This window comes from Flavobacterium adiutor, from assembly GCF_048282555.1.
Taxonomy (GTDB): Bacteria; Bacteroidota; Bacteroidia; order Flavobacteriales; family Flavobacteriaceae; genus Flavobacterium.
Genome location: NZ_CP182487.1, coordinates 3,916,671 through 4,032,013, shown reverse-complemented (window position 1 = coordinate 4,032,013; position 115,343 = coordinate 3,916,671). Strand labels below are relative to the sequence as shown.

Annotated in this window: 83 protein-coding genes, 3 tRNA genes, 3 rRNA genes and 2 pseudogenes (1 of these 91 only partly in view); 33 read left to right on the top strand and 58 right to left on the bottom strand. The window is 34.8% G+C overall.

Annotated elements, in window-relative coordinates; genetic code table 11:
- From ACNC7R_RS17055 to ACNC7R_RS17010, 10 genes are all read right to left on the bottom strand, one after another.
- Positions 1-2,440: the 5' portion of an alpha/beta hydrolase family protein gene (locus tag ACNC7R_RS17055; protein ID WP_417942236.1), read on the bottom strand. The gene continues 158 nt to the left of window position 1, outside the view; the window shows 2,440 of its 2,598 coding nt (coding positions 1-2,440); its start codon is at positions 2,438-2,440; its stop codon lies beyond the left edge, outside the window.
- 23 nt (positions 2,441-2,463) lie between these two features.
- Positions 2,464-4,437 carry a TlpA family protein disulfide reductase gene (locus ACNC7R_RS17050; protein ID WP_417942235.1) on the bottom strand — a complete coding sequence of 658 codons (1,974 nt, stop codon included), beginning with the start codon at positions 4,435-4,437 and terminating at the stop codon, positions 2,464-2,466.
- Positions 4,438-4,448: 11 nt separating this feature from the next.
- Positions 4,449-5,804, bottom strand: a complete 1,356-nt coding sequence (locus tag ACNC7R_RS17045; protein ID WP_417942234.1) for a RagB/SusD family nutrient uptake outer membrane protein — start codon at positions 5,802-5,804, stop codon at positions 4,449-4,451.
- Between the two features lie 17 nt (positions 5,805-5,821).
- Positions 5,822-9,406, bottom strand: a complete 3,585-nt coding sequence (locus ACNC7R_RS17040) for a SusC/RagA family TonB-linked outer membrane protein (protein ID WP_417942233.1) — start codon at positions 9,404-9,406, stop codon at positions 5,822-5,824.
- A gap of 159 nt (positions 9,407-9,565) precedes the next feature.
- Positions 9,566-10,624 (bottom strand): FecR family protein, encoded by a 1,059-nt coding sequence (locus ACNC7R_RS17035; RefSeq protein ID WP_417942232.1) that lies wholly within the window; start codon positions 10,622-10,624, stop codon positions 9,566-9,568.
- Between the two features lie 78 nt (positions 10,625-10,702).
- Positions 10,703-11,248: an RNA polymerase sigma factor gene (locus tag ACNC7R_RS17030; RefSeq protein WP_417942231.1), complete on the bottom strand. Its 546-nt coding sequence runs from the start codon at positions 11,246-11,248 to the stop codon at positions 10,703-10,705.
- Between the two features lie 460 nt (positions 11,249-11,708).
- Positions 11,709-12,161, bottom strand: coding sequence for a hypothetical protein (locus ACNC7R_RS17025; RefSeq protein WP_417942230.1), 453 nt, complete (start codon positions 12,159-12,161; stop codon positions 11,709-11,711).
- Positions 12,162-12,330: 169 nt separating this feature from the next.
- Positions 12,331-13,869, bottom strand: coding sequence for an L-aspartate oxidase (gene nadB / locus ACNC7R_RS17020; protein ID WP_417942229.1), 1,539 nt, complete (start codon positions 13,867-13,869; stop codon positions 12,331-12,333).
- Positions 13,869-14,813 (bottom strand): quinolinate synthase NadA, encoded by a 945-nt coding sequence (gene nadA, locus ACNC7R_RS17015; RefSeq protein WP_417942228.1) that lies wholly within the window; start codon positions 14,811-14,813, stop codon positions 13,869-13,871. Before nadA ends, nadB begins: the two co-directional genes overlap by 1 nt.
- A gap of 27 nt (positions 14,814-14,840) precedes the next feature.
- The gene (locus ACNC7R_RS17010) at positions 14,841-15,290 is read right to left on the bottom strand and encodes a copper resistance protein CopD (protein WP_417942227.1); all 450 of its coding nucleotides are present in this window, start codon (positions 15,288-15,290) and stop codon (positions 14,841-14,843) included.
- Positions 15,291-15,548: 258 nt separating this feature from the next.
- On the opposite strand from ACNC7R_RS17010, the gene ACNC7R_RS17005 reads away from it, so the two are divergent.
- From ACNC7R_RS17005 to ACNC7R_RS16990, 4 genes are all read left to right on the top strand, one after another.
- A complete protein-coding gene (locus tag ACNC7R_RS17005; protein ID WP_417942226.1) occupies positions 15,549-16,574 on the top strand; it encodes a 2-hydroxyacid dehydrogenase in 1,026 nt (341 codons plus the stop codon).
- A 94-nt stretch (positions 16,575-16,668) separates the two neighbouring features.
- Positions 16,669-17,268, top strand: coding sequence for a hypothetical protein (locus ACNC7R_RS17000; RefSeq protein ID WP_417942225.1), 600 nt, complete (start codon positions 16,669-16,671; stop codon positions 17,266-17,268).
- Positions 17,269-17,414: 146 nt separating this feature from the next.
- Positions 17,415-18,581, top strand: a complete 1,167-nt coding sequence (locus tag ACNC7R_RS16995; RefSeq protein ID WP_417942224.1) for an AAA family ATPase — start codon at positions 17,415-17,417, stop codon at positions 18,579-18,581.
- Between the two features lie 2 nt (positions 18,582-18,583).
- A complete protein-coding gene (locus ACNC7R_RS16990; protein WP_417942223.1) occupies positions 18,584-19,177 on the top strand; it encodes an RloB family protein in 594 nt (197 codons plus the stop codon).
- 283 nt (positions 19,178-19,460) lie between these two features.
- On the opposite strand, the gene lysS is transcribed toward ACNC7R_RS16990, so the two are convergent.
- A complete protein-coding gene (lysS, locus tag ACNC7R_RS16985) occupies positions 19,461-21,161 on the bottom strand; it encodes a lysine--tRNA ligase (RefSeq protein ID WP_417942222.1) in 1,701 nt (566 codons plus the stop codon).
- 326 nt (positions 21,162-21,487) lie between these two features.
- Here lysS and ACNC7R_RS16980 point away from each other — a divergent pair, with 326 nt between their 5' ends.
- The 3 genes from ACNC7R_RS16980 (at position 21,488) to ACNC7R_RS16970 (ending at position 24,031) form a co-directional block, all read left to right on the top strand.
- Positions 21,488-22,240, top strand: coding sequence for a hypothetical protein (locus ACNC7R_RS16980; protein ID WP_417942221.1), 753 nt, complete (start codon positions 21,488-21,490; stop codon positions 22,238-22,240).
- Between the two features lie 5 nt (positions 22,241-22,245).
- Positions 22,246-22,944 (top strand): lipoyl(octanoyl) transferase LipB, encoded by a 699-nt coding sequence (lipB, locus tag ACNC7R_RS16975; protein ID WP_417942220.1) that lies wholly within the window; start codon positions 22,246-22,248, stop codon positions 22,942-22,944.
- A gap of 235 nt (positions 22,945-23,179) precedes the next feature.
- Positions 23,180-24,031, top strand: coding sequence for a nuclear transport factor 2 family protein (locus ACNC7R_RS16970; RefSeq protein WP_417942219.1), 852 nt, complete (start codon positions 23,180-23,182; stop codon positions 24,029-24,031).
- 106 nt (positions 24,032-24,137) lie between these two features.
- Here the strand turns inward: ACNC7R_RS16970 and ACNC7R_RS16965 are convergent, their stop codons facing one another.
- Positions 24,138-24,806, bottom strand: coding sequence for a ribonuclease HII (locus tag ACNC7R_RS16965; protein WP_417942218.1), 669 nt, complete (start codon positions 24,804-24,806; stop codon positions 24,138-24,140).
- A gap of 171 nt (positions 24,807-24,977) precedes the next feature.
- Between ACNC7R_RS16965 and ACNC7R_RS16960 the strand changes: the two genes are divergently transcribed.
- Together ACNC7R_RS16960 and ACNC7R_RS16955 are read left to right on the top strand one after the other, a co-directional pair.
- Positions 24,978-26,951 carry a putative porin gene (locus tag ACNC7R_RS16960; protein ID WP_417942217.1) on the top strand — a complete coding sequence of 658 codons (1,974 nt, stop codon included), beginning with the start codon at positions 24,978-24,980 and terminating at the stop codon, positions 26,949-26,951.
- A 51-nt stretch (positions 26,952-27,002) separates the two neighbouring features.
- Complete coding sequence (locus tag ACNC7R_RS16955) at positions 27,003-28,364, top strand: pyridoxal-phosphate dependent enzyme (protein ID WP_417942216.1); 1,362 nt, start codon at positions 27,003-27,005, stop codon at positions 28,362-28,364.
- A 184-nt stretch (positions 28,365-28,548) separates the two neighbouring features.
- Here ACNC7R_RS16955 and ACNC7R_RS16950 read toward each other — a convergent pair whose 3' ends face one another.
- The 5 genes from ACNC7R_RS16950 to ACNC7R_RS16930 all read right to left on the bottom strand — a co-directional run bounded on the left by ACNC7R_RS16950 (position 28,549) and on the right by ACNC7R_RS16930 (position 33,575).
- A complete protein-coding gene (locus tag ACNC7R_RS16950; protein ID WP_417942215.1) occupies positions 28,549-28,782 on the bottom strand; it encodes a DUF763 domain-containing protein in 234 nt (77 codons plus the stop codon).
- An 81-nt stretch (positions 28,783-28,863) separates the two neighbouring features.
- Positions 28,864-30,297, bottom strand: a complete 1,434-nt coding sequence (locus tag ACNC7R_RS16945; RefSeq protein ID WP_417942214.1) for a glycosyltransferase family 2 protein — start codon at positions 30,295-30,297, stop codon at positions 28,864-28,866.
- Positions 30,294-31,130 (bottom strand): hypothetical protein, encoded by an 837-nt coding sequence (locus ACNC7R_RS16940; protein WP_417942213.1) that lies wholly within the window; start codon positions 31,128-31,130, stop codon positions 30,294-30,296. Before ACNC7R_RS16940 ends, ACNC7R_RS16945 begins: the two co-directional genes overlap by 4 nt.
- Before the next feature lie 12 nt (positions 31,131-31,142).
- On the bottom strand, positions 31,143-31,508 hold the full coding sequence (locus ACNC7R_RS16935; RefSeq protein ID WP_417942212.1) for a response regulator transcription factor: 366 nt from the start codon (positions 31,506-31,508) through the stop codon (positions 31,143-31,145).
- A gap of 78 nt (positions 31,509-31,586) precedes the next feature.
- Positions 31,587-33,575: an ATP-binding protein gene (locus ACNC7R_RS16930; RefSeq protein WP_417942211.1), complete on the bottom strand. Its 1,989-nt coding sequence runs from the start codon at positions 33,573-33,575 to the stop codon at positions 31,587-31,589.
- Positions 33,576-33,952: 377 nt separating this feature from the next.
- Here ACNC7R_RS16930 and ACNC7R_RS16925 point away from each other — a divergent pair, with 377 nt between their 5' ends.
- On the top strand, positions 33,953-34,492 hold the full coding sequence (locus ACNC7R_RS16925; protein WP_417942210.1) for a YceI family protein: 540 nt from the start codon (positions 33,953-33,955) through the stop codon (positions 34,490-34,492).
- Between the two features lie 134 nt (positions 34,493-34,626).
- Here the strand turns inward: ACNC7R_RS16925 and ACNC7R_RS16920 are convergent, their stop codons facing one another.
- The gene (locus tag ACNC7R_RS16920) at positions 34,627-35,130 is read right to left on the bottom strand and encodes an IS982 family transposase (protein WP_417942209.1); all 504 of its coding nucleotides are present in this window, start codon (positions 35,128-35,130) and stop codon (positions 34,627-34,629) included.
- A 655-nt stretch (positions 35,131-35,785) separates the two neighbouring features.
- Between ACNC7R_RS16920 and ACNC7R_RS16915 the strand changes: the two genes are divergently transcribed.
- From ACNC7R_RS16915 to ACNC7R_RS16855, 13 genes are all read left to right on the top strand, one after another.
- Positions 35,786-37,504 (top strand): alpha-keto acid decarboxylase family protein, encoded by a 1,719-nt coding sequence (locus ACNC7R_RS16915; RefSeq protein WP_417942208.1) that lies wholly within the window; start codon positions 35,786-35,788, stop codon positions 37,502-37,504.
- Positions 37,505-37,549: 45 nt separating this feature from the next.
- Positions 37,550-39,544, top strand: a complete 1,995-nt coding sequence (locus ACNC7R_RS16910) for a hypothetical protein (RefSeq protein ID WP_417942207.1) — start codon at positions 37,550-37,552, stop codon at positions 39,542-39,544.
- A 20-nt stretch (positions 39,545-39,564) separates the two neighbouring features.
- Positions 39,565-41,079: a ferritin-like domain-containing protein gene (locus ACNC7R_RS16905; RefSeq protein ID WP_417942206.1), complete on the top strand. Its 1,515-nt coding sequence runs from the start codon at positions 39,565-39,567 to the stop codon at positions 41,077-41,079.
- Positions 41,080-41,095: 16 nt separating this feature from the next.
- Complete coding sequence (locus ACNC7R_RS16900; protein ID WP_110306946.1) at positions 41,096-41,683, top strand: hypothetical protein; 588 nt, start codon at positions 41,096-41,098, stop codon at positions 41,681-41,683.
- The gene (locus tag ACNC7R_RS16895) at positions 41,673-42,587 is read left to right on the top strand and encodes a DUF692 domain-containing protein (RefSeq protein ID WP_417942205.1); all 915 of its coding nucleotides are present in this window, start codon (positions 41,673-41,675) and stop codon (positions 42,585-42,587) included. Before ACNC7R_RS16900 ends, ACNC7R_RS16895 begins: the two co-directional genes overlap by 11 nt.
- A 9-nt stretch (positions 42,588-42,596) precedes the next feature.
- Complete coding sequence (locus ACNC7R_RS16890; protein ID WP_417942204.1) at positions 42,597-43,436, top strand: putative DNA-binding domain-containing protein; 840 nt, start codon at positions 42,597-42,599, stop codon at positions 43,434-43,436.
- A 668-nt stretch (positions 43,437-44,104) separates the two neighbouring features.
- Positions 44,105-45,618 (top strand): 16S ribosomal RNA (locus ACNC7R_RS16885).
- A 129-nt stretch (positions 45,619-45,747) separates the two neighbouring features.
- A tRNA-Ile gene (locus ACNC7R_RS16880) sits at positions 45,748-45,821 on the top strand.
- A 90-nt stretch (positions 45,822-45,911) separates the two neighbouring features.
- Positions 45,912-45,985, top strand: a tRNA-Ala gene (locus ACNC7R_RS16875).
- 164 nt (positions 45,986-46,149) lie between these two features.
- A 23S ribosomal RNA gene (locus ACNC7R_RS16870) occupies positions 46,150-49,031 on the top strand.
- A 175-nt stretch (positions 49,032-49,206) separates the two neighbouring features.
- Positions 49,207-49,316: ribosomal RNA gene (gene rrf, locus ACNC7R_RS16865) — 5S ribosomal RNA — on the top strand.
- Together the 16S, 23S and 5S rRNA genes with 2 tRNA genes alongside form the textbook arrangement of a ribosomal RNA operon.
- Positions 49,317-49,492: 176 nt before the next feature.
- Positions 49,493-49,858 (top strand): transposase, encoded by a 366-nt coding sequence (locus ACNC7R_RS16860; RefSeq protein WP_417939511.1) that lies wholly within the window; start codon positions 49,493-49,495, stop codon positions 49,856-49,858.
- The gene (locus ACNC7R_RS16855; RefSeq protein ID WP_417943130.1) at positions 49,839-50,822 is read left to right on the top strand and encodes an ISL3 family transposase; all 984 of its coding nucleotides are present in this window, start codon (positions 49,839-49,841) and stop codon (positions 50,820-50,822) included. The genes ACNC7R_RS16860 and ACNC7R_RS16855 overlap by 20 nt, the downstream gene beginning before the upstream one ends.
- A 527-nt stretch (positions 50,823-51,349) precedes the next feature.
- On the opposite strand, the gene ACNC7R_RS16850 is transcribed toward ACNC7R_RS16855, so the two are convergent.
- Positions 51,350-51,637, bottom strand: coding sequence for a helix-turn-helix transcriptional regulator (locus ACNC7R_RS16850; RefSeq protein WP_417942203.1), 288 nt, complete (start codon positions 51,635-51,637; stop codon positions 51,350-51,352).
- 398 nt (positions 51,638-52,035) lie between these two features.
- On the opposite strand from ACNC7R_RS16850, the gene ACNC7R_RS16845 reads away from it, so the two are divergent.
- The 10 genes and pseudogenes from ACNC7R_RS16845 (at position 52,036) to ACNC7R_RS16800 (ending at position 65,865) form a co-directional block, all read left to right on the top strand.
- A complete protein-coding gene (locus ACNC7R_RS16845; protein ID WP_417942202.1) occupies positions 52,036-52,452 on the top strand; it encodes a hypothetical protein in 417 nt (138 codons plus the stop codon).
- A gap of 41 nt (positions 52,453-52,493) precedes the next feature.
- Complete coding sequence (locus ACNC7R_RS16840; protein WP_417942201.1) at positions 52,494-52,775, top strand: helix-turn-helix domain-containing protein; 282 nt, start codon at positions 52,494-52,496, stop codon at positions 52,773-52,775.
- Between the two features lie 78 nt (positions 52,776-52,853).
- Positions 52,854-53,621 carry a metallophosphoesterase gene (locus ACNC7R_RS16835; RefSeq protein WP_417942200.1) on the top strand — a complete coding sequence of 256 codons (768 nt, stop codon included), beginning with the start codon at positions 52,854-52,856 and terminating at the stop codon, positions 53,619-53,621.
- 337 nt (positions 53,622-53,958) lie between these two features.
- Positions 53,959-55,278, top strand: coding sequence for an ATP-binding protein (locus ACNC7R_RS16830; RefSeq protein WP_417942199.1), 1,320 nt, complete (start codon positions 53,959-53,961; stop codon positions 55,276-55,278).
- 963 nt (positions 55,279-56,241) lie between these two features.
- Positions 56,242-56,625 carry a type I restriction-modification system subunit M N-terminal domain-containing protein gene (locus ACNC7R_RS16825; protein WP_417942198.1) on the top strand — a complete coding sequence of 128 codons (384 nt, stop codon included), beginning with the start codon at positions 56,242-56,244 and terminating at the stop codon, positions 56,623-56,625.
- An 84-nt stretch (positions 56,626-56,709) separates the two neighbouring features.
- Positions 56,710-57,822: pseudogene (locus tag ACNC7R_RS16820) on the top strand (HsdM family class I SAM-dependent methyltransferase); the annotation flags it as partial.
- The gene (locus ACNC7R_RS16815; RefSeq protein WP_417942197.1) at positions 57,819-59,072 is read left to right on the top strand and encodes a restriction endonuclease subunit S; all 1,254 of its coding nucleotides are present in this window, start codon (positions 57,819-57,821) and stop codon (positions 59,070-59,072) included. The pseudogene ACNC7R_RS16820 and the gene ACNC7R_RS16815, both read left to right, overlap by 4 nt.
- A 14-nt stretch (positions 59,073-59,086) precedes the next feature.
- Positions 59,087-61,222 carry an McrB family protein gene (locus ACNC7R_RS16810; RefSeq protein WP_417942196.1) on the top strand — a complete coding sequence of 712 codons (2,136 nt, stop codon included), beginning with the start codon at positions 59,087-59,089 and terminating at the stop codon, positions 61,220-61,222.
- Complete coding sequence (locus tag ACNC7R_RS16805) at positions 61,222-62,643, top strand: 5-methylcytosine restriction system specificity protein McrC (protein WP_417942195.1); 1,422 nt, start codon at positions 61,222-61,224, stop codon at positions 62,641-62,643. The genes ACNC7R_RS16810 and ACNC7R_RS16805 overlap by 1 nt, the downstream gene beginning before the upstream one ends.
- A gap of 12 nt (positions 62,644-62,655) precedes the next feature.
- Positions 62,656-65,865 (top strand): type I restriction endonuclease subunit R, encoded by a 3,210-nt coding sequence (locus ACNC7R_RS16800; RefSeq protein WP_417942194.1) that lies wholly within the window; start codon positions 62,656-62,658, stop codon positions 65,863-65,865.
- A 496-nt stretch (positions 65,866-66,361) separates the two neighbouring features.
- Here the strand turns inward: ACNC7R_RS16800 and ACNC7R_RS16795 are convergent, their stop codons facing one another.
- From ACNC7R_RS16795 to ACNC7R_RS16605, 39 genes and pseudogenes are all read right to left on the bottom strand, one after another.
- The gene (locus ACNC7R_RS16795; RefSeq protein ID WP_417943189.1) at positions 66,362-67,264 is read right to left on the bottom strand and encodes an IS982 family transposase; all 903 of its coding nucleotides are present in this window, start codon (positions 67,262-67,264) and stop codon (positions 66,362-66,364) included.
- 777 nt (positions 67,265-68,041) lie between these two features.
- Positions 68,042-69,025, bottom strand: a complete 984-nt coding sequence (locus tag ACNC7R_RS16790; RefSeq protein ID WP_417942193.1) for a nucleotidyl transferase AbiEii/AbiGii toxin family protein — start codon at positions 69,023-69,025, stop codon at positions 68,042-68,044.
- Positions 69,025-69,750 (bottom strand): DUF6088 family protein, encoded by a 726-nt coding sequence (locus tag ACNC7R_RS16785; RefSeq protein ID WP_417942192.1) that lies wholly within the window; start codon positions 69,748-69,750, stop codon positions 69,025-69,027. The genes ACNC7R_RS16790 and ACNC7R_RS16785 overlap by 1 nt, the downstream gene beginning before the upstream one ends.
- A 243-nt stretch (positions 69,751-69,993) precedes the next feature.
- Complete coding sequence (locus ACNC7R_RS16780) at positions 69,994-70,896, bottom strand: IS982 family transposase (RefSeq protein ID WP_417943188.1); 903 nt, start codon at positions 70,894-70,896, stop codon at positions 69,994-69,996.
- 100 nt (positions 70,897-70,996) lie between these two features.
- Entirely contained in the window at positions 70,997-71,449 is a 453-nt protein-coding gene (locus tag ACNC7R_RS16775) for an Arm DNA-binding domain-containing protein (protein WP_417942191.1), read from the bottom strand.
- A gap of 281 nt (positions 71,450-71,730) precedes the next feature.
- Positions 71,731-71,815, bottom strand: a tRNA-Ser gene (locus tag ACNC7R_RS16770).
- A 151-nt stretch (positions 71,816-71,966) separates the two neighbouring features.
- The gene (locus tag ACNC7R_RS16765; protein ID WP_223683064.1) at positions 71,967-72,365 is read right to left on the bottom strand and encodes an acyl-CoA thioesterase; all 399 of its coding nucleotides are present in this window, start codon (positions 72,363-72,365) and stop codon (positions 71,967-71,969) included.
- Between the two features lies 1 nt (position 72,366).
- Positions 72,367-73,497 (bottom strand): 3,4-dihydroxy-2-butanone-4-phosphate synthase, encoded by a 1,131-nt coding sequence (gene ribB / locus ACNC7R_RS16760; RefSeq protein ID WP_417942190.1) that lies wholly within the window; start codon positions 73,495-73,497, stop codon positions 72,367-72,369.
- Positions 73,498-73,499: 2 nt separating this feature from the next.
- Positions 73,500-74,954, bottom strand: coding sequence for an LptF/LptG family permease (locus tag ACNC7R_RS16755; RefSeq protein ID WP_417942189.1), 1,455 nt, complete (start codon positions 74,952-74,954; stop codon positions 73,500-73,502).
- Between the two features lie 8 nt (positions 74,955-74,962).
- Complete coding sequence (locus ACNC7R_RS16750; RefSeq protein ID WP_417942188.1) at positions 74,963-75,655, bottom strand: LolA family protein; 693 nt, start codon at positions 75,653-75,655, stop codon at positions 74,963-74,965.
- Positions 75,656-75,659: 4 nt separating this feature from the next.
- Positions 75,660-78,113, bottom strand: a complete 2,454-nt coding sequence (locus ACNC7R_RS16745; RefSeq protein WP_417942187.1) for a DNA translocase FtsK — start codon at positions 78,111-78,113, stop codon at positions 75,660-75,662.
- A 22-nt stretch (positions 78,114-78,135) separates the two neighbouring features.
- A complete protein-coding gene (locus tag ACNC7R_RS16740; RefSeq protein ID WP_417942186.1) occupies positions 78,136-78,510 on the bottom strand; it encodes a diacylglycerol kinase in 375 nt (124 codons plus the stop codon).
- 9 nt (positions 78,511-78,519) lie between these two features.
- Positions 78,520-79,017: a thiol peroxidase gene (gene tpx / locus ACNC7R_RS16735; protein ID WP_417942185.1), complete on the bottom strand. Its 498-nt coding sequence runs from the start codon at positions 79,015-79,017 to the stop codon at positions 78,520-78,522.
- Positions 79,018-79,326: 309 nt separating this feature from the next.
- Positions 79,327-79,584 (bottom strand): DUF6952 family protein, encoded by a 258-nt coding sequence (locus tag ACNC7R_RS16730; protein ID WP_008462029.1) that lies wholly within the window; start codon positions 79,582-79,584, stop codon positions 79,327-79,329.
- Between the two features lie 125 nt (positions 79,585-79,709).
- Positions 79,710-80,018: a thioredoxin family protein gene (locus ACNC7R_RS16725; RefSeq protein ID WP_417942184.1), complete on the bottom strand. Its 309-nt coding sequence runs from the start codon at positions 80,016-80,018 to the stop codon at positions 79,710-79,712.
- Between the two features lie 225 nt (positions 80,019-80,243).
- Complete coding sequence (locus ACNC7R_RS16720) at positions 80,244-80,882, bottom strand: peroxiredoxin (protein ID WP_073416931.1); 639 nt, start codon at positions 80,880-80,882, stop codon at positions 80,244-80,246.
- A 123-nt stretch (positions 80,883-81,005) separates the two neighbouring features.
- Positions 81,006-82,619, bottom strand: coding sequence for a glycoside hydrolase family 3 protein (locus ACNC7R_RS16715; RefSeq protein ID WP_417942183.1), 1,614 nt, complete (start codon positions 82,617-82,619; stop codon positions 81,006-81,008).
- Positions 82,620-82,621: 2 nt separating this feature from the next.
- Complete coding sequence (locus tag ACNC7R_RS16710; RefSeq protein WP_417942182.1) at positions 82,622-83,071, bottom strand: GNAT family N-acetyltransferase; 450 nt, start codon at positions 83,069-83,071, stop codon at positions 82,622-82,624.
- A gap of 182 nt (positions 83,072-83,253) precedes the next feature.
- Positions 83,254-83,595 carry a hypothetical protein gene (locus ACNC7R_RS16705; RefSeq protein ID WP_417942181.1) on the bottom strand — a complete coding sequence of 114 codons (342 nt, stop codon included), beginning with the start codon at positions 83,593-83,595 and terminating at the stop codon, positions 83,254-83,256.
- A 21-nt stretch (positions 83,596-83,616) separates the two neighbouring features.
- The gene (locus ACNC7R_RS16700; protein WP_417942180.1) at positions 83,617-84,936 is read right to left on the bottom strand and encodes an MFS transporter; all 1,320 of its coding nucleotides are present in this window, start codon (positions 84,934-84,936) and stop codon (positions 83,617-83,619) included.
- Complete coding sequence (locus ACNC7R_RS16695; protein ID WP_417942179.1) at positions 84,923-86,494, bottom strand: glycoside hydrolase family 10 protein; 1,572 nt, start codon at positions 86,492-86,494, stop codon at positions 84,923-84,925. The genes ACNC7R_RS16700 and ACNC7R_RS16695 overlap by 14 nt, the downstream gene beginning before the upstream one ends.
- A gap of 201 nt (positions 86,495-86,695) precedes the next feature.
- Positions 86,696-87,904: an anhydro-N-acetylmuramic acid kinase gene (locus tag ACNC7R_RS16690; protein WP_417942178.1), complete on the bottom strand. Its 1,209-nt coding sequence runs from the start codon at positions 87,902-87,904 to the stop codon at positions 86,696-86,698.
- A gap of 555 nt (positions 87,905-88,459) precedes the next feature.
- Entirely contained in the window at positions 88,460-90,058 is a 1,599-nt protein-coding gene (locus ACNC7R_RS16685; RefSeq protein ID WP_417942177.1) for an IPT/TIG domain-containing protein, read from the bottom strand.
- A gap of 88 nt (positions 90,059-90,146) precedes the next feature.
- Complete coding sequence (locus ACNC7R_RS16680) at positions 90,147-90,848, bottom strand: hypothetical protein (RefSeq protein WP_417942176.1); 702 nt, start codon at positions 90,846-90,848, stop codon at positions 90,147-90,149.
- Positions 90,845-91,603, bottom strand: a complete 759-nt coding sequence (locus tag ACNC7R_RS16675) for a hypothetical protein (protein ID WP_417942175.1) — start codon at positions 91,601-91,603, stop codon at positions 90,845-90,847. Before ACNC7R_RS16675 ends, ACNC7R_RS16680 begins: the two co-directional genes overlap by 4 nt.
- 399 nt (positions 91,604-92,002) lie before the next feature.
- Positions 92,003-92,905: an IS982 family transposase gene (locus ACNC7R_RS16670; protein WP_417943122.1), complete on the bottom strand. Its 903-nt coding sequence runs from the start codon at positions 92,903-92,905 to the stop codon at positions 92,003-92,005.
- Positions 92,906-93,000: 95 nt separating this feature from the next.
- The gene (locus tag ACNC7R_RS16665; RefSeq protein ID WP_417942174.1) at positions 93,001-93,627 is read right to left on the bottom strand and encodes a DUF5977 domain-containing protein; all 627 of its coding nucleotides are present in this window, start codon (positions 93,625-93,627) and stop codon (positions 93,001-93,003) included.
- 11 nt (positions 93,628-93,638) lie between these two features.
- Complete coding sequence (locus ACNC7R_RS16660) at positions 93,639-94,439, bottom strand: DUF5977 domain-containing protein (protein ID WP_417942173.1); 801 nt, start codon at positions 94,437-94,439, stop codon at positions 93,639-93,641.
- 468 nt (positions 94,440-94,907) lie between these two features.
- On the bottom strand, positions 94,908-95,096 hold the full coding sequence (locus ACNC7R_RS16655) for a hypothetical protein (protein WP_417942172.1): 189 nt from the start codon (positions 95,094-95,096) through the stop codon (positions 94,908-94,910).
- 197 nt (positions 95,097-95,293) lie between these two features.
- The gene (locus ACNC7R_RS16650; RefSeq protein WP_417942171.1) at positions 95,294-96,994 is read right to left on the bottom strand and encodes a BspA family leucine-rich repeat surface protein; all 1,701 of its coding nucleotides are present in this window, start codon (positions 96,992-96,994) and stop codon (positions 95,294-95,296) included.
- A gap of 3 nt (positions 96,995-96,997) precedes the next feature.
- Positions 96,998-98,647, bottom strand: coding sequence for a hypothetical protein (locus tag ACNC7R_RS16645; RefSeq protein WP_417942170.1), 1,650 nt, complete (start codon positions 98,645-98,647; stop codon positions 96,998-97,000).
- A gap of 84 nt (positions 98,648-98,731) precedes the next feature.
- Entirely contained in the window at positions 98,732-104,608 is a 5,877-nt protein-coding gene (locus ACNC7R_RS16640; protein ID WP_417942169.1) for a hypothetical protein, read from the bottom strand.
- Positions 104,609-104,620: 12 nt separating this feature from the next.
- Positions 104,621-112,051, bottom strand: a complete 7,431-nt coding sequence (locus ACNC7R_RS16635; protein WP_417942168.1) for a hypothetical protein — start codon at positions 112,049-112,051, stop codon at positions 104,621-104,623.
- Between the two features lie 599 nt (positions 112,052-112,650).
- Positions 112,651-113,241 carry a hypothetical protein gene (locus tag ACNC7R_RS16630; protein WP_417942167.1) on the bottom strand — a complete coding sequence of 197 codons (591 nt, stop codon included), beginning with the start codon at positions 113,239-113,241 and terminating at the stop codon, positions 112,651-112,653.
- 4 nt (positions 113,242-113,245) lie between these two features.
- Complete coding sequence (locus ACNC7R_RS16625; protein ID WP_417942166.1) at positions 113,246-113,566, bottom strand: hypothetical protein; 321 nt, start codon at positions 113,564-113,566, stop codon at positions 113,246-113,248.
- Entirely contained in the window at positions 113,553-114,101 is a 549-nt protein-coding gene (locus ACNC7R_RS16620) for an REP-associated tyrosine transposase (RefSeq protein ID WP_417942165.1), read from the bottom strand. The genes ACNC7R_RS16625 and ACNC7R_RS16620 overlap by 14 nt, the downstream gene beginning before the upstream one ends.
- A gap of 73 nt (positions 114,102-114,174) precedes the next feature.
- Positions 114,175-114,399, bottom strand: a pseudogene (locus tag ACNC7R_RS16615) (hypothetical protein); the annotation flags it as partial.
- Between the two features lie 152 nt (positions 114,400-114,551).
- On the bottom strand, positions 114,552-114,722 hold the full coding sequence (locus ACNC7R_RS16610) for a hypothetical protein (RefSeq protein ID WP_417942164.1): 171 nt from the start codon (positions 114,720-114,722) through the stop codon (positions 114,552-114,554).
- 68 nt (positions 114,723-114,790) lie between these two features.
- A complete protein-coding gene (locus ACNC7R_RS16605; RefSeq protein ID WP_417942163.1) occupies positions 114,791-115,270 on the bottom strand; it encodes a hypothetical protein in 480 nt (159 codons plus the stop codon).
- Between the last annotated feature and the right edge of the window lie 73 nt (positions 115,271-115,343).

The window sequence follows — 115,343 nt, the reverse complement described above, 5'->3', positions numbered from 1 at the left end:
AAAACAAAGATTGTCCTTCCTGATAAGGCACAGCACGATCGTTATCATTATGAAAAACAAGGATTGGTGTTTTGATGTTTTTAGCCGAAAAAATAGGCGAATTTTTGATATAGCCATCCAGATTATCATGCATTGCACTTCCCATACGATATTGATCGGCTTCGTATTTAAACATAGTCGAAATACCATTGGATCGCATTACAGGATAATTGGCAGTAAAATTGCTTACTCCCGAACCTACAATGGCACAGCTGAAAAGATCTGTTTTTGTTGTTAAGAAAGATGTTTCGTAACCGCCAAAACTATGTCCCTGAATTCCAATTTTCCCTTTTTCGGTAATTCCCTTTGCAATTAAATATTCAACCCCACTGATGACATCATTGTAAACGCTGTTTCCAACATCACCATAAGTGTAATGTACATCTGGCTGAAAAACAATATAACCCTGACTTACAAAAGTTGGAATATTTATATTAGAAGTGCTCGTTTCGGGTTCATGATACTGATTAAAATCTTGGGTATGTTTTTCGTAAAAATGAACAATTACAGGATATGTTTTTTTACTGTCATAGTTCTCCGGAAGATATAGGTTTCCCTGATTTTCTTTTCCGTTAAAACTCTTCCATGTAAGTAATTTTGCAGTCCCCCAGGCATAATCCTTCTGCTGCGGATTAACATTAGTCATTCTTTGCTGTGATTTGAAATTGTCAGTTCCCCACCATAAATCTGGAAAAATAGTATAGCTTTTTTTAGAGAATAAAACACTAGAATTATCCCCAGAAACTGCTTCAATACTTATGCTGTATTCTGAATTAGCGAATACTTTTATAATCGAATTGGCATCGACTAATTTGTAAATACCTTTCGATTTATGTGCTGTATCGAAACCACTTAAGGTAATCGATTTTCTGTCGTCTAAATTTCCAATATAACCTTGTTCTCCGTATCGAAGTTCCACTTTGTTTTTTCTTCCATACTGCTGTGTTATCGAATATGCCTTTTTTTGATTGGTCAGGTCAATGGCCCACATATCAAACTGATCGTATAAAACGACTGTATTTCCGTTATTTAACCAGCCTGCAATCCCGTAAGCCGTATTCGCCGATTTCATATCTACGTTATCATCTGAAACAGGAAAAGGAATTTGTGAACTGATATTTTTGAATTGCATAGAACTGTTGTCAAAAACTGTCCATACTTTTTCTTTTTCATCATAAAAAACCGCAAAACTTCCCTGCGGATTCCAAGTTGGAGTTCCAAAAACGCCTGTCAGTACTTTTGTAGATTTTCCTGTTTCGGTATCGATCCAGTAAAGATCATTACGTTCATTAAAAGTCCAGTCTACTTCTACAGCATAAGGTTTTTTATCGATAGCAAAAACACCTTTAAAATTACCAGATTCTGGCATTAAAACCTGATCGAATTCGCCAGTTGCAGCGACTTTGACTACTTTTTTATTTTGGATATCATAAAGAAATTTCTGTTCGCTTGGCAGTATTTTTGAATTTCGCAACAATTCCTGTCTGCGTTCCATAGTGCCCTGATCCGATTTCCAGATTTCAACTCCCGATTTTGCTATTTGTGTGTTTTCAGGACGCTTATTAGAATTTACAGATAATGTGATAAAACGACTGTTTTCATTTAATCCGTATGCTGTTTTTGAAACCGAATAACCAGGTTCACTTAGCTTAATGTCATCATAATTGAATAAAGCTTTTGTTGATTTATTTTTCAGATTAAAATAATAAACCATATTAAAATCGTTACTGTTACTTCCTTTCAAAGTAAAAGTTCCACTGTTTTCTTTATCGTTCATTTGAAAATCACCAAAATCAGCAGCTTTACCGCTGTAAATAGTTTCTTGTTTGCCTCCCGGAATTCCATGTTTTAAGAATACCTGATCTTTTTCAATCTGCAAATAAACAAACGATTTGTTTTTTAAAAAGCGGGATGATTTAATGTTGTTTACAGCAATACTGTCATTATTTTCTATATTATAGCAAACCAAACGCTGCAGAAAAAAGGAGCCTTTTTCAGCTTCTGGACGAGTATAATACAGAAAATCAGTTCCTTCAATAGCATTGGTGTAATGTTTGGTTTTCCAAAGTCTTTTTGCTCCGGTTTTTAAATTTTGAAGCAGTGTACTATCATTCTTTGCGTACTGAATCCAGTCGTTTTTTCCGATGAATTTCATATCGCTAATATTGTCAAGAACCAGACGTTTCCCTTTTGGAGCTTCCTGAATTATAATCTGATTTTTATTCTCTTTTCCTTCATCCTGAAATACGGTATTATAGGACATCCACTTTCCATTATAGGATAAAGATTTACTATTAATTCTCTCCCATGACTGATAAGCCGATTCGTCAACTGTTTTTTTCTGTGCAGATAAACTATGTACACTCAAGGCGAATGTACATAGTGCAACTATTTTTTTCATATAATTAAATTTCAAAAAGCGAATTATTCATTCTTTAAAGCATTGATAACCCCTGTAAGTTCATCAACCAATTGTCCCGGATTTCCAGAATAACCTTCAGAAGTAAATCTAATTTTACCATTTTTGATCACTACTTTTCTTGGAATACCGCTTGATTTGAAAATTGCTGCGTATTTTGAGAAAGATTCGTTATTTGTTCCGCCTCCTTTTTTAACCAAATCAAAATAAGTATCTATTTTTAAGCCTTTTTCTTTTAAATACGCCAAAGCTTCTTTTTTATATCCTTCTTTGGTTTCCTGTGTGCTGATAAAATAAACTTCGACTTGTTTGTCTTCTTTATAGTTGTTTACCAATTGTTGCATTGCCGGAAAAGCTTTTTTGCAAGGACCGCACCAGGTCGCCCAAAAATCGATTACGATAATTTTACCACTGTTTAAGTCTAATTGTTTTGTTTTTCCATCAGTTCCCTGAACTTTAATGTCAGGAGCAGCGATATCAATCAAAGCTATTTTTTCTTCAGAATTGTTTTCTTTCTTTAATTGCTCTAAATAAGCTGGAAAATCACTTTCTTTCTTCCCTTCTTTTAAATAAGCTTCTTTCAGTTTAGCCGTCATTCCTTCAGACAAGGTGTTTCTCCTTGCAGCATTTTTTAAAACGTCAATAATCGGTTTGTTTAATGCTTCTAAAGCTCTCACATGAATATCATTGACACCTGCTTTTTCATAACGGTTTTCGAATGGCAGTTTTTCGAATGTTTCTACTACTTCTTTGTATTTTTTCAGCATATCAAACATACGAATCTGGATGATCAATTCGGTGGCTAATTGATTTTTAGCATTTTCAGTTGCCTGATTTGGAGACCAGTAAACTCCCTGCATATAAGACATATCATTTACTTTCTGCTCCATTAATTTGATCATCGGAACAGCCATTGTTTCTAAAACTTCAGGTGTAACCGTTTTTAAATACAAAGCTTTAGAAATGTTCTGATGATACGCATCTTTCAATGAAGCAAATCTCATCGTTGGAATTAAATCCAGAATGCTTTTGTAATCTTTGGCCTGAAAAAAATATTCGAACTTTGCTTTTGCAATATTATCATAGAGATACTTTTGTTCAGTTGGCACTTCATTGCTGTATGGAAACTCAGCTAAAAACTGTTCTGCTGCTTTGTATCTTTCATTTACGTCAGGAATTCGGCTAAATACCTGATAAGCTTTGAATCTGAAATAGGCGCCTTTTGGAAACTGTTTTTGAATTATATTTTCCAAAGAATCTGCTTTTGCTGTGTTCTTTAAATCATTCAAATAAATGTTGCGAAGTTTAACAAAAACTTCTTCTGGCATTCCGTTAGTATTTTTTGAAAATTGCGTTAAAATTTTAGGAGCAATTTCATCAAATTTTTCCGGTTTTTGTTTTTTCAGGATTTTGATGTAGGTATCAAAAAAATCAGGAAATCTCTCTGGATGGTCTTTAACCTCTTTCTTTAACCAATATTCCGTTGCATCAGAATCAATAGAAAAATCTTTGAAATAACCGTTAAATTCTCCGTTGAAGTTTTTGTTTCTAAAAGTCGCCCAGGCTAAATCTGCACCCGGCATTTTTACTTTTGGTTCCTTAAAAACCACCAGTATATAACCTTTGTCTTGTCCGGTATCAGTAACAATTCCATTTTCGGTATTACCATAGAATTTGAAAGCCATAAAAGCACAGTTTTTTGGAACGGTAAAGTCGGCGCTGTAAACAGCGCCATTTCTTTTCATTTTAATATCTTCGATTTCCCATCTGTAATCATTGAAAACATAAGCATAGCCGTTGATATCTTTGACATTTTCTAATGGGCCACCTTTTGGATCATAAGTCATATTTAAAGTTGATCCGGGAATAGGGATATCTACCATTCCTTGTAATCTTAAAGGGACTTCTTGTGCGGTAACTTGTAAGGTAAAGGCACAAAGAACCGATACCCAAAAAATGATATTTAATTTTTTTAACATTGTAAAGTGTTTTATTTACCTAGTTCAGGGTTTAAATCGATGTAATTTTGATTGATTGGAAATACATATCCATCGCTGTTAGGAGCCAGGGTAAATGTGTTTCCTTTAAAAGTTCGTGTGTATGTTTTCTGAAAAGCCGGATCAAGGTTTAGTCTTCGCTGATCAAACCAGCGGAAACCTCTTCCTATGAATTCTTTTTGTCTTTCTGTCAAAACAAGATTTAAAGCTTCCGTACTTGTTGCAGCACTTACCTCATAAGTAGTGTTGGCTTTGAATCTCTTTGCTCTAAGAATATTAAGGTAATCTACGGCTTTTTGAGTTTGTCCTGCTCTGGCATAGCATTCGGCAGCAATTAAGTACATTTCAGGAACTGAAACCCCAATGTTAATTCCGTTTGTATAACTGTAAGTAGCAATTCCAAAACCTCGTCCTGTATAAATTGGACGGAATGTATTTCCTGCAATGGTGTAATAATCATAACGTAAATCATTACTTTCAAAACTATTTAATAATTCAGTAGCGAGAGGAGCTCCGTTATATGTTAACAATAAAGTTTTAGAAAATATCACTTCAGGATTCTGAATTAAAACAGGATAACTGTAACCAGAAGCAAATGTTTTTAAATCAATTAATGAATTCTGCATTTCTAGTGCTTTCTGAGCATTTTCAAGACTCAGATCATATTGTCCCATTAATAAATGAGTTCTTGCTAATAAGCCATACACAGCTATTTTTGAAGGAAGTACATTGAAATCCGGAGTGTCCTGAATATCATTTGCTAAAGCATTTTTTAAATCAGAAATGATCTGATCGTAAACCTCTCCAACCGTATTTCTTTCTAGTGAAGAAAACAATAATGGTTTTAATAACAAGGGAACTGCTTTTTCTGAATTAGCAGACGCAGGATCAAACTGAGGACCATAAGTATTTACTAATTGCAAATAAGCAAAGGCTCTGTGCACAAAAGCTTCGGCATAAATTTCTTTCTTTTCTGCATCAGTTCCTTTTTCGCTGCTCCATACCCCATCAAGGATTACGTTACTGTAATAAACAGCTTTGTATAATCCTATATAGTCTGAGTCTCCCTGAGAAGGATCGTAGATTCTATCCTGCCACGTATAACTGTTTGCCCAAATTGTATTTACAGTATTTTGATAGGTTACAGGAAATTCGACATCGGCATTAGCTAAAAGGTAAATTCCTCCAGATGCTGTTATAGCGCTGTAATTATTAGCCAAGCCTCTGTAATCAGAGGTATATTTTAAAACTCTGTTGTTTCCAATCGGTTCTACTTCTACGTAATCTCGACAAGAGTGTAATAAAAGTACCGGAAGTAATATATATAGTGTGGATTTTAGAAATTTCATAAGTCTATTTTTTAAAATTAAAAACTGCAATTAAACTGTAAAGTATAGTTACGCTGTGGTGCAAGCGTATTATAGTTATTGTTTGACAGAAATTGCGGATCGATTCCTAAATCATTTTTAACCCATAACAAACCTAAATTTCTAGCCGCAAAATTGAAACTCAACGACTTAATAAAAGTTTTTTCTATCCATTTATTTGGAACATTATATCCTAATGAAATTTGCTGTAATCTTACGTTATCAGCCGGAAGCACGTTAATATCTGCCATTTGATAACGGTTCAAACTATTATAACTAATGTTTGCAAGTCCCGGAACATTTGTTGAAGCCTCATCGCCAGCCTGTCTCCATCTTTGTGCAACTAATTCGTCTTTAGCAACAGCTCCATACTGAAGTCCTGAATAAGAAGGATAGTTTTGTAGTACCGTATTTCTAAATATGTGACCTGCATAATATGTAATCTGAACGCCTAATCTGAAATTTTTATATGAAAAATCATTCATTAACCCCCCAAAATAAGGAGCGAAAGTAGTTCCCATTTTTTTCAGATCGTCTTTATCAATATTGGAAATACCTTGTGATGAGCTTACAATTGTACCATCTTTTTTATAAACAGTAGATTGTCCTGCAGCATCTAAACCTGCCCAATGGTACGCGTAAATAGTTCCAATCATCTCTCCTAAAATAGCTTGCGAACCTAAATATTGATTAGCAGAAGTAACTTTGTAACGAGAATCTGTTACTTCATTCGTATTGTAAGAAAAATTAATACTGCTGTTCCATTTAAAACCAGAGTTTACAATTACACCAGACAAAGTAGCATCAAAACCATGTCCTTTTAATGAAGCTGTATTATAATATAAATTTGACCAACCCGTTGTTGGATTAAAAGGGACAGTGGCTAAGATATTATCTGTTTTTTTAGAATAAACATCAAAAGCTCCTCGTAAACGATTATTGAATAAACCGTAATCTAAACCAAAATTTATTGTTTTGGTTATCTCCCATGTAATATCTGGATTTTGCGGTAATGAAATAGAAGCAGTTGGCAAGTTGGTAGCGGTATCTACTGATCCTACACTTATAACAGCTCTGGTGCTACCAAAACCTCCTCCTGGAGGAGCTCCTCCCATACCATAGGTAACTCTCAGGGTTAAGTCGTTTAACCAATTTAAATCTCTTAAGAAAAACTCTTTGTTAATATCCCATTTACCTCCTACAGACCAAAAAGGCTTAGCTCTGTCTTTTCTTGTGGCACCTAATAAATTAACATCATCAAAACGGGCGCTTCCAGATATATGATATCTGTTCATAAAATCATAAGATCCTAAACCGTAGTAAGATAAAAATCGGTCTCTGTATCTATTGATACTGTTATCTGAACTTCCAATCATACTTTGCCATCCGTAAATAGTTGTATAATATGCTGTTGGATTTACTGTAGCTCCTGAATTTGTATCTATATTGTAGCCATAATATCTTTGACTAGAAGCTTCTCTTTTTTCTTCTCTGGTTTCAGCACCAGCAAGAAAGTGTAAACTATTATTATCATTAAAGTTTTTATTGATATTCATCTGAAGACGCATGCTTATCGATTCATTTGCTGCCGTGGTATTATACAAATAAGAGCCAACTGGTATTCCATAAACTAATTTACCAACTGTATTAACCGAAGTAGCAAGATTAATCATGTTTCTTGTATAATAACTATCTAATTCGCTCAGTGATTTAGTTTTGTTTCCTATCGAATTGTACATTCCGGAAGCTTCAAAATTTAACCAGTCGGTAGCCGTTGCTGTTAAACTGGCATTCAATCTGATGTTTCCGCCTTTTGTTACTACATTAGAATAGTTTAACTCATCTAAATAATTATAAGCCCATGGTAAATATCCTTTAGCTTCATATTTTTTTGCAACTTCTGGTCTCAAAGAAATATAACGGTCAATACCATTTCCGTTAGTGTCAGCAATCATATCATACGGGCGCAAAGCAAAGTCTGAAACATTAGATAGCGCTTCATTTACCGTATTATTTACCTGAAAAGTGGAATTTACGTAGTTTACGCCTGTATTCAATTTCAAAAAGCTCTTAAGCTGAAATGAATTATTTAATGTAATATTGTAAGATTCAGACTGGTTGCCTCTGAACACTGCTTCATCATTATTATATCCTAACGACAAATAATAAGTACTTTTATCAGTTCCTCCGTTTACAGACAAGTCATATTGTCTGGTGATTGAGCTCCTTAGCAGATATCGGTTTATCTGACTTAAATTATCATTTTGTGCTAACTGATCCAGTAACTGATCTCTTTGTGTCAAAGAAATTTCCCCTCTCTTCTGTCTGAACATAATTTCCTGCGCAGCGCTAGGGTTTTTATCATTTGCTGAACCTATAGTATTGTTAATATTATCTGCAACAAAACCACCATTAACCAAGTCTTTCTCGTAATCAATATACTGAGCTGTATTCATAACACGAAGTTTGCCTAAATCCATTCTCTCACCTATAGAAGTAGTCGTATTGAAACTAATAACTGGATCTCCTTTTTTACCTTTTTTAGTCACTACTACAATTACTCCATTTGCTGCACGAGCTCCCCATATTGAAGATGCTGCCGCATCTTTTAATACGGTAATACTCTCTACATCATCAGGATTCATATAACTCAAAATAGAAGATCCCGGAACTCCTCTTTTACTAAAAGCAAAATCTTCGGGCTGAGGAAAACCATCAACTACAATTAAAGGACTACCTGTACCACCATAATTATTAGTTCCTCTTACAGATATAGAACCTGTTCTAGGGTCAACCTTTACACCCGCCATTTTTCCCTCTATTCTTGATTGGATATCTACGGTTGGAACTTCAGCCAGTTCTTTGGCTCCAATCACTCCAAATGATCCTGTTGCTCTTTCTTTAGGTAAATCTGTATATCCGTTTGAAGCTACAACAACTAAATCTTTCAGAAATTCGACCTGAGGCTCCAATATTACGTTTAACACTTTTTTATCCTTAACTGCCAGCGTTTTTGTTTTATAACCTAAATACGAAAATCTAAGCGAGTCTGTTGCAATTACTTCTATTCTGTAATCTCCTTTTTCGCGGGTAATATCCCAAATTTGGGTTCCTACCAGCATAACATTCACCCCTATTAAACGATTTCCTTTTTTATCGGTCACTGTTCCCTTAATTTCATAAGGTTCTAATTCGCCTGTAGAAGCTGCTGCTTTAGGTTTACTCTTCTTAATAACTATTTGTTTATCAATAACAGTATATGTTAATCCTGTATTAGCTAAAGCCGTATTTAGGATTTCTGAAACTGTACCGTGTTGACTTATAGTTACTTTTTTTGCTGATGTTAATAAATCATCATTGTAGAAAAATACATAGTCACTTTTTTGCTGTATTGTGGTAAAAAGTGATTGAAGTGAAGCACCCTGAACCTTTATTGAGATTTCATTTTGAGCCTCTACGCCATTTGCATAAATACTGGTTAATCCTAAATACAGAACTAAAATGAATACTCTCATAAGGAAAATAAAAGTAAGGTTGATGATTTTTTTAGGCAATAGAAAGCCTTTATCATGATTTTTATTCATAATTTTGTTTTAGTTATCAATAATTGCATCTGCAATTAAAATTTTACATAGCCAAAAGATGTTCCAGCATCTTTTGGTTTTTTTGTTTTTGGTAGGTTATGTTAGCTTATTTCAGGTCTTCATTTAAATCATAGGCATTTATGTTTTTTGTTGTTAATATTAGTTAATAGTTATTTCCCGGGTGCTTTCATTGTAAACAAATTCAAAGCCTGTTGTAGCTTCTAAAGTTTCAACTACTTTATCCAGATCATCATTCAGTTTAAAAGCACCGGAGTAGGTTTCGTTTGTACTTATTTTTTTATTTAAAACAAAATCAACATTGTAATAGCGTGTTAATTTTTCTAATACCAGCGATAGTCTTTCCTGTGAAAATTCGTAATATCCTTTTCTCCATGAAAACAAAGGCTCAACATCCTGTACAACAGCTTTTATTGTTTCTTTCTTTTTATCCAGTGCAGCAATCATTCCTGGTTTAAGAATGGTCTGAATTGTATCTGTTCCAAAAAAAACTTTTTTGGTATACGCTACTTTTACTTTTCCTCTTAGTAAAGCAGTCGAAACTTTTGCATCTTTAGCATAACAACTTACATTAAAAAGGGTTCCTAAGACACGTACACTGTAATTGTTAGCAGCTTTTACAAAAAAAGGTTTTGCTGCATTATGTGATACATCAAAAATTCCTTCTCCTTCTAAAAATACTTCTCTGGTTTCAGCATCAAAAGTTGTCGGATAAATTAACTTAGATCCTGAATTCAGCCAAACCTGAGTTCCGTCTGCAAGGCTAAGCTTTGCCTGTTTGCCATAAGGAACTAAAACTGTATTGTATTGAGATTCTTTAGAAATTTTCTGCTTTATCTGTTTATTGTTTACATTGATTTTATTTCCTGAAGCATCATAAGCAATTGTGGTACTGTCTCCAACCGTTACAGCTTCCTGATCTGACAGTACTAACTGAACTTTATTGCTTTTTTCAAAAGAACCTTCATGGGCAGTGTTTTTTGCAAACTCCTCAATCGTATTTATCTCTAATGAGTGAGACTTTTGCTTAAAAATTGTGACAAGTCCAAAAAGCAGACAAAATAGAGCTGCGGCACTCGATGAAAGCACATAAAGTTTTTTACGTCGAGCTCGTTTTTTTTCAAAAGCAATACTTTCTGCAATTTTTGCTTTTAAATCAGCTTTGACTTCTTTTGGTAAAATTTTGAAATTTGGGTACAAAATATTTTTCTTTTAGATTCTCTATAATTACATAAAGAACCAAAAGTCAAAAACATAGACAAAAAAAATAACCTTTTTTTAAAGTTTTTTTCGAAGTTCTTTCAAACATCTGTATATCAGTGTTCTGCAAGACTCGATTGAGATTTCCAAAATAGAAGCAATTTCTTCATAAGGTTTATCTTCGTTAAATCTGTAGAATAATGCCTTTCGTTGTTTTTCGGTAAGTTCCTCCATGGCAAAAGCCAGTTTTGAATTTAGTTCAAGAGTGTTTTCCTGGGCGATTAAAGCATCTTCAAATGACGCTTCTTTAGGCGTAATATAATCTTGTTCAGGGTTTAAGTAAAATATCTTTTGAGAAGCCTGATTTTTTTTTAGAATATTTCGCTGGGTAATTTTAAAGAGATAAGACTTTACATTTACATTTTCAGCCAAACCGCTTCTGTATTTGTAAATATCCAGAAAGACATCATGAATGGCATCTTTTGCGATTGAAGTATCTTTAGTGTACTGTAAAGCAAAGGTTAACAAAACATCAGCATAGATATCATATAGCGTTTCAAAAGCGGCAATATCGCCTTTTTTAATCTGTTGCCATAAATATATATCTGTAGTGGTATTTTCCATTTATGGAATAAATTGTTGTTGGTGTTTAATGGCAAATCTACTAACTTTTATCAGTTAAACAGGGAATGTTTCAAATATTTCGTATGATTTTGATTGTTTTGATTCAAATAATAAAGGATATTTTGTTAAAATTGATCGTTTTGGGTGATGAGGATTTTAATCAGACGATATACTATACGATTAATGAATTTTGAAGCTAACTTTAAATTTTAAACAACTGATAGTCATAAAATTTTTTATTGCAAGAGACTAAGCTGTTTTTTAGAAGAAAGAAGTGAAGATTGCAGGAACGAAAATTATATGATTTATTATTTGAAACTAAAAACCCATATAAATCGTCCTGTTTGGAACGATATATATGGGAAATTAATATAGATTTTTAACTTTTATTTTTAAACCTGATAGGAGTTTTCCAGACTGAAGGAACCACTTGATTTAAGGAGAAGGTATTCCATAATAATTAATTGTTTCTTCTGTATTCTCTCATTCTGTCTCTTGCCTTATCTTTATTTTCTTCTTGGATTTTTTTCCATTTAGTATATTGGTCCGCAGTTAGAATTCCTTTCATTTTAGCGTCATTTGCATCTGCTTCTGCAGTCATTTCTTTTTTGAGGGCTTCTCTTTGTTCAGCAGTTAATTTTGTGCCTTTCTCTCTCTGTTCTTTTCTGGCTTCTCTTAATTTTTCTGCTTTTGCACTTCTTTCAGCTATTAATTGTTTTACCTGTTCCTGCTGTTTTGCGTCTAAGGCTAAGTCAGAGGTTAATTTTTTCAGTTGTCTTTCATTACGCTGTTCCGGAGTCATTCGCTCTCTTTGCTCACGCATTGGTTTTTGATCCATATCGTCACTCTCTGCATCTTGTGCGAAACTTGCTATTCCAACAAATAGTAAAGCCGCCATAAAAAAATTTTTCATAATTTGTTTTTTTAATGTTTTGTGGATATAAGACAATGGATTAAATAAAAGGTTTAATGATTTAACATAATTTTCTTTTTTTTTACTTATTAAAATCTCATTTGGTATGCGTTTTTTATTAGGATGCAGGTTTTTTTTAGGTAATATGATAAATGTTTTTTAGAAGGTTTTAATAAAAACAAGTTTCTTTAATTTTAACAAATCCACCTCTGTTTTCCTGTCGTTTTAAAGATTGTGACACTATTAAACTTCCAATAGTAATCATATTTAGTAATTCATAAAAAGGCACACTAATCTGGTGCGTTTTTTCCATCTGCTCCATTTCATTTTTCCATTTTGAAAGCTGTTCTTTCGCATTTTGTAAATTAGTGTCAGATCTTACTATTCCTGCGTTTTGCCGCATCAAATGCTGAAGTCTGGGTTTTAATTCGGTCAGATATTCAGAATCAATTTCAGGTTTAGCTTTTTTTTCTTTTTCTGAAATTTTATAATCAGTTGTTTTTATTCCTAAATCAGGATTGGCTAAGCATTCATAAATTCTGCCGGAATAAACTAAAGCTTCCAGCAATGAATTGGATGCTAACCGATTTGCTCCGTGCAGCCCGGTTTGAGAACATTCACCACAGGCAAATAAATTATGGATAGAAGTTTTACCATTAGTATCAACTACAATTCCTCCGCACAGATAATGCTGCGCAGGAACAACTGGAATCCAGTTTTTTTCTATGTCAATTCCAGCCGTTAAACAGTGCTTGTAAATCATTGGGAAATGATTTTTAAAAGCTTCTAAATCAAGATGGGTACAATCTAAATAAACACAATCATCACCGGATTTTTTTAGTTCCAGGTCAATACTTTGCGATACAATATCTCTTGATGCCAATTCCAGCCTTGAATCATAATCCATCATAAAACGGTGACCTTCACGGGTACGCAGATAAGCTCCGAAACCTCGGACTGCCTCCGAAATCAAAAACTTGGAGTTGCTGGAAGCTTCATAAAAAGCGGTGGGATGAAACTGTATAAATTCCATTTCCTTAATAGTTGCTCCGGCGCGATAGGCCATGGCAATTCCGTCACCTGTTGCGATTACAGGATTAGTCGTATGTCCGTAAAGATGGCCAATTCCGCCAGTGGCCAATATTGTAAAGTCCGATTTGTAAGTTTGCAGCTGTCTTGTTCTTTCATCTAAAGCAGTAATTCCCAGGCAACAGTTTTCTTCGGTAATTAAATTGACAGCAAAATGATGATCGCAAACAGTAATATTTTCTTTTTCAGACACCTGCTTCAAAATAGCGCGTTCAATTTCATAACCCGTCTGGTCTTTATGATGCACAACGCGATTTTCAGAATGCCCGCCTTCTTTGCCTAAATTAAGATTGCCGTCAGGATTTTTATCAAATTTGGCACCCCATTCGATCAGTTCTTTCAATCGTTTTGGTCCTTCGGTAATCACCATTTTTACAATGGCTTCATCACACAATCCGTCTCCGCAAATAATGGTATCACGGATATGCTTTTGATACGAATCTTCGTTTTTGTCAATCACAATGGCAATACCGCCCTGAGCATATTTCGTATTTGATTCGTCAGCGTTCGATTTAGTGACAATGGTGACGTTTTTTTTCGGAAATTCTGCTGCCAGACGAAGAGCAAGTGTAAGTCCGGCAACACCGGAGCCAATAATTAAGTAATTTGTATGTATCATCATTTGGATAACTCAAGCATTCTTTCAATCGGGATTAATGCCTTTTGGATACTATCTTCTGGTACTGTAATTTCAGGACTTTCATTTACTAAACAGTTGTATACTTTCTGTAATGTGTTCATTTTCATGTAGCCACATTCGCTGCAGGCACAGGTGTTGTCTTCCTTCGCAGGAGCGGGAATCAGTATTTTTTCAGGAACTTCCTCCTGCATTTTATGTAAAATCCCAAATTCTGTTGCGACAATAAATTTATTGTAAGAGTCTGTTTTTACATAATCAATCATTCCGGAAGTAGAACCTATATAGCTGGCAGTAGCCAAAATATGGGTTTCAGATTCAGGGTGGGCAATGATTTTGGCATCCGGATGTTCTTTATACAATTCAATTAATTTATCTAATGAAAAGGCTTCATGAACTACGCATGATCCATCCCACAATATCATTTCTCTTCCGGTTTTACTCATCACATATTTTCCAAGATTTTTATCGGGAGCAAAAATAATCGGCGTTTCTTTAGGAATCGATTCTACAATTGTTACGGCATTTGCAGAGGTTACTACAATATCTGTCATAGCTTTCACTTCTGCAGAACAATTGATATACGTAATCACAAGATGGTCAGGATGTTGGTCTATGAATTTTTTGAATAAATCAGGAGGACACGATTCAGCCAATGAACATCCGGCATTTACATCCGGAAGAATCACTTTTTTGGAAGGATTTAAAATTTTGGCTGTTTCGGCCATAAAATGAACTCCGGCAAAAAGGATAATATCAGCATCTGCTTTTGCCGCTTCCTGAGATAATCCCAGGCTGTCACCAACATAATCAGCGATTTCCTGAATATCTGTCTGCTGGTAATAATGTGCTAAAAGGACAGCGTTTTTTTCTTTTTTGAGTTTTATAATCTGCTCTTTTAAATTTTGTATTTCGATTGTATCCATTTTTTTAAAGAATTATTTGTCTAATGATTAGAAGCCTCCAAACCGAATGAAAGATCCAAAAATCAGCATTACAATACCGATTGTGGTAACCGATAGGATATGAAAGGTCATTTCGGGTAATTTACCTGGATTGGTTTTCAGTTTAGGCAAAACCCGAAATTGGGCGCTTAAGGCAAAAGCTGTGGTTGTGAGCAATAAAATTAATTTTGATGAAACAACGCTCTCAATTGGAGTGGCAAAATGAAACCAGTAATTCAGGGTTACGCCATATTTATAAGCCATCAAGATGCCTGTTACGACTAGTAAAAACAAGGAAGTCATACCTGCAGGTTCGTATTTCTTTTCGTAATTCAGAATAATCTCCGGGTCTTTTTCTTTTAATGCTTTAGGCAGATAGGCCACACAAAGCAGTATATGCCCACCGACCCAAATGGCAGCGCTCAAAAGATGAATGATTAAGAGAAGATGGTGATTCATGATTTTTATGTTGAATTATAATTTTTTCAGGAATGTAATTTTATAATATTAAAAAGGAATCAGAAATGATTTTTATCATGTTTTTCCTTTTAAAAATGATGTTATTTTGTTGTAATCACTTAAGTAGAAACAGCAATGATTTCATTGTTTTTGATTTGTAATATTGTAAATTAGTAACTTTTGGTAGTACCTGAAAAGAGGAAATTGCGGCTTAATGACAAGGTGAGCCATAGTTAATAAAATTTTAAAACAGTAGTTATGAGCGTAAATTCTATTTATAATAAAAAAAAGATTGCTTTTTTCTCGACTCAGGCGTATGATAAAACGTTCTTCGATAAGTATAATGATGAGTTTAGTTATGAGCTTGATTATTTTGAAACACAGCTGAATCCGCAAACAGCAATCCTGATCGAAAATGCATCGATCGTATGTGTTTTTGTAAATGATATTGTAAACGAAGAGGTAATCAGACAACTGGCAGAAAAGAATGTAAAGATTATTGCTTTACGTTGTGCCGGCTTTAACAACGTCGATTTAGAAGCAGCAAAAAAATACAATCTAAAAGTCTGCCGTGTTCCTGCCTATTCACCTCAGGCAGTTGCAGAACATGCCATGGCGATGATTTTGACCTTGAACCGAAAAACACATAAAGCGTATAACAGAGTGCGTGAGCAAAACTTTTCTCTAAACGGACTTTTGGGGTTCGATTTATTCGGAAAAACAATCGGAATCATCGGAACGGGAAATATCGGAAAAGCTTTCGCTAAAATTGCTTCAGGTTTTGGCTGTAAAGTTCTGGCCTATGATATTGTCGAAAATGATGAAATGCTCAAAGACGGTGTTTCTTTTGTAGGTTTAGAAGATATTTTTAAATTGAGTGATATTATTTCACTGCATTGTCCGTTGAACGACCAGACAAAACATCTAATCAATAAAAAGTCGATTGATTCGATGAAAGATAACGTCATGATTATCAATACCAGTCGTGGCGGACTGATAGAAACAGCCAGCGTAATTGAAGGTTTAAAAGATGGGAAAATTGGCTATCTCGGAATCGATGTTTATGAACAGGAAGAGAAACTGTTTTTCAGGGATTTGTCGGATGATATTATTCAGGACGACGCAATTCAGCGATTAATGAGTTTTCCGAATGTTTTGGTTACGGCTCATCAGGCGTTTTTTACCAATGAAGCTTTAACGCAGATTGCACTAGTGACTTTTAATAATATAAAATCACTTTTAGTTCAGAATGATATTGAAAATAAATCGGCGTTGTTGGTTTAAAATAATTTGTGGTAGAAATCTAACAGGTTTTCAAAACCTGTTAGGTTTAGTGTTTCGGATATTTTTTGTATCTTGATTACTTAAAATACAAATTATGAAGCGTATAATTCTAATTTTAACCGGGATTTCAATATTATATTCCTGCCGAAATAAAGAAGCGGTATCCAAAAATATAATCAAAGCAATTGTTCAGGATACTTTGTCTAAAACACTCGGCGGTACAGCAGATGTAAGTGGTGATGCGCAAAATGATCAGAAAGCGGTCGAATTGATTCGTAAACAATTGCAGATTTTATTAAAGAAAGATCTTCCGGCAATGACAAAAGAAGACCGCTATTTTTACTACGAAGCTTTCGATTTGAATAACGATCAAAAAAATGAATATTTGGTTGGTTTCTCAAACTCCTATTTCTGCGGAAGCGGAGGCTGTTCAGGCTATATTTTAAACAATGACGGAAGTTTAATCAATAAATTTACAGTAACCGATTTCCCGATTTATGTCACTACAACACCAACTGAAAAGTTTTACGATTTAATTATGGAAAGCAGCGGAAAGTTTCATCATATAAAATTAAAAAACGGAAAATATCCTTCAAATCCATCTGTTCAGCCCGAACATAAAGGGGATTTCCCGAAAGGAAGTTCTAAGGTTTTGGATATTCAGGGGAAGAAATTGGAGAGATATTCGTTTTAGTACATGTTAAAGTAATTGCTAATTGCGTTTATGAAGCGTGAATAAACCATATATTTGTAATATATTTACAAATAAAACCTATACTTATGTTGTTAAATTTCAGAGTGTCTAATTTTCGTTCCATAAATGAAATGGTTGAATTGTCTATGATACCTAGCGATTTAAAAAATCCAATCAATGTAATCAAGAAAACAAATCTCCAAGCAACAAAAAATAAAGATTATTATGCCTTAACTTCTGCAGCTATTTATGGGGCAAATGCAAGTGGCAAAAGTAATATTATAAAAGCTTTATTTGATTTTAAAACTTTTGTGCAAAATTCAACAGATTATAAACCAAATGAATTTATTGAGTTATTTAATCCATTCAAATTGAGTGCTACATGTTTAAAAAAACCATCTTTTTTTTCTATTGATTTATTGATTGAAAATATTTTGTATGTATATTCTGTAGAGGTCTTTAATAATAAAGTTTTGAAAGAATCACTTTTTAGTTTTCCAAAAGGTTTGAAAGTTAAGGTGTTTGAGAGAGATCACAAAGAAATTACAAAGGGAAATGGGTATGAAGGGATTTTTGAAAGTATAAAGCAACGTACAAATGAAAACCAATTGTTTTTAGGAAAAGCTGCATTAGAGAATGTTAACTTAGCGAAGGATGTTTATGAAAATTTAAGAAGGTTATATATTTTGCCTACTGATAGGTTGCATTCTGATAGATTTAATGAAGTGTTCAGTAAAATTATGTTCGAGGATGTAGATGCCTGGGGAGGGATTTTAGACTTATCTAAGTCAATGATTCAGAAAATTGATACACAAGTTGTTGATATTAAAGAAAAAGAAGGTCGAATTAAAACTTTCCATTTGGATAGTAAAATGGAAAAAATTGAATTCAATTTTGAAGATGAATCTTCTGGGACACAAAGATTTATTGCTTTTGTACCATTTATATTAAATGCTTTGATTGATGGTCATGTTTTAATAGTTGATGAATTTGAAAGAAGTTTGCATCCTGAAATAGCGCAATATATATTAGGTTTATTCAATGATCCAGAAGTGAATAAAAATGGAGCACAATTTATTTTCGCGACCCACGACACAACTTTATTAAGTGCTGAAAATAATTTAAGAAGAGATCAAATCAATTTAGTTGAGAAAAATTCAAAAGGTGAAACCGAATTATATACGGTTTCGGATATTAAAGGTATTAGAGAAGGAAATTTTGAGAAATGGTATACAGAAGGAAGATTAGGTGGAGTGCCTAATATAGCAAAAGAAACTTTTAGATATGAATTAATTGAATTTATAAATTCATAATTATGGCTAAAAGACCTAAGAATAATTTTAAGGAAAGGCAGTTTAAATCAAAAGTTCTGATTCTTTGTGAAGGATTGACTGAGAAGAATTATTTTAATGCAATGAAAGAGGATTTAGGTTTGACTAAAACCATAGCTGTAAATGTAATTGACTGTAAAGGTGATGTAACGGATGTTTTAAAAAATGCAAAGAAAGAGGGTTTTGAAAAGATATTTGTAGTTTTTGATCATGATAATTTCCCACGAAGAGGAGATGTTTTCAAACTTGCTTCTCAAAAAAATGCTGACGTTATTTTTTCGAGTATATGTTTTGAGACTTGGTACCTGCTTCACTTTAAAAATTCTACAAAAGCTTTTACTTCGGAAGCGGAATTAGAAAAGGAATTGAAAAAATGTGCAGGAATGGAGAATTATGAAAAAAATAATTTCAAGCACTATTCAATTTTAAAAGATAAAATAGTTACAGCGAAATCTCATGCTGAAAAAAGCAGATTAACGGTTATTCAAAATAATGAAGGAGTAGAAGTATTTAATTTAAATCCTTTTACTAATGTCGATCAATTAGTAATTTATTTAGAAAATCAAAAAAATATGTAATAAAAAAAGAGCTTCGTCCGAAGCTCTTTTTTTGCGCGTGAGAAGGGATTCCAACCCTTAACTTTAAGCTATCCATTATGATAGTGGTTTGTCATAAAAATTGTGCTCACGCAGTCAAAGTTTTAAACACGCCGTTTTTTATTTTTTCCATAAGATTTAATTTTTTTAAGTAACAAGTTATACATTCATACAAAATGCCTAAACCTAATTTAAGGAACAAACCACAATCATAACCTGTTATCAATGTTATTATCCAACAGATTAAATGAATATCTTATATATTTTACCCCACCAATTCCACAAACTTAAATTCACCTTCCACAGCAACTTTAGTCAAGCCATGTTTAGATAAATTTTTCATCGAAGCATCCCATTTTTTACCGCTTAAATTTGCAGTAATTTTTAGTTGCTGAAGATCCATTTTATTATCATTTCCTTTCAATAAATCAACGATGAATTTCTCTTCATCAGAAAGTTCAATGGTTTGTTTTTTCTCCGGACGCATTTGCGGGAACAATAAAACCTCCTGAATAGAAGCGTTATTTGTTAAATACATAATCAAACGATCCATTCCAATTCCCATTCCGGATGTTGGAGGCATTCCGTATTCAAGAGCTCTTAAAAAATCCTCATCGATAATTCCGTTTGCTTCATCATCACCTTTTTCAGAAAGACGCATTTGATCTTCAAAACGCGCTCTCTGATCAATTGGGTCATTCAATTCAGAATACGCATTGGCGATTTCCTTTCCACAAACCATTAATTCAAAACGTTCTGTCAAATCTGGGTTATTACGATGCTCTTTACAAAGCGGAGACATTTCTTTTGGATAATCTGTAATGAAAGTTGGCTGAATATAATTTCCTTCACATTTAGCTCCAAAAATCTCATCGATTAATTTTCCTTTACCCATTGTTTCGTCAACCTCGATTCCCATTCCTCTGGCAGCTTCAAACAATTCTTGTTCTGTTTTACCAGAAATATCAAATCCTGTAAAGTGTTTGATAGAATCGGTCATCGTCACACGTGCGTAAGGCGCTTTAAAGTTGATTTTGTGCTCGCCAAAAGTAACTTCACTAGTTCCATTAACGGCAATTGCACAATGCTCTAATAAGCCTTCGGCAAATTCCATCATCCAGTTGTAGTCTTTATAAGCTACATATATTTCCATTGCAGTAAACTCAGGATTATGCGTTCTGTCCATTCCTTCGTTACGGAAATTTCTGGAGAACTCATAAACACCTTCAAATCCACCAACAATTAATCTTTTTAAATACAATTCGTTTGCAATACGCATGTAAAGCGGAATATCAAGCGAATTATGATGCGTAATAAATGGTCTCGCCGAAGCCCCACCAGGAATGGATTGCAATACAGGAGTATCAACCTCAAGGTATCCTGCATCGTTAAAATAACCACGCATTGCAGTAAATAACTTGGTACGTTTAATAAACGTTTCTTTTACTTGTGGATTTACAGTTAAATCTACATAACGCATTCTGTAACGCAATTCAGCATCGTTGAAAGCATCAAATATTTTTCCATCTTCATCCACTTTTGGCAATGGAAGCGGACGTAATGTTTTACTCAAGAAAGTAAATCCGCTTACACGAATACATTTTGCACCCACCTGCGTAGTAAACAATTCACCTTCAATACCAATAAAATCTCCTAAGTCGGTTAATTTTTTGAATACTTGGTTGTATAAAGTTTTATCATCGCCTTCACATAAAACATCACGGTTTACGTACAATTGAATGCGTCCTTCGCTGTCTTGTAATTCAGCAAAACAAGCTTTACCCTGATCACGAACACTCATCAAACGTCCCGCAACGATAACCTTCTTACCTTCTTCAAAAGTTTCCTTTATCTGCTTAGATGTATGATTTACAGGAAAAAGATTTGCCGGATAAGGATTGATTCCTAAGTTGCGTAAGTTTTGAAGTTTTTCTCTTCTGATGATTTCTTGTTCTGATAATGCCATTTTGTGCTCTTTTTTTAAGTCTGCAAAGATAAAATTTTTGTTTCAAGTTTCAACTCAAAGTGTTAAGGTTTTTTACAGCAGAAGTTTGAGGTTTTTTCATGAACTTTTGTTCCCGCTATTCATTATAATCTTTTATGCCGAACCCCGGCATAAAAGGATTTCCATTTCTATCGGGGCTAGATTAGAAATTTTTATTTTCAAAAGGCGTTTTAGTTAGAGGTCTTAGCAATAAAAGTGTTGAACTGGCTGTAAAAACTTAGCAACTTAGAATCTCAGAACCTTAGTAGCTTAAAAAAGTTCGTATCTTTGATAAAAAATTAAACATGATGAAATTATATAAACTACTTAGTTTTTCTTTTTTAATAGCAATATTAACAAGCTGTACTTTTACTGAAAGCATTACAATCAACGATAACGGAACCGGAAAATTCTCTGTAGATATGGACGGTTCCTCATTAATGGCTATGGCCGGAGACCAGATGAGCCAACAAATGGGGGCCGAAGCAAAAAAAGAAATTGACTCTTCTTTTACCTTCAAACAATTATTCGAAGCGAAAAAAGACAGTATCGCAAAACTTTCGCCAGAAATTCAGAAAGAGCTGAAAAAACTAGAAAATTTTGTGGTGAACACTAAAATGAGTTCTGAAAAGAAAGAGTTTTTAATGACACTTTCAAGTGATTTTAAAAATGTTAACGAAATGCAGGATATTCTGCAAACACTCGGCACACTTCAAAAACTAGAAGGCGGAGCAGCGACATCGCCTTTTGGGAGTAATTTTGGCAATAACAATAGTAAATTAAGTTATACTTATGACGGAAAGAAGTTTAGCAGAAAAGCAGTTATTGATACCAAAAAAGGGGCTGAAAAAGCAAAAGATTCTGCTCCGGATATGTCAAAAATGATCTTTGCATCGTCTAATTATATTTTAAAGTATCATTTTCCTAAAAGAATAAAGAAAGTTTCGAATCCGAATGCTTTGTTTAGTGAAGACAGAAAAACAATTACCATTCAATACCCTTTTACGGATTATATGGAGAATCCGGACAAGCTTAACTTTGATGTTGAGTTTGAAAAATAAACAAAATGAATAAAAAAATCCAACTTCAGGATCTGGGCAAAAAAGATTATAAATCGACCTGGGAATATCAGGAAGAACTTTTTAAGGACATAGTCGATTTAAAAATCAAAAACAGAAGGGAAGAACTTGATCTGCCTACGCCTAATTATTTATTATTTGTAGAGCATCCGCATGTTTATACTTTAGGGAAAAGCGGCGATCTTGAAAACTTGCTGTTAAACGAAAAACAGTTAGAAGCCAAAGGAGCGACTTTTTATAAAATTAATCGCGGCGGTGATATCACATATCACGGTCCCGGGCAAATTGTTGGTTATCCAATTCTGGATCTGGAAAATTTCTTTACGGATATTCATAAATACCTGCGTTTGCTTGAAGAATCTATTATTTTAACCTTGGCTGAATACGGATTAGAATCGGGGAGAAGCGAAGGAGAAACAGGTGTGTGGTTAGGTGTTGGAACTCCGTTTGCCCGCAAAATCTGCGCTATGGGTGTTCGTGCTTCCCGCTGGGTAACGATGCATGGATTTGCCTTAAACGTTAACGTTGATTTAGGCTATTTCGATAATATAATTCCATGTGGAATCCGTGGAAAAGGCGTTACTACTTTAAATGTCGAACTTGGTGTTGAAAAAGTGGATGAAGAAGAAGTGAAAGCTAAAATCTTACAACATTTTAAAGAACTCTTTGAAGCTGAATTTGTTTAATAACAGCTCTAAAAAAGTAAAACCGTTTCAAGTATTTATTTGAAACGGTTTTTTTATTTTGCCCCATTTTTAAATAGAAAGCGGTTTTTTTGTGAAATTATACTGAAAAAAGAAAAAAAATATTTTGCAAAAGTTAAGATTTTGAGATAAAGACAATTTGCAGCCTAGATTTTATTCTCTTGAGTATTTGCACTAAATTTGAGTAGTGCTATGAAATTTTAATTCCTGATTGGTTATGAGAAAAAGTTATTTATTCTGTTTCCTTTTTGTGCTTACTGGTCTTTTTGGCCAAAAGAAAGATAAATTATATCCGGTTACGGTTTATGAAAAGATATGGCAGGAGCGTAACACTGATGTAAGATTAAAAATGATAAAATCAATCTGGCTCGAGGAAAGTACTTTTGAGGATGCTTCAGCATCCATAAAAGGTATTGCTGCATTTAATAATGTTATCAATGATTTTTATAAAAAATATCCGGATGCTGTATTGACATCAGGGGCAAAAATTGTAAAAGATAATTATGTAAGCTGGGACTGGAAAATACAGGATTCTAAAAATAAACTGATAATGGGAGGCCGTGAGTTTGCCCGATTAAACGGTAAAGGACAAATCAGTAAAATAATTAGTTTCTGGAACAAAGATGCAACCTTATCGGAGGCTGATATTTTAAAGAATCTGGAAGCTGATAATTTGGAAGTGGTTGAAAAATATTTTGAAAGCCTTTTTAAGACGAAAGATTTGAATGCCATAGCTACTTTAATCGATGATGAAGCCGTTTATAATCAGGCGACAGGACTTCCTTATGGTGGGATTTATAAAGGTCTTGATGAATGGAATAAAATGTTTGCTAAATCAGCTGAATTCTTTGATTTTCAGATAGAAAAAGAACCTGTTTATTTTAGTGATGCTTCCAAAAATGAAGTTTTTATTTATTTTACCATAAGCTGTAAGGCTAAAAAATCTGGCAAAACACTTTCGATGCCAGTCTCTGAACATTTTGATTTGAAAAACGGAAAAATTACTGGAATCACGCCTTTTTATTTTGATACCAAACAATTTGCTGAATTTTTGAAGAGTAAAAAATAACGAATTACTTCCATTTAAAAGAATAATCAGTATTCGCAGATTGAAAACTCATTCTGATTTTTGATATTCATTTCAATTTTAGTGAACAGATTTTCAAGTGCTTTTTTTAGAGCTCAAAAAAATCCAGTTCCAACTGCTCAGGCAAGAGCCTGAAACTCATTCGGTGGTATTTTGTAGTTCCGTATTTTTTTATGGCTTCGCGATGTTCTTTGGTAGGATAACCTTTATTTTGTTTCCAGTTATACATCGGGAATTCTTTGTGAATTTCGTTCATAAATTCATCACGATAGGTTTTTGCCAGTACAGAAGCTGCAGCGATGCTTAAAAACTTTGAATCACCTTTTATAATGCTTTGATTTGGAATTGATTTTAATAACTCAATTTCAGTAGCAGAAAACTGTCTTCCCAAAGTATTTTTCAGCTCCAGTTTTGCATTTAGTGAACGATTACCGTCAACAATGATAAACTCGGGTGTTTGTTTTAATTTCAAAATACATTCCTGCATTCCTTTCATCGAAGCATTTAGGATATTAATTTCGTCAATCTCATCCGGATGCAAATGCGTTACGGCAAAACAAACTGCTTTTTCTTCTATAATCGGTTTCAGGGATTCTCTTATTTTCTCAGACAACTGCTTACTGTCATTTAAAAATGGGTGCTCAAAATCAGCAGGTAAAATCACAGCTGCAGCAGTAACGGGACCAGCCAGACAACCTCGTCCGGCTTCATCGGTGCCAGTTTCGAAAACATATCCTGAAAAATTTTTCTGAAGCATTCTGATGCGTTTTAAAACACAAAGATTATAAAATTTTCTCTAAAAATATGCGTTCTCATTCTGTTTACTAAAGCCATTGTATAAATTGATGTGTTTTTTTATTTATACATATTTATAATTTACCTTTGCTTTCGCAATCATATCCAAAAAACATTATACATACGCTATAAAATGAGAATACTTTTTTTTCTATATCTGTTAGTTCTGCCTTCCTTATCGTTTTCTCAGAAAGTAACTCCTAAAAAGAATTTAGATATGAATTCGCAATATTCAAGTATTACGGATACTGTAAAAAAGAAAAAAGCGCTTGTAGCTAAAATTGAGCAATATCAAATTGTTACGATAGAACATGATACCACCATTGTAGATACCTCTTTAACCATAAAAAGTGCCTATAGACAAAATTACCTTAGGAGAGATAATTTCGGACTTTTGCCTTTTTCTAATATTGGGCAAACCTACAATATATTGCAATACAGTCTTACTGATTTTTCTCCTTACCCGGATATGGGGTTTCAGGCAAAGCATTTTAATTTTATGAATGCCAGTGATATTCGTTATTACCATGTCGCAACACCGCTGACTGAATTGTTTTTTAATACTTCTGTTGGTAAAGGACAAAATGTAGATTCTTTCATTACCCTGAATACTTCAAAAAATCTCAATTTTTTTGCAGCTTACAGAGGTTTGCGTTCAGAAGGGAAATACATCAACCAGTTAACCAGTATTGGGAATTTCAGGATTGGGGCTAGTTATAATACAACGGATAAGCGTTATGTTTTATATGCCCATTATACTTATCAGGATGTTTTAAATGAAGAAAATGGAGGCATTACAACGCCTGATGATTTTGAAAGCGGGGATCCAACTTTTACAAATCGTCAGCGACTGGAGGTTTATCTTACTGATGCCGAATCTTTCTTAAAAGGGAAAAGGCTGTTTTTTGATCATGCATTCAGGATAAACCCTAAACAAGCAAGCAATAATTTATACGTTACGCACCAGTTTAATTTTGAAAATAAATTTTTTGAATACAAACAGCCTACTGTTTTATCAACAGTAGAAAATACTTTTGTAGAGCGGTTTGGGGAATCGTACGTTACAAGTAACATTAAAGATCAAACCCGTTTTGAAAAACTGTATAATAAAGCAGGGTTGACTTATGAGAATGTACTGCTTGGGAAATTTAATTTTTTCATTGACGATTACCGTTCAAATTATAAATATTACCGTATTATTCTTGATGAAAAAGAAAAAGGAAAGGTTGCTGTTAATGACAATTTATACAGGCAGGTTAATAATATTGGAGGGCAGTATGAATATCAGAAAAACAAATGGAATGGAAGGTTTTTATTGACAAGGTCCATTACAAAAGAAACCATTTCAGATTTAGATGCTAAGCTGAGGTATAATTTAAACGAAAAAATCCAGTTTGATTTTCGTTACCAAAACATAAGCAAACTTCCAAATAATAATTATGAACTTTACCAAAGCAGTTATGTACAGTATAATTGGGGGAAAGATTTTAAAAATGAAAAAATTAATTCATTTAGCGGAAAAATTTATACGCCATGGCTAAATGGCGAGGTTCAGTATTCTGTATTGAATGATCATTTGTATTTTGAAGATGTTTCAACGCCGGAACAAAAAGAAAACAGAACTCAAATCGTGAATCCGGCTCAATATGGGAACATAATCAACTATATATCGGTAAAAGCAAACAGGGAATTTAAATTTGGGGATTTTGGTTTCGATAATACCTTTTTATATCAAAAGGTAACACAATCAGAACTGATTTTAAATGTTCCGGATTTTGTAACCAGAAATACGTTTTATTACTCGGCTTATTTCTTTAATAAGGCACTGTTTATTCAAACCGGAATTATTTTTAATTACTTTACAAAATACTATGCAAATGATTACAATCCTGTAGTGGCAGAAATGTTTGTTCAGAACACTAAAAAGATAGGAGGTTATCCAACTTTTGATTTTTTCCTGAATGCAAAAATTCGCCAGACCAGAATTTATTTAAAAGCAGAGCATTTTAATTCGACTTTTGGCGAAAGCAATTATTATTCAGCTCCAAATAACCCATATCGCGATTTTACTATCCGCTTTGGTTTAGTTTGGAATTTCTTTCAATAAAAAACGGAATTTGTTTTTTTTATATTAAAGCAAAATTATACAAATACAGATATGGACTTTTCAAATAATATTTTAGGAACCATTGGCAATACACCATTAGTGAAACTTAATAAAGTTGTGGCTGAGATTGATGCTTTGGTATTGGCAAAAGTCGAAACTTTTAATCCGGGAAATTCTGTGAAAGACAGAATGGCCGTGAAAATGGTTGAAGATGCTGAAGCAGATGGACGCTTAAAACCGGGCGGAACCATAATTGAAGGAACTTCAGGAAACACTGGGATGGGACTTGCACTTGTAGCGATCACAAAAGGATATAAGCTGATTTGTGTAATATCAGACAAACAGTCTAAAGAAAAAATGGATATTTTGCGTGCTGTTGGTGCCAAAGTAGTTGTTTGTCCTACCAATGTTGAACCGACGGATCCAAGATCTTATTACTCGGTTTCTAAACGTCTGGCTGAAGAAACGCCAAATTCGTGGTATGTAAACCAATATGATAATTTATCAAATTCTCAGGCACATTACGAACAGACAGGACCTGAAATATGGAAACAGACAGATGGAAAAATTACCCATTTTGTAGTGGGAGTAGGAACGGGTGGAACTATTTCCGGAGTTGGAAAATATTTAAAAGAGAAAAATCCGAACATCAAAATCTGGGGAATCGACACTTATGGGTCTGTATTTAAAAAATACCACGAAACAGGAATTTTTGATGAAAATGAAATCTATTCTTACATCACTGAGGGAATAGGGGAAGATATATTGCCTAAAAATGTTGACTTTTCGTTAATCGATGGTTTTACAAAAGTAACAGATAAAGATGCAGCGGTTTATACCCGAAAAATTGCATTAGAAGAAGCGATATTTGTTGGAAACTCTGCAGGGGCTTGTATAAAAGGATTATTGCAGCTAAAAGAACATTTTAAGCCTGATGACGTTGTAGTGGTTTTATTTCACGATTCGGGAAGTCGTTATGTAGGTAAGATGTTTAACGATGACTGGATGCGGGAACGTGGTTTTCTGGATGAAAATGTAACAAAAGCAGAAGATGTTATCAAAGATCATATTGACAAAGAATTAATTGTTGTTCGTACAGAAGAATTGGTTTCGCATGCTATTGAACGTATGCGTAAATACAAAATTTCACAAATTCCGGTAGTAGATATTAACGGCTTCGTGGGGTCAGTTGATGAAACAGACCTGTTCAGAAGTTATGTAGCAGACAAAAATGTTGCCGAAAAACCGATTAAAGAAGTAATGGGAAAACCTTTTCCGATTGTGAAATTAGGTACTTCAATTGAAGAGGTTTCAAAACTGTTCACAAAGGAAAATGATGCTGTTTTGGTAGATTTGGAAAATGGAAATCATCATATTATTACGAAATACGATATTATAGGAGCTATAAAATAAAACAGTCTTCATGAATAATTATAAAAGGCATACAGTCAAATAGGTATGCCTTTTTTTAGCTATTGTTTTTTTCTTCATAATAATCAGTAACCGTTTGGTTCGAATTATTTTTTTTCTGAAGTTCTGTTTGGACTATCGTTTATAAATTCTTCAACAGTCTGTAGGTCTGGATGTATCGATTTTTTTAGGCACCGAGTACAGAAGTTGTAATTCCCGATGAATGCCAGTCCATTCCCATAACAGCGCCAAAACTCTGGAACCAGAAAGGATTACTCAGCTTACTGATCACTTCTGATGTAGAAAACTCCATTGCAATAGTTTCAACAATTGCGAAGCCAAGTTTCGACATACGTTCGGCAAGCCATGGAGGTACATGTCCATAATACAATGGAAGATCTGCTGTTCCGGAACGTTTCATGAAGAGAGATTTTGTATGCTGTAAAAATACAAAAAAAGTTTTTAATGCCTTAGAGCACAGATCTGGATAACTATATATGAATTATTCTTTTTTTGTAAAACCTTTCCTTGTCATTTCACCCCAGCCTTTAGTTCCCCTGATTTTTTCTTTGTAGCCAACTAAGGCAGCATATACCGTAAGTGGATGAAAGTACAATGGTTCTATGAAAGCAGCCAGCAGAAGCTTCAAAAAATCGGCTTGCTTTGGGTATTTATGATAAGTAAACTCTTCACTAAACAAGGCTATAACTGAAAAGAACACAGCAAACGTATAGACAAAAAGGATTAGTAATAAGAAGAAATGCCAGTTAATAAAACCAAAAACGATAAATAATAAGGTTATAAGTAGGCCTGTAAATTCTATGGCTGGAGCCAGAAATTCGAAAAATGTCCAATAGGGTACACTAAGCATGCCCAGAAGTTTGTATTTAGGATTCAGGAACATTTTTTTATGAATTGTAAGAGTCTCAATTGTTCCTCTCATCCATCGGCTGCGCTGTTTTTTGAATATTTTGAAATCTTCTGGAGCTTCTGTCCAGCAAAGAGGGTCAGGTATGTAGCTAACAGAGTAGGGGAGTTTATTTTCAACCATATATCGGCGCATTCTGACTACGAGTTCCATGTCTTCACCTACCGTTTTTGTGTCATAACCTCCTGATAGTAATGCTATTTCTTTGTCAAATGCCCCAAATGCCCCACTGATAAGTAATAGTCCGTCAAGTCTGCCCCACGCCATTCTTCCTAAAAGAAAAGCCCTAAGGTATTCTAAAACCTGTATTCTTGGTAAAATAGCATCCGGGATGTGTACTTCAACAAGACGACCATTCCGGATCACACACTGATTCGCAATCCTTACAACACCGCCTGTAGCAATAATGCGTTTACCATGAGATTCTAAAAAAGGTTTTGCTAATTTTAATAAGGAGTCTTTGTCCAGGATACAGTCAACATCGATGCAGACAACGTAAGGATTTTGTGCAATATTAAGTCCAGCGTTTAAAGCATCGGCCTTACCTCCGTTTTCTTTATCGACAACAATCAGTTTTTTAAATGCAGCATTTCCGGAGGTGTATATTCCCCTGATTTTTTTGGTTTCGATTTTTAAATCGACTTCAAGTTCTGTCAGGACAAGATTGTAGGTATTCATCAGGATTTCCATCGAATTGTCTTTGCTTCCGTCATTCACGACAATAACCTCATAATTATTGTAATTTAAAGAAAGTAATGATTTTACATTTTCTTCGATAGTAAACCCTTCATTATAGGCAGGGGCAATTAAGGAAAGTTTTGGTGCAAATTCGCTGGTAAGCAATACTTCGTAGTCTACAAAACTATTCTTTTTAAGATAGCTCCTTAGCGCTTTTGTAGAAAGATAAGCTAATATGAGATAAGATGACATGATTAGGATGGCATATCCTAGTATTAGGAGTATATAAGCATCCAAAAACCACATTGTTTCACTATTAAAAAAACTCATTCGTATGCAAGATTTACGGTTAAGGCTTGTAATACACTTTGTGCTTCATATTGTATGAGTGTATTGGGAGCTTTTTGTGCCAATTGTTCTACATGCTTTAGTTTTTGCATAAGCTTAAGCTCTTTGATGAGTTTTAGCCCAAGCGTCACAACTGTTGTATTTTTAGATTCAAGCAAATATTCTACCCCCTGAACATCACCAATGTCGTGTTTTTTGAAGGCATTTATAATATTGAGCTGAGTCCAGTCATCAACAGGATAGGGGTGTTCCTTGAGATGTATGATTCCTTTTATCCCTTCCAGCTTAATGGAAGCATTAATAGCTGTAATTTTTAAGGTCTTGTTTCTGGATTTAGAAATGCTAATGATAGTATCAAAAGCTTCTGTAATATTCATTTCGGCCAATTCTGTAATTCCTTTACATTTTACTTCCCATTTACGGCTTTTAAGTTTTTTAAAAGAATTATTTATTAATTCTGAATCTTTGTAAAACTGCTCTAGTTTTAATGCATAAATACCATCGTAATTTTTGTGGAGATTGATAACAGATTCGGCGAGTACTGCTCTGAAGTAAGTGTTCTTCAAAAAAAGCGCATAATTTGAATCTTCTTTGACTGTATAAAAAGGAGTATCCATAAAAACTACTGAATACATTAACTCTACAATGACTTGCTCGTAATTATTTCTGAGTTTTTCCTGTTTTATTTTTCTGTTTCGGCTTTGGATAATTAATAAATACAGGATAACTGATAAACCAGCAAATAAAAAGATTGAACCCGTTAGAAAAGGTTCTACCCAATGACTGTTTCTATAAAGTTCCCAGATATTCATCATATTAAAACTTTATTATAAACGAATATTCAGTAATTTATTAATTCTTATTAAGAGTACTGGAGGGCTAATAGGTTTGGCAATAAATTCATTTGCGCCTATATCAAAAGAGTCTAATTCTATTTGTTCAACTCCTGAAGAAGTAAATATAATTATTGGAATGTCAGACTGGATATTTTGTCTGACATATTGTGTAATTTCCATTCCGCTTTTGCCGGGCATATTAATATCTGTCAGGATGAGGTCATAAGTATTCTTTTCAATAGCATCAAGTGCCTCCTGACCATCAGAGAACTGGTCAACGGCAAATCCTTTAGAAGTTAAGAAAAAAGATAATGATTTGCGTAAGATTTCATTATCTTCTGCTAAAACTATTTTCATTGGTTTGAATATTTATCTTTGAGCAAATTAATTTAATAAGAAAGTGCATACGTAAAGCTATACTATATTTTCGTCTTATCATAATTCCTTTAAAACTTTAACGACTTCAATAATTCCAGAATGTAAAATATTTATCTTTTCAAAGCTTTCAGAGGTAAATTTCCCCACAACGGCTTCCTGCTCGATAAACGATAGAAAGTTCGACAGATCTTTAAGCATGAAAATATCCACACTGGATCTCATGTTATGAGTCAGTCTCTTTACATTCTCTATATCGTTAGTATTAAAAGCCTCTTCCAGCTGAGCTAATTCATTTGGGAGTTTTTGTATAAACAAATCTATCATATCGTGCTTAAAGCTTTTATTACCGCAGGACATTTCATCTAAAAATGATAAATCGATTTTTATCTTTGGCGGATGTTTGGCATCTTTAGTCAGAACTGTTCTTATAGTCTCTAAAAGCATTGCCTGTTTAAAAGGTTTGGGCACGTAGGCATCCATTCCTGCATCATAGCAGCGTTCCTGTTCTCCTACAAGCGAATGTGCGGTCATGGCTATAATCGGAATGGTTAATTTCATTTCTTTCCTGATATACTCTGTTGTTTGGTATCCGTCTTTGACAGGCATCTGGAGATCCATTAATACTAAATCATAGTTGTTTTTTGATAACAGACTAATTCCTTCCTCGCCGTTTTCGGCAATATCTAATTCAAACCCAAAATTTTCAATGACACTTTTTGCAAGTTTCTGATTCAGTGCATTGTCTTCACACAAAAGGATTTTCAGTTTGCCCAGTTCTTCTTCAGGTAAGTTTTCAATTGGAGGTTCAGTATTATCAGCTTTTTTGTAAGTCAGGACAAAAGAGAATTCTGAACCCCGGCCTTCTTTGCTTTTTACATGCATTTCAGAGTTTTGCAGTTCTACTAATTGTTTCACAATACTTAGACCAAGTCCGGTTCCTCCAAATCTTCTGGTTGTGCTTTCTTCAGCCTGGGTAAAACGTTCAAATATAGTCTTAAGTTTTTCCTCTTGTATCCCTATTCCGGTGTCTTTAACCGAAAACCGAAGCGAATAATCATCATCAGTCTCGTTAACCTTTTTTACTGATATAGTGACTTCTCCTTCTTCGGTAAACTTAAGGGCATTGCCTGTAAGATTAACTAATATTTGGTTTAATCGTCCCTGATCGCCTATTACCATTTCAGGCAATTCGGCATCTAGGAATAGATTAAATTCGACACCATGGGATGCTTTTATTTTCAGTAAGTTATAGATATGTTTAAGTGTCTTTTTTAAATTGAATGGCTGAGCCTCAATAGTCAGATTGCCTGATTCGATTTTAGAAAGATCAAGAATATCGTTGATAATCAGAAGCAGATTCTCTCCGGCAATTTGTACACTATCAATATAATCTCTTTGGGTAGTATCTAATGCTGTCTGCGCCAACAGGTCTGTAAAACCAATTATAGCATTCAAAGGGGTTCTGATTTCATGGCTCATGTTAGCCAAAAAACTATCTTTTGCTAATACCGCGCGTTCAGCAATTTTTTTCTGGGCATCAAGCTCAGTGTTTTTCGTAGATAATTCTAATTGGTTTATTACATGTTTTGCAATAATTGATAACGCATTTCGCTGGTCTTCATTAAGTTCTTTAGAAACGTGGTCTACTGCACATAAGGTTCCAATGTTATAACCGTCAGGTGTTGTAAGTGGAATGCCTGCGTAAAACCTTACCTTAAATCCTCCTGTAACATTAGGGTCTTCTTTAAACCGTTCATTTAAATGGGTATCGGGGATTTCAACCAATTTAGAATCCATAATCGTGTACTGGCAAAAGCTAATTTCGCGAGGAACCTGTGTTACACCGATCCCAATTTCCGATTTAAACCACTGTCTGCTCTCGTCTATAAAAGAAATATGAGCGATTGGAACACCACAAATATAGGAAACAAGTTTTGTCGCATCATCAAAGGCATGATCCGGTAATGAATCAAGAATGTTGTATCTTTTTAATGCTGCTAAACGTTCTTTTTCATTGTGAGGTATAGGAAGTTCTATATTTTTCATTTATCAAAGGTAAATGTATAAATATAATAATTTGATACAGAATTTCCAATAATTTATAAGCAGAGTCAAGTTTTATTAAAGAACCAGAGAGAGTATTGCCGATTTTGTTTCAAGAGTTGTATGCTGCATAAAAAAGAAAGCAAAAACAAAAAAATAAAGCGGTTCAGCTTTAATTAAAAAGTCGCCCCCCTTTTCAAATAGAATCAAAATATAATTATTTATAAGTATGCCTGAGCTACAAATGAAACAGGAAATAATTACCTCATCAATAATATCTTCATCCTGAATAAATAAAAAGATGTACTTTCGTCCTTTTAAAATAACACTTGGGCATTGGTTACAGAGTGTTTACTTAAAATGTTTTAAATAATTAAAAAATGAAAATTAAAAAAACAAATACTATTTTATTCATTGGTCTATTGCTGATATTAAGCAGTTTTACAAGTTATATTATTAACAGATGGAATATTGAAGATGGATTCAGGATTCATTTTTCAGGTAATAGTGTAGAGGGAATTTTTGAGAAATTTAAAGGAGAAATTATTTTTAATGAAAACGCATTAGAAGTTTCCAATTTCTCTTTGATCATTGAAGTAGAATCTATAGCAACAGGAAACTGGCTGAAAAACCGTCATGCTAAAAATGACAAATGGCTGGATGCAGATAAATATCCGAATATTACGTTTAAATCCACAAAATTTTTGAAAACAGCTGCGGGTTTTGCCGTAAAAGGCATTTTAACAATACATGGCATTCAAAAAGAAATCACAATTCCATTTACCTTTTCAAACCAAATTTTTAAAGGAAACTTTAGTGTAAACAGAATGGATTACAAAATTGGAAATATGGAAGGGATGTCTAAAAAAGTTTCTAACGAAATAAGAATAGATTTTTCGGTGCCTGTTACTAGAAAATAATAAGTTTCACCCGTAGCGCATTATTGAATTAGACTAATTTTTAGGTTATTAATATTTCTGTTGAATACAAATTTGTTTAAATGTTGTATTGTGTTTAAGGTGATTATTTTTGAAAGAATCCTTGTTTTTAAATTCTAGAAAAGATTGGTATAATTACGTCTAATCATAAACTGGTTACATAATTGAGAAAACCAAGTTTCTATTCTTTTTCTGAACTTTTTAAATTGATAAAACTGCGGTTTATAGTCTTTTTGATTTGTTCTTTTTGGTTTTTCTAGTTGAATATTAACTTCATTAAACAAATCAAGCTGAATAGTTTGAGAGAGGTAGCTGCTATGGCTAAGTAGCACACAATCTGATAATTGTAATTTTATGTCTTTCAGAGAATGAATGTCGTGAACAGAAACAGGTGTCAAATCAAAACTTTGAAAAACACCTTCAATTGAGCATACTGCATGTAATTTGTAACCGTAATAATGTAGATTTTGAGAAGCACAAAATCCTTTATTTGGTCGTGCATAAGTTTCTTCTTTACCTATTTTACTTCTTGAAGAACGATCTATTTTATAAACTTCTAAAGGCATACTGTCAACCACAAGATAATTTTCAAATTCATTAAATTTTTCAACCATTTTCATTCTGATTTTTTCGATGTAAGGAAATAACTGCCGTTTTCTTCTATTTATATACACTCCGTTCTACTTTTGAACTAATCCAATGTGTATTTTAATTGTCTCTCCGCTTTTTTTTGCACACCTATTCTTTTCAGATTAAATATCGGGAAGCAGTTAATAAATATATAACGAAATAGTCTTATGCTTTTATTTCGACCTCTCATGGATAAAAATCCCGTATTCATGCCTTTTTTTTAATTTGAACTATGACCTCACACTAATTTTATTACAGAAATAAGATTAGATGCATGCACCAATTTGCCTCAGAATCACTTTCCGAAACCAGACGTAACTAACCTGAAAAGGATCAAAATACATAACAAAATGGAAAATTCAAACGGCTTACAACAGCAAACATGCCCTTATAGAACAAGTTGGAAATAATGCTCCATTTTATATTGGAAATGGACTCGTTACAACTCCCGCAGGTCAAAGCGGATCATTGAAATTATGCATCAACGATGATTTAAATGCTGAATACGGAGCCGGATTAGCGGATAATATTGGTAGTCCTCAGGTACGTATAAAAATTTAAAAGACTAACATAAATCTCTTCAGTTTTATTGCTGAAGGGGTTTATTACCGAAAACAAAACACCCCTAATTATAATAACCAAAAAATGAAACCTGCCAAAGAATTTACGGTCGCAGATTATCTGCTTACCCGACTTAAACAATTAAATGTCACCGAGGTTTTTCAAATTCCGGGAGATTATGTAAAGCATTTTACACAGGCTCTGGAATACTTTGACGGAATTGAAACCATTGGGACTTCAAATGAACTAGATGCTTCTTATGCGGCAGATGCTTACGCACGTACCAGAGGTTTAGCTGCCGTATCTTTACAATACGGAGTAAGTACTTTTAGCGCATTGAATGCTATTGCAGGAGCTTATGTAGAGCGCAGCCCGGTTGTTGTAATTAGTGCCACACCCGGAGCAGATGCAAGACAAATAGGAAGTATGTACAATGTACTTTATCATCACTCTACAGGTAATCTTAACGCCGATCAGGAAGTGTATGAAAGAGTAACTGTTGCTGCCGAGACACTAAGCACTTCTGCAGGCGCTCCTGAAAAAATCGATAAATTACTGATTGCAGCGCTTACACACCAAAGACCTGTGTATATAGCGTGTTATAAAGAGGTGTGGGGCGAACCTTGTCCTAAACCTTCCAATAAAAAACTGGAACCCGAAATAATAAAAAGTGAACCAGCAGCACTTGAAAATGCTGTTTCTCAGGCATGGTCTCAAATTAGTCAGGCCAAAACACCTATAATTTTGGCAGGTGTAGAGCTTTTGCGTCATAAACTAACAAAACAATTAGAAGAACTTATTAAAGCCAGTGGAATGTTGTACACTACAACTTCACTTGGAAAAACGGTTCTGGATGAAAAAGGCGATAAATTTATCGGAACCTATTCTGATCAGGCTTCCATACCCGAAGTTATAAAATTGGTCGAAGCTTCAGACTGTATTTTATCTTTAGGAACTATTATTACTGATGATTATTTATGGCTGGTAGAAAATAAATTTTCGGATATGATTCAGGTAACAACTCAGGAAACCAGAGCTGGTTATTTTACCTATTCGGGAGTAACTTTAAAAGACTTTATCGAAGCCTTAACAGAACGATTTAAAAGAGCTTCGGGATATCCTTTAAAAGCAATAGCTCCGGCTCAGCCAAAATTCCCGGAACCATGGCGTTCCAACTCTGACCCTAAATACGATTTAACGCCGGAAGTTATAACATTTAACCGCTTTTTTGAGCATGCTGCATCTTTTCTGAAAAAAGAAAAAATGCTGGATGATATTGTAATGACTTTTGGTGTAAGTTCATCAATGTACGTAGCTACCAATATTTACGGATTATCTCAAAACGCTTATATTTCTTCGGCTGCGTGGCAGTGTATTGGTTTTGAAACCGGTGCAGCTTCAGGAGCTCAGTTAGGAAGCGGTAAACAAGCCTTGACTGTAGCCGGTGACGGTGGTTTTATGATGATCGCACAATCACTTTCTACTCTTGTAAAATACAACATCAACTCTGTAATTTTTGTAATGAGCAATGGAGTATATGCAATTGAACAGGTATATGTTGACATGGACTCGTTTAAAGCAGGCCCAGATCATAAGTTTGATGCATTTGATATTCTTCCAAAATGGGATTATCAGGCACTTGCCAAAGCATTTGGAGCAAACAGCTACCGAGCTGAAACCGTGTCAGAGCTAGACGAAGTGCTTCTAAAACTTAAGAAAAAAACAAATCTTCCCACTCTGGTAGAAATTGTAATTCCTCAAAAAGATCTGGCACAGCAAATGGCAAGACTGGGAAATGAATAAAGCCACTATCTATAAAACTACTAAAAAATCTAAAAACATACTATCATGAGCAAAAAGACATACTCTATTTTTGGAGCAGGCGCAGCCGGACTCTACACGGCGTGGAGATTACTCGATGGAAAATCTAAACTCGCCAAAAACGAAAAAATGCTCGTTAAAGGCGATGTGTTAGAACTCTACGATTGGGGGAAATATGATTTTTCTAAAAAAAATCCAGGAACCAGAGAACCGGGCGCACGTGTTTGTACATGGCATTATAAAGACGACAAAGACAATTCGTACCTTGAATTAGGAGGTATGAGATATTTATATTGGGATGGAACTCCTGAGGGACCCGGACATCGTTTAGTGACTAAAACCATTGAAGAACTGGATTTAAAGAAAGATTCAGTTCCGTTTAATGAATCAGCAGACCCATTACTGTCTTTGCGTTCAAAAAACATGTATATCTCAGATATCAATTCTAACCAGCCAGCTCCCTATTTTGCAAACAATTATGCTCAGGATGCTCCGCCAGATAATGGGTTTACAACGATACAATCTGTAGCGATCACACAAACATCTGGGCCGACTACCCGTAGAGAATGGTGTAAATTTTATGAAGAAGGAAGAATCAATATTGATATGCCTGACAGTTCAATCTTTCAAAAAGGAGACTTATTAAAAGAAATTGGATATTGGAACCTGGGTTATGATATGCTTGGTCAAGAAGGATTTAGTTATTTATCTGATGGTAACGGCTACAGTTCAAACGTAGTAAACAGCAATAGTGCTCAGTCATTTAATGTGAATGATGAGTTTCTTCCGGGAACAGAATACAAAACATTAATAAAAGGATATTCCAGCTTATTTGACAGCTTATTTGAAGAAGTTGAAAAATTGGCAAAACAAAAAGGAATTACACTAAATTATTACCCAAATGTTAGGCTGCGTTCTATTTTGCACACCAAATCTGGAGTAAATTTTACAACTGCAACACGCAAAGATCCGGATGCACTTGCAGAAAGAAAAAAATGTGATGCAGCATTTCTTGCTATGCCAAGGGCAGCTATTGAATTAGTAGCACAGGCATCGAGATATAGCGATGCAGAAGGTGTAGATGTACTAAATCATGAAAAAGTACAGCTGTATTTAGAGTCTGTATTGATGGAACCGTCATACAAAATAGGAATGTTTTTCGATACACCCTGGTGGAGAGTAACCGAGGCCGGAAGCCCTACTTATCCAGCTAAACTAACAAGTTATTTCCTGACACAAGAAGGAATTGAGAAATTAAAAAAAGAAAATTTCCCGTCTAAATATCTTAAAGAAATAGAAAAGGCTAAAAACCCAGTTATTATAGCAAATACCTTTAATGACAAAGCCAGTTTTATAGCTGCTGTAGAAAATGCAATCGAAGAACGTTTAACTTTTAAAGAAGAAAAACAAATCGCAGCGATTGCAGAATTAGATACTATTGGGCCAAGTATTACCGATATGCCTATCCGTCAAGTAGTTTATTTTGGTGATAATGCCAGAGACGGAAAAGGGAAAAAAGTATACGGTATTTTAGCCAGTTATGATGATATTCAATATTCAACATTTTGGAAACCTCTGGAACTTGGACCAGATGCTACACGCGAAATTCCTGAATCCAGAGACTGTCAGCCGCTTGAAGGGCCAAGAGATGCCACTCCTGTAATGGTAAAAATGCTTCGTTCACAATTAGCATCATTGCATTTTGGGCCACAGGCTGATTATTCGTATGTGCCTGAGCCTTTAGAAACGAGATATATGGACTGGTCACTTCCTCCTTTTAATGCAGGATATCATGCCTATAAATCGCATTATAATTTAGGTGATGTGCAAAGAAAAATTAGAAAACCATCTCAGCTCGTTCCAAATACAGACAGCGAAATTTTTATTGTAGGAGAAACCTATTCAAACGATCAGGCTTGGGTAGAAGGGGCATTTTGTACTGCTGAATCTGTTTTGAATGATTTCTTTGGAATGGAACCTATTATTGACGAAAAATACTATCCATTTATCAGTCCGGAATAATCTATTTTAACCAAAAACAAATGAAAACAAAAAAACTATTTAACTTTTCTACTTCGGTAACAAAAGAGAATATCAAAGAGGTAATGCAGCAGGCAATTGCGCTGGAGCTTGCTACAATTCCAACGTATTTATCGACCTATTATTCGATAAACAGAGCACAGGATCAGGATAAACTGTATGCTAAACTTCATGCACAGCTTTCACAATCCGGCGTGCGTACTGCTGCCGAAATCGACGAACTGGCGCAAGAACTGAAACTCGATATATTAGTTTATTCGAATAAATCGGCTGCCTTAATTATGAGCGTTGTGATCGAAGAAATGCTGCATCTGGCACTTTCATGCAATGTGAAACAAGCAGTTTGTCAAACGGCACCAGATTTAATGGGAATTGGAAAAGTATTATCTTTTCCAACACAATTAGACGGACATATTCCTGAATTTCAAATTAATGCAGCAAAATTGTCATTGAAGCAATTAACTACATTTTTACAAATTGAAAGCCCCGAACCGTTTAAAGATCCTTATGCAAATGAACAATTGCTGAATACGGTTGAATATCAAACAATCGGGCGTTTGTATGAAATGATTATCAAATGTATAAAGGAGGATTTCCCTGGGCCTTATAATTATAGACCTCAATTGCTTCCTCCGGAGAATCCAAATCGTCCGAGACCATATTATTCTCAAAATTCAATGAATACGGTTCATTATGACAGAGAGCACAATCCTCAATTTGCTAATGCAGATGATAGCGGCGGACTTGTTGGAGTACATGACGCTCAATCGGCAATTGATGCGATAGAACGTATTATTGATCAGGGAGAAGGGAAAAGTAAATACAAACAGCATACCTTAATTTGGGGCGAAAATAAAATGCCGGTACCAATGGATATTGTTGAGGGCAAAGTAGTTTTTTGGGAAGGTGATTATGATGATTCTGGTAAAGAACCTGCTCATTTTGCCAAATTTCTTGAAGCCTATACACTTGGCGGGCATTATCAGCAAAAGTTTCGTAACATTCAGGGCTTAGATGATTTCTTCAGCTATTTTGTATATGATACTGATGCTAATCCTAAAACAGCCGATTATATAGCTTCTGGCAATCAGGCGCTGGCGCTATGTTCACAATTAGGTAATGCAGTTTTTGCTTATATCCTTTTAATGATTGAAGCTTGTTATCATAAAGATGAAAGTACACAATACGATTTATTCATTTTTGGTATTCATAAATCAATGATCTGGCTTTTGAGTGGAGTTGGTAACCAAATCAATCAATACACCTATACGAAAGGCAATCAGGCTTATAAAGGTGCTTTAACATTTGAACCTTTTTCGTTTGAGCAAAGTTTCTTAAGACCAAAAGCACAAATCATGAGTTTGGTGGATCAATTGGCGAAGGCAGACCCTGTTAATTGGGGCTGGGCTATAAAAAGCGAAAACTATTTCCCGTCTTTACCAGACGTAGGATTGGATTACAGCATTGAAGCCGATATTCCTAAAGTACCAGGTACACCTTATAGACATAATCATTAATATAAAAAGATACAACATGTCAGAATTAGTAACTAAAGAACTTCATGTATGCATGGGGCTTAATTCATGCAAAAATGCGGGATATTCAGGAAATAATGATTGTGCAGGCCAAGGCGATTGCTCAACAGCAGTTGGTCATCCCTGCCACACCTTAAATGCCTGTAAAGGGCAGGGAGGCTGTGGGATTTTTGGAACGACTGAAGAACTTTGCCATCCCGGCGAAAATGATTGTCGCTATCAGGGCAGCTGCGGTGTGCCTATTTTGTCTTCCCGTTTTATGGCACAAGGCCCTAACAAAGGACTTAGTGTTTGGCAATTGGCAAGAATACGCTTTGAAGAAAAAAGAATAAAAAACGGAGAATCCTTTGGTGAAGCTCCGCAGCAATACGGGCCAAGCGATGAGTACGTAAATTCCATTCGCGGCACCTCAGGCGTAGATTATTCTTCTTGCGGACAAAGCGGTTCAAGATCTTGTTCCTACATCAGCAACCCTGCTGAAAGAAAAATTGCGGCAGCGGAAAGAGTTTTGAAGATGGAGGAAGAAAGCGCTAAAAAACTACCGGAGAGTCTTTCAAATTGTCAACCCAAAAATAATGGACACTAGACTTGGATTACCCAATTTAGGATTGGGATTAGGACTCAGAAGCCAGCATTTTGGACATATTCTGGAAAAGAACCCTGCCGTAGATTGGTTTGAGGTAATTTCTGAGAATTTTATGGATTCGCACGGACGTCCAAGATATATTTTACAACAAATAGCAGAAAAATATCCCGTGGTCATGCACGGGGTATCGCTTTCTATAGGAAGCACTGATCCCTTAAATTTTGATTATCTAAAGAGTTTAAAACAACTGGCAGCTGAGGTTCAGCCAGCCTGGATTAGCGATCACTTATGCTGGACAGGAGTTTTAACCACCAATTCGCACGATTTATTGCCGCTTCCGTTAAACGAAGATTCATTAAAACATGTTTGTAACCGAATCAGACAAGTTCAGGATTATTTAGAACGACCGCTGATTGTAGAAAACCCAAGTACCTACGCAGCCTTCAATAATTCGACACTTCCGGAATGGGAATTTTTACGAATCATGACCGAAGAAACAGGTTGTGGATTGCTTCTGGATGTAAACAATGTATATGTGTCTTCTTTTAATAATGATTTTGATCCTGTAGAATACATCAACGGAATTCCGCATAATAAAGTAGTTCAAATGCACTTGGCAGGCCATCAAAATTGTGGCAATTACATTATTGATACACACGATAGAGAAGTAAACAGTCAGGTTTGGAAATTATTTCAGCAAGCTTATCAATTGGCTAATCAGGCCTCAATTTTACTAGAATGGGATGGAAACATTCCGGCTTTTGATGTGTACCATTCTGAATTACTGAAATCAAAGCAATATATGGATGCAGCATTTGTTGGAGTTGAAAAAGAAGTTTTCTCTATTGATAAAGAGCAGGTTTCAAACCCATTGAATTTATTTGCTGTAGACAAATTTTTATAAACTCCAAAGATGCAGAAAACGGTTAAAATACCATTAAAAGACTTTCAGCAATGGATGCAGCAGCTTTTGCTCGATCCTTATCAGCAAACAGGAGTAAACCCTGATGATTTGCTTTCGAATGCAGAAAATGCAGCTTCAATTGAAGATGTAATTTGTCATTCAGAAAAACTTACGGCTCAGGAACATCTGGCCATTTACCAAAGGAGTTATATTGCCCGATTGCGAAATTGTATGTCACAGCAGTTTAGTGCATTGGAATATGCTTTAGGTGAAGCAATTTTTTGTGCTTTCGCTGATGACTATTTGGCTTCAAACCCCTCAAATAATTACAATTTATCTTTTTTGGGAGCCCATTTTGCAGACTATCTGGAAAACAACAGACCCGATGCTAATGAAGATATCAAAGAAGACTGGATTGATTTTATGATTGAACTGGCCCGTTTTGAATATGCAATTGGTCTTCTTTTTGAAGAGAAGGCAGAAGAAAATTACCAGCTGGCAGCAATCGATACATCCGAAGAGCAACTAAAGTTGGTACCTGTATTTGCTTTATTTAAGTTTCAGTTTCCGGTTCGAAAGTATTATCATGAATTCAAAAATGGAAAAAACCCCGCTCTACCTTTTGGAAAAGAAAGTTATTGTGTGGTGTTAAGGCACAAATTTAAACTGTCCATTTACGATCTGCACAAAGAGCAGTATGATTTTCTGTGTTTTTTTAAAGAGAATAAGAATATCATTGAGACAAAAGAATGGTTTAATAGCTTTTATAAAGAGAATACGGTCCAGTTCGAACAAGTATGGAGCATTTGGAAAGAACGCTGGATGGCAGCTCATTTTTTTAGGGTGTAAACAGATTTTATCAGCTAAATACTAAAGTGGATAGAAAATTAATTCCAATGGTCACCTTTTTCAGGTTTTCTGCATATTTTCATAATTTAACTTATTTATCCGATTTTGCATTAGCATCATACATCATCTATACTATTTGAAGAGTATTACATCCTTAAGTTATCTAACTCAAAGCGTGCAGAAATATTTCTAAAAAACCGCCTTAATTTTTTGTGGATAATTAGCGAGCAATTTCATTAGGCATAATTTTTTTGTAATAGAGTGTTTTATAAAATAAGATGATGATATAGATTTGATTGAATATTTTATAAACACAATTCTTTTTTTCAAGGTATTTTTGTTTTAAAAACAGTAAAGAAAGAAAAAACTTTCAATAAAAGAAAAAAAATAAATACGTAAATTTAATGTTATCAGTGAGTTAAAAAAAAGTAGAAAAAAATATTGTAAAAAATCGGTAGAAAGTATTGTGTATTCTAATAAACTGACTACTTTTGCACCCGCTTTAAGAAACAAACGATAAGCGAAAAAAAATAAAGAAATTACGTTCGTAGACATATTGAATTGACAGCCGTTTTAACAGAGATGTTAGGACAAAAGAATAAGAGTAATGGAATCGATAGATTAGGGAAGAACCGATAGATATTCATCGCAATATAATATTAAAATATACGATGAAGAGTTTGATCCTGGCTCAGGATGAACGCTAGCGGCAGGCTTAACACATGCAAGTCGAGGGGTAGAAGTCTTCGGGCTTTGAGACCGGCGCACGGGTGCGTAACGCGTATGCAATCTACCTTTTACAGGGGGATAGCCCAGAGAAATTTGGATTAATACCCCATAGTATAGTGAGTTGGCATCAACCTACTATTAAAGTCACAACGGTAAAAGATGAGCATGCGTCCCATTAGCTAGATGGTAAGGTAACGGCTTACCATGGCTACGATGGGTAGGGGTCCTGAGAGGGAGATCCCCCACACTGGTACTGAGACACGGACCAGACTCCTACGGGAGGCAGCAGTGAGGAATATTGGACAATGGGCGCAAGCCTGATCCAGCCATGCCGCGTGCAGGATGACGGTCCTATGGATTGTAAACTGCTTTTGTACGAGAAGAAACACTCCTTCGTGAAGGAATTTGACGGTATCGTAAGAATAAGGATCGGCTAACTCCGTGCCAGCAGCCGCGGTAATACGGAGGATCCAAGCGTTATCCGGAATCATTGGGTTTAAAGGGTCCGTAGGCGGTTTAGTAAGTCAGTGGTGAAAGCCCATCGCTCAACGGTGGAACGGCCATTGATACTGCTGAACTTGAATTATTAGGAAGTAACTAGAATATGTAGTGTAGCGGTGAAATGCTTAGAGATTACATGGAATACCAATTGCGAAGGCAGGTTACTACTAATGGATTGACGCTGATGGACGAAAGCGTGGGTAGCGAACAGGATTAGATACCCTGGTAGTCCACGCCGTAAACGATGGATACTAGCTGTTGGGCGCAAGTTCAGTGGCTAAGCGAAAGTGATAAGTATCCCACCTGGGGAGTACGAACGCAAGTTTGAAACTCAAAGGAATTGACGGGGGCCCGCACAAGCGGTGGAGCATGTGGTTTAATTCGATGATACGCGAGGAACCTTACCAAGGCTTAAATGTAGATTGACCGTTTTGGAAACAGAACTTTCGCAAGACAATTTACAAGGTGCTGCATGGTTGTCGTCAGCTCGTGCCGTGAGGTGTCAGGTTAAGTCCTATAACGAGCGCAACCCCTGTTGTTAGTTGCCATCGAGTCAAGTCGGGAACTCTAACAAGACTGCCAGTGCAAACTGTGAGGAAGGTGGGGATGACGTCAAATCATCACGGCCCTTACGCCTTGGGCTACACACGTGCTACAATGGCCGGTACAGAGAGCAGCCACTGTGTGAGCAGGAGCGAATCTATAAAGCCGGTCACAGTTCGGATCGGAGTCTGCAACTCGACTCCGTGAAGCTGGAATCGCTAGTAATCGGATATCAGCCATGATCCGGTGAATACGTTCCCGGGCCTTGTACACACCGCCCGTCAAGCCATGGAAGCTGGGGGTGCCTGAAGTCGGTGACCGCAAGGAGCTGCCTAGGGTAAAACTGGTAACTAGGGCTAAGTCGTAACAAGGTAGCCGTACCGGAAGGTGCGGCTGGAACACCTCCTTTCTAGAGCCTCATATGTTAGTGGATACACACGTTGGGGATAAAAGATGATTATTTATAAAGTTCTGAATTGAAAGATTTGATTACTCTTGCTGTTAATTTAAAAAAATAATGAAAATTAAGTAAAAACAGAGTCTCGTAGCTCAGCTGGTTAGAGTACTACACTGATAATGTAGGGGTCGGCAGTTCGAGTCTGCCCGGGACTACTATTTAACTTAAAAAAAAGGAAATTTTAGAGGTTGAGTAACCGTTTTAAGTACTGTTAACTAAAAACTGTTAACTGACAACTAAAAAATGGGGGATTAGCTCAGCTGGCTAGAGCGCCTGCCTTGCACGCAGGAGGTCAACGGTTCGACTCCGTTATTCTCCACGAAATAATTGAAAATTATCAATTGATAATTATTAATTGTTAAAGTTCATTGACATATTGAGATAAGAAAAAATTAAAAAGTAGAAAGCGTTTTTTATTATTAGTAGTAATACAAATAAAAGAAAACAAAAAAAACGGTCTTGTTTTAAGTAACAAGATTGGTACAATAAGCAAAATAAGGGCGTATGGGGGATGCCTAGGCTCTCAGAGGCGATGAAGGGCGTGATAAGCTGCGAAAAGCTGCGGGTATGGGCACACACCATTTGATCCGCAGATACCCGAATGGGGCAACCCACTATGTTGAAGACATAGTACACCGATAGGTGGGCAAACCCGCTGAACTGAAACATCTAAGTAGGCGGAGGAGAAGAAAACAAAAGTGATTCCGTAAGTAGTGGCGAGCGAACGCGGATTAGCCCAAACCAATGTTGTTATGGCAATGTTGGGGTTGTAGGACCACGATATTTTATGTACACGGAACCAGAAGTTACTGGAAAGTAGCGCCAAAGAGGGTGATAGCCCCGTATGGGTAACAAGTATAATAGATAGTGGTATCCTGAGTAGGGCGGGGCACGTGAAACCCTGTCTGAATTTGGCGGGACCATCCGCTAAGGCTAAATACTCCTGAGAGACCGATAGTGAACCAGTACCGTGAGGGAAAGGTGAAAAGAACCGTGAATAACGGAGTGAAATAGATCCTGAAACCATACGCTTACAAGCGGTCGGAGCCCTTTGGTGGGGTGACGGCGTGCCTTTTGCATAATGAGCCTACGAGTTAACGTTGCTGGCAAGGTTAAGTGATTAAGTCACGGATCCGTAGCGAAAGCGAGTCTGAATAGGGCGCTTTAGTCAGTAGTGTTAGACGCGAAACCGTGTGATCTACCCATGGGCAGGATGAAGCGCTGGTAACACAGTGTGGAGGTCCGAACCGGTTGACGTTGAAAAGTCTTCGGATGACCTGTGGGTAGGGGTGAAAGGCCAATCAAACTCGGAAATAGCTCGTACTCCCCGAAATGCATTTAGGTGCAGCGCTGATAATAGTTATATAGAGGTAGAGCTACTGATTGGATGCGGGGGCTTCACCGCCTACCAATTCCTGACAAACTCCGAATGCTATATAATGTTTTACAGCAGTGAGGGCTTGGGTGCTAAGGTCCAAGTCCGAGAGGGAAAGAACCCAGACCATCAGCTAAGGTCCCCAAATATATGCTAAGTTGAAAGAACGAGGTTTGTCTGCCCAGACAGCTAGGATGTTGGCTTGGAAGCAGCCATTCATTTAAAGAGTGCGTAACAGCTCACTAGTCGAGCGGACGAGCATGGATAATAATCGGGCATAAGCATATTACCGAAGCTATGGATTTGCAGTTTACTGCAAGTGGTAGGGGAGCATTCCAGCAGGGTTGAAGGTGTATCGTAAGGTATTCTGGACTGGCTGGAAAAGAAAATGTAGGCATAAGTAACGATAATGCGGGCGAGAAACCCGCACACCGAAAAACTAAGGTTTCCACAGCTATGCTAATCAGCTGTGGGTTAGTCTGGTCCTAAGGCGAACCCGAAAGGGACAGTCGATGGTCAACGGGTTAATATTCCCGTACTACTAATTACTGTGATGGGGTGACGGAGTGATGAAAGCGCCGCGAACTGACGGAATAGTTCGTTAAAGTACCTAGCTATATTCTCTATAGGCAAATCCGTAGAGAATGGTGAAATACGATAGTACTCGGAGTCTTCGGACAAAGAGATAGTGCGCCTAAGGGCTTCCAAGAAAAACCTCTAAACTTCAGGTAATTAGTACCAGTACCGTAAACCGACACAGGTAGTTGAGGAGAGAATCCTAAGGTGCTCGAGAGATTCATGGCTAAGGAATTAGGCAAAATAGACCCGTAACTTCGGGAGAAGGGTCGCCCCGAGCAATCGGGGCCGCAGTGAAGAGGTCCAGGCGACTGTTTATCAAAAACACAGGGCTCTGCAAAATCGTAAGATGAAGTATAGGGCCTGACACCTGCCCGGTGCTGGAAGGTTAAGAGGAGATGTTATCTTCGGAGAAGCATTGAATTGAAGCCCCAGTAAACGGCGGCCGTAACTATAACGGTCCTAAGGTAGCGAAATTCCTTGTCGGGTAAGTTCCGACCTGCACGAATGGTGTAACGATCTGGACACTGTCTCAGCCATGAGCTCGGTGAAATTGTAGTAACGGTGAAGATGCCGTTTACCCGCAGTGGGACGAAAAGACCCTGTGCACCTTTACTATAGCTTAGTATTGACCTTGGATAAATGATGTGTAGGATAGGTTGGAGACTATGAAGCGGCGTCGCCAGGCGTTGTGGAGTCATTGTTGAAATACAACCCTTTGTTTATCTGAGGCCTAACTCTTCGAAGAAGAGGACAGTGCTTGGTGGGTAGTTTGACTGGGGTGGTCGCCTCCAAAAGAGTAACGGAGGCTTCTAAAGGTTCCCTCAGTACGCTTGGTAACCGTGCGAAGAGTGCAATGGCATAAGGGAGCTTGACTGAGAGACATACAGGTCGATCAGGTACGAAAGTAGAGCATAGTGATCCGGTGGTTCCGCATGGAAGGGCCATCGCTCAAAGGATAAAAGGTACGCCGGGGATAACAGGCTGATCTCCCCCAAGAGCTCATATCGACGGGGGGGTTTGGCACCTCGATGTCGGCTCGTCACATCCTGGGGCTGGAGAAGGTCCCAAGGGTTGGGCTGTTCGCCCATTAAAGTGGCACGCGAGCTGGGTTCAGAACGTCGTGAGACAGTTCGGTCTCTATCTACTGTGGGCGTTAGAAATTTGAGTGGATCTGATTCTAGTACGAGAGGACCGAATTGGACTAACCTCTAGTGTATCTGTTGTCCCGCCAGGGGCACCGCAGAGTAGCTACGTTGGGAAGGGATAAGCGCTGAAAGCATATAAGCGCGAAACCCACCACAAGATGAGATTTCTTTTAAGGATCGTGGAAGATGACCACGTTGATAGGCTATAGATGTAAAGGCAGTAATGTCATAGTCGAGTAGTACTAATAATCCGTAAGCTTATGTACACCTTTTTCCTCCCGTGTAAAAGACGGGAGGGAAGCACTTTCTAATAGAATAATAGTTTTCTTTATCTCAGTATGTTAAGATATTGTCCGTACGCGGAAAGTAACTAGTAAAGAGTAAGTAGTGATTAGCTTAAAAACTAATTACTAAGCACTAAGGACTAATTACTAACAACCTTAAGGTGGTTATTGCGGCGGGGCTCACCTCTTCCCATTCCGAACAGAGAAGTTAAGCCCGCCAGCGCAGATGGTACTGCAGTTTTGTGGGAGAGTATGTCGTCGCCTTTCTTTTGAAAACCCTATTCTGAAAAAGAATAGGGTTTTTTGTTTAAAATGAGGTACCTTAGCTCAGATGGTAGAGCAATGGACTGAAAATCCATGTGTCCCTGGTTCGATCGGATCATAACATATTGTTGTGGGGAAATATTAAAATCTAGATATTTGTATGTTCAATCTATCCCCCAATGCAAGATTCTTTTATCGATATCCTTAAGTTGTTATTACCTGAGATAATAGTAGACTACTTCGAACTTACTTCTTATAAAAAGAAAGATGAAACACTCCATCTGTATTTAAAAGAGATTAATTCGATACCTAAAGAATACAGAGAATCAAAATTAAGCTCAAAAGGATTCTTCGAAGAGATAACGGTTCAGGATTTTCCTATCCGTGGACACCAAGTATATCTTCACATCACTCGCAGAAGATGGCTTAATGAAGATACTCGAAAGATCGTTTTTAGAGATTGGAATTTAGTAGCAGACGGAACTCGTGTAACCCAGGAGTTTGCGTCTTTTCTAAAAGAGATCAATAGATTCCAGTCCAAATGATTGTAATACCATTGCCTCTTTCTATGGAGTTTCTGGTAGAAACCTGCAATGTCAATACAAAGATTTTCTAAGTGATTTCAAAGTTTGGGATCAAATATCACATGCTAAAAAATGGCTTCTTTTTCCACAAAATATTGGAAAGCGTTTATCAATAGACGAAACCTCACTTTCAAATGGCGAACTCTATACTATTTTAACCAACAAATCCGGTAAAGGTAGAAAAGGAACTATAGTAGCTATGATTGCAGGAACTAAAGCAGAAACAGTTATTGGCGTTATTGAAAAAATTCCTCTTAAACAGCGGAATCTAGTCAAGGAAATTACTCTGGATATGGCCGGGAATATGGGATTGATAGCTAAAAAGTGTTTTGCTAATGCTACTCGAGTTACAGACCGATTCCATGTTCAAAAGCTAGCTGCAGAAGCCCTGCAGGAAATCAGGATTAAATATCGTTGGCAAGCCATTGATCAAGAAAATGATGCTATTGAAAAAGCCAAAAAGTCAAAAGTAAATTTCGAATCTAAAACACTTTCAAATGGGGATACCCTTAAGCAATTACTAGCGAGGAGTCGCTATTTCTTGTATAAATCCAAATCGAAATGGACTCAAAATCAAATAGAACGTGCTACCTTACTATTTGAGTTATATCCTGATATTCAAAAAGGATACAATCTAACTGAAGAGCTCCGTGGCATCTTTGAGAATACAACCGATAAAATCATTGGTTTTGCAAAATTAGCCAGATGGCATGAAAAAGTAGATCAATCTGGATTTAAGTCTTTCGGTACAATCTCTCGTACAATTATGAATCATTATCAAACCATCTTAAATTATTTTGATAACAGAAGTACTAATGCTTCTGCAGAATCATTCAATGCTAAAATAAAAGCATTTAGATCAAAATTTAGAGGTGTTAGAAATATAGAATACTTCCTTTTTAGGCTAACTAATATTTATGCTTAATTTTTGCATCCCCACAGGTTTTTGCTTTGATCCTCGAAAGACACCTAAACTTTGAGATTTAATGAATAATTTGCTATAGCCCAAAAATAAAAAACCCACTAAATTGTTGAATTTAGTGGGTTTTGTTACTATTTGCCTTTCGGCTCGCGGAGAAAGAGGGATTCGAACCATAATTCTGCATCCCGCTCTTATACTGCATTTCTAATATTTTTTTAAGCTCTGTGCCACGATTCTGCCACGAATTTTCAAACGTGCTAATTTGGCGCATAACTTGTTGTTTGTTAAGTGGTTATGATTCTGGTTTTTTAATATGACAAAAATACATTTTTTTATAACATAATCAATTTCTGATGCAGTTATTTGTATTTGTGTTTAATGTGAATATATAATTTAATGCTGTTTCCGATGTTTTGATTCTATAGTAAATTATATGCTTTTGAATATAAAAAAGCTTATACTTTTAAAAATATATGCTTTTGCATATAATAGAATATATATATTAATAATAAAAGGACAATCTTTACTAATTATAACAGCCCTAAGTCTTGTAATTTTCGTCCAAAAGTATCATCAGCTGCAAGTTTAAGAAAATCTTCCTGAAGACCTAAGACACGAAGCACATTAAAATAAGCGCCCATAGCTACACCTTCATTTCCTTTTTCTATAAGATACAAAGTAGATCTGGAAATATCTGCACGTTCCGCTAATTGAGTAGTTGTAAGTTTACGTCTTTTTCTTGCTAGTTTAATATTTTCCCCCATTTGTTCCATCACTACCTTATATTTAGGATAAATGATTTGTTTCTTCCTGTTCATCTTTTTCGATATATCATAATATCACTAATATTGTTATTGATTGTTATTTCAGACAAAATTACCTTATTTGTTTGAAATAACAATCAATTTAGCTGTTTGTTCTGTTCTTCTTGTTCTTCTTGTTCTTCTTGTTCTTCTTGTTCGGGAGACCAAATCTGATCAGAAATGATCATCTCAGTTAGCATTATTCTTTTTTGAACTTATAAATGTAAGATGAAAAGTTAAAAAATTAGAGAACCAAAAGAGCGAACTGTGACAAATGACACATATAATTTCGTATTCGAAAACTATTTTAGCAGTGTTAAAATCATATCGGTTTTATGAAACAAACTACTCAGGCTTTTGTTGATTTTAGAACAAAACATCAATCAAGCAATTAGGAATTCCAACTTACTTAAATGAAAAAAGCTAAGACATATAAGATTATCAATATTTTTTTTAAACTTGATCAGAGATTAAAGAAGATAGAAAACTTATTGCTCTTAAATGAATCTCAGATTAATCTATCATCATCCGAAAGATGCAAAAGCTCTTATAGTAAAAGTGAGCTTGCAATTCTTTTCTATATCCTGATGGATGAAGGTGTGTTATTTTTTGATACATCTGATGTGAAAAAAAATAGAATCTGTATTCAGGAATTCGTAAGTGAAAATTTCACATATAGAGATAATGAAGGAGTTCAGAAAAAAATAACTAGAATAAGCAGACAGTTTTCTGAGTGTAAAGGTTATACTTATAAAGAGAAACAGATGAAATTTTTAGATGAATTGATTGGGATATTGATGGAGCGAAAAAGAAAACTTGAGAACTGGTAAGCTCGAGATGAAAAAATATAACATTAATAAACAATTCAATTATGACAAAGAAAGAAAAAAGACAGGCTTTTATAATGGAGATTAAAAATATTATAGATCCTTTAATGGTAAAACTGGAAGTGATCGATTCAAAAATCAGTAAAGGGAAAACCTTGAGACCTGCCTATTACAGAAATGAAGATTTAAAAAAGATATTTGGGCTGTCTAATAATACTATTATAAAATACAGGCAGACTGGGATTCTACCTTACACTAAACTAGGAGATATATTTCTATACGACAGTGTGAAGATTGAGGAAACTCTTCGTAGGAATAGTATCTGAATGAATCTTTTTTTAATAACAATATAAAGAGCAGCTTTCTTTCTTTTTAGGAGTCTTGGTTCTTTAAAAAATAATAATATGGAGATAAACAGAATTCAATATGCTTCAGATCTGCATCTGGAGTTTATTAAAAACAAAGAATTCATAAGAGATAATCCCTTAATTCCAAACGGAGATATCTTAATTCTGGCTGGGGATATTGTACCTTTTTCGCTCATGGATAAACATCAGGATTTTTTTGATTTCTTATCCGATAATTTCCACATGACATATTGGATTCCTGGAAATCATGAGTATTATCATTTTGATGCTGTTCTTAAATCAGGAACTTTTTATGAGAAGATTAGAAATAATGTAATCCTTCTAAATAATTATGTTGTAGAATATGATAATTTAAAGCTGGTCTTCTCGACTCTGTGGACCCACATTAGTGAGGTTTCCCGATTGAACATTGAAAGAGGACTTAGTGATTTTCATGTTGTTAAATACGATGGAGATAGGTTTTCAGCAGATAATTATAATAAGCTGTATTTTGAGAATGTAGATTTTATTGGTAATGCCTTGGAAATAGTAGATTCTAAAAAAGTTGTCGTTGCAACTCATCATGTTCCAACTTTTAAAAAATATCCGAAAATGTATAAAAAGAGCCTATTGAATGAAGCTTTTGCTGTTGAGCTTTCAGAGTTTATTGAGAAGTTCGACCCAATGTGCTGGATTTATGGACACAGCCATTATAATACTAAAGATTTTAAAATTGGAAATACAAATGTGGTAACAAATCAGCTTGGGTATATCCAACGAGGTGAACATGAGAGGTTTTGCCGTGACAAAATTTTAATTTTGTGAATTTCATCGTGTAAAGTTATTTATTAAAGTGCTATTTTAATGGAAAATATATTACAGCTAAAAGCTCTTTGATTCTTTTGATGGAAAAATCCAATAATGATTGAAGAGTTAAATTTTTCAAGCTAATAAGTCCAAATAATTGCTCTACACAAAATTTTGCATTTATAAAGTGCTTATTTTACAAAAAAATAAGTTATAGAGTATTTTCAAGAATATTTTAGGATTAAATTATTTTAGATCGGGAGAGATACCTATATTTTACAATACCGAATTAAATATTTTACTACTTTAAATATTTTATCTTTGAAAGGAATTTACTAACCAGGAACAATTCATTATGATTGAAAAACAAAATATAGAGTGGAAGTTATCGTGGAGAGATGAGTACTTCGAGTATATTTCTGCTTTTGCAAATGCTGATGGAGGCAAAATTTATATTGGTATAAATGATAAAGGTGAAATTATTGGTATTTCAGATTATGAAAAAATTCTTGTGAACCTTCCTAATCGCATTAGAGATCTTGTAGGCGTAATTTGCGAAGTAAATCATTTAACAGATAATAATAAACATTATATAGAAATTAATGTCAATGCTTACTCTGTCCCTATTTCCTATAAAGGAAAGTACTATATAAGAAGTGGAAGTACAACACAATTATTAACAGGGAATTCTCTAAATGAATTTTTACTTAAAAAGACAGGTCTTAACTGGGATGAAGTAAGTGAGCCCAATTCCTCGATTTCTGATATTGACGAAAGTGCAATTGAATATTTTAAAAATAGTGCTAATGTTAGTGGTAGATTAACTTTTACCAAACAAGATTACAACTATCTCAATATTCTAAAAAATTTAAGATTAGTTGATAGTGATAATAAAATTAAAAGAGCAGGTTTGCTTTTATTTGCTGTAGACCCTTTGATTTTTTTTACCACAGCATTTATTAAAATCGGAAGATTTGGTAAAACTGGGGCTGATTTATTAAGTCAGGATGTAGTTGAAGCTAATGTTTTCGAACAAGCTGATATTACTTTGGAGATACTCGATAAAAAGTATTTTAAGAAAACTATTTCTTATGATGGAAATCAGAGGATTGAAACTACTGAATATCCGTATGAAGCTATCAGAGAGATTCTTTTAAATGCAATTGTCCATAGAATCTATCAAACAACACCTATTACTGTAAGAGTTTATAACGATAGATTAGAAATATGGAATTTTGGAACACTTCCAAAAGAATTATCTCCTCAAGATTTAAAAAAAACTCATAGTTCATATCCTAGAAATCCACTTTTAGCTCAAATATTTTATAAAGGTGGGTTAATAGAGTCGTGGGGAAGAGGAACAATCAAAATTCTTGAGGAATGCAAAAAACACGGTCTGCCTGAACCAGAAATAAAAGAAGAAGGAGGGGGAGTTCTAGTTATTTTGTATAAGAGTAAAACGAGTCAGGATTTGTTAGAGGCTTTAGGATTAAATAAACGTCAGATGGCTGGGGTGGACTATGTTAAAGAAAATGGTTTTATAACAAATATGATTTATCAAGGAGAAACATTTTCTTCTGCGCGAACAGCTACACGTGATCTACATGACTTAATTAAATTGCAGGTTTTTAAAAAGATTGGAACTGGTAAAAATACACGATATGAGTTATTCTAATTTGGCGTGAATGTATCTCTTTTGGCGCGAATTTGGCGTGAATGTATCTCTTTTGGCGCGAATATGGCGTGAAAAAATCCCTTTTGGCGCGAATATTCCGAAAAAAAACAGAAGAAATTCTTTGAGAGAATAGCAGCATTTAATAGATTAAGCACTACAAGATATAATAGAAATGAGACAGTAATCGAATTAACTGCATTTGCTCTGATCGATTTTATGTTTAATGAAATCAAAATAGATAGCGGCTCTGCCATAAATCATATAAAATTTTGCTAATAATTTTTACAATTTTCGTTCGAAAACTTGATAAAAATACAGAGCCCCCCTTGGATTTTATTGTATGTTCAAGTTGTTTAAATTTAATGATTTATGATCTTTATTTGACCTTCTTTTGTCGTAAATATTGTAGATATTTGCGACGAATACAAATATGTACAATTAATATAATCTCTATTAAACTTCTTTGAAATGCAAAAATCTAAAATATGATTTGCTAATAAGTAATAGAAAAAAATCACTATTGACGGTTAAGTATTTTAGAGTGTTTTAATTTATGACTTCAAAACAGGAAAATGTATTTGTTTGTAGCTAGCTTATCTTAAAGTTAATGATGTTCATTTTTTCGTAGTGCTCACGAAACGTGAACTATTTAAAAATGTGAACAAATTACAGGATTGGAATTTGATTCACCCACATCAGAAACATATCGGACTCATCCCGATTCGAACTGCAGTTGGCGATGACAAATTTTAAACACTTTTTATATTCAATTTTCATCTGTGTCATGATTCTGCCACAAATTTCTAAAGAGCAAACTTCTAGGCAAACATCTTGAAAATGTTTTCCAGCTTATACGATGTTTTTTTTCTATCCTTTTATGGATTTCCACAATCTTATTAATTAAATAATCGATATTTTAGCCAATCGAAAAAAACAGAATAAATACAAGTTTTATAATATTTCATGACCCAACAACAAATAAAAAATTTAGAAAAAGAACTCTGGGATGCTGCAGATGAATTAAGAGGAAATTCTAAACTTACAGCTGCTGAATACAAAGATCCTTTACTTGGTTTAGTATTATTGCGTTTCGCACAAAATCGTTATGAAGATGCAAAAGCAAGTCTTGCAAATTCTTTACCCATAAACCCACGTACAGGAAAACAACGCGAGGCCACAAAAGAAGATTTTGCAGGAGAAGGAGCGATTCTTTTGCCTGAAAAAGCAAAATATGAATACCTTTCATTGCTTCCAGAAAGTGAAGATATAGCCGAAGCTATCAACAATGCAATGAAATTGATTGAAGCCGAATATCCTGATTTAGCCGGTATTCTTCCAAAAAGTTAACAAGAGTTTGATGACAAATTACTACGTGATTTAGTACGTGTTTTCAATAAAGATGCTGTACGTAATGCTAAAGGTGATGTCTTCGGACGTATCTACGAGTTTTTCTTAATGAAATTCTCTATGCAAGGTGCAGGTGCTCAAGAAGGTGGTGAATTCTTTACGCCTCCGTCGCTTGTTAATCTTATTGTGAATTTTATACAGCCTAATCACGGAATAATACATGATCCTGCTTGTGGTTCTGGCGGTATGTTTGTACAGACTGCTCATTTTGTTCAGGATCATGAAAATAAAAAAGTCAATGAAGCAATTCATGTTTATGGTACAGAATTAAAAAGCAACAATGCTAAATTGGCTAAAATGAATTTAGCGATTCATGGTATAGAAGGTAAAATTATAGAAAGCAACAGCTTTTATACCAACCCGCATAATCTTACGGGAAAGTGTGATTTCGTAATGGCAAATCCTCCTTTTAATGTGGATAAAGTTGATGCTAAAAATAAATTTCTTGCTGAAGATGAGCGTCTTCCTTTTGGAGCTCCACTTACAGGTAATGGAACTGTAAGCAATGGAAATTATTTATGGATGCAATATTTTCATTCGTATTTAAACGAAACAGGACGTGCTGGATTTGTAATGGCTTCATCTGCAACAGATGCAGGAAATGCTGAAAAACGCATTCGCCAGAAATTGATAGAAACAGGCGATGTAGAATGTATTGTTTCAGTAGGAAATAACTTTTTCTATACACGCTCTTTACCATGTCATGTATGGTTTTACAATAAAGGAAAAAAGCCTAAAAACAAAAAGAAAATATTAATGATTGATGCTCGTAATACCTTTCGTAAGGTTACAACGACGATCAATGATTTTGGTGAAGACCAACTTGAAGGATTAACCGCTATTATGGCTATGTTTCGCGGTGAAAAGCCAGAGATAAAACCCAATAATGAATGGTTTAAAGATAAATTTCCATCTGGAGTATACGAAGACATAGAGGGGCTATGTAAAATAGTCGACCTGGAAGAAGTGGCGGAAAAAGATTATAGTTTGAATCCCGGACGCTATGTAGGTGTTGTAGTAGATCTTGATATGGATTTTGATTATAAAGGTCGTATGGTTGAAATTCATAATGAATTAGCAATTTTGAATGATGAGGCTAATTTATTAATGAAGCAAATTCAAGGAGTACAACTATGAAGAAAAACTGGAAAGAAATAACTATTGGTGATCTCGGTCAAGTTATAACTGGTAATACCCCACCTAAAAAAGATTCTGAAAATTATGGTGGCTCATATCCATTTATTAAGCCAACAGATATGGATATAGATAAGAGACATGTTACTAGTTGGGAAGAGAACTATTCTGAGAAAGCTTTTAAAAAATATAAAAATTCATATATTCCTCCAAAAGCAACAGGAGTAGTTACTATTGGGACAGTTGGACAAAAAATATTTCAGGCGGATCAGCATTGTTTTACAAATCAATCAGTAAACGTAGTAATTCCATCTGAAAAATATGATGAAGATTTTGTATTTTATCTTTTGAAGTATAATTTACCGAAGGTTGAAAATGCAAACCCAGGTACGGCTTCTGGAAGACATCACGTTAGCAAATCAAATTTTTGCGCAATTAAAGTGAATGTGCCGAATTTGCTTATTCAAAAAAAAATAGGATCAATATTATCATTGTACGATGACTTAATTGAAAACAATTTAAAACGTATAAAATTATTAGAAGAAAAAACACAGATTATTTATGAGGAATTATTTAGTGTGAAAGGAATTCCAAATGGTTGGACTCAATCTAAGTTAAGAAAGCTTATTAGCTTTGATATAGGAGGAGGCTGGGGAGAAGAATTACAAACGAATGAATTTTCTCAAAATGCATTTGTGATCAGAGGGACAGATATCGATAAGTTGTCTTACGGTAATTCAGAAAATGTTCCAAACAGATGGCATACCGAATCAAATTTAAAATCTAGAAAATTAATTCATGGTGACATTGTTTTTGAAGTTTCAGGTGGAAGTTCTAATGAAGGGGTTGCAAAATCATTATTGATAACAAATGATTTATTAAAACATTTTTCTTCAGATGTAATGTGTGCCAGTTTTTGCAAACTTATACGTCCAGTATCAATAGAGTATACAAATATGATTTATTTGTTTTTTAAATATCTTAGAAAAAATAGATTAACTGAAATTTTTGAAAAAAGGAGTGCTAGTAATATTGTGAATTACAATTGGGTCGCTTTTTTGGAATTTCAAAAAGTTAAAGTTCCAGACATTGAAACATTAAAGAAATTTAATGAAGAAATCGATCCTTTGTTTCAATCGATTTTTAATCTTGGTTATCAAAATCGCCTTCTCAAGGAAGCTCGGGATATTTTATCGCCAAGATTGATGAGTGGGATGATTGATGTAGAGGAGGTAGAATTGGGAACTTTATAAACAGCAAAATAGATATGAACTATTGGCATATGCAATTGCATCCTGATGATCGCTTATCTGTAGAAACTGTTGTTTCTATACTTGAGACCAAACAGGTTATTGGTCTGGGGGATTCATGGAAAGATAAAAATGGAAATCCCAATATTGCTCCTGAAGTATTTGAAAATCAAATGAAAATTGGAGATATTGTAATGATACGTGATACAATAACTCCCGTAGCTCTAGTGAGAATTGAGAGCAAGGCATTTTTAGAAAATAAGACAAATGAAGATTTTGATTGGTTTAACCTGCGAAGAAATATAACATTAGTAGCAATTTATGAAGACTCTATAGCTAAAATAAAGGATAGACTACTTAAAAAGTATGATAAAAATTATATACAAGCACCAGGAACTTTAACAAAATGCCAAGGCAATAATGCAACAAACGATTTTATCAGAGAATGGTATAAAGTCTCAACAAGAAAAACACTTATGGAAAATATAAAATTGAGTCCTGAAAGACAATCGGAAATCAAGATTATGTGGTTAAAATATAAAGATTTTTTCTACGATGGTAAAAAAAATGTTGATATAAGAAATAATGTAGAAGCTTTATTGGATGAATGGAAAAAATATGCATCTAAAATAAAGGATAATAGTTTTTCAATTGATGACTACACTAATAGATTAAATTCAGATAACGCGCAAATGCCTGGCGGTTATTTATGCAATTTTTTAGAACGAACTACCAGTACTTTTTTTGGGTCATCAAAACCAGGTAATGCTAATAATTTTGAGATAAAATTAAATTTTGATGGAGAAACTTATACTATTCGTAAAGAATTAAAACACGGTGAAAAGGAGAATAGAAATGATAAAAGTAAAGCATCTATATTATTCGATGATACAATAAAAAAACTTTTTCAAGATATTGTAAACACTGGAGATCCAACGGAAAAAATTCCATTAGTAGAAACTAGTGAATATACTTCCAAACAGATATTACGAAAAATGGCTGTTTTAGATAATACAACTGATTTTTTATTTATTTATTCGGATAGTGTTATTGACTTTTTACATAATGAATTTGTAAATAGTGATGAGCAGACAAATCTTGGTAAAAACTATGAAATAAGAACTATTGCCAATCAAATTTTAGATCTAAAAGATAATAATGTAGTTGATTCGGTATTGTTATCTTGGTTTTTATGGCATTTTGCTAAAACACAAAGTATCGCTGACGAAAACACACCGAATGTTATTTTATACGGTCCGCCGGGAACTGGAAAAACTTTTGCTGTAAAAGAAAGTTTAAATTTTATTTGCCAAGGAGATCGAAGTAGATATGAGTTCGTTCAATTTCACCCATCCTTTACTTACGAAGATTTTATTGAAGGTATCAAACCAAAAGGAGTTACAAAAGATGGAAATATAAAATTCGAACTGGTTGATGGTATTTTTAAAAGGTTTTGTAAAAAAGCGAAGTCTAATCCAGACAAGAAATTTTACTTTGTGGTTGACGAAATAAACAGGGCAAATTTGTCTTCAGTATTTGGCGAAACATTATTGTGTTTAGAGAAAGATTATCGTCATGACGTAGTAAATGGAAATAATGAAAATCTTATTAAAACACAATATTCTACTTTGATTGAGGAAATGATTAAGGAAGATCCCGATAAAGAAGATCTAGCATATCATTTTGTAGAAGGTAATGCTTATTTTGGCGTTCCTGCAAATGTTTTTTTTATTGGTATGATGAACGATGTTGATAAAAGTATCGATGCATTTGATTTGGCACTACGTAGAAGATTTAAATGGATTCGTAAAGATTGCGATTACGAGGTTATTGAGCGAGAAACTAGATTTAAAAATGGAGATGTATTCACAAATATAGAAAATTACACCCTATCATGTAAAAGGTTAAACAATTATATAGCTAATAACTTAGGCTTAGGAAAATCCTATGAATTTGGACATTCTTTCTTTATGAAAATGTCTGCAATAGCAGGTAGAAAAGAAATTACTAAAAAGAATTTAGAATACTTATTTCATCTTCATTTAAGCCCCACTCTTAAAGAATATCTTAGATCAATGTTTGCAGAAAGCGAATTAGATGATAAATTAGAAAAGGCATTAGCTGAATTTACGAAACATTTTCAAGTGAATTAATGATGCGTATAAGTATACCAACAAATCATAATTTTTATGAAGAATCTCCTTTAACAGAAAACCAGTTAATTGAGAAATTCGGTATGCTTTTAGAGCAAGATTGTGATACAATTAAAAGTAATTTTTTTACCTCGACTTTTGAGTTGACAACTAAAAATAAATCATTAGAACAGATAAAAATTTTTGGTTTTAAAAACCGCTCTAATAAATTGGAAGAAGAGGAGCAATTAATTTTGAAACTTTATTCTCGTGAACAAAATTCAGATAAAACAAAATTTATTATCCAAACAGGATTATTTGCAGGCGTTTTATATCATAAAGGTTGCCAGTTTAATTTAACAACTCCGTATGGCGAAGCATTCTTAAAAAGAATGTTGAACTTTATAAATGATATTTATATTGATAATCAAGAATCAAAGGCATCTCAATCAAAAGAAACAAATGAGTTTCAAAATATTATAGCTTATCTTTTTATTCATGCTTTAGAGAAAGCTTCTATTATGGGATTACCAAAAATATATAAATCTCAAATACAGCGCAGTTATAAGGTCAGGGGAAAAGTTGATGTAAATGCTTACTTAAAACATGATTTTCCTTTTCAGGGTAAATTAACAACAACATATCGCGAACAAGTGTATGTTCAGGAAATTATCGATGTTTTGTATCTCGCATGCAAAAAACTAGAACAGAGTTTTGGTAAAGAAATACACCGTAAAATTCACGGAGTTTTTCAATTACTAAAACAAAATTATTCTGGAGTTTATATACAACATTCGACTATTGAAAAAGTAAAAAATCATAATGTATTAAAAAATCCAATGTTTGGGAATTTCAAAAATGTATTAATTTATGCTGAAATTATTTTGAAGGAACAAAATTTGGTATCAGAAAGCAATAATACCGCTTTAGAAACCAAAGGGTATTTATTTGATATTTCACAGTTATTTGAAGTTTACTTAGAAAAACTTTTAAGCAAACATTTTAATGATTGGGATGTTACAGGACAAGAAGAATTGGATGTTTATCAAAACTTGTTTTATGGTCGTAAAATGTTTCCAGACTTAGTAATGAAACATAAAGAAAGTGATAAAATAATAGTTTTCGATGCCAAGTTTAAAAAAATGAGATCTTTTAAAAATGATATTGATAGAAGTGATTTTTTTCAAATTCATTCTTATATTCAATATTATCAGCCTAAGGTTATATTTGGAGGATTACTATATCCTTTTTCTTCAGAAATAAATAAACTTAATGCACATTCGACAAGTCTATTTGGAAATGAAAATAATCAACATGCATTTATAGTTGACGGTATATTTATACAAGAACAAATGAATATGCATGATATTAGAAAAAGTGAAATTGAATTTTTACTAAGAATTGAAGAGCTAATCGCTAAATCAGCAATTTTTAATGAGTAAATTATATTTGATATGAGCTACGAATATTCAGAAGATGCCCTTATAGAACAAGCCACTCAAGATGTGTTAGAAGAGTTAGGTTGGAAAGTGGTTACAGCATGGACAAAAGAGACCTTTGGACAAAAAGGTTTATTAGGTCGTGAAAATAAATCTGAAGTAATTTTAAAACGTTATGTAATACAAGCATTAGCGAAATTAAATCCAGATTTACCATTTTCTGTTTATGAGCAAGCTTATGAAGTTCTTTCTCAAAAAATAGCTGATAAAACATTAGGAAGTATAAATAAAGAAAAATACGATCTGCTTAAAAATGGTATACCAGTAAGTTACACTAACAACGAAGGAGAATTAATAAAAAAGAAACTCAAAGTATTTGATTATAAAGATTATGAGAACAACGATTTTTTGGCAATCCGGCAGTTAGAAGTTGTTGGAGAATTGTACAGTCGTCGCCCCGATGTTATTGGTTTTGTAAATGGAATTCCTTTGGTTTTCTTTGAATTAAAAGCACATTGTAATGATTTACGCAATTCTTATAATGACAATATAAAGGATTATAAAGATACAATCGCGCCTATTTTTCTCACCAATGCTTTCATCATTTTAAGTAATGGTGTTGATAGTAAAGTTGGAACTGTTACGAGTCCATATAAATTCTTTTTAGATTGGAAAAGAATTGAAGAAGAGGAAGAAGGAGTCGTAAGTTTAGATACAATGTTGCGTGGTACTTGTGCTCCACATCGATTAATGGATTTATTTGAAAACTTTTTATTATTTGATGAGAATAGTGGCGATGTGGTCAAACTAATGGCTAAAAATCACCAATATATTGGAGTTAATAAAGTATTAGAAAATGTTAAAAACATTGAAAATCTACAAGGAAAACTTGGAGTTTATTGGCATACACAAGGAAGTGGGAAATCATATTCGATGGTTTTTTTATGCGAAAAAGTACATCGAAAGTTTGGAGGAGCATATACATTTTTAATAGCAGTAGATAGAACAGAATTAGAAAATCAATTATATGATACTTTTTCTGGTGTTGGAATTGTAAATGATAAAAATATTGTTGCTGGAAAAAAAACAGGAATTACAGGGCGAGATCATCTAAGAGAATTACTTTCGGAGAATCATCGTTATGTTTTTACATTAATTCACAAGTTTTCTATCGATTCGGAAAAAGAAACTGAATATCCCCTAATTACCGATCGAAAAAATATCATCGTTATTTCAGATGAAGCACACCGTACTCAAGGCGGAACTTATGCTCGCAATATGCGTTTCTTTGGTTTGCCAAATGCTTCCTACTTAGGTTTTACTGGAACTCCAATAATAAAAGATGAAGAAGAATTGACTAAAAATATCTTTGGAGAATATGTTTCAGTCTATGATTTCAAACGTGCAATTGAGGATGATGCAACATTACCTCTGCTTTATGTGAACAGAGGTAAAAAATTAGGAATTGAAAATCCTGAGCTTGACGAAAAGATGGCTGAGGTTCTGGAGGATGAAAATTTAGAAGAAGATGAAAAGAAAAAACTATCTTATTTGTTCCAAAAGAACTATCCAATTCTAACTGCTGAAAGTCGTTTAGATGATATTGCAAAAGATTTAGTTTGGCATTTCAATGATAGAGGATATCAGGGAAAAGCAATGTATGTTGCTCTTGATAAACCAACAGCGGTAAGAATGCACCAATTGGTCATGAAATATTGGCCTGTATATTTAAAAGAACTAGAGGATAAAATTCTAAAAGCGAAAGATCAGCAGGAAGCACAAGAATTAAAACGTAAATACGATATAGTTCTAGAAACAGAAATCTGCGTAGTTGTAAGTAACGAGCAGAATGAAGTTGATAAATTTCGTAAAATGAAATTGGATATTGAGCAACACCGTCGTAAAATGGTGGAGCGTAATCTGGAAAAAGAGTTTAAAGATGCTGAAAATCCTTTTCGTTTAGCTATTGTTTGCGCAATGTGGATTACTGGTTTTGATGCTCAATGTGTATCAACAATATATCTAGATAAGCCAATCAAAGGACATACTCTTATGCAAACCATTGCAAGAGCTAATCGAGTTTATGATGACGAAAAAGAAAATGGTTTAATTGTAGATTATGGAAATGTTTATAAGCAATTGGAGAAAGCATATTCTGTATATGGAGAAGGAGGTAAAGGAAGTAATGATTCTAATAATGCAAAAGCGGTTGAAGAGATTGCAGACCTTGAAGGCGAATTAAAAACTGCTATTAAAGAAACTAAAGATTATTTATCTTCTATAAATTTCAAACTTTCTGATTTGTTTAATGTAAAACCTATGGAAAAAATAGGTTTACTAAAAAAAGCAGGAGATTGTATTTGTTTAAATGAAACAACTCGAACAAGTTTTGAAATGATGGCTCGAAATGTTTTTAGAAAATACAAAGCTCTTTTTCCTGAAGAACAAGCGAAATTATATATAAAAGAATTTAATGCTATTGATGCAATTTATAGTTTATTAAATCAGAATATAAAATCGGCAGATGTAACTGAAATCATGATGCAATTGCAAGCTATTGTTAATGAGAGTATATATTTAGAACAAGACGAGTTAAATGAGCCTGAAAATGAAGTTTATGTTGATTTAAGTCTATTAAATTTTGAAAAGTTAAAAGAAGCTTTTGCAAAGATGCCAAATAAAAACACATTTGTTTACGATTTGCAAAATGCGATCGGTCAAAAATTGCAACAGATGCTTAAGGAAAATCCTTTAAGATTGGAATTTTATGAACGTTATAAAGAAATCGTTGATGAGTATAACAAAGGAAAGTCTTTAGAAGATACATTAACTGCCTTTAATAATTTAAATAACTTTTACAACGATTTAACTTTTGAAGAGAAAAGAGTTATTAGAGAGCAATTAGCGGATCAGGAAACACTCGCAATTTTCGATTTGCTTCGCGAAGGAAAAGAGTTATATGGAGATGATCTTAAACAAGTGAAAAAAGTAGCAAGTGAAACTCTAGACAAACTAAAAGCTGAAAAATTGAAAATTGATCGCTGGCGAGAAAAAAGAGAGGTAACTGCTCAAGTAAAAAGTGAAATATATAATCAATTACTTTGGCTTCCTCAAGAAGTTTACACAGATGAAGAAGTTAGTCTTAAAACAGTGACTATTTATCAGCATATTTATTCTAATTATTATGGCGCTGGAAACAGTTTCTATAATAGAAAAGCAAGTTAGTACAGAAAATTATATCTTGAACAATGTAATAAATTGTATAAGTTAGGTGATTGAATTCAATCCCAAATGTGATACAATAAAATAGTCAATAAAACAAAAACCTTCAACATGTGTTGAAGGTTTTGTAAATTCCGCGGAGGAAGAGGGATTCGAACCTTAAGCCCGCAGCCCGCTTGTATACTGCATTTCTAATATTTTTTTACTGCGTGCCACGATTGTGCCAAAAATTTCAAATTGTCATTTTTTTACTCGTAATCATCTGTTTAACAATGTGTTATAATCTGTAGTTAATTGCGTAGCAAAATACAAATTTTTATGACATCACTAACAAAACATTTTTAAGTTATTTATGTGATGAAGAAATTTAAGATTAACCTTTGAATATAGATTGGTTTTTACAAATTTTTAAAGCTAATCAATCCTAAATTGGCTAGTGAACACAAATTTTTCCATTTATAAGGTATATATTATAACGTGAGTTCGATGTAAACAATAATTAAGCTACAAGCCTGTTGTTTTCAAAATCAATATTTATAGAAGGCTTTTTAGGGAAGAAAGAATAGGCTATTAGTGCTGATAATAAATTAGTTATAAAGTTGTCAAAACTTCTGTGTCTTGTATGTTCTATTTGACAAATATTTTTCAATTGATCATAAACAGTTTCAATTAATGAGCGTTTTCTTAGCATAATTTTATCTTGCAAAAGCATCATACTATTTTTCATGTTCTTTTTGATTTTAGTAACCAAATGCACACCATCTATAAAAAGCTGTTCAAACAAATCTTTTCCAATATATCCTTTGTCACCAAAAAGTTTTCCAAAAATTCTTTTGTGAAAGTTATTGCTTTTTAAAGGTTCTCTATCATCAACATTGGCTTGAGTAAACATAAAATCAAGAATTTCTCCCTTATCATTTATAATTAAGTGTAATTTAAACCCAAAGAACCATCCCGTTGAAGTATGCCCTTTTGTAGCTAAATCTTTGAATGTTTTATGCTGTTTTTCCCGTCTAATATGGCATGCTCTCAAAGAGGTAGAGTCAATTATAGAAATTCCTGTGCATTGACCCAAACAGCATGTTTTCAAAAATAGGGCCATTGGTACAGCGGTTCTTTTTTGAAGTTCCACAAATCTATTGTAAGACACAAGGTTTGGAAATTCGTTATTCAAATGTTTTCCTACATAAAACAAGTAAAAATGTTTTAAGTTTTTAAAACCCATAATGTGAAATAGCACTAAAATGGTTATAACTTCACTATCTGACATACTAAATTTTCGGTTTCTTTTCTTTGGAGCCTCTTTTTCTTTTAAGCTATGAGCAGATATAGTTTTATCAAATTCTTTACAGAATTCGTCTATAAGGAAGTAAATTTCAGTAATTTTATTCGCATCTAACATAGAGGTGGTTTCAAATATAATTAATTGGTTATCAGCTATTAATTTACATAAACCATCTCTATTTTTCAAATATATTTTTACTTTTTTACATCGAACTCACGTTATAATAGATGGTTAAAATTACGAATTAATTCACTTCAATAAAACATATATTACTGATTTTCAAATACAAAACTTATTAAAACAACATAAATTGTCGAAATTCTAGATAAAAACAGATGCTACAGTGATAAAAAATATAAAATGAAGGGATACCTTTTGACATAGAAAGATAAAGCGGTTTATATATATTAAAAGTCAAAATTTTAGGGCAGAATCATGGCACATGGATTTTGGAGTGGATACCTTTTTTGCCACAAAAAGTTAAGGCGGTTTTTAACAATTTTCTCCAGTTTAAAGTTTTGTGGCAGAATCGTGGCGCGCCAGTATTTTAGAAATAAAAACGAGTTATGATAGCCTATCCAACTGTTAGGTTCGAATCTGCAGCTATCCGTTTTTCTCAAGATTTTGCCGCTGAAAAATCAGCCACTGTGGGGAAGGAACAGATCAAACCGATGACCTGAAAGAAATTCAACTATTGCAAAAAATGGAAAAATGGCTGAAAAAATATCATAAAAAGAAAATAGATGGATAACAATTTATTATATCTACAGTTTTTTTTACTTTTTAAAGTAAATCAGTTTAGTTTTTTGTTTAAAATAAATCACTCAGACAATTCACTTTTTTTCAAATCTTTGAATAATAAATGTTTTCCAGCGCTTAATTTTTTCTGAAATATTATTTTGTTATCGGCCAATCCATTTTCTGAATTCTCCCAGATAGAAACATCAGAGTCTCCAAAACTTCACCCTCCTTTGGAAGTTCACCAGTCACCATTTCTTTAAACGAAGAAGTATAAATTTTCTTTAATTGTTCCCACACAGCTGCAGTACTTTTAAATAATAGTGCATCTCCAGGGTGCACATATAGCCAGTCTTTATTGTTAGGAATGGCCTTATCATCATCGAGTCCGACCTGCAGCAGCATTTGGTCAAATTCTTTTGAAGCAGTGAATTCTTTAATTTTGTCCTGCTTTAACAGCAGATGAAGATCATAAGTGTGGCGCACCTTTTTAGACAATTCTTCAATGGGTTTTTCCGTATGTGAAAAACGCACCAGACTGATAATTTTCTCGCAGAACGTGCGTTCAATTCCCAGCGCCGTAACTTGAAAATCCTCAAGCCCGAATCTTTCAATAAGTTCAGGAGTCTGGCTTTGTTTAATATATTCTGCTATCAAGCTGCAGATATATGTGGTCTGGCGGGGCTCAGAACTTCCCATATGAGAAACCTCAACCGCAATAAATTCTCCAACCTCACCATACTGTCCTTGCATGCCCAGCTTGGGAAAAGAATATACTATTTTACGAATGCTCCCTTTTTTATTTGTACCGGGATGATCCTCAACAGGATTTAATATCGAATCATCTGTTATATTCGTTACTTCTTTTAGTTTATTTTTTAATGCGTTGCCAGAATCACCAGACTCTTTTATAATTATGAGGTCAATGTCTTCAGAGAACCTGTGAATAATTTTATAACATTTGGAAAGGGATGTTCCGCCTTTAAAAACAATATTATCTTTTACTGCAGACGAAAACAGCTCTTGCAGTGCATATGTAACCCAGTAATCTTTCTCTATTAAAATCTCTGAAACTTTAAAATGCTCCGCCGCAATTACAATGGCTCCTTCAAAACTGTCTTTATCTAAATGTAAATTCATTATCCTATGTTCCAGAAATTAATAGTAGGCAGTAATTCCGCAGTAATCCCATACTGGTAACGGCTTGCTGGATTAATTGACGCCTTTAGCTTCTTTAAGTCTCCGAAATCCTTTATATCTTCCAGCACCGCTCCAAGCAGCGCTCTTACTTTTGGAGGATATGAAATCCCGTAAGATACCAGCTTTTTAATCTCATCATTTTTTAAACGACCTATTTCTTTTTTTAAATAGGTAAGTCCGTCTTTGGCCTGCATATCAGGAATAGAATTAAAATCTTTCATAACATCCAGAATCTCAAGATAACGAATCTTATCAGGTGTAACCTTAACATAACTCTTCGCAGGTTTTACAGCCATACTCCCAGCACGTCCTTTTATCTGCCTGCTCTGAGAGGCAACTCGCACTGCATTTGTAACCTGTGTAGTCAGCCCCAGCCTATTATAAAGCCTTGTGCCCGTAACATAAGCAGTCTGTCTACTGTCCTCATACAAATACAATCCCAGCAGCGCTTCTTCCCTGGGTTTCTGTTCGCCGAACACACTTATTTTGGGTTTATAATAATATCCCTTTCTTGCTCTTTTAACTATACCTCTAGAAGTCAGCCTGCCAAGCGCTTTTGCTCCTGCCAGTAATTCATCAGCAGAAAGACCAAGTGCAGCATATCCAAATACCTCTCCCGGCGCAATCTGTTTTACTTTACGTCCTATTTTATCTGCTACTGTCATAATAACTGCAAAGATATACAATTATATATCAATTGTCAAGTTTTTTACAACTTTTACTTGACGTAAGAAGAGGGATAATAAACAAATAAATGTGGAAGAAGACATCCTAAAATAAGCCATATAGTGTTTAATTTTTTTGTAAAATAAGCGCTTTATAAATGCAAAAATTTGTGTGGAGTAGTTATTGTAGTGCTGATTAGCTTGAAAAATTTGTATAATAACGTGAGTTCGATATAAGAATATTTAAGCAACAAGTCTGTTATTTTCAAAATCGACATTTATAGAAGGCTTTTTAGGAAAAAAAGAATAGGCTATAAGTCCTGATAGTAAGTTTGTTATAAAATTATCAAAACTCCTATGTCTTGTATGTTCTATTTGGCAAATATTTTTCAATTGATCATAAATAGTTTCGATTAATGATCGTTTTCTAAGCATAATTTTGTCTTGTAAAAGCATTATACTATTCTTCATATTCTTTTTGATTTTAGTGACCAAATGGACTCCATCAATAAAAAGTTGTTCAAACAAATCTTTTCCAATATATCCCTTATCTCCAAAAAGTTTTCCGAATATTCTTTTATGAAAGTTGTTGCTTTTTAATGGTTCTCTATCGTCAACACTGGCTTGAGTAAGCATAAAATCAAGAATTTCTCCTTTGTCGTTTATAATCAAATGCAACTTAAATCCAAAAAACCATCCTGTTGAAGTATGCCCTTTTGTTGCTAAATCCTTAAATGTTTTGTGTTGTTTTTCTCGTCTAATATGGCATGATCGTAAAGGGGTTGAGTCAATAATAGAAATTCCTGTACATTGTCCCAAACAACAAGTTTTCAAAAATAGCGCCATTGGCACAATAGCTTTTTTTTGAAGTTCTACAAATCTGTTATAGGAAACAAGGTTTGGGAATTCTTTTTTCAAATGCTTCCCAATATAAAACAAATAAAAATGCTTCAAATTTTTGTAACCCATAGCGTGGAAAAGCACTAAAATAGTCATAACTTCACTATCAGTCATCGTAAATTTTCGGTTTCTTTTCTTTGGAGAATCTTTTTCATTTAAGCTATGAGCAGTCATGGTTTTATCAAATTCTTTCGAGAATTCGTCTATAATAAAGTAAATTTCTGTAATTTTAGCATTGGATAACATAGGGATGGTTTTAATTGTAATTAGTTGTTTGTCAGACATTAATATACAAAAACCATCTCTGTTTTCCAAATATTTTTTACTTCCTTATATCGAACTCACATTATTTAGATTTAATGAAAGCCGTTACGTGATTTTTAGTAATATTGAATCTCTCCAGTGTGGCTTCTGTATATCCGTTGCCAATCAGGGCTTTCATTTCATCATTGTGTTTTTGAAATTCTTCCAGCACCCTTGCTCTGGGAGTTATTCTTCCCATAACATGGTCCATAATCTTTTGGGAAGTTATGGGTTTTCCGGAGTACATAATTTCGGATTTGATCTCATGGATCTTCATAGCGAGTGAATCCAGAAAAAAGTTTAGGGATTTTGCGTCTTCTTTTGTACCTGTTGCTCTCTCGGTTTTTTGGTTCCAGCGCTCGCTGTCCCATTTCCGTCTTGTGGATGCTTCTTTCGGGATTCCGTCAACGGTTATCCTGAAATAAACGGTTCTAATGTTTCTCTCATTGCGGGATGCTTTCAAAAAGAATATCAACCCAAAGCTGTTCTCTAGCATAATTCAACTTATTAGATTAGTAAATGTAGAATTATAACCTTATTTAAACAAGATGTAAACGTGCTTAACCCCTTTGATTTCGGGACTTAAGATGAAATTTTGTGGCACATTTTCGAAATTTCCAAGTGTGCCACGAATGTGCCACAAAGATTTTGTTCGATTTTATAAATATTGAAAAGCAGTATAAAAGAAGAAACCCTGCTAATCCTAAGATTTGCAGGGTTTTCCGTGAATTTTAGCCTTTTTTGTAAACTTTGAAAAGTCTCTTTTTAAGCTCTCAGCGGAGAAAGAGGGATTCGAACCCCCGGACCTGTTACAGTCAACAGTTTTCAAGACTGCCGCATTCGACCGCTCTGCCATTTCTCCAGTATGTTGCTCTCATTTACTGATTGCGAGTGCAAATATAAGACGCTTTTTCGGTTATCAAAACTTTTTTGGAAGTTTTTTTTAAACTTTTTTGAATCTATTTTCAAGTGTCTAATTATCAGTATTTATGAAAGTGTGAATTTTTTAAAGATTATTCTAAATCGTCTAAAATAGGTGTTGGTTTTTTGTTTTCATCTACGGCAACAAACGAAAAAGTTCCTGAAACTACCGTTTCGCGAAGCTCCGAATACATTTGTTCCATAAAAATATCTACATGAATTTTACAGCTTGTTCTTCCAACACTGATTACTTTTGCAACTAATTCGATTAAAGTTCCGGCCGGTATTGCTTTTTTAAAATCGATTTGGCCCGTTGAAATGGTTACTACTTTTTTTCTGCTGAATCGTGTCGCGCAGATAAAAGCAACTTCATCCATCAGATGAAGTGCTGTACCTCCAAATAAAGTATCGTAATGGTTGGTCGTACTTGGAAAAACGGCCTTGAAAATACGGGTTTCTGATTTTATAATTCTTTCTTCTAAAGTTCCCATATTAATAGTTTACATATTCTGTAATTTCTAATCCGTAACCTATCATACCAACACGTTTGGTTTGCTGGGTATTAGAAACTAATCTGATTTTTGAAATATCGAGATCGTGCAGAATTTGGGCTCCTATTCCGTAATCTTTTGTGTCAATAACTACTTTTGGCGCTTTCATGGTGCCTTCTGCCTGTAAAGCTTTTAATTCCGAAATACGATTTAAAAGATTGACAGCAGTCATATCCTGATTGATAAAAACAACAGCTCCTTTTCCATCTTCATTGATGATCTTAAACATATCATCTAATTGCTGATCGGCATTATTAGTTAAAGTACCCAGTAAGTCATTATTAACCTGTGAAGAATGGATACGGGTCAAAATAGATTCGCCTAAATTCCAGGTGCCTTTCGTTAAAGCAATATGAATTTGTTTATTAGTGGTTTGTTCGTAAGCTCTTAATCTGAAAGTACCAAAACGGGTTTCGATATCAAAATCTTCTTTTTTAACGATCAGGCTGTCGTGCTGCATTCTGTATGCTACCAGATCCTCAATAGAAACCAATTTTAAATTGAATTTTTTAGCCACTTCAACCAATTGCGGCAAACGTGCCATTGTTCCGTCTTCGTTTAAAATTTCACAAATAACACCAGCAGATTTAAAACCGGCTAATCTGGCAAAATCTATAGCTGCTTCTGTATGCCCTGTTCTTCTTAGAACGCCTCCTTGCTTGGCAACTAAAGGGAAAATATGTCCTGGACGGGCTAATTCATGTGGTTTCGTATTGGGGTCTACTAACGATAAAACTGTTTTTGCTCTGTCAGCGGCAGAAATTCCTGTGGTAACGCCATTCCCTTTTAAATCAACAGAAACTGTAAAGGCGGTTTCCATATGGTCTGTATTGTTAGTTACCATTGGTCGTAAATCTAACTCTTTACAACGGCTTTCAGTAAGAGGAGTGCAAATTAATCCACGTCCGTGAGTAGCCATAAAGTTGATCATTTCCGGAGTTGTTTTTTCGGCTGCAGCCAAAAAATCACCTTCGTTTTCACGATCTTCATCATCGACAACAATGATGACTTTACCCTGACGAATATCTTCTATAGCTTCCTCAATGGTATTTAATTGTATTTTTGTTGACATAATTATTTATTGTTTTGAGCGGGGAAAAAACGCTCGGAAATTTTCTGAAATAGTTGTTGGAGAGGTGTTGTTATCGCATCAAAGTTGACTAAGCCATTATCATTTGTGGCACGATAAGTCAATAAAATAGCTAAAGGAGATAATATAAATGAAGACATCCATGCTCCCATAAACGGTGTCATACCACCTTCTTGTGAAAGTCTTTTGCCAAAGGTATTAATGAAATGAAATGTAATAAAAATTAACACGGCAAATACTATTGGCAAACCAAGTCCTCCTTTTCTAATAATTGCCCCTAAAGGCGCACCTATAAAAAACATTAAAAAGCAGGCAAAAGCAATAACAAATTTCTCATAAAGAGCTGTGATGTGTTTGTTTATATCACGTTGCTTGTCTTTTAATTCTTTTTGAGTGGATTCTATAGAATAGATAGTGCTTGTGGCATTACTGCTTGCCATATCTAAAATAGCCTTTTTTTGCTTAGTGTCGTAAAGAGATAAAAGGTTGTCAGGTAATGACTTTTTCTTATCTTTTACTTTTGAAGCTGTAGCAAATTTGGATAGTCCGACCCGTTGATTTATATTTTCGGTAAAGGATACAACCTCATTGTCCCTGCTTTTATTTAGAGAATCTAGTGTGTAACGTAATTCGTTAACATTCAGCATGCTGCTTGTGCTGTTGATGTTTTCGTTTTCAGTATCGGTTTTGTTTAATTCAGATAGGTCAATATTGATGATCTGCTTTTTGAAAGCCCCTTTTATAAAAGGCAATTTAGCCCTGTCTTCGTATTTTTTTGGGGTAACATCCTGATAATAATAACCATCTTTAAGGACTAATTGTAAAATACTGGATTTTTCACTGCTTATTAATTCTCCGTTTTTGGCTTTTATTACTGTTTTGTTTTCCCCCATATTTGAAGGCTTTTCATGAATGGTAACTCCGGTTAAAAGATTGCCGTTTTCTCCTGATTTTTTATTGACTTTAATATTGTAGAAGCCAACATCATTAAACTGTCCTTCTGCAATTGCCATGGCGGGTTTAGCCTGAGCAATGTTTTTTCGGAAATTGACAAATTTGTATTCCGCATAAGGAATTACATTGTTAGAAAACCAAAAAGCCACAATGCTTAATACGAAAATGAAAATAATCAGCATTCTCATCGCGCGCTGAAGAGAAATGCCCGAAGATTTCATTGCTGCAAATTCATAGTTTTCTGCCAGATTACCAAAAGTCATTATCGAAGCTAATAAAACCGATAAAGGCAAAACAAGCGGAATAATTCTAGGCATTGAGAAAAGAAGGAATTTTACAACTAATATCAAATCCAGATCCTTACCGGCAAGTTCAGAAATAAAGAGCCAGACTGTCTGAAGAATGAATATAAAAAAAAGGATTACAAATACCGTAGTAAATGTAATCAGGAATGTTTTTAATAAGTATTTGTCTAAAATTTTCAACCTTGTAATTAATCTAATTTATTGATGTAGTATTTCGGGTATTTACTCGCTACAAAGGTAAATTGATTTTTTGATAAAGGCTGATTGGTTTTAAAAGAATTAACGGTTAAAGTTGTTTTTGTACCGTTTTTTCCGGTCTCAATCAAATTATAAATGTGTTTTGTCTGAGCATCAATGCCTAAAAGAATTTCCTTTCTTTGATCTTTTCCGCTGGTGGGTACTAATTTGATATATTGGATTTTTCTTCCTTTGACATTTTGTACAATATCCATAGTGTATTTGTATCCGGAATTAAAAAAAGTCAGCATTTTTGAAGGAGTAATCGCATTATCGTCCTTTTCGTTTACTTTAGAAATGGTAACTTCTTCATCTTCAGGTACAATTGTATATGTTTTTTGCCCATCAAATATCTTAGTAACCCCCATGAAATTCAATACATATTGATTGCCTTTCATGATTACATTTCCTTTGCTGTCCTGATTGATGTTTTCTTTGGTATTATTTAGGGAATACTTAAAATCGATAGAAATATTATTATAGCTTTTAATCTTAGATGTTACCTGGTTCAATAAATCCTTGGCTTTTTTATCCTGAGCCTGAACAGAAGTAAAACTCAAAAGCAGTAAAATGGCTATTTGCAGATACTTTTTACTCATTTTCATAATAGAATTGTTTGTGATTTCCTGAATTTTAATTTTCATGATGTTAATTTTGTTCATTATTAAAAAATTGATCAAGAGCACTTAAATCTAGGATATTGACATTACGGGCTTTACTGCCTTCAAAAGGACCGACAATTCCGGCTGCTTCCAGCTGATCTATTAAACGTCCAGCTCTGTTGTAGCCTAATTTTAGTTTTCTTTGCAATAATGAAGCTGAGCCTTGTTGTGCATTGACTATAATTTCCGCTGCTTCTCTAAATAAAGTATCTCTTTCGGAAATATCCACATCAAGATTGATGCCAGTTTCCTCTCCAGTAAACTCAGGAAGTAAATAAGCTGTAGCATACGCCTTTTGTGAGCCAATAAAATCGGTTATTTTTTCGACCTCAGGAGTGTCAATGAAAGCGCACTGAACGCGAATCACGTCATTTCCATTGGAGTATAATAAATCTCCGCGTCCAATTAACTGATCAGCTCCTTGTGTGTCCAGAATAGTTCTTGAGTCAATTTTTGAAGTCACCCTGAAAGCGATTCTGGCAGGGAAGTTAGCTTTGATTAAACCGGTAATAACATTTACAGAAGGTCTCTGTGTAGCAATAATTAAGTGAATACCAATCGCACGAGCTAACTGAGCCAGACGCGCAATTGGAATTTCGACTTCTTTACCTGCAGTCATAATCAAATCGGCGAACTCATCTACTACCAATACGATATAAGGCAGGAATCGATGACCTGCTTCCGGATTTAATTTTCTGGATTTGAATTTTTCATTGTATTCTTTAATGTTACGAACCATCGCATCTTTTAATAAAGAATAACGGTTGTCCATTTCGGTACAAAGTGAATTTAACGTGTTGACCACTTTGGCATTGTCTGTAATAATGGCATCTTCTGTATCCGGAAGTTTGGCTAAATAATGTCTTTCAATTTTATTGAAAAGCGTAAGTTCCACTTTTTTCGGATCGACCAGAACAAATTTTACTTCAGCAGGATGTTTTTTGTATAAAAGCGAAGTTAAAACGGCGTTTAGTCCAACTGATTTTCCTTGTCCTGTGGCACCAGCCATCAATAGGTGAGGCATTTTGGCTAAATCGACAACAAAAGTTTCGTTTGAGATCGTTTTACCCAGCGCAATTGGAAGTTCCATTTCAGCTTCCTGAAATTTTGCGGCTCCAATAACACTTTTCATGGAAACCATAGTAGGAGTCTTGTTAGGGACTTCGATACCAATAGTTCCTTTTCCTGGAATTGGTGCAATAATACGAATTCCTAATGCTGATAAAGATAAAGCGATATCATCTTCCAGACTCTTAATTTTAGAAATTCTGATTCCGGCTTCCGGCACAATTTCGTATAAAGTTACAGATGGGCCAACGGTTGCCTTGATCTGTGCAATTTCAATTTTGTAGTTTCGAAGTGTATCTACAATTTTATTTTTGTTTTCTTCTAACTCTTCCTGGTTGATTGTGATTCCGCCTGACGAGTATTCTTTTAATAAATCGATAGTTGGAAACTTATAATTGGATAAATCCAAAGTAGGGTCAAATAATCCGAAATCAGCAACTAAACGAGATGCCAGATTTTCTTCAATGATATCTTCTTCTTCAGCTTTTTCAATAACAAACTCCTCGTTATGATGAGCTTGTGGTTCTCTTGCCGGATTTATATTCATTTCAACCGGCTTTAAAACAGGGTTTAAATCGATTTCTGATGCGTGGGAAATAGTTGGTTTTAAGGCTTCTTTGTTAATTTCGAATTGAGAATCAACAGTTTTAAGATGAATATTGTCTAACTCAGGATCTTCTTCCTCAATAGCAAATTCTTCTAAGTTATAAGCACTTTCAGGTTCTTGCTGAGTAGTTTTTACAGCTTTTAATTCTGATTTTAATTCACTTTTAGTAGAGTCAAAATAAGACTGTATTTTTTCAGGGGATACTTTTATTTTGAAAATCAAATAAACAATTAATCCGAAAAGCAGCGTAAGTAAAGTACCTGTTTTTCCGATATAATCCTGAAGGAATAAATTAAGTTCATACCCAATTGTTCCACCTAGTTCCGGAGCTGATGTGGCGAAAAAACCAAAAAGGATTGAAACAATTATAATGGCAAATAAATCCCAAAACCAGGTGTTTTTGAGTTTTTTAATTGAAAGTTCTAATGCAAGGAACATTCCGGTAAGGAAAAATAAACGTACAAAAACAAATGAAGCTATTCCGAAACCTTTATATACGATTAAGTCGGCAAGGTAAGCGCCGAATTTTCCGAGCCAGTTTTGTACAATTTCATTACGGTCATCCAAATGACTAACAGCACTTTGGTCTGTTTGCCATTGCCCGTTAATGTAAAAAGAAACAAATGCAACTAATAATGCAATAGAAAATAATACCAAAAGACATCCAAAAACAATTTTTTGTTGTTTGGATAACTCCCAGGATTTTGTAGTTTCGTTTTTTGATTCGCTTTTTTTGTCTAAAGTTTCTTTTTTTGTTTTTGCCATTCCTGCTTATCGTGTTTTTTGCCTATATAAATTTTGGTATATAAATAATCAAGCCTATTGCTATTGCTGTCATTGCGGCAAAAAATACTGCTCCGGCAGCAATATCTTTAATAAAACCGATTTTCTCGTGATAATTTGGGTGAATAAAATCGGCAACTTTTTCAATAGCAGTGTTCAGTCCTTCTACACTAAGCACCAGACCAATTGCAAAGATTTGAAAAAGCCATTCTTCATGGGAAATATTAAAATAAAAACCGCCAACGGTTATTAGTATCCCAAGTGAAAACTGTACCATTACACTATGTTCGGTAGTGATCAGTTTTAAAGCACCCTTAAAAGCGTATATTACGCTTTTAAGTCGGCCTTTAACAAAAGTATTGTCTTTTTGAAATTCCATTTAATGGTATTATAGTACTGCTAAAGCAGCTTCGTAATTTGGTTCGTTAGCAATTTCAGCAACTTGTTCTGTATGAATAACTTTTCCGTTCTCGTCAACTACAATGATAGCTCTTGAAAGTAAACCTTTTAAAGGACCATCAATGATGTCTAAACCATTTGTTTTTCCAAAAGATCCATCCTGAAAATCGGATAGGTTTACTACATTTTCTAAGCCTTCAGCACCACAAAAACGTTTTTGAGCGAAAGGTAAATCTTTTGAGATACACAAAACAGTCGTGTTTTCTAATCCGCTTGCACTTTCGTTAAATTTTCTAACAGAAGTAGCACAAGTTCCTGTATCAACACTAGGGAAGATATTTAAAACTAATTTTTTACCAGCGAAACTGCTTAATGAAGCTACTGATAGATCATTTTGTACTAATTTGAAATCAGCTAATTGTGAGCCAACTGCAGGCAATTCGCCTGATGTATGAACTGGATTTCCTCCTAAAGTTATTGAAGCCATGTTTTTGTTTTAAATTAAATGAGGTTCAAAAGTAAGGATTAAAATTTGAATCTAAAAGTATTTGTTATGGGTTTAAGGATAGATTAAGAACGGTTTTTGGATAGGCGTGAATTCACTAATCAGTCTTTTATTTTTTAGATAATATTGGCATGATTTTGAAAGTATGAATAAAAGCTGGGATTTCGGAGTTTTATTAAAGCCGTTCACCCGGCTCGTCCAAAGTATATTTTAAGGCATAAAAAAAGCGTCTTCAATTAGAAACGCTTTTTTGTTATGTTTTTTTGTTTTTTCTTTGAAAAGTAAGCTCGATTATTTATCGATAGAACCTAAAACACGTTTCATGAACGTATTTAAAGCTTCTTTTTTATCGGTTCCCTGAGCTACTAATTTTTGTACTTCAAGGGCGCCGTACATATTTGAAATCAATTCGCCGATTACGTCTAATTCTTCGTCTTTCAGAGAAGGAATTTCGGTCATCGCTTCCAGAACTTCGATTGTCTCGATGATATAATCCTGATCGTTTTCTTCGATGAATTGCGTTAAATGCTTGATTACGGGTAATTTCATATTTAGACTTCTTAGATTTTTAGACTTCTTAGACTTGCTTAGATTTTTGGACTTCACTAGATTTTGAAACAAAGATTCAGAGAATCGAAGTAGTCTAAAAATCTAAGCAAGTCTAACAATCTAAATTAAGCTATTTCGTTTACAAGATCGATTAAAACTTCTTGTTTGTTTGTTTGCGTTTCGCCAACTAATTGTCCGTTTACGAAAGTGGCGAAAGTAGGCAGGTTGCTTACGTTAGCTAATTTTCTTGATTCAGGAGCATTTTCTGCATCAACCAAAACAAAAGTGATAGCTTCATTTTCTGCTGCTAATTTTTTGAATTTTGGTTTCATAATACGGCAATTCCCACACCATGAAGCTGAATATTGTACTACTACTTTTTCGTTTTTAGCAACTAAATCTGCTAAGGTATCTTCGTTTAAGTCGATTAACATAGTTTTTATTTTTTAGACACTAAGCTACTAGGGCTCTAAGATGCTAAGTTTGCTCTCGAACCGAATAACTTTGTGTGGATTTATTTGATGAATTTTTTAAGTCGTTGAGATTCTAAGATCTAATTGTAATCTTAGAATCTCTTGACTTTTATTGTAGAATTGTATCTAAGATTCAAAAGTTAAGTTAAAAAACTTAGCAACTTAGAACCTCAGTATCTTAGAAGCTTAATTAGCGCTTAAGTATTCAGCAGTACTGTTTCTGTCAGCAGTCATAGCCTCTTTACCAGCTTCCCAGTTAGCAGGACAAACTTCACCTTTAGTTTGGATGTGTGTGTAAGCATCAACCATTCTTAAATATTCGTTTACGTTACGGCCTAATGGCATGTCGTTTACACTTTCGTGGAAAATTTTCCCAGTTTCATCGATTAAGTAAGTAGCTCTGTAAGTTACGTTTGAACCTTCGATGATAACTGAATCTGTATCTTCGCTGTAGCTTGTAGATTCGATATCCAAAATACCTAAAATGTTAGCTAAGTTACGGTTTGTATCCGCTAAGATTGGGTAAGTTACACCTTCGATTCCACCATTGTTTTTTGGGGTATTTAACCAGGCAAAGTGAACCTCGTTTGTGTCGCAAGAAGCACCAATCACGATAGTATTTCTTTTTTCGAATTCTGGTAATGCAGCCTGAAAGGCATGTAATTCAGTTGGACATACAAAAGTAAAATCTTTTGGATACCAGAACAATAGAACTTTTTTGTTGTTGTTTACTGCTTCTTCAAAGATGTTAATTTTTAAATTATCACCCATTTCTGAGATAGCATCTACTGCAATACTTGGGAATTTCTTTCCTACTAAAGACATAATATTGGTTTTACGTTAAAATTTATTTCTGATGCAAAAGTAGGTTAGAAGTGAAGGTTTTACAATAAGATGTGATTATTAATGCTTATAAGTTGATAAATTTTGACTATGTATTGTTGTAATTCATTGAATATCAATATTTACTGGTAAAATTCCTTTAAAAGTATTTTTCTCCAAAAATTGATTTCCGGCTGTTTTTTGAAATTCTTCAAAGTCCTGATAGACCTGAATTAATCCAGAAGCTTTTTTTAGATTTGGAATTTGCGATATAATATACGGATTTCCGAAAACGTAAACAATGCATTTTTTTGTTTGAATCAGATCCGAAAGCAATTCAAAAACTTCGTCATTTACTTCAAAGTTATTCAACGGTTTTGCTTTCGGAACAAACAATGAAATGATGATAGTTTCGAAATTTTCTAATTCGTTTTTAATCGCTGAAATATCCGAAGTTTCTATGTTTTCAAAAGCATATTCTGGTGAAGCTAATGAGGTACTTAAAGTTTTGAAAAATGTATTTTCGGTATTTTTATATAAGCTCAGTTTAGCTAATGTGTTGTTTTTATGAGCCTCACGAGCTAAATCTGAAATTCCGTTATCGATAATTTGAGTTATAGCATTTTGAGCAATTTGAAGATTTAATTGTGAAGCTTTTTCGAAATCCAATTCGCCAGAACTAAAAGTTTTATTCGAAAATAATCCCGCTTTTTCTTTGGCTTTTCTGATTCGTTCATAGCTTTCAAGAATACGATCTGGCGAAGCATTTTTAAATATCGCTTCGATTCCTTCCGGAACATTTTCGGCGAAGCATAAAATATCATTTCCAGCATTGAAAGCTTCCCATTCCAGCTGACCTTTGGTTTGGTATAATTTAGAAACGCTGTGCATGTTCAAAGCATCAGAAATGACTAAACCGTCATAACCTAATTTGTTACGCAAAAGATCCTGAATAACAGCTTTTGACAAGGTTGCAGAAGTGTCTTTTCCGTCATTTAAACTCGGAACAGCCAAATGTCCAATCATAATCGAGTCGACATTATTTTTAATTCCTTTGATGAAAGGATATAGCTCGTTTTCCAGTAATTCTTCAAGAGTTTCTTTTAAAACCGGCAATCCTAAATGCGAATCGACATTGGTATTTCCGTGTCCTGGAAAATGTTTCAGACAGCCTAAAATGCCAACTTCCGACATTCCTTTTAAATATTCAACCGCAAAATGGGCTACTTTTTCTTTGTTTTCTCCAAAAGAACGATACCCAATAACCGGATTATTTGGGTTGTTGTTAATGTCTGCCAAAGGAGCTAAATTGTAATGAATACCAGCTGCTTTTAAATCCAGTCCAATTTGTTTTCCAACTTCGTAAACCAAATCGGATTTGTTTTCAGGTAGAGCGCCAAGCGTAATGGCATATGGATATTGCGGTGTTTTTTCAATACGCATAGCCAAACCCCATTCGGCATCGATGCTTATTAATAGGGGAGTTGTAGCAGCTTTTTGATAGCGAACGATTAATGCTTTGATTTTTTCGTAGCTGTCATCATTGAAAACAATTTTCTGTTTGCTTTCGTAATTCGTGGCAGCGCTTGCCCGACTGTGAAAAAAGGTCAGTCCGCCAATATTATAGTTTTTTATAAGGCGTTCTGTTTCCTGAATATTTTCTTCGGTATCGTTTATAAAAACGGCTGGAAAGAAAAATTGTCCTATTCTTTGTCGTAATGCTTCGGCTGTCATTTTCATTATTATAAAGTCTTTTTCATGCAGACACTATTATCCATTTTTTCGTAAGGCGGATAATTGGGTATTATGGAATAATTTAATTTTTGATATAAGTTGATGGCTTCGGGCTGTTTTTTCCCGGTTTCAAGAATGGTATAGGTGTAACCAACTTCCTTAGCCCAGATTTCGAGTTCTTTTAAAATGGCAGAAGCAATCCCTTTTTTTCTGTAATCAGGATGAACATACATTCGTTTAATTTCGGTTGTGTGAGGTTCTTTTTCGCGGAAAGCACCACAGCCAACCGGAATTTCGTTTTCGTAATACACGATGGTATGTTTTATTTTATCAGTTTTGTTATATTGATTGTAAAAAGCATGATCTTCACCATCTCTGATTGCTAAATCCTGATCTAATAAAGCAACCAGATTGATAAAATCATTATCGTCTGAATTAGTTCGTTTTATTTTAATCATGATTGAAAATTTATTGATCAGTATCGTTTCATTTTTTAACACATGGAAACATAGCATTTAGTCCTCGGAAAAGACGTTTCACTATATACAAATACACATAGCTACGTGTTGAGAAATGAGTTTCTCTTTTTATTCTTTTCAGACAAAAAATCTATCTTTTTATCTGTTTAAAAGAAATATTCTTATTTCAGCTTTTTTTTCTTTTGTTTTTCCAGTTGTTTTTTAGTTTCAATTGCTTTTTCCAGTCGGTTTTTAAAGCGAAAGAGTTTTGGAAGCCCTTCTAACCGGTCTTCGAGTGTGATTTCTTCATAAACTACAATAGCTTTTTCTAAAACCCTGATTTCATTGTCCAGATCCAGCTGGTTTTTGTAAATATTTGCCAGTCTGTCGTATGGATGGTTTCCTTTAAAGCTTTCTGCAACATTTTCTTCATACAGTTCAATTGCTTTTTCAAGATCTCCGGTTTTTTCGAACTCAGCGCCTTTCAGGTTGCGTTCTGCCTGCAAATTTTCATTGATTTTCATAGGTAAAAGTTTGATTTGGGGTTAAACTTCTTCTGATTTTTTTCCGAAATCTTTCGGAAAAATTAAAAAACGTGATAAAATAAGACCTGGAATTGTAGCTATGAAAACCCAGATAAAGAAGTTCTGATAGCCTAAATATTGTTGTATAAAACCGCTTAACATGCCAGGAAGCATCATTCCCATAGCCATAAAACCGGTTGCCAGTGCATAATGTGCTGTTTTTGATTCTCCTTCGGCAACATGAATCAGATACATCATAAATCCTGTAAAACCAAAACCATATCCAAACTGCTCTAATATGACTACAAGGCAAGTGTAGAGATTAAGGTTGGAATTTATTTCGAAAAAATATAAGTTGATGTGAAGGTGAAAAAGCTCTTCAGGTTGAAAATGAGCTAATCCAATAAATCCAAGGATAGGCAGGTGCATTGCCAGAAACATAGGAAGCATCCATTTGGTAAGACCATGCTTAGAGATTGCAATGCCACCTAAAATACCACCAATCGTTAAGGCCAGAATTCCTAAAGTTCCATAAATAATACCCACAGCCTCAGTGTCCAGAGCCATACCGCCCAGTTCTTTCTTATCTAACAAGAATGGACTTAACATTTTTAGTAATTGTGATTCTCCTAATCTAAAAACTAAAATAAATGCCAGAACCAGACCAATTTGTTTTTTCTTAAAAAAAGTCACAAATACAGTACCGAAGCTTAAATGGTGGTCTTTATTGCTTTCAACAACATTTATTTCGGTTTTTGGTGTAAAAACGAAATTATAAAGTGTAATAAATGTCATTAATAAACCAACTGCAATCATCGTGTACGACCAGGCTTTTGTATTATCTCCGTATTTGTGTTCCAAATAGCCTGCAAACAACACAATTAAACCATTTCCTGAAAGCATTGCAAGTCGGTAAAAAGTACTTCTGATGCCTAGGAAAAAAGATTGCTGTTCTTTTCGCAATGCTAATAAATAAAAACCATCGCTGGCAATATCATTTGAAGCCGAAGCAAAAGCCGCGACCCAAAAGATTGCGAGAGTCATCATGAAAAATCCACTAGTCGGAATCGTAAAACCAACCAGCAAAAATGCAATCGAAATAAGTAACTGCATTGATAAAAACCATTTTCTTTTGGTTCCATTCAACTCAATAAAAGGACTCCAAAGCGGTTTTATAACCCATGGCAAATACAATAAACTGGTGTAAACACCAATATCTTCATTGGAAATTCCTAAATTTTTGTACATTATTACCGAAACCGAAATGATGACGGCATAAGGAAGTCCAGATGCAAAATTAAGAAGCGGAATCCAAAACCAAGGGGTGTTATCTGTTTTCATCAGGTTGTGCTGGGGAATAGATGTTGAATGTCTTTTTTAGGTCGATAATAGTTGGTGTACTTTCGTTTGCAAAATAGTCAATAAATGTTACAGCACAAGCTTTATACTGATTCATTTTTGCTGTTGGAACCGAAAATGAAATTGTTCCATTGTTTTGACAGGCTGTTATTTTTTCAACAATTTGTCTGGCATCAGTAATATCGATTTTCGAAATATGTTCTGCTCCGTAAACCACCATGTATCTCACTTTTGTATTTAACGGCGATTTGATGTTAAAGGTGTGCTGCAGACTGTCTTTTTGGTACTCCATTACAATGGGTGTATCAATAATAACACGTTTTAAATTGGGAACAGCCGGTGGAAGAGCCGGATACTTATATTGATTTTCTTCTAAATATCTCGCAATATCAAAGTTTTTGTCCATGAACCATTTGGCACTAAAATAAGCACTTCCGCTTACGTTTTTGAAACTTCTCAAATAATCAATCTGATTCGGGATCTCTGACATAAAATTCCAGCTTTTGTCACCGTCAGCTCTAATTTTATAGGATGAGTGACCAATGTAGATTGCAGTGTTTTTCGAATTTTCAGACCACCATTTTACTAATTTAGAGTAATTGGCAACGCGATTGTTCATACTCCAGTACAACTGGGGCAGGATGTAGTCGATCCATTTTTGGTCCATCCATAAAACCGGATCGGCATATAAATCGTCGTAATTAGAAGTGGATTGTGTTTCAGAACCTTTTGGATCAACCGATTTATTTCGCCAAACCCCAAACGGACTGATTCCGAATTGCACCCACGGTTTGCTGGCTTTTATAGTGGTAGAAATCGTGTGTACAAAATTGCTCACATTGGCACGGCGCCAGTCGGCAAGAGACAAACCGCTTCCATATTTTTTGTAGGATGCTGTATCATTAAAAACTTTTCCTGGAACAGCATACGGATAAAAATAATCATCAAAGTGAATGGCGTCGATGTCGTATTTATCTACTACTTCTTTCACCACTTTGGTTAAATGCGACTGAACTTCGGGCAAAGCCGGATCATAATACAATTTTCCGCCATATTCAATCATCCATTCCGGGTGTTTGAAAATGTCGTGATTTGGACTTAATTGCTGTTTGTTTAAATCGAAAGTAGCACGGTATGGGTTCATCCAGGCATGAAATTCAAAACCTCTTTCGTGTGCCTGCTCAATCATCCAGCCCAATGCATCGTAATACGGATTGGGAGCCTGACCTTCCTTTCCTGTTAAGAATCTTGACCACGGCGCCAGTTCTGAAGGGTAAAAAGCATCACCAGCACATCTAATCTGAACGATTACGGCATTGTAATTCAGTTTTTTGTAGGTCTCTAAAATTTCAATATAATCTGCTTTTTCTTTTTCAACACCGTCTAGGGCAGTCTTGGGCCAGTCAATATTTACAACAGTTGCGATCCAGACACCTCTAAATTCGTTTTTAGGATGTTTGGCTTTTTCCTGCGAATTGATGTTCCATCCAAAGAAAAATAAGAATATGATAGGGTATATTAGGTGCTGATTTTTGTACATTTCAATCTTTTTTTAACAGAAACCAAAAATAGGCTTAATTTTTTTTCTGCCACGAATTCACGAATTTTTTTTAATCAAAGTTTTTTCGCCACGAATTCACGGATTTATTTAATGATTGAACGCAATCCAATCAGCATATTCGTTTAATAATCTATTTTTCGCATAGATTAGCGATAAATTCGTGAATTCTTGGCCAAATCTTTAATCCGGAAACGAAATTTTACCCATTGTTACAGAAGGGATTCCTTTCTTTGCTCCAAAATTGTAATCGCCTCCGGCAACTGTTTCATTGGCTAAAACAGCAAATAAAACCGCTTCTTTTGCATCGCTTAAAATGCCCAGATCATCACTTTTTTGAAATTCGCAAGGCAATAATTCTTTTAACCATTTCACCAATAACGGATTATTTGTACCGCCTCCTGACATATATACTTTAAAATCCGCAATAGGTGTTCCGCTGTTTTTAACCACAAAATGAATCGCTTCGGCAATTGTCTCTGCGCTCAGGCGTGTTAAAGTTGCCAGCAAATCTGGTGCCGAAATGTTTTCGAGTTTGGTTTTTGAAAGGGCAGAATCGACAAAACCCTTGTTGAACAATTCCTGACCAATCGTTTTTGGAAAACTTTTCTTGAAGAAAGCATCATTTTTCAGTTCCGTTAAAAGGGTTTGATTTACGGTTCCGCTTTGGGCTATTTCGGCGTCTTTATCGTAACTTTTTTCAGGAAAAAACTGTTTGGTGAAAATGTCAATTAAGGTATTGGCAGTTCCGGTATCGGTTACAAAAACGTCCTCAGCGTTAAGGGAAGCGGGCAAATAAGTGAAATTTGCGATTCCGCCCATGTTGAGCATGATTCGGTTTTCGCCTTTTTTACTGAACAACAAATAATCGCCATAAACGGCTAATGGCGCGCCTTCGCCACCCGCTGCAACATGTTTTTGCCTGAAATCGGAGAGTGTGATAATTCCGGTTTTTACCGCAATATGATCGCCATCGCCAATTTGTAAAGTCGCATTGGGAAATTTTTCCTCCTGATGCAAAAACTTTGGAGCGTGTAATACCGTCTGCCCGTGCGAAGCAATTAAGTCAACTTCGGGTGCCGGAATATTCCATTTTTGAAGACAGTCGTTGACCATACCAGCATGCAAAAGACCAATCCATTCGTTAAGTAAAGACAAATGCTGAAAATCGATTGTTTTTTTAGCAAAAACTTTCCTGATTTCAGTTTTAATATCTTCTGAGTAAGGGATAGTTTCAAATTCGAGAATGATAACGTTTGTGTTTTCGCCCGCTCCCGAAATTTCACACAACGCAATATCTAGCCCATCAAGGGAAGTTCCGGACATTAGGCCAATTATTTTTCGAGTTTCTTTTTGAGCTATATGATAAAGAGCGGTTATGTTTTTGTTCATTTGAAATGAATTTTTAAAGATGCCTTGTATTTGGAATACGAAAATCAGATTATTTTGGATATAAAGTTATCGTTTTTAGTCAATTTTTGGATGTTATATTACATTTTCAATATTCAAATTTGTGCTGTAAATCTAAAAGAATAAAGATCAAAACTATTTCTTTTTCTATATTGGCTTATAAGCAATTTGAAAGATTAACCATTAGTGTCAGAATAATTCTTTAATCTCAGTAATAAGAATGTAAAACAGAAAGGGGATGATTTTGAAATCGTCCCCTTTTAATTTTTTTCTAAATTATTGATTAGCTACAATTCGAATAGTATGTTAATCCACTAGATATGTTTTTATCGTACTTTAATTCTGTATTAGATTTTTTTTAAAGGATTTATAGCGTTAAATCTAGACATACTGTCGATTCTTGATTATAAAATCATTTAGACAGAAAGTCACTTAAATTTAAAACTAAATTATCAAATGAATATCTGTTAAAGTATTGTCATGTTTCGATATTTAATACGATATATTACATAGAACATTTGTGTAATCATAGATAAATTATGTTGCAAGTTTAACATATTTTATTCCTAAAATATCTTGATTCTGGATTTTTAAACGGATGATTAATTCTTCATTAACAGTTCCCGCAAAAGTTTTTATTAATATTCCGTTAACGTAGAATTTCCAAATTCCAGCTTTTCTTTCCAAAATACCTTGTTTACCTGTAGGATCTCCGTAAGCAATTGTTGATGTAGCATCTCCTGAATCTTCTGCTAAATAATTAGCAGCTCTTAAATTTCCACCATTTGATGCGCCAGGTCCCCAACATCTCCAACCCATCCAGAATTTTATTATTCCATCTGTTGTAGAAATTAACTGGAAGTTTCCTTTTGATGGCCAAAGATCGTATGTCATAGAAAAAGGACTTCGACCACCAACTCCTATTATTCTAAAATCTTCATTTGCAGGTATAATTTTCCAATCTGCTCCTTGAATTGACACATTGGTTGAGACTTTAATGCCTCCATCTTCTGATACATTTGGTGTAGATAAAAAGTTTGTCCAAGAATATGACTTTGGATAATCAACAATACCTAAAATAATCATTAACATATTGTTAAATGTTGCTGAAACTCCATTATTTAAGGTAATTGCAAAACTCCCTTCAGTAGTACCGGTTGTAACATTTACATGAACTTCATTATCACTTATGAATGTTACGTAATTAACTGTTTGACCGGCTATTGCAACTGTCATTGACGGAGTAAAAAACGATCCTTTTATAATGATATTTCCCGTTGTACTCGGTAAATAAAAATTGGGTGATATTTCTCTAAGATGAGGAGCCGGCAATGTGGCAATAGTATATAATTTCATATTACCATTAGCATCAGTTCCCAGTACTTTATTTGCCGGATTAACCCCATCATTACGTGTAGATGGATAATTACTAAGACGAATGTCTTTATTCAAAAAATCTGTAATTTCGATAACGTTTGCCGCTACAATTGCAGGCTGGCCAACACCAAAGCTGCGGCCTCTGAGATTTAATTCAAAAGTTCGCCCAGTGTCGGATGTTGTGTATTTTACGACTTCATTTGGTCCTACCACTAAGACAGGATTAAGACTATTTATATAGGTAACAAATCCGGCTACGTTTTGAGTCACTAAGGCTGTTGACAGTATTGTTTTTGTTGTTGTGGTTACATTTGTTAAACCTGAAAGTTTCGTTATTTCGGCAGTATTGATGAGTCTTTCACCGGCTGCTTTATCAACTTTGTTTGTGTGTAAAAGTTTCCCCATTTCGGCTGTCAATGCTTTTGTGGTTCCGCCTGTAGTCAAATCATTTACTAAAATGGTACTGAGTGAATTCTGCACTGTTTCAATTGCATCCCCTAATTTTTGGATAGTATTTAGGTTAACATTGTCAGAAACTAGCAATTGGTTTATAGTATCAATTAAATCTTTTAGTGCTTTACCCTGTCTGGCATCCAGAGCTTTCCCTTCAGCAGTATAATCAAGCGCATTGTAGCTATCCGCTTTTATTTCGCTAATATCTTTAAATTCTAATTCTCCAATTGTATTGGTTAAAAGTATTTTATCCGGCTCATTTTTTTCTAAATCAGCCACTTTTATTCTGTTATGATTTATGCTCATTTTTTTTGTGTTAATCAGTTGTGATCTATTTGTTTTTATTCTAATTAATTTGATAATCAGGTAATTTTATACAAGGCATAGTTGTTAATTAAGATAAATAATTAACAACTGCACCTCTATTGGTTATTGCAAATGATACGTCTCTATCTAAATTACCTGAGTTACTTGTTAAAGCAGCACTCGACACATTTAGAGTAAAGCCAACTTTAGAAAGATAAAATATATAATTACTATTATTAGCATTTACTCCACTTCTTAATAAAGAAAGTTTGGGTAAATTAACCAATTCTAATTTTGGACAAACATCGATGCCAGAATACGACCAGCTGGAACTTGTCACTTTCGGGCAATCCACTTTTTTTAATTCAGGATTGAGACGGAAAGACCCATAAGCACCTGTAAAACTTTGCATATTAGGAAAAATAAGTTCTGTAACTTTTGTATTGGTGATGCTTTCATCTCCACAAAACAATGCGTTATCTGTTTTTATCAACATTAGCGAAATACAGCTTCTAAAAGCTCGACCTTCTATACCAGTAACTAAACCAGTTTCATCCCTGTAATATGTGATGCTTTTGTCATTCAGAAAGCATGAATGCCTAATAATATAATTTCCAATAACAGCAAATTCAATATCACTACCTGTAATATTAAAAGCTTTAATTCTCGATACTGAAATTCCTAATTTAGAGGCTACCAATGAAGGAGTATTCAAAGTTGCTGAAACACCTCCAATAAATGTATTAGGCTTGATTTTTGACCTGCCAAAAATTGTTTTTCTTATTCTCATAATCCAAAAATTGAAATTTTATTGCTATCAGAGGCGCGTTGTAAAAATGTAAAAATGCTGTTTGCCGGTATTGCAGTACCTGTATAGGTTCCATACCATGCTTTTGGGGCAGTAATAGCTGTATTTACTGTAAAGGTTGGATCAACTATGCCTTCGAATGTAAAGCCGTTTCTTAACCCACTTGCCGGGACGGTTATGGTGATATTGCCTTTGAAAATAACAAGCTTGCCATGCCATGAATCTTGCACTAAGCCAGTAGTAGCCCATTCTATTTGATTGTCAATATCCTGTTTTAATGCTAGATTGGCGCTTAGATTGCTTAATGTTACTATTTCAGCAGCGTTAAGCAATCTTTCACCCGATACCTTATCTACTTTATTAGTTTGCAGCAGTTTCCCCATTTCGGCTGTCAATGCTTTTGTGGTTCCGCCTGTAGTCAAATCATTTACTAAAATGGTACTGAGTGAATTCTGCACTGTTTCAATTGCATCCCCTAATTTTTGGATAGTATTTAGGTTAACATTGTCAGAAACTAGCAATTGGTTTATAGTATCAATTAAATCTTTTAGTGCTTTACCTTGTCTGGCATCCAGAGCTTTTCCTTCAGCAGTATAATCAAGCGCATTGTAGCTATCCGTTTTTATTTCGCTAATATCTTTAAATTCTAATTCTCCAATTGTATTGGTTAAGAGTATTTTATCCGACTCATTTTTTTCTAAATCAGCTACTTTTATTCTGTTATGATCTGTACTCATTTTTGTGTTTTTTTAATGATTTTGATATCCGTTATTTAATTTAGATTTCAATGTGTAAACCTTATTTTACTTTAACAGGTAAGCCTAAAAAGTACATTCCAGATAGATGCTACCGGGAGCAATAGACAAAACAGGTCTGTTGTTTGTAGTAGGAGTTGAGCCGTCTTTGTCACCATTAGAGATCAGGAAAAAGTTATAAACCTGGTCTGAAAGCAATAGGTTCAGTTGAGCCGGGGTTAAAGCTATTTCTTGATAGTTGGTTGAGTCTTTATTTACTTCTACTTTATTTACAAAAGAGTCACTATTCCAGTCGTTCCAGTCAGAAAGCTGAAATGCCTGACTTATTGGAATTTTTGTAGTGGAAGTATATAAATTAACGTGAGTTCGATATAAGAATATTTAAGCAACAAGTCTGTTATTTTCAAAATCGACATTTATAGAAGGCTTTTTAGGAAAAAAAGAATAGGCTATAAGTCCTGATAGTAAGTTTGTTATAAAATTATCAAAACTCCTATGTCTTGTATGTTCTATTTGGCAAATATTTTTCAATTGATCATAAACAGTTTCGATTAATGATCGTTTTCTAAGCATAATTTTGTCTTGTAAAAGCATTATACTATTCTTCATATTCTTTTTGATTTTAGTGACCAAATGGACTCCATCAATAAAAAGTTGTTCAAACAAATCTTTTCCAATATATCCCTTATCTCCAAAAAGTTTTCCGAATATTCTTTTATGAAAGTTGTTGCTTTTTAATGGTTCTCTATCGTCAACATTGGCTTGAGTAAGCATAAAATCAAGAATTTCTCCTTTGTCGTTTATAATCAAATGCAACTTAAATCCAAAAAACCATCCTGTTGAAGTATGCCCTTTTGTTGCTAAATCCTTAAATGTTTTGTGTTGTTTTTCTCGTCTAATATGGCATGATCGTAAAGGGGTTGAGTCAATAATAGAAATTCCTGTACATTGTCCCAAACAACAAGTTTTCAAAAATAGCGCCATTGGGACAATAGCTTTTTTTTGAAGTTCTACAAATCTGTTATAGGAAACAAGGTTTGGGAATTCTTTTTTCAAATGCTTCCCAATATAAAACAAATAAAAATGCTTCAAATTTTTGTAACCCATAGCGTGGAAAAGCACTAAAATAGTCATAACTTCACTATCAGTCATCGTAAATTTTCGGTTTCTTTTCTTTGGAGAATCTTTTTCATTTAAGCTATGAGCAGTCATGGTTTTATCAAATTCTTTCGAGAATTCGTCTATAATAAAGTAAATTTCTGTAATTTTAGCATTGGATAACATAGGGATGGTTTTAATTGTAATTGGTTGTTTGTCAGACATTAATATACAAAAACCATCTCTGTTTTCCAAATATTTTTTACTTCCTTATATCGAACTCACGTTAAATTAAAAGTTAAAGCCTTGCCTACAGTATTGGTACTGAATTTAAATTTCAATTTCGCAGATTTAGGTCTCGTTGTCACAGACGATGTGTCAATGGCACCTCGATATCGGTTCAGGTAAAAAACAGAATCAATGTATCCGGATCCTATAACCTGATTGGCAGTATATTGAAAATCGGCTGAAGCTGCACCTCTGCATACATCCCATGAAGAATCCTGATTTTCAAAAATTACGGATTTGTTTACCGGTAAAATAACCGGACCCGGACTGAATATACAGGATCCGGAACTGTTTGCAAATGACTGTGCATTTGCTGCCAGCCACGCAAGAGCTTTATTATTAGCATCAGCGACACTTATATCAGAAGCAAACTGATTTGGATAAGCGGTGACTTTTACGCTGCTTCCTTTATAACTGATGGGGCAGTTGTTGCGGGTTGCATATACCGATTTTTCTGTATTGTAATATCTTACGCCAGGAGCACAGCTTACAGTATCTAAAACGGGTGCAATATAATCCGGATCGGTGATTACATTTGGTTTTCTTTCTCCTGCATAGCTTTTATCGTCGATGTAGTATAATTCCAGTGTTTCAAAAGATTTATATCCTGAATTTGCCATATTTGTTTTTATTAATAAGTGATTACAATTTGTCCGGCTTGGTTTTTACTATAAGTGATGTATCCAATGTTGGTAACTGCTTCTATATTGTTGGCCAGATTTTGACCTGCAATAGCTATATTTTTAGAAAATGTAAGCTGTTGCACCAAATGGCCTCCACCGTCATTTACAATATTATATCCGTCTTTGATCATTTTTCCGCCCAGATAAGTGGTTACTTCAATCTCAATATTTCCGGTTCCTTTAGAAGAATACCAGGAGCCTGCCATTCGTATCTGTGCTGTATTCAGACTAGGATAATGATTAATAATATTCTTAAAATTGACCAGACAAGATTCTATTCCGTTTGCCTGTGTATTATCACCAGCCCACATGATATAACAATTTTCAGGCGTTGCACCCGCAGGTATTTCGTTACCCATTTGGTGTCCCCATCCCATCCATTTTTTATCTAGAGATGGAATTCCGGTATTTATAATTCCGGTATAGGTGTCCAAATCCCTTCCGGCTCCCAGTGCCCATTTGTACCTGATTACCATATAGTCAAAAGGAGATAAAGTTGTGTCAGGTTCAGGCAGGCATGAAGGGTTAATTCCTCTCCAGGCAGTAGCCCTGCAGGTTCCGGAGTTATTGGCATACGCCTGTATATTTGCGGCGAGCCAGGCATCGGCCTTTGCATTTGCATCTTCGACACTTACATTCGATACAAACTGATTTGCATGGGCAGTGAGTGTAACGGGGGTTCCCATAATTCCGGCAGCACAATCGTTTTTCGTTGCAGTCAGTGACTTTGCTATGTTATAATATTCCATATTTTTTTATAGATTATGATCTGTCCAATGGTATCCATAAGGACATTGAGAATATTGGACTAAATTTTTTGTAGTTTTTTGTTCAGGATTTATTTTATCCTTTTAGAAGATCGTCTTCAGTTTATTTTTTTCGATTAAAGCTGAATGTTAAAAGAAACAGTGCCAGTTCGTTACTTATTGTGCCGGCTAAAATGGCAAAACCTGTATTGGGTTCCGTTAGAATAATTGGATTTAATGATCTGAAAAGAATAAAAGAGATAAAATAAACCAACAGTAAATTGTTCAGGTTATCCCTGATGAAGAGCGGCCAGGACCAGCGATAGGGGAGAGTGAGTTGGTTTTGGCAGCTGAGTCCGGCACGAATTACAATGGCTGTAAAAGCACCTTTAAAAGTTAAAAGGAACCACGCCAGATAAGCCTGCAAGTTTGTGGTTCCAGATAAATGTTCTAATATGGTTTTCAGGACTTTTATTGTTGTTCAGGTCTTACAATTTCTCCTGTTTTGATGTTGATCCTGATATCTCCGTACTCATCTTTAATTGCTTTTTCCAATTCATTAAAATTTTGCTGCTGAACGGCAATCTGACTTAAAATATCAGCTTTTTGAAACTCGAACTGAATAGACAATTCGCCTAATGATAATCTGGCTTTATCCATAAAAGCATTAAAATCCTGTACCTTTTTTAATTGTTCTGCACTGATTGTCTTAGCTTCTTCGTTTTGAATTACTGTTTTTCCATTTTTATTATTTTAATGTGTTTTTGAGTTTAATTTTTTTAGATGATTGAAACGATAACTGATACGGATTAACGAATTTTAGAGTTGAATAAAAAATGATATAATTGTATTAAAAATTATATACCGCCGTCAGCAATAACCCAATTGTTTGGAGTTCCAGTTAATATTGCCCTTCCTGCGGAACTTGCAGAGGTGTATTTTGCAGTCCCGAATGAGATACTTAAGGAAGGTTTTACTGATCTGGTACTCCAGCCGTTGTAGATTGCGTCTAAATTTGCTGAAGAGAATGTTGATGGAGTTTTTCCGGACATAAAGTTGGTGAAATTTGTTACATTTGACACATCCCAGGATCCTATGTTTTGATTAAAGTTTGTTGCATTTTGAAAAATAGACCTCATGTTTACAACAGTTGATGTGTTCCAGTCGCTTAACGACTGATTAAAGTTTGTAGCAGCATAAAACATATAACTTATATCTAAAACAGCTGAAGTATTCCAATTATTCAAAGGCTGATTGAATGCAGTAGCTTCTCTAAACATGCTTAGCATGTTTGTAACGGCTGACGTATTCCAATTATTCAAAGATTGATTGAATAGTGTAGCTCCATGAAACATGTAACTCATATTTGTAATAGCTGACGTATTCCAGTTGTTCAGAGGCTGATTAAAATTTGTAGCACTATTGAACATTGCCATTGCTTGAATTGCTACGCTTGTGTTTAGTATCCAATTATTTATATTAGGACTTCCACCATTGTTGAATGCTGATGCGCCTGCAAACATGGAATTAAAATTTATGACATTATTTACATTCCATGCACCTATATTTTGATTAAAGTTTGGGGCTAGATAAAACATTGTTCCCATATCAGTAACAGCAGATGTATCCCAACTATCTAAAGGCTGATTAAATAAAGCAGCCATGTAGAACATAAAACCCATATTTGTAACGGCTGACGTATTCCAGCTGTTTAAGGATTGATTGAAGTTTGTAGCTGAAGCAAACATATTACGCATACTTGTAACAGCTGAAGTGTTCCAATTATTTAGAGGCTGATTAAAATTTGTAGCTGAACTAAACATACTGCTCATGATTGTAACAGATGAAGTGTTCCAGTTATTTAGAGGCTGATTAAAATTTGTAGCAGAACTAAACATACTACTCATGTTTGTAGTAACTGATGTATCCCAGTTATCCAAAGGCTGATTGAAATTCGTACATAAAATAAACATACCGCTCATGTTTTTAACATTAGATGTATTCCAGTTATCCAAAGGTTGATTGAAATATGTAGCTTCCTGAAACATAAAACTCATATTTGTAACAGATGATGTATTCCATTCATTCATTTTACCCACAGTTGTCAATGATTTACAGAATCTAAAAGCACTACTTAGACTGGTTGTAGAGCTCAAATCTAAAATATCGGTAACCCCAGATAAGTCTAAGTTAGAACACCCATAGAAATAATTCCCTTGTATTGTACCTAATTTAAGTTTTCCCCAATATAAAATTGATAGTATTTTTAATCTATCTCCAGTATTATTGAAGACCCATCCATTACAAGTTCCCGTAATTCTTATTGTATAATCACCTGCAATAGCATAGGCATGTGTCGTTTGAGCTTGGTTCCAGCTTGTTATTGTATCTGTGGTTCCGTCACCCCAGCTAACTCTAAAATTGTATGTTCCTCCATTTACTAATGGCAGTTTTATCTGAGTTGCAGTACTGGATCCGGTAGAAGTATTTGATGTTCTCCAGGTCGAGACAAATGCTTTTTTTGAAGCACCGTACTCATAATGTAATAAAGGATTCATAATTTATGCATTAGAGATTCGTAAATAATCAGTCGTTCCTACACTTGAAATTGTTGCGGTGCTTCCGGCTATTCCGTTTAGTACAGCGGTTCCATCAACAAGAACAAGTGTTCTGCCTGTACCTTGTACAAAAGTTATGACTCCTGTACCATGTTTTAAGTATGAGGCGCTAAAATCAGTTCCTCCATTTACGGTAATGTTTATAGCACTTGATCCGTTACTGATCACTACATTTTTACCAATCTGAGTTTTACTGTTTGCATCCAATGTATCAGTTGTAATAGCTGAAGTTGTAGAAATTGTAATTTGTGAAGGCTCTGGTGCAGCACTACCTGATGCTCCAATCTTCTTCTCAACCCCATCACTGCCCATAACATACATATGCGTGTCAGTACCATCACTTTTGGCGTATAATTTGGCTTTGCCTTCTGATGATTCCGGCGAAGTACGGCTTTCTAATGAAAACAAACCATCATCTGTCAGATCTGCTTTTGTGGTGCTAAAGGAACGTGCCACAATATCACCATCATGCGTTATAAAAGCTGTTGGGTCTCCTAGTTTTTCAATACTGATGGCTTTTCTTCCGGCAATGTCTGTGCTCGTGTCCCAGGTTGCAGTTGTGTCAGCATCAATAGAGTTTTGTACCAGTTTTAAACAATTGGCACTATCATTTTTACTAATGGTTAAAACATCCTGTGGTAAACTATTGGTTAAGGTTAAGGCTCCGTCTCTGGACTCTTCTCCTGTTGTATGAAGTACTTTTGAATCTTCAGCATAAACTGTAGGATCAAGGGAACCATCACCTTTTACGAATTTAAATTCAGTTCCTCCTTCACTAACAAATTTAGACGCAGTTACAACACCATCGTCTTCAATTTTTACTTTAACGACATTGTTTTTTGTAACTTGTAAAATATCGCCTGTAGCTTCTGTAGTAGAGTTTAGATATACCCCCGTTCCGGTCGATGAATTTTCTACTGAAATTCCTTTTCCTGCTCCGCTTACGCTCACATTCAGAGAAGCTGAGGCTGCGCCCGAACCACTATTACTCAGAGCAATTCCACTGGTAGAAGCAGCGGTAGTATTATTAAAAGTTAAAATACCATTTTTGGTTTCGTTGCCTGTGGTATGTAAAAAATTGGTTAAATCGACAGGCTGACTTCCTCCGCCTCCGCTTCCATTTCCTGGTGACGGGCTTAAATTTTTAAACCAGTAATCGACCTCGATATTTCGGTCACTAACCACTCCCGAAAACGTAATGATGGCAGTGTTGTAATTGACCGAATAATCATAATCCTGACCTTCGGCTTCACCTTCTTGTAAAAGCTGTCCGTTTTTATACACCCTGACACTATTTGGGATTGGAAATTCCTCCAGAGATACAGTGGTAGCACCAGTTAATGAAATGTCAAAATATTCTTTTTTAGGCATATAGGAGTTGCCGGTAATGATGCCGATATTTTGTAAACCGACATTCAAAAGTGCCGGAGTGATATAATGTTCATTATCTGTACCAATTTCTACCATCTGAAAGTCGGCCTTGTCTTCGTCTTTGTGAACGAAACTTTCAATAATTTGCCCGAAATGTTCTTCCGTAGGAATATCATTATTCTCAAATTTGCTTCTGATATTAGGTCTGCTTGTTGTTGCCATGTTATTTATTTTATTTCTGTAAATATTTATTTGATGAGGTTATTTTGAATCCCAATGAATTTTGCATTGGGATTCATTTAGAATTTAAAGGGTTAGGATTTTTTCTTCACTGCTAAACATACCTGATGAGTTTACCGCAATAACTTTGAAATGATGATACATTCTTTCATCATCTTCATTTTTAATCACTAATTCGTCAGTGTAGTATGCAACATCAGCCAAAGGAAGAGACACGGTACTTTCATTAGAAGCAATCTCATGAATTTTTTCCCAGTTACCCTGATTATTCATTTTGTAAAGAAGGTATTTACCATTATGAGTTGTTTTTTCCCAACTAAAAATGACTGGTTTTAAAATCGACCCGTTTGTTCCTGTTGGATTTCCGGAAGCTTCTAACACAGGAGATTCAGGTGAAATAGTATCCGCTATTACCGTTGCAGTAATTTTTGATGGCTGAGACGGCGTATAATCAATATTGATTGTTGCATCACCAGAACCTGGTTTAGCATATTCAATTTCTCTTGAAACGGTAATTCTGTAAAAAATCCCCTCGCCAAACGGCACATTTTCCAAATCTTCCAAATCTTCAAACTCATCGTAAACGGTCCAGACATTATCAAAATCTGTTGACAAAGTTTCTTCATTAATCAGAATCTCTTTTACCGGAGTCATGGTTCTTATAGATTGTGCATCAAGCATTGAAGAGGCACGATAGATATTTATTTTTTTGATATTGTACTCTGGCTGATAAGCGTTTAATTCAATTTGAATGGCTGGTTTAATTCCTAATACGGGATTCTCCAGAATTGGCATAATTCGTTTGATTTCCGGTGTCTGCGGCGGATTCGAAGGCACTAATTTTACAGGTCCTAAAAAGGGACTGAATTCACCAAAATTCATCTTGATGTCTATTTCACGAACTCCATAAAAATAAAAGTTCTGCGATGCGCCGTCAAGATTAAAATCTGTAAACTGTGCTGCGTTTTTGATTGGTGTAGCAGCTGTGATTTTCATCATCGGCGCAATATCAAAACCGGTATCCGTTGCTTTTAAGAGATAGCCATTCTTGTCTTTGATCGTTTGTTTTTTATTTATCGGCGTATATGTAGGATCAGCATTAATATAATCATAAATAACAGGTACTTCTGTAAGAGGTACAAATGCGGTATGAATCGCCTGCTCAATAAAATGGATGGCTAATACATTTCTTTCAACGCCATATTTTACATCAATAATAACATCATTTAGCGCTGCCAGGGAAGTAATATTTGGTGCTTTTGGTGAACTAGGACTAAGTGACGAATTATGCCAGTTAATGAACTCATTTATTTCGTTGATAAGTTCTTCATTGTCAGGAACAGGAAAACGATATTGCAGCAAAGGATCGCCTTCTTCAGGATATTCTTCATAATAAATCGGAATTCTTGGTGCCGGTGGATTTGGCTGGTCTTCCAAACTTAATAGATCACTTGGGTTTAAAGCATTATTAGAATCTAATAATCCGTCAAAATTCAACAGACTTTGCCATCTGTTTCCAAAATAAATATCATTAGTTCCGCCCAGTTCACTTAAACGCTCACGGATTAAATTAATGGTTTGCCTTTTATACAAAACACTTAGCAGGGCCTCATCACTCGCTCTGTAATGTAACAGCCCATAAGGTTTTTGCTTATATTCAGTTGTAAATGTATAGGTCGAACGTTTAAAGAAATCCGGTCTGGTAGCGAATAATCCGCCATTTGGTTTTTCTGGTCGTTTAGGAGCTGTAATTTTTACAGCATACATTGGACTTGGCGTACTAATTTTAGAGTCATAACCGTCCTCGATAGCAAAAGCAGACATATCAGCGTATGTACTGATTCCAAAAATAGAATAATGCGTGCTCTCACCGGCTCTTGGCAAAATATTCGCTTCTGTAATTCCGTACGTAGGATTAGCAAAAAGATATACTTTATAACCTGGATAATAGTTTACTTTTTGAGATACATAATCTCCCGAATAATCTTGTACCCCTAAAATTTCATCATAGCCTTCAAGCATCGTCTGATTGATGTAATCACCTAATTTAAAATCGGGATCATTTACATATACAACCAAATCTCCTGTTTCTCCAATATTTTCTGTTCGCACAACCTTGAAATCTTTTCTCGGTTTTACTGGAATAGTACTTCCCGGCTGCATACAGCTCTTGGTCAATAATCGAATAGTTCCATTAAACCATTCTACCGAATTTTCGATGTTCTGGCCTTTGTACTGCGGATGCTGTGGTAAGTTGAAATTAGGAAATGTTATTTTGTATAATCCCAGATGCTTCAAATCGTCATCTCCTAATGGAATCAGATTTTCTTCAGTATCTAAAACAAAATTTCCCTGAGCATCCATTTGATAACTCTTTTCAGTAACTCTTTCGATTACGGCATTTTCCCAGATTCCTCTTGTTTTTTCTATTTGTAATTTTTCAATTCCTTCACTGTCTGTGTCTTTAACCGTTTCTCTGTTGACATCCTTTAAATTTTCGGGATAATCTACCTTAAAGTCAAGAGATTCTAAAGGATGCCAATTGGTTTTGGTCAGCATGTTTTCTACCAGAGCACATAAACGGTTTTCAGGTATTTGGATTTCTTTAATTTGTTCAGAATCAACTGTAGCTTCTCCATCGGCAAGAACACTGTCCGTTACTTCTTTTTTAAGGACATGAATTTCGGCACCATTAAATTCATCATTAGTGTTATAAAGCGGATTTATATTCTGAATCACATAGTTTACATCTCCCAGAGATAAAATTCCTCCAACAAATCGATTTAAATTATCGCCGTTTAAATTAATTTCTTCACCGGTGCTGGCAATTGTATAACTTTTGCCTACTGTAATAACCGAAGTAAGATCGTTTACAGTTTTGTTTTGAATCCCTACAATTGCGGCATATTCTATTAGAGGCAGGCTGTCCCTGAAATAAAGCTTAAAGGAATCTGCAAAAACTTCCTTATCATCCGGATAAATAGTATCTGTTTTCTCTGCTTCTGCAACAGTCATCCCTTCAGGAATATCATATTTTATTAATTCATGAGCCGCATTGTATTCGAAAACAAGCCTGATAAAACTTTTATCATTTCCAGGAATAGCGTGTAAGCGAGCCTGTTCCATTTGTGAAGTAAGCATCACAGGCTTTTCTTCTGTAATCAAAAGCGGATTAATACCGGTAGGAGGTATCAGCGTATTTGCAGGCTTAATTTCAGATTGAATACTTATTTCACCACCAGATGTTGCTCTCGAAAAAAAATTAATACCATATCCCTGATAGATATAGGTATAAGTTCCTACCTTTTCCTGACGGATATTCAATAAGGATTCTCCTGACTCAGGAATGACGATTGGGTTAGGTTCATAAAAAGAGTCTTCTAAGTCCTTGTTAACATTGTAATATTCCGGATCAGACGCCAGTTCTGGTTTTACCCAGTCAGGGTCGAGCCCTTCAATTTTGTGATTGACGCCTGCATAAACAGGAACAGTAAAAGAGCTTCCGTCAAATTCTAATGAAGAACTAAAGAATCCGTTATAAGTATCATAATCGAGGATGTCTTTCATAAATAAGCTCACAAATCTTTTCTTTCCATCAAAACTATATCCGTTTTCATCTGTAATTTTCAACGGTTCGTTTTCTTCTGAATTGACACTTAACCCCGGAACAATTTTAGTTAAATGTACAGGCAGTGGCAACCTTTCTGTTGCTACAGAAGTTGGAATACTCATAGAAAGATGCAGTACTTCTTTTGGTTTTGAAACATCTTTTAAATCAACCAGTGTGGTATATTCCGTAAGGTAAATAAACTCTCCTGATAAAACAGTTTCTTCAATATCAATGAATCCCAGACCCAGCATACGCGCGACGTGATAGTCGTTTGCAGCTATGTTTAATAAATCAAGATTGGATACCTTAGTAGAGTTTGATATGTATTCAGGATCCTGGCCTTCTAAAGGTTCGCTTGCTAATACCTGGTCTCCAAAAGATACAGTTTCTGTTGCAGTAGGATTTAGAGGTTCATTTTGACTTATACTCAGATAATTTTCAACGGTTTCTTTAATATTCCTGTCATCATCACTGGTTGGTTTGTTCCATTTGTCTTTATAATTGTTAATGTTTACATATTCACCATTATTATATTTCAGCCATTTTCCGTGAACCGAATTTAATTTTGGTTCTAACTGTTCAAATACTTTGCTATCGTCTGTATTTAAGGCAAATTTCCCTTTAAGTTCCCAATTTCCGTTTTGATTGGCGTATGTAATAAAATCGGAATAAAATTCAAATTTGATTTCGTTTAAAAGACAGTTATTTGCTTTAAGCTGAATAATTCGGCCATTTTCTGCAACTACCCGAATTGCAGCTGCATCGGCACTGGAATACGTTTTACGATTGCTAACTTTTTTTGTTGCTAAAATAGTGTTTTCGGCCACAGACAGTGTTTCCAGCCTCACAAGACTACTAGTGTTTACAGACGTAAAGTTCAATTCAGCAGCAAAAAACAATTCATTTTTATTCTCAATTTCGATTATATTATTTCCATAAGCCTGAATAAAAGCTGCTGCATTCTCTAACGGATTGATATTAAGTAATACTGAAGCATATTTTGATTTTTTGCGAAAACGAACATAAATAGATCTTTTAGCATTGATTTTATAAATCCAAAAGGCATTTCTGTTATCTACTCCCTGTGGATTACCGGTTAAATTTAAAGTGGTGCTGACTTTGGTATAAGGCGCTCTGTAAACTTTAACAAAATCATCAGGCTTATTGAAATTATGAAATTTTGTACCGGTAAATAAATTTCCTTTTGGAAGGTGTTTTTCGCCTAATTCGTCTGCAAAAAACCAACGGAGGTGAATTCCTTTTGTACTGTCAATTCCTTTAGAACCTGCAGCAGCAATTTGCAAACTGGTAGATTGTAATGCCGTGCTATCTGAAGTAATGTCAACAACATGTATTTCTTTCGCTACATTAAAATTAATAGTAAACCCACCAGGATTTTTAACCTTGTTTATAAAAAGCAATTCCGAATGATTACCAAGAAGCTTTGGTGTTCCCTCAATTCTTATTGCTACTTCTGCCTGGGATAAGGCAGAAATGGTAATAGTTTCATTGAGTTTAAAAACCAACCCGTTCAGGTTACTGGATGTATGGATTCTTGTTCCCGCAGCGAGAGTAAGATCAATACGGCTTCTATTTTTAAGGACTAAAGAACCGGCCTGCTGATGAACAGCACGGCCTTTTCTTAAAACAGGATAAACCAGTTTGTTTTCGATAATGCTTACATTCGCAACACATCCAATCTGTTCTTTGGATAAATCATTATGAAGCTGGATTAACTCGGTTCCCAAAGTTTTAAAGTCTGGAACTCTGATGTAATCTGCGTTTAGCATAGACAGACCGTTGCTTTTTAGTACCGGTGTTTGCCCTAAATACAAATTTAGCGGTGTCAGTAATTCGGCAGTATTGCTTTCGCTGCTGGTTACGCCATAAACAAAAACGTGTGATTTTTCGTTTAGATCGCCATATAAATCTTTAAGCAAATTGGGATTATTAACCTGCAGTCCATCGGTAACAATAACAACAATGTCTGGGATTACCGTAAGATTGTTGGCTACAGATAAACCGGATGCCCAATAATCAGATTGTGGATGGGCTGATCCTAAATAGGAGTCAATCCAGTCTAAAAATTCTTCCTGATTGCCAGAAATTCTTTTTTGGATAACATGGTCTGTTCTCGAATCGCTGTCGCTATTTGACATTCCGATTAAGGAAAGCGTAATGTTACTTTGCGCCTGAGAATTGATAAATTCAGCAAGCCCTTCACGTATTTGGTCTGCTTCGTCAGCGTTAATCGAACCCGATTCGTCGACAACGATAGCGATATAGGTTTCGCAACCCGAAAACTGGCTCTCCTGGAGATTTATTGAACTCATTTTTATTGTTTTTTAAAGATTTATAATTTCTGATGATTTTGGTACCGTCAGTGGGGTTCCGGCATCATTCCACATTCTGTATTCAAACTGGATGCTTAAACCGGTTTCTGTAATTGCATTATTTTCAAGCATAATCAAGGCCTGAGAATAATCTTTTGAATGCAGTACCTTGTATAGATTATTTTTAGTAAATTCGACATTTTCTTCATTATCAACCATTTCGATATGTGTACTTCCAACAAGAATGGTATCCTTTATTTCTTCTAATGGCATTTTCGGAATATTAAACGGCTCCGGATTACGGATCAATAACGCTACAACATTGCCTGTTACAGTATCAACAATTCGGTTGACTTCAGTACTTTGAGCAGGATCAAGAGGAGGCATCTTTAAGATTCCGTCAATTGCACGATCAAACGGATGCAGGTATTCAGTAGCAATGGCATCACTCAACGGATTTGGAGTTACTGCTGCAGAAACCAAATGATATAAAGCATCAACCTGACCTTGTGTTAAGCTTAAATTAACATCGAATATGGCTTTACGTGATTCACTTTCATCAATAGGAGTATAAAAACTTTGTATTTGTTCCTTAAAGTTTTTGTATCGTGAAGTTTTGAATCCAAACTGGTGTACTAAAATATTTTCTCCTTTTACATTTGGATCAGGGTTAAGATCATAATAATTATTTACTAAAATGGTGTATAACTTAGAAGGCTTCAAATCGGTTAAACTTACTTCGTAGCTATATGATTTTGGCTGTATACCGTCTCCAATTACCAATGCACAATGGTTGTCCTTAGCCAGATTCCTCAATAGCTGGATACTTGAAGGAATTCGGGGATCATTATCGTCGGCCCACTTTATGTTTTGATTTGCTTTAGGATGAGCCGCTGTAGTGCTGTCTAATGGATAATTAATAAGAACATCGTTAAGAGGGTCTTTAATGGTAAGGTTCATAGCACCTTCAATAGCCGGTCTGCTGCTTCCGTATTCTTCCCAATCTGTAAACATGTGATATACGTACGGACTTGTAAAAAACAGGGCTACTTTGCAATCTTCGTTTCCATAAAAAGAAGGTTTAGATTGTAAAAAATTACCATCTGCATTCGGGTAAGAACGGTTATAATCTAAGTATTGTCTCAATGAACTCAACGGAGAGTTTGATAAATTGGTCAGCTCATTCTGTGGTGCAGAAGTTGTAGCTGGCGGAACAGGGTAGTGCCCAACAGGTCCTAATGTTTTGAACCCGTAGTAATACTTAAACTCTTTCTCCTCTTTGTCATCTATTTTATCTGTTAAAGTAAAATGTAAACAGTAGGTAGTGTTTGGTCTCCAGATAGGCTGAACCGTATTTCGGATTGCATCTCCCATAGCCTTGTTACTTGCTTCTACAGCGAAAGAATCAGGGATGTTGATATTATGGATGTAACTCTCTTTACTTAACCAGTCAATACGTTGTACACTGGTAGTATATTCTAATTCTTCATCCTCATGGTTTGCATTTGAACAAATAACACTGTTTACTGTAATTAAATTCGAAGTTTTAGGTTCTTTTATATAATTGGTGTCTGTTACTAAACTAAGTGGCGTCAAAAGAACCGTTCCGCTTGTTAAAGCTGAGGTTGACAGCGTAACCGGATTAATCGTCGCAGAATGCAGTGAACAGTTGTCAAACAGATTACTAAATAAGGAATAGTAAACTCCTTTCTCATTCTTTTTAGAAGAGAGCATCACAATTTCATTTTCCGACGGTTCATTTTGAATGTTAATAATAGAGGCATTATCTTCTTCACTGCTTCTTTTGATTAATCGTGTAAGCTCTAATGCTGCATTGAATACGAATAAATAACTTTGGTTGTAAACAATAACAGAATTGTCACTTAACGGTTTGTTAGAGAAATAAATAGCCGAATCAAAAATGGTATTATTTTTAACAATATTCAGCGTAGTACCGTTGATTTGTGCCAGTCCGAATTTATCGTCTTGCAGTTTAACCGAAACAAAAACTTTATTGTCAGCAATTACGGCATCAGTAATTTCGGTAATTGAAACATCAGCGATTACTTTTGTTTCTATTACGCTTATTGCTTTCGTTTCCGGATTAATTTTTAAACGAATGATTTTTTTATCTTTTGTAATCAGAATAAATTCAGTCGCATTATGCTGAAGAGCTTTAATTGCCGTTGTGTCGATTTCTACACGCTGAACAACAGCACGGTCAGTACCGTTAATCCAGTTGATTTGTGTTTTATCCTCAAGTGTATTGATCCAAAGCAGTTCGTTATTGGCTAATGCAAACAGTTTATTGAAGCTGTCTGAATAGGTATTTTGATATTGTTTTGCGAAAATTTGGTTTAATTCTGAATCCAGTTCAATGATTGCCGTTGTCGCCGCCGGATCTGCACATCCTACTACAAAATCAACATCAATAGCCGCTTTTCCAATTCCTTTACATACTTTGGTAGTCAGACCCTGAGTAAGTAATAAATTGCCATTTACAACCTGCATAGAAGTGATTACACCGCTTAGTAAGCGCTCTCTTAGTATATTTCCCTGCGCATCAATTTGTACAAGAACTGTTGTATTTTCCTGCGGACTGAACGAAATAAGACTTGTATCGCCATATTTAAATACGTTATCGAATTCATAAACAGCTTTTCCGAGATAACCGTAAAAATTCGTGTACGTTAATGGAGCAGGATTCCCCACAGGAGTACTGTTGGTATTACCGGCTTCTTCTTTTAATTGTGTCAATTCATTCATTAACTCATTGTATCCTTCTAAATCAGAAGGGCTGGAAATGCTAATGTTTCCTTCATCATCATTATAGGCTTCATCAAACAGGGCTGCAATTTCATTTCTGATTTCAATAATACGGTCTGTATTGGCACCTACAGGAGTAATGACGATTTTATCAATTTTGTTTTTTGAAGGATCTTCATTGTTTTCGTGAAATAAGGTTATAGCTGACAATAATTCTTCCTTCGTATATGTTAACTCTTTTGAGGCTGTTTCCTCTACTATTTCGTCCGCTGTTTTTTTCAGTTGAACTTTTTCATACGTAGCAAATTTATCGGTGTCTGTTTTGAATACAGAAACGTAAGCGCTGATTCTTACCTGTTTTGCCTGCGTAGACAATCTTAGGGTAGGCTCCATAGCCGAATCAGGGAACAAAATTTCCAGCTGGTTGTAGTTTTTGAAAGATAAAGATCTGTTATGATTATGCGAATTAGTTTCTCCAGTAATGCTCATAAAATCTCCAATTTCAACTTCAGTTACCGGTTGAGTTTCAGTTACTGGTTCAGTTTCACCTTCGCCTTCCTCTTCGTTTTCTTCAGATTCAATAACCAGGTCTTCACCAATCAGTTTAAAGAAAAGACCGTTAATTTTATCAGACTCATATTGAGTTGGTACATAATAGCGTGTTCCAATATCCTTATTAAGAAAATCGGTATGTTCAGATGCGATTTTGTCGGATGGACAGAATAATCTGGAAGCTGTAATGCCATATTGTTCAGGAATATGCCAGCCTGGTTCTCCGGAACTTAAAAAAGAGAACGGATTGGTTGCTAAAACACGAATTGTATCATACTGATCCATTACTTTTTGCCATTGTGCCCATGGTAATTTTTTTAATTCAGACGTTCTGTCTGCTGGTTTTACAACTGCTTCAAAAGGATGATATTCTTCCCATTGGTTTGTTGTGTAATTCCAGGTATTTAACTCAATAGATTTAATAGAAAACTGATGTTTAACCTGACGAAGCGTTCTCCCTGCTTTGGTAGTTTTGTCTGGTGGCATTAAAATGGTGTAATTTTTTGCATCAGCGGTGTATCCGCCAATTTTAGTGGCTAAGTCCTTATTTGGCAATAATCCTTTAGCCATTTTAATATCAATATAGGTATCCAGCGGAATTATTTTTGTGATTGCATCTCCTTTAGGTTTTCCATTGGCGTCAAACTTATTAGCATCATGCCCTTTTTCACCTGGTAGTTTGAAATAATCAAGTGCAAAAGGCTGATTGGTAAGCATGTGTACCCCTTTTACAGAATCTGATGTTCTGTTATCCTGATCGTCTCCGGCAGTTCCTTTTGGAAGCGGACTGTAAGGCGTACGGTCTATAATTCTGTTAATATCCCATTGCAGCTCAATCTTGAAACTCTTACGTACTTTCACAAAACCTATTTTAATACGTACGGATAAATTTAACTGGGCATAAATTAAAAATGGTTTGAATGATTCGATTGAAAATATAGTATTTAAGGTAATTTCAACCGTTACAATCCATATTTTGATACGGATGCCACCTCCTGCACTCATATAACCTCCCATTTGAGGACGCTTGAATGAAATTTTCCCTCCCATTTCTAAGTAAGCCCATAATTTTACCTGAGCAGGACCAAATTTTTTGTCCAGATTAAGATCTAGCCTTGCACCGGCTTCAATTCCCTGAGCAGAAATCATAATAAAGGCTTTGACCGTGAACAGATTAAATATCTTCGCCTCAATAGGATTGTTTCTTGTTCCAAAATTTACATACCAGGGCTTTTGATTTTTAAAGTAAAATCCGGCTTGTAATAAAGCTTTTAACTGAAAGATTTCTCCACCATCTTTAGGAATATTAAAGTTGGCTCCGGCAGCTAATTCTAATGAATCATCCCCAAACGCAACCATAGCAAAAAATGGCGGATTGCTTGGATCATCTTCAATCATACCCAGTCTTTGTGAAATAACGTTTAGTCCTGCATCCACATAAAACAGGTTAGGCAGGGAGAGCAGCATCATGGCTCGTAAGGACATGATATATCCGCCATCACCTGTAGTTCCTAATGTAGCACCCGCTCCAATAGAAAAAGGTGAATCATATTCTAAGGAATCTGGCGGACCAACAAATTTTTTAATATTAATACCCGGTTTTGGCGATTTGTAGAAATCATACCAGGAATCTTCGACTTTTAATCCTACTGCTTGTTTTGTTGCCACATATCTGTAGCCCAAAAGCCCCCTGAAACCTGAAATCGACATAAATCCAATCGGAATAGGAGTAGGCAATTCAATAGAGGCATCTACTAAATAAGCAGGATGTTTAGGCATAAAACGCATGCCGACACTACCAGATATTTTAGCCTTTGGTAATTTTAAGGAAACTTCACCTATGAATTCTTTTGATTTTCCCGGTTCAGGAAGAGAAATCATACCGTGAATAATAGCCATAGCCGATGCAGTCGTGGCTGTTCCCGGAATCATCAAATCAACTTCGATCGTTTGGATTCTTAAAAAATCACCGTCAAAACTGCCATCAGCAGGGAAATAATATTTAATACCTTCTCCGCGGGCATCAACTCCTAAAGGGTTTACACTAATGGCGCCGTCAAATCCAAAAAAGTTAAATTTGCGGCCATTAATCTGGGTTGAACCAAAGTTAATATTGGTAACGGCAACTTTTACTGGTCCAAGATTTAAATTAATATGTCCCGGAATAGGAATAGAACCACCTTCAACTTCAATGCTTCCATCGCTGTAGATACGCAGTTTATCTACAGAAATCCCTTGTCCGTTCAGGATCTTCTGCATGACAGGATTCGGAAACGTAATATAACACGAAGTACCGATGTAATAATCGTCATCTTCTTTTCCAAACTCCATGCTTAAGAAATCAAAACGTACCAGCTTGAATAATGTAGCAGTAGGAGGGTTTTCTTTATTAAATGAAGCGGTTAGATTAAAATCGCCATCCTCGTATAAATGTCCTTCAACAATTGCACTGAATGGATCATTATCAGCGTTTTTAAATTTTTCAAGGATTAACTGTCCTTTAATATTAGAACCGATAACCTTATTCTGTTTAAAAGAAATATCAAATTTATTGAAACCTACCTTAAATCCTCGGCTTGGTGAACCTATAGTTTTCCAAAGTGTATTTTCAATAAGCTGTGACAAAAATGCCTGATAGTCTTTTGCATTATCAAAAGTATAGAGAGTAGATGGTTTAATAGTGGCATGTACTAAATCCTCTTTAGTCTCTAATGTTAAAGGATATTTAAAAGGGTAAGGCAGCCCGGCAGTTTTTAATTGCTGTAAAAAGGCAATTAAGGCCTCATAATCCTCAATTTCAATTTCCTCTACTTCATCACTTTCCTCTTTTTTTCCGTACATAGTGACAGGATAAAATAAGTCGAATTTGTCGATGAAATAACTGAATTCGCCATTAATAGGTACAGGAATTGTTTCCAGATAGATATTTCCGGATAAACCTCCTGATCCAATCAATAAATCAGAAGCTCCAATTTTTATGGTAGGCTCAGTACCCTCTTCTTCCTCAGGAGGGGGATTAAACCATTTTGAAGGCAGGCTGACTGATACTGCTCTTGCATAGACACCTACGAAGTCATTTGAACGTCCATCGGCATCAGCTTCGGGAATGTTGGTTCTCTTGCTTAAATCGACTTTTAAAGTGTCTAATTCAAGGATCATTCCGGTGTTGCCAATCATGGCTTTAGGAGGGAATAATGATCCTCCCAATTCTAATTGATAACCAATACCGGCTTCAGTGTCTGCATACAACTGGGCTTTGGCAAAAACAAATGTTGATTTAGTTGCCTGGTTGTCAGGCTGACCGAATTCGTTAACTGGTTTTAGGACATTTGGCGGAAACTCAATACCTGCACTCAACTCAAGTGTCGCTTTGGCTTTTGGCATAATAATTCTTTTAATATGGGCTTCGATGCCGTCCGGAGCGATGATGTTGTAGAATTCCTGAAGCTTTGCTTTCGTATCTGCGATATCATTTTTTGCGATATAAACGGCAAACAAAAGCATCGGAATCGATTTTGTAATCGTTGTATTGTTGTTGATGAGCGTGATAAGGCTGTTGATTGATTGTTCAACGTCTTCAGGGAATTCTAATTCGTCTGTAAGTCCTTGTTTGTTAGTAATGTCAGCCAATAGCTGTTCGAATTTTGTTTTTCCTTCAGAAGCTTCAACAAAAATATTCAGCATGTGGGCAATAACCTGTTCTTCGCTGATACGGAAAACCTGTAATCCTACTTTGTAAAAATCTTCTAAGGAAAAAGAAAAACTGCTGGAGCTGAATGTTTTTATGAAAGCTAATATCTCCCATTGATATTCAAGCGTAATAGGAAACGATGAAATCGAAGAGTCGTTGTCTTTGAGGTCGGGATTAAGCACAAGTCCTAAGCCAAAAGGCAAAGGAAGCGCCAGTTTTTTGCTCGTTACGATATCCAGGCTGTAAAAAGCCGAGTCACCGCGATATCCTTTTGAATATTGTAAGTTTTTGTAATGAATTTTATCAAAAATGGAATTTAAACCATTTTGGACAAACGATAAAAATTCAGGTAAATCGTCTACAGAGATAATCTCGGACAAGCGAGGGTAGTATCTTGCTGCAGGAATTGGAACCGCTGTAATTGGATTTGACATATTCTGTATTTTTTTGACTTTAATTTTTGTTCATTTTTTGCATGATAAATTGTAGTACTGTCAAACCGATCAGCACAATTAAATGCATGATTTTTTGGTTCGGTAATTTATAAGCTGCGATACTTTATTTTAGCTTCATAATACTTTTAAAAGGGTTCGCTTCTTTGGTTTTTATCAGTGATTTATTCCTTTTGACAGTGTAAAGATGAGCTTAATTTTGAGCTTTAAGAAACGGATGCTTAGCGGTTTAACAGGGTTGTTCCGGGACTTTACAGAGTTGTAAAGCAAACGGATAATAGTTTTAGTTCCGGCTTTGAAAAAAGCCAGTAAAAGAGGAGGGAAGCTTATGGTTTTTAAGTTCCCTGCCAGGTATGCAGAATGTATTTTTTGGGTTTATAAGATCATGATTTTCTGTCTGTAGCATGACAGTTTTTATGATCATGTTTTTCAGTGTTTTTTACTGAAATTGTAGTTTAAAACAGCTCAAAAGAGTTTAGGCTTTGAGCTGTTTTTTTTTATGAGTGCCTTGTGTTGGAAATAGGTTTACAAGAAAGTGTAAACCTATTTTAGGACGATACGGGGTTGTTGCCATATCTTTTTTATGGTAAAAAAGTTGCATTAGCATAATATGGGTTGTCAATTAACAGATTTGGGAAATATAGAGGAATTTCATCAGCATCCAGTGTTTGATTATCATTACTAAAAGGATAGCCAATACCTGAAACATTTTTTAATGATCCATCAGCATTATATCTAAAACTAAAAATTTCTTCACCTATTTTAGACCCTAAGCTATCATATATGTATTTTACTGTGGTGTCTAATTTTGGAATATTATTTGCCCCATAATCCTGTACACAAATAACCTTTGAATCTGATAATAATTTTTTCTCGACATTACTTAAAATGCTTTCTATATAATAACTTTCAATCATAATAACATAACTATTATCATTTTCAATTGTTATTATATTTACAGTGTTAGAGCCTAAGGAATTAAAAATATCTAATAAATTTTCGGATGAATGTTTATAATAGTCTATTTGATTTATAATTTCATTTTCATAATATTCAATTTTTTTTACCTGATTATTAACATTTGTAACTTTTTTAAATTCTTTTATGAAACTTAATTGTTGATTTGTTAAAAACTGATCATCATTATTTGTGTAATAAATGGTTGTGCTCATAATATTAATTTTTATATAGTATTGAAGGACTAACATCGTTAATACCTCTTAATTTTATAGTAATATCGGTTTTAAGAAGTTCAGGATAATTCTCTAAATTTTTAGCTAAAGTTTCTATTTGATTTCCATTTAATTTAATTATCTTTTCTTTTGGAATAAAACCTCTATTTTTATAATAACGTTTCATACTTCTAATTTCATCTTTTGCCCATTGCTTTTTTTTTCCTAAAATTTCCGCCCATTTAATGTAAATTGCTTCTTGTTTATCACCCCCGCTGGCGCGAGCGTCCCGCTCGTGAACGTAAGCATCATCAATTAATATCAATTTCTAAAACAGTTTGATCATTATCTCCATAATTTCTGGCAGAGCTATATTTCCAGTCTATAGGATTCGTTACAAAGCCGGTTTCAACTGGATTGTTATGAATGTAATTTAATTTTTGCTCAAAAACTTTTAAAGACCAGATTTCAATGGGCTTATTGTTTTGCTGCCAAAACTGCCTGAATTTTACATTGCTATTTTTCTTTCCGGCTCTTTCAAACATCCATAACATCCACTCTTTTCTGCTTTCTTGTGGATTTTCTTCGATTGCTTTGAGCATTTTTCTGGAAGTAAAGCCTTTAAAGTCTCTTATTAATCCTGAAGGATCTCCGTTTGCTGATCTAAAAATTAAATGAATATGGCTAGGCATGATACAATAGCCATAAAGTTCCATAGATTTATTTTTTCGACAATAATCTAATGATTCAGTAATATTTGCAAAATACTCCTCCCTTGTAAATACATCTATCCAGTAAACCGTAGCAAAACTTATAAAGTAGGCTCCGGTTTTTTCTCCAAACTTGTATTTTCTGCTCATTTATTTTTTTGAGCTAATGTAAGAAATACTTCTCTTTTGTTAACTGGGTAGTTCTGAGTTAATGTAAAAGATATACTTTGTGTTCACGAGCATGATGCTCGCGCCAGCAGGGGAGAATATGGCTAGGCATGATACAATAGCCATAAAGCTCCATAGACTTATGCTTCCGACAATAATCTAATGATTCTGTGATGTTTGCAAAATACTCATCCCTTGTAAATACATCTATCCAGTAAACCGTAGCAAAACTTATAAAGTATGCTCCGGTTTTTTCTCCAAACTTGTATTTTCTGCTCATTTATTTTTTTGAGCTAATGTAAGAAATACTTCTCTTTTGTTAACTGGGTAGTTTTGAGTTACTGTAAAAGATATACTTTGTGTTCACGAGCATGATGCTCGCGCCAGCAGGGGGGGACGGTTTTGAGTTACTGTAAAAGATATACTTTGCGTTCACGAGCATGATGCTCGCGCCAGCAGGGGGGATAATTGAGTTGAATCAGGAAAATACTCATACATAATGCCTTCAAAAAGTTCTCCATTATAGTGAAAAATTCCTTCTCCCCAATTAGTAGGCATATCATCTAGAATTAAATTGGGATTATTAATTTCTATTCGTAACATAATTGTAACTTTTAATATTAGTAAAAAGACTAATGTATTATACAAAAGCTCACATATTTGTACTAATTCTAAAATGGATTATATCCTTGTTTTACTGTATTTATGAGACCATTAATGTATTCTGATAATTTTTTATTTAAACTATAAAAATGCTCAACATCAGTTCTTTCTGGCAAATAAGCCTGATAAACATATGGATTGTCTCCTTCATCTAAATAAACATACAAAAACTGGTCAGTAGCATTATATACATCAATAACAAAAAAGGGTCTTGATATGTTCTTACTAAATTTTACTAACCATTCTCTTGCTGCTATTTGCATTTCTTCTTGGGAGTCATACCAACCTGTATCTAATACATAACAATAATCACCTGCTAAAAACAATAACTCTCTTAATCCTTTTGGGAACGCAATACCATTATTGTATAATTGCTCTAATTCTTCTATTTCATTTAATGCAATTCCTTTTATTTCTCCTCGATATTCTGTATCGTTAGGGTATTTTATTGGATTATCTCTTAAATAGGTTAAAATTTCTATATTCATTATTTTTATTTTTTTAATAAATTAAAGACTTCTCTTGAATCTTCAGCTTTTGGATGCGCAATAAATTTAATTT

Coding starts and splice junctions, on each gene's coding strand:
- ACNC7R_RS16710 (WP_417942182.1), bottom strand. CDS start 83,071: ATGATTAAAATAAAACGAACTAATTCAGACGATAATGATTTTATCAAT.
- ACNC7R_RS16790 (WP_417942193.1), bottom strand. CDS start 69,025: ATGAATTTACATTTAGATAAAGACAGTTTTGAAGGAGCCATTGTAATT.
- ACNC7R_RS16845 (WP_417942202.1), top strand. CDS start 52,036: ATGAAAAAAGCTAAGACATATAAGATTATCAATATTTTTTTTAAACTT.
- ACNC7R_RS16835 (WP_417942200.1), top strand. CDS start 52,854: ATGGAGATAAACAGAATTCAATATGCTTCAGATCTGCATCTGGAGTTT.
- ACNC7R_RS16850 (WP_417942203.1), bottom strand. CDS start 51,637: ATGAACAGGAAGAAACAAATCATTTATCCTAAATATAAGGTAGTGATG.
- ACNC7R_RS16970 (WP_417942219.1), top strand. CDS start 23,180: ATGAGAAAAAGTTATTTATTCTGTTTCCTTTTTGTGCTTACTGGTCTT.
- ACNC7R_RS16955 (WP_417942216.1), top strand. CDS start 27,003: ATGGACTTTTCAAATAATATTTTAGGAACCATTGGCAATACACCATTA.
- ACNC7R_RS16715 (WP_417942183.1), bottom strand. CDS start 82,619: ATGAAAATGACAGCCGAAGCATTACGACAAAGAATAGGACAATTTTTC.
- ACNC7R_RS17050 (WP_417942235.1), bottom strand. CDS start 4,437: ATGTTAAAAAAATTAAATATCATTTTTTGGGTATCGGTTCTTTGTGCC.
- ACNC7R_RS16805 (WP_417942195.1), top strand. CDS start 61,222: ATGATGCGTATAAGTATACCAACAAATCATAATTTTTATGAAGAATCT.
- ACNC7R_RS16905 (WP_417942206.1), top strand. CDS start 39,565: ATGAAAACAAAAAAACTATTTAACTTTTCTACTTCGGTAACAAAAGAG.
- ACNC7R_RS16665 (WP_417942174.1), bottom strand. CDS start 93,627: ATGGCAAATTCAGGATATAAATCTTTTGAAACACTGGAATTATACTAC.
- ACNC7R_RS16895 (WP_417942205.1), top strand. CDS start 41,673: ATGGACACTAGACTTGGATTACCCAATTTAGGATTGGGATTAGGACTC.
- ACNC7R_RS16785 (WP_417942192.1), bottom strand. CDS start 69,750: ATGACAGTAGCAGATAAAATAGGACGTAAAGTAAAACAGATTGCGCCG.
- ribB (WP_417942190.1), bottom strand. CDS start 73,497: ATGTCAACAAAAATACAATTAAATACCATTGAGGAAGCTATAGAAGAT.
- ACNC7R_RS17025 (WP_417942230.1), bottom strand. CDS start 12,161: ATGAAAAATTTTTTTATGGCGGCTTTACTATTTGTTGGAATAGCAAGT.
- ACNC7R_RS16660 (WP_417942173.1), bottom strand. CDS start 94,439: ATGGAATATTATAACATAGCAAAGTCACTGACTGCAACGAAAAACGAT.
- ACNC7R_RS16700 (WP_417942180.1), bottom strand. CDS start 84,936: ATGAAAACAGATAACACCCCTTGGTTTTGGATTCCGCTTCTTAATTTT.
- ACNC7R_RS16725 (WP_417942184.1), bottom strand. CDS start 80,018: ATGTTAATCGACTTAAACGAAGATACCTTAGCAGATTTAGTTGCTAAA.
- ACNC7R_RS16745 (WP_417942187.1), bottom strand. CDS start 78,113: ATGGCAAAAACAAAAAAAGAAACTTTAGACAAAAAAAGCGAATCAAAA.
- ACNC7R_RS16695 (WP_417942179.1), bottom strand. CDS start 86,494: ATGTACAAAAATCAGCACCTAATATACCCTATCATATTCTTATTTTTC.
- ACNC7R_RS16815 (WP_417942197.1), top strand. CDS start 57,819: ATGAAGAAAAACTGGAAAGAAATAACTATTGGTGATCTCGGTCAAGTT.
- ACNC7R_RS16640 (WP_417942169.1), bottom strand. CDS start 104,608: ATGAGTTCAATAAATCTCCAGGAGAGCCAGTTTTCGGGTTGCGAAACC.
- nadB (WP_417942229.1), bottom strand. CDS start 13,869: ATGATACATACAAATTACTTAATTATTGGCTCCGGTGTTGCCGGACTT.
- ACNC7R_RS16965 (WP_417942218.1), bottom strand. CDS start 24,806: ATGCTTCAGAAAAATTTTTCAGGATATGTTTTCGAAACTGGCACCGAT.
- ACNC7R_RS16935 (WP_417942212.1), bottom strand. CDS start 31,508: ATGAAAATAGTTTTAGCAGAAGATAATGAAATCTTACGCAAATCATTA.
- ACNC7R_RS16655 (WP_417942172.1), bottom strand. CDS start 95,096: ATGGATAAAGCCAGATTATCATTAGGCGAATTGTCTATTCAGTTCGAG.
- ACNC7R_RS16950 (WP_417942215.1), bottom strand. CDS start 28,782: ATGAAACGTTCCGGAACAGCAGATCTTCCATTGTATTATGGACATGTA.
- ACNC7R_RS16670 (WP_417943122.1), bottom strand. CDS start 92,905: ATGTTATCCAATGCTAAAATTACAGAAATTTACTTTATTATAGACGAA.
- ACNC7R_RS16740 (WP_417942186.1), bottom strand. CDS start 78,510: ATGGAATTTCAAAAAGACAATACTTTTGTTAAAGGCCGACTTAAAAGC.
- ACNC7R_RS16930 (WP_417942211.1), bottom strand. CDS start 33,575: ATGAAAAATATAGAACTTCCTATACCTCACAATGAAAAAGAACGTTTA.
- ACNC7R_RS17000 (WP_417942225.1), top strand. CDS start 16,669: ATGAAGCGTATAATTCTAATTTTAACCGGGATTTCAATATTATATTCC.
- ACNC7R_RS16645 (WP_417942170.1), bottom strand. CDS start 98,647: ATGGCAACAACAAGCAGACCTAATATCAGAAGCAAATTTGAGAATAAT.
- ACNC7R_RS17030 (WP_417942231.1), bottom strand. CDS start 11,248: ATGGAAAATACCACTACAGATATATATTTATGGCAACAGATTAAAAAA.
- ACNC7R_RS16690 (WP_417942178.1), bottom strand. CDS start 87,904: ATGAACAAAAACATAACCGCTCTTTATCATATAGCTCAAAAAGAAACT.
- ACNC7R_RS17005 (WP_417942226.1), top strand. CDS start 15,549: ATGAGCGTAAATTCTATTTATAATAAAAAAAAGATTGCTTTTTTCTCG.
- ACNC7R_RS16705 (WP_417942181.1), bottom strand. CDS start 83,595: ATGAAAATCAATGAAAATTTGCAGGCAGAACGCAACCTGAAAGGCGCT.
- ACNC7R_RS16840 (WP_417942201.1), top strand. CDS start 52,494: ATGACAAAGAAAGAAAAAAGACAGGCTTTTATAATGGAGATTAAAAAT.
- ACNC7R_RS16775 (WP_417942191.1), bottom strand. CDS start 71,449: ATGCTAGAGAACAGCTTTGGGTTGATATTCTTTTTGAAAGCATCCCGC.
- ACNC7R_RS16605 (WP_417942163.1), bottom strand. CDS start 115,270: ATGAATATAGAAATTTTAACCTATTTAAGAGATAATCCAATAAAATAC.
- ACNC7R_RS16780 (WP_417943188.1), bottom strand. CDS start 70,896: ATGTTATCCAATGCTAAAATTACAGAAATTTACTTTATTATAGACGAA.
- ACNC7R_RS16675 (WP_417942175.1), bottom strand. CDS start 91,603: ATGAGTACAGATCATAACAGAATAAAAGTAGCTGATTTAGAAAAAAAT.
- lysS (WP_417942222.1), bottom strand. CDS start 21,161: ATGGCATTATCAGAACAAGAAATCATCAGAAGAGAAAAACTTCAAAAC.
- ACNC7R_RS16765 (WP_223683064.1), bottom strand. CDS start 72,365: ATGGGAACTTTAGAAGAAAGAATTATAAAATCAGAAACCCGTATTTTC.
- ACNC7R_RS16915 (WP_417942208.1), top strand. CDS start 35,786: ATGAAACCTGCCAAAGAATTTACGGTCGCAGATTATCTGCTTACCCGA.
- nadA (WP_417942228.1), bottom strand. CDS start 14,813: ATGGATACAATCGAAATACAAAATTTAAAAGAGCAGATTATAAAACTC.
- ACNC7R_RS16795 (WP_417943189.1), bottom strand. CDS start 67,264: ATGTTAGATGCGAATAAAATTACTGAAATTTACTTCCTTATAGACGAA.
- ACNC7R_RS16995 (WP_417942224.1), top strand. CDS start 17,415: ATGATACCTAGCGATTTAAAAAATCCAATCAATGTAATCAAGAAAACA.
- ACNC7R_RS17010 (WP_417942227.1), bottom strand. CDS start 15,290: ATGAATCACCATCTTCTCTTAATCATTCATCTTTTGAGCGCTGCCATT.
- ACNC7R_RS16825 (WP_417942198.1), top strand. CDS start 56,242: ATGACCCAACAACAAATAAAAAATTTAGAAAAAGAACTCTGGGATGCT.
- ACNC7R_RS16920 (WP_417942209.1), bottom strand. CDS start 35,130: ATGAAAATGGTTGAAAAATTTAATGAATTTGAAAATTATCTTGTGGTT.
- ACNC7R_RS16980 (WP_417942221.1), top strand. CDS start 21,488: ATGAAATTATATAAACTACTTAGTTTTTCTTTTTTAATAGCAATATTA.
- ACNC7R_RS16890 (WP_417942204.1), top strand. CDS start 42,597: ATGCAGAAAACGGTTAAAATACCATTAAAAGACTTTCAGCAATGGATG.
- ACNC7R_RS16635 (WP_417942168.1), bottom strand. CDS start 112,051: ATGTCAAATCCAATTACAGCGGTTCCAATTCCTGCAGCAAGATACTAC.
- ACNC7R_RS16940 (WP_417942213.1), bottom strand. CDS start 31,130: ATGATGAATATCTGGGAACTTTATAGAAACAGTCATTGGGTAGAACCT.
- ACNC7R_RS16800 (WP_417942194.1), top strand. CDS start 62,656: ATGAGCTACGAATATTCAGAAGATGCCCTTATAGAACAAGCCACTCAA.
- ACNC7R_RS17045 (WP_417942234.1), bottom strand. CDS start 5,804: ATGAAATTTCTAAAATCCACACTATATATATTACTTCCGGTACTTTTA.
- ACNC7R_RS16685 (WP_417942177.1), bottom strand. CDS start 90,058: ATGAGCATAAATCATAACAGAATAAAAGTGGCTGATTTAGAAAAAAAT.
- lipB (WP_417942220.1), top strand. CDS start 22,246: ATGAATAAAAAAATCCAACTTCAGGATCTGGGCAAAAAAGATTATAAA.
- ACNC7R_RS16925 (WP_417942210.1), top strand. CDS start 33,953: ATGAAAATTAAAAAAACAAATACTATTTTATTCATTGGTCTATTGCTG.
- ACNC7R_RS16610 (WP_417942164.1), bottom strand. CDS start 114,722: ATGTTACGAATAGAAATTAATAATCCCAATTTAATTCTAGATGATATG.
- ACNC7R_RS16680 (WP_417942176.1), bottom strand. CDS start 90,848: ATGAGAATAAGAAAAACAATTTTTGGCAGGTCAAAAATCAAGCCTAAT.
- ACNC7R_RS16650 (WP_417942171.1), bottom strand. CDS start 96,994: ATGAATCCTTTATTACATTATGAGTACGGTGCTTCAAAAAAAGCATTT.
- ACNC7R_RS16750 (WP_417942188.1), bottom strand. CDS start 75,655: ATGAAAATTAAAATTCAGGAAATCACAAACAATTCTATTATGAAAATG.
- ACNC7R_RS16830 (WP_417942199.1), top strand. CDS start 53,959: ATGATTGAAAAACAAAATATAGAGTGGAAGTTATCGTGGAGAGATGAG.
- ACNC7R_RS16990 (WP_417942223.1), top strand. CDS start 18,584: ATGGCTAAAAGACCTAAGAATAATTTTAAGGAAAGGCAGTTTAAATCA.
- ACNC7R_RS16730 (WP_008462029.1), bottom strand. CDS start 79,584: ATGAAATTACCCGTAATCAAGCATTTAACGCAATTCATCGAAGAAAAC.
- ACNC7R_RS16945 (WP_417942214.1), bottom strand. CDS start 30,297: ATGAGTTTTTTTAATAGTGAAACAATGTGGTTTTTGGATGCTTATATA.
- ACNC7R_RS16960 (WP_417942217.1), top strand. CDS start 24,978: ATGAGAATACTTTTTTTTCTATATCTGTTAGTTCTGCCTTCCTTATCG.
- ACNC7R_RS16910 (WP_417942207.1), top strand. CDS start 37,550: ATGAGCAAAAAGACATACTCTATTTTTGGAGCAGGCGCAGCCGGACTC.
- ACNC7R_RS16810 (WP_417942196.1), top strand. CDS start 59,087: ATGAACTATTGGCATATGCAATTGCATCCTGATGATCGCTTATCTGTA.
- ACNC7R_RS16630 (WP_417942167.1), bottom strand. CDS start 113,241: ATGAGCACAACCATTTATTACACAAATAATGATGATCAGTTTTTAACA.
- ACNC7R_RS16860 (WP_417939511.1), top strand. CDS start 49,493: ATGCAAGATTCTTTTATCGATATCCTTAAGTTGTTATTACCTGAGATA.
- ACNC7R_RS16720 (WP_073416931.1), bottom strand. CDS start 80,882: ATGTCTTTAGTAGGAAAGAAATTCCCAAGTATTGCAGTAGATGCTATC.
- tpx (WP_417942185.1), bottom strand. CDS start 79,017: ATGGCTTCAATAACTTTAGGAGGAAATCCAGTTCATACATCAGGCGAA.
- ACNC7R_RS16900 (WP_110306946.1), top strand. CDS start 41,096: ATGTCAGAATTAGTAACTAAAGAACTTCATGTATGCATGGGGCTTAAT.
- ACNC7R_RS16620 (WP_417942165.1), bottom strand. CDS start 114,101: ATGAGCAGAAAATACAAGTTTGGAGAAAAAACCGGAGCCTACTTTATA.
- ACNC7R_RS17040 (WP_417942233.1), bottom strand. CDS start 9,406: ATGAATAAAAATCATGATAAAGGCTTTCTATTGCCTAAAAAAATCATC.